The sequence below is a fragment of the Pseudomonas sp. NFPP12 genome, assembly GCF_900103205.1.
Lineage (GTDB): Bacteria > Pseudomonadota > Gammaproteobacteria > Pseudomonadales > Pseudomonadaceae > Aquipseudomonas > Aquipseudomonas protegens.
The window spans coordinates 401,680-507,758 of the sequence record NZ_FMWW01000001.1 but is presented as its reverse complement, the minus strand read 5'-3'; the positions used below and the strand labels follow the sequence as shown (position 1 = coordinate 507,758).

Below are 106,079 nucleotides of genomic sequence, written 5' to 3'. Positions count from 1 at the left end.
CCCAGTAGGCCATGCGCCCGCGGTACACGTTGTGGGTCAGGTGGTCGATAATCTTCAGGCCCGCGCCCTTGGGGTTGCGGTCCACGCCTTCGAGGAACACGAAGTCGATGTCGTAGATCGAGCTGCCCTCGCCGAAACGGTCAATCAGGTACAGCGGCGCGCCGCCAATGCCCTTGATCGCCGGCAGGTTCAGTTCCATCGGGCCGGTTTCAATGTGAATCGGCTGGGCGCCCAGTTCCAGGGCGCGGTTGTAGGCCTTTTGCGAATCCTTGACCCGGAACGCCATGCCGCACACCGACGGGCCGTGCTCGGCCGCGAAGTAGGAAGCGACGCTATGGGGTTCGTTGTTGAGGATCAGGTTGATCGCACCCTGGCGATACAGATGCACGTCTTTGGAACGATGGGTCGCGACTTTGGTGAAACCCATGATCTCGAAGATCGGTTCGAGGGTGTTGGGGGTAGGCGATGCGAATTCGATGAATTCAAAGCCCATCAGGCCCATTGGGTTTTCGAAGATATCTGCCATGGTTGGCGCCTCATCATATTTTTAGAATTAACGGATCGTTAGTTGCTAGCAATGCTGAGGAGGGACGGTGGCGCACAGGAGATACCGCGCACGCTGCGGGCGAGGAAGTCACCATAGATCAGTTGAAACCCGAGAATCTTCATTTCGACCCTGTCTTACAGGCTGGGGGGCGAGGCTTCTGCTGCCAGAAGACTTTATTATTGTATGCGTAACCGGATTCTACACAGCGTAAAAGCCTTTGTCCGCATTCTCTATAAAATCGCCTTTTTTGCCCCGCCCGCAAGGGGTTTGTTGCACTGGTAGATACCGCCGAGAATCAGCGCCCCGCCCACCCCCACCACCGGGCTCAACTGTTCTCCCAGCACGAGCGCGCCGAGGATCACCGCAGTCAGGGGATTGAGGGCGATGAATACACCGCAACGGGTGGCACCGATCCGCCGCAAGCCGTCGTAATACCAGATATAGGCCAGCGCCGAACCCAGCACGCCCAGGTACAGCAGGCTCAAGCCCTGGGCCAGGTTCAGGCGGGCCACCGCCTGCAGGTCGAACTCGCCACGGATCAGGGTGGCGGCGCAGAGCATCAGGGTGCCCAGGAGGATCGAGCAGGTCACGGTTTGCAATGAGCCCAGGCTGTGGTTCAGCCCCCTGGAGAACAGCGAGTACACGCCCCAGCCCAGCACGCAGCCAAGAATCAGCAGGTCGCCTTGCCAGCTCCCGGCCTGCGCCGCCAGGGCCGAAGGGTCACGGCTGCAGATCACCAGGGCCGCGCCACAGAGGCACAGGGCAATGCCCAACAGCTTGCGCCGACCCAGGCGCTCCTTGAACAGCGCCCAGGACGCCAGGGCAATCACTGCCGGGTTCAGGGCCACGATCAACGATGCCCGAGAAGCCTTGACCTGCTCCAGGCCGAGGAAGAAACACAGGTTGTAGAAGAAGATCCCGAAGAACCCCAATAGTGCCAGTTGGCCAAACTGCCTGAGGCTGGGCCGCACCAGGGGAATGCGCGCCACGGCCATGAAGCCGAGCAAGGCCAGGCTGGCCAGCAGGAACCGCAGGCTGGCGGCCAGCAAGGGCGAGAGCCCGCCGGCCAGGTAGCGCCCGGCAACGAAGGTGCCGCCCCAGATCATGGTGACTGTCGCCAGGCGGCCATACACCGCCAGGTCCCGATATTCGCCCGCCAGGGGGCCGCTGATATTGCTTTCACTCATGGTCAAGACGCTCTGAGGCAATGGGTTTGTACTGCACGACCATTTTTTGTCTAATGCCTGATCATCGTAAAATGAGCTTTTACTCATGACCCTGACCCAGCTGGAGATCTTTTCCCTGGTGGCCGAACTCCAGGGCTTTACCAGCGCCGCCACGCGCCTGGGCATCACCCAGTCGGCGGTGTCTCATGCCATCAAGTCACTGGAGCAGGAGCTGCAGGTGGACCTGTTTCGGCGGCACCAGGCCCAAGTCGAACTCACCGACATCGGCACCCAGTTGCTGCTGCGCGCCCGGGCCATGCTCGGCCTGGCGGCGACCCTGGCCCAGGAAGCCGCGGATGCTCGGGGCATGAAGCGCGGCACCTTGCGCATCGGCTCGTTCGGCCCCACCTCGTCGATCCGCCTCCTGCCCCGGATTCTTCACGACTACCGCCGCGAATATCCGGACATCGAAGTGCATATCGACGAAGGCCCCGATCGCCAGGTCCTGCAATGGCTGGAAGAACGACGGGTGGACCTGGGCTTCGTGGTGCTGCCCCAGGAGCGCTTCGACACCGTGCCTGTGGTCGAGGACCAGTTGCTGGCATTGATTCCAGCCAGCCACGCCCTGGCCAGTGAAGCGCAACTGCGCCTGGACCAACTGTGCCATGACCCCTTCGTGCTCACCGAAGCCGGCTCGGCGGAGTTGGTGTCACGTCTGTTCATCGGTGCCGGCCTGCGGCCCAATATCCGCTACCGCAGCACCCAACTGCTGAGCACCCTGGAAACCGTGGCCCGCGGCGATGCCTTGAGCATCGTTGCCGAGTTGTCCCTGCCCCAGGCCGCGGACCCGCGCTACACCAACCGCCCCCTGGAGCCTGCCGTGCGCCGCCAAGTGGGGATCGCGATGCTCGACCGACGCCAGGCGTCGCCGGCGGCCCTGGCCTTCATCCAGCACGCGCAGCGCCTTTATCGACGGTAAAAGCCGGCTATCCTGCGATGATCAAGACAGCCGCAGGGGCCATGCCCCCGGTGCCATCCTCCCCCTCGCCCGCCCACAGGTCCGATCCATGCCCCTGACCGCCAAAGGTCCATTGAAGCGTTCTACCCGTACCTTCTGGACATTGCTGGCCATGCTTCTTCCCATCGGGCTCGGCACCCTCATTCTCTACGCCCAGGCCGAACGAACACTGATGCACAGCAGCCTGGAAACCGCCGAAGAGGCCATCCGTCAGTTCGACCTGATGCTCGACAACACCGACATCGCCGCCAGGGCGCTGCTGCCCCAGGTGGGCCGCGATTGTGATGAGGTCCGGCAACTGGCCCTGCGCGAACAGGTCACCCGCCGGCCGTTCGTGCGCTCGACCAACCTGGTGTGGCGCAACAACAACTATTGCAGCTCCCTGCTCGGCAGTTTCGCAGTCCCGCTCAACCCCCTGGACTACGTGGACGGCCGCCTCTGGCTGATGAGCGGCAACCCTGTCACCCCCGACACGGCCCTGCTGGTCTATCGCTGGAGCGAGGGCGATCGCGCCGCCCTGGCCACCATCGACGGCTATCACCTGACCAATGCCCTGCGCCTGATCAGCCGCTTCGCCGACCTGCAATTGCAAGTCGGCGGGCATTGGCTGTCCAGCGACGGCCGTGTCCACGAGGGCAGTCCGCCACTGGCGGCCGTGGCCAGCCAGCAACTGAGCTCATCGCGCTATCCCTACAGCGTCAGCTCGGGGTTTCCCGAGGGCGACGTGTGGAACTACATGAAGAGCCAGTACCCGGCGCTGTTCAGCCTGCTGGTGTTTTTCGGCGCGGCGGCGGGCGTACTTGCCCACTGGCTGCAAAAGCGCTCCGCCTCCCCCACCCACGAGCTGCAACGGGCACTGGGGGCCCAGGAGTTCATTCCGTACTTTCAGCCGGTGGTGCGCGGGGACACCCTGGCGTGGGCCGGCATCGAAGTCCTGATGCGCTGGCAGCATCCGAAAGAGGGGCTGGTACGCCCGGACCTGTTCATCCCCTTCGCCGAGCATTCGGGGCTGATCGTGCCCATGACCCGCTCGCTGATGCAGCAGACCCAACAAGCCCTGGCGCCCCATGCCGCGCACTTTACCGACGGTTTCCATATAGGTATCAACATCACCGCCAGCCATTGCCACGACCTGCAGTTGCTGGAGGACTGCCGGGAGTTCCTCGCCGGCTTCCCCCCAGGCAAGGTGATCCTGGTGCTGGAGTTGACCGAACGCGAACTGATCGAGCCCACGACCACCACCCACCAGCTGTTTGCCGCCCTGCACGAACTGGGTGTGATGATCGCCATCGACGACTTCGGTACCGGGCATTCCAGCCTGGGTTATCTGCGCCAGTTCAATGTGGATTATTTGAAGATCGATCAGAGTTTCGTCGCCATGATCGGTGCCGACGCACTGTCCCTGCATATACTCGACAGCATTATCGAACTCTCGGCCAAACTCGATCTGGGCATTGTCGCCGAAGGTATTGAAACTGCGGAACAGCGGGATTATCTAGCAGCTAAAGGGGTGGATTTCCTGCAAGGTTATTTATTCGGACGGCCCATGCCCAGTGCCGAATTTGTTGCAGCCCTGGCGCGCCATTAAATAGCCATACCCGAACAAAAAGTGCTGGATCTAACAACTCGGGGCTTGCACCAATTTGAATCAATTGCTCAATTTCGCATTTGACAAGAACAACCTGATTTACTCTTGATGCATTAACTACTACAATTTTTCCCGCCTGTACAAGATTCACAGGTAGGCCACTTAATCGAGCCTTAATCGGCTCATGGCTTATAGCTTTGTTTGTGGTTTGTATCAGCCAAATAGACTATTGGAGTGAAGATATTGTCCAGACTTGCTGAGTTTCGTGCTGCAGAAAAAGCACTTCAAGAACAGCTCGCGCAGCTTGAATCCCTGAAAAACGACGCCGGACTCAAGAAGGAAATCGAGTTCGAAGAAAAGCTCCAGGCCCTGATGAAGTCCTACGACAAGAGCCTGCGTGACATCATCGCCATCCTTGATCCCAACCAGGGCAAGGCCGGCCTGCCACAGGCCAACGCCCCCAAGCAGCGCCGTGCCCGCGTGGTCAAGGTCTACCAGAACCCGCACACCGGCGAACTGATCGAAACCAAAGGCGGCAATCACCGCGGCCTGAAGGCCTGGAAAGAACAGTACGGTGCCGCCACTGTGGATTCCTGGCTGCGCGCTTGAACAAAGCCGCACACCGAAAAAGGCCCTGCATATGTAGGGCCTTTTACATTGAATAAGAAAATTCTTATTACGACTTGCATCTAAGGGAAGAGCCGAGCGAGATCCCACCCCTCTCCCTAGCTGATACATCGTGCAATAACGCCTGATTCCCAAGCAACTTCAGGCTTAATGCCTTTTCGCTAACGAACGGGTAACCCGCAGAAAGCGAACCGATTGGTTCAGATTTTTCCTTAAAGTTTAAGGCCGTTTCGTACAGCGAGTATTTCATCCTGGCTCTCGGCAAAAGCCGCAGCCTGGCCGGCGTATGAAAGTACATAAGCCTTATCCCCATTCAGTGCCGCCACCAATGTCTGCGAGAGCACATGCCGGCCATTCTGGGTAATGGTGCAAGTAGTTTCCAGCGCCTCGAGACGACTCAACTGCGCGGCATGAATCTTGTTACAGACACTCTGATAACCGCCCAGGGCAAAGTCCTTTTGCACCGACTTGCGCATCTCCAGCAATACCCCCTGCAGATTGACTACATGCCCACTGTCTACCTGAGTCATGGTCAACTCCATGACCATGAGTGGATTGCCAGCGGTATCGCTCTTGACCGCTCTCTGCCGGGACACCTTGGCGGCCTCTTCGCCTTCTTGGGCCGGCAGCGGCTCCACCGTCCAGCCCTGGGGCCAGGTCACTTGCGGCTCGGCCTCTGCAACACCGGCCAGCGCCAGTAGCAACAAAGCTGCGGTGCGGAACTTAAAAGACTCGATCATGCGTTTGCACACTGAGGTAAAGGGGCCTGGAAGTCTGAGCCCGGCGCCAGGAATGGGCAATAGATCAGGAGCTTTGGGTTTGGCGCCAGCCGACCCACTTGCGTATCATTGCCCGATCCCAAGGATGTCCGAACCATTGCCAGCCAAGGCTGCTTGCCCCGGCAAGCAGTCTTGGCCGCACTTTCTTCTGGAGGGCCCATGAGCCTCAACGAACTCAATACCTTTCCCGGCGTGACCGCCCAACCGGATGCGGCCACTGCCCGTTTCGTGTTCAACCACACCATGTTGCGCGTCAAGGACATCACTCGCTCCCTGGACTTCTACACCCGGGTCCTGGGCTTTTCCCTGGTGGAAAAACGCGACTTCCCTGAAGCCGAGTTCAGCCTGTACTTCCTGGCCCTGGTGGACAAGGCACAGATCCCGGCAGACGCTGGCGCGCGAACCGAGTGGATGAAGTCGATTCCCGGCATTCTCGAACTGACCCACAACCACGGCACCGAGAACGATCCAGCCTTCGCCTACCACAACGGCAACAGCGACCCGCGCGGCTTCGGCCACATCTGCATCTCGGTACCGGACATCGTCGCCGCCTGCGAGCGCTTCGAAGCCCTGGGCTGCGATTTCCAGAAGCGCCTGAACGATGGCCGGATGAAAAGCCTGGCCTTCATCAAGGACCCGGACAGCTACTGGGTCGAGATCATCCAGCCAGCACCGCTGTAAACCTATGCAGGTGCGAAGCCGGCCTGTGTAGAAGCTGGATTGTCAGCACTCCCCTTCTCAAGGGCGGCGCAAGACCCAGCGGCCACTTCAGCGACAAGCCGGTGCCTGTGAGCACAGCAATAAAAAACCCCATGAGCCAGGCTCATGGGGTTTTGTTTTTCTAAGCGACCGATCAAGCCGGTGCTGAGGTACGGATCAAGTGATCGAATGCACTGAGGGAAGCCTTGGCCCCCTCGCCCACGGCTATCACGATCTGCTTGTAGGGCACCGTGGTGACGTCACCCGCAGCAAATACCCCAGGCAGCGAAGTCTCGCCGCGGGCATCGACGATGATCTCGCCACGAGGCGACAGCTCAACGGTACCCTTGAGCCAATCGGTGTTGGGCAACAGGCCGATCTGCACAAAGATGCCTTCCAGGTCCACCGTGTGGAACTCGCCCGAATCACGGTCCTTGTAGGCCAGGCCGGTGACCTTCTGGCCGTCACCCTTCACCTCGCTGGTCAAGGCGCTGGTGATGACTTTGACGTTGGGCAGGCTCAAGAGCTTGCGCTGCAACACCGCATCCGCCCGCAGCTTGCTGTCGAACTCCAGCAGGGTCACGTGACTGACGATACCCGCCAGGTCGATGGCCGCTTCGACACCGGAGTTGCCGCCGCCAATCACCGCCACACGCTTGCCCTTGAACAGCGGGCCGTCGCAGTGTGGGCAGAAGCACACGCCCTTGGCCTTGTACTCCTGCTCACCCGGCACGCCCATCTCGCGCCAGCGGGCACCGGTAGCCAGGATCACCGACTTGGCCTTGAGGCTGGCGCCGCTTTCGAACTGGATCTCGTGCAAGCCGCCGACGTCCTTGGCCGGCACCAGGGCACTGGCCCGCTGCAGGTTCATGATGTCCACGTCGTACTGCTTGACATGCTCTTCCAGGGCGGCGGCCAGCTTCGGCCCTTCAGTTGCCTGCACCGAGATGAAGTTCTCGATCGCCATGGTGTCCAGCACCTGGCCACCGAAACGCTCGGCAGCCACACCGGTACGGATGCCTTTGCGAGCGGCATAGATGGCTGCCGAAGCACCCGCTGGACCACCGCCGACCACTAGCACGTCGAAGGCTTCCTTGGCGTTGAGTTTCTGCGCCTGCTTCTCCACCGCACCGGTGTCGAGCTTGGCGAGGATTTCCTCCAGCCCCATGCGCCCCTGGCCGAAGTTCACGCCATTGAGGTAGACACTGGGCACCGCCATGACCTTGCGTTCATCGACTTCGGCCTGGAACAGCGCGCCATCGATGGCCACGTGACGGATGTTGGGGTTGAGCACCGCCATCAGGTTCAGCGCCTGGACCACGTCCGGGCAGTTCTGGCAGGACAGCGAGAAGTAGGTTTCGAAATTGAACTCGCCCTTGAGCGAGCGGATCTGCTCGATCACCTCGGTACTGGCCTTGGATGGATGGCCACCTACTTGCAGCAGGGCCAGCACCAGGGAAGTGAATTCGTGGCCCATGGGAATACCGGCGAAACGCAGGCTGATATCACTTCCCGGGCGATTCAACGAGAACGAAGGCTTGCGCGCGTCGCTGCCGTTATCGAGCAAGGTAATCTGGTTGGAAAGACTGACAATGTCTTTGAGTAACGCGAGCATTTCCTGGGATTTCGCACCGTCGTCGAGGGAGGCTACGATCTCGATCGGCTGGGTGACCCGTTCCAGGTAAGACTTCAACTGAGCTTTAAGATTGGCATCCAACATACGGGCGATCTCCTGTTTTGATTCGGTAGAAAAAACAACGCCCGAGCGAATCTCGCCCGGGCGTTGTTTGAGGGCGGTGCAGCTGACTTAAGTGCGGATCACCGCCCTTGGGTAATGCATGGACTTAGATCTTGCCGACCAGGTCCAGGGACGGAGCCAGGGTGGCCTCGCCTTCTTTCCACTTGGCTGGGCAGACTTCGCCTGGGTGAGCAGCGACGTACTGAGCAGCCTTGATCTTGCGCAGCAGCTCGGAAGCGTCACGGCCTACACCACCGTCGTTGATTTCAACGATCTTGATCTGGCCTTCAGGGTTGATCACGAAGGTGCCACGGTCAGCCAGACCGGCTTCTTCGATCAGCACATCGAAGTTGCGGGAGATGGCCAGGGTCGGGTCGCCGATCATGGTGTACTGGATCTTGCCGATGGCTGGCGAAGTGTTGTGCCAGGCAGCGTGGGCGAAGTGGGTGTCGGTGGAAACGCTGTAGATCTCGACGCCCAGCTTCTGGAATTCGGCGTAGTTGTCGGCCAGGTCTTCCAGCTCGGTTGGGCACACGAAGGTGAAGTCAGCCGGGTAGAAGAACACGACAGACCATTTGCCTTTCAGATCGGCGTCCGACACTTCGACGAATGCGCCGTTTTTGAATGCGGTAGCTTTGAAGGGTTTAACTTGGCTGTTGATGATAGGCATCGTTGACTCTCCATCAGTGGTTGAGAACATTGGGTGAAAACTTGATGGGGAGAATCCTAACCAATGAATCGCCCCTTGGCTCATTGGCAAACCTGATGCTGTCGATTGGTTTTGACTATCAGCCAACAGTATTAATAGAAGAAACCTTAATCTACTGCTGTACCGGCTTCTCGCCGATGCGCGTCATGCCCATGAACGGGTTGGCCTCGACGTAGCGCATGGCGGACTGCATGTCCTTCCAGCCGACATAACTCATCAGTGATTTCAGATCCCAACCGCTGCGGTGCGCCCAGGTGGCGAAGCCCCGGCGCAGGGAATGGCTGGTGTAGTGTTCGCCAGCGATACCGGCACGCTCCAGGGCTTGGCGCAGCAACGCGATCACGCTATTGGCATGCAACCCCTGCTCGCTCAGGCGCCCCCAGCGGTTGATGCCGCGAAACACCGGCCCGCGCACCAGCGCCGCGCTGTTGATCCACTCGATATAGGCCTGCACCGGGCACAGGCGCAGCAAGGCCGGGGTGTGAAAGGTCCGCCCAAGGTTGTCACGGTCACTCTTGCTGCGGGGCAGGTAGAGGCTGATGCCCGACCCGGCCACCGCTTGCACATGCTCGATCTGCAAGCGGCACAGCTCATCACTGCGAAAGCCGCGCCAGAAGCCCAGCAAGATCAGCGCCCGATCACGCCGGGCACGTAACAGATCCCCCTGGCGCTGTTCAGCTGCGGCACTCGCCACCTCCTCATCTAGCCAGGCGACGACCTGTTCCAGGTGCTGCAGCTCCAAGGGTTGCGCCTGTTTTTCCTGTACCGGGTGCAGCGCACGGATGCCCTTGAACACCTGGCGCACCACCGGTGCCTTGGTCGGGTCGGCAAAGCCCTGGCTGCTGTGCCACTGGGCCAGGGCCGACAGGCGCAACCGCAGGGTATTGATCGACAGCTCACCGGCATAGGTGGCCAGGTAGCGGGCCACGCTTTCGGCCGTAGCCGGAAGGAAACCGCCCCACTGCACTTCGAAATGCTCGATGGCCGCCCGATAGCTGCGACGGGTGTTGTCGCGGGTGGCGGCTTGCAGATAACGATCCAGCTCGCTCATGGCAGCTCAACTCAGGCAAATGTACGGCGATGGCTGGCGAAAACCGCCCTCAGCGCCTATCACACGGGGTAATACCATAATATCCCATGTCAGCTTCAGGCTTTTGATAAATTCACATCTGCTGTATAATTTCATTTAATTACATACCACGTAACACAGTACTAAATCGTCGGAGGATGCATGGCTCGCGGAGGCATAAACAAGGCGGTGGTGAAGAAAGCTCGTCAGGCGATTCTTGCCCGCGGCAAACACCCCAGCATCGACGCAGTACGCATCGAAATGGGTAATACCGGCTCGAAAACCACCATTCACCGCTATCTCAAGGAGCTGGATGACGGCGCCAGCCGGCGTGACAGCGGCCCTGCCCCCCTGGACCAAGAACTGGGCGAACTAGTGGGGCGCCTGGCGCAACGTCTGCAGGAGCAGGCCCAGGAACCCCTGGAGCAAGCCCTCGCCCACTTCGAAGAACAGAAGCAGGTGCTGGAACACCAGTTGCACGAAGCCCACCAGCTTCAGGAGCAGTTGCAACAGCAGTTGCAGATTCAGGCCAGCGCCCTGGCCGGGGAAAGCGCCGCCCTGCAAGACACTCGCTCCATGCTGCAGAGCGAACAGACCCGCAACGCCGAACTCAACCAGGCACTCAAGGGCCTTGAGCTGCGGCTGGAGGACAAGGAGCAGCAGATCCACTCCCTGGAGGAAAAGCACCTGCATGCCAGGGACGCCCTGGAGCACTACCGCGCGGCCAGCAAGGAACAGCGCGAGCAGGAGCAGCGCCGCCACGAAGGGCAATTGCAACAGATCCAGATGGAGCTGCGCCAGGCCCAACAGAGCGCGCTGGTACGCCAGGACGAGATCACCCAACTGCATCGCGATAACGAGCGCCTGCTCAGCGAACAGCGCGCCATCCACAAAGAGCTCAAGCAAGCCCAGGATGCCGCCAGCAAGAACTCGGCGCTGCAAGCCCGCCTGAGCGAACAGGTCGCCCGCCAGGACAGCGAAAGCACCCTGCTCCAGGAACGCCTGCGCGTTGCCCAGGAAGAAGTTCAGGCACTCAAGGAACAAACCAGGAAACAGGCTCGATCGAGCAAGGAGATGGAGTTGCGCGCCACCAAGGCCGAGGCCGGCCTGGAGGCGTTGCGCCTGGCTGCTGCCACCAAGGCCCAGCCAGACGCACCTGCGAAGGCTTGATCAGCCCGCGACAGGCGTACGCATGGTGACGAACTCTTCGGCGGCCGTCGGGTGCACGCCGATGGTTTCGTCGAAGTCGCGCTTGGTCGCCCCCGCCTTCAGGGCAATTGCCAGGCCCTGAACGATTTCACCGGCATCCGGGCCGACCATGTGGCACCCCAGGACCTTGTCGCTGTCGGCGTCCACCACCAGCTTCATCAGGGTGCGTTCCTGGCAGTCGGTCAGGGTCAGCTTCATCGGCCGGAAGCGGCTCTCGAAGATCTGCACCTTGTGCCCCGCTTCTCGCGCCTGCTCTTCGGTGAGGCCGACGGTACCGATGTTCGGCAGGCTGAACACCGCCGTAGGAATCATCTGGTAATCCACGGGACGGTACTGCTCGGGCTTGAACAGGCGCCGAGCCACGGCCATGCCCTCGGCCAGGGCCACCGGCGTCAGTTGCACGCGGCCGATGACATCGCCAATCGCCAGGATCGACGGCTCACTGCTCTGATACTGCTCGTCCACTTCGATGAAACCACGCTTGTCGAGCTTCACGCCGGTATTCTCCAGCCCCAGGTTGTCCAGCATCGGCCGGCGCCCGGTGGCATAGAACACACAATCGGCGGCCAGCTTGCGACCATCCTTGAGGGTGACCTCAAGACTGCCGTCGGCCTGCTTGTCGATGCGCTCGATGTCGGCATTGAACTGCAGACCCAAACCACGCTTGGTCAGTTCCTCCTGCAAGTGCTTGCGCACTGCGCCGTCGAAACCGCGCAGGAACAGCTCACCGCGATACAACAGCTGGGTATCGGCGCCCAGGCCATGGAAGATCCCGGCAAACTCCACCGCGATGTAGCCACCGCCCACCACCAGCACGCGCTTGGGCAGCTCCTTGAGGAAGAAGGCCTCGTTGGAACTGATGGCATGCTCACGCCCCGGGATATCCGGGATCTGTGGCCAGCCGCCGGTGGCAATGAGGATGTGCTTGGCGCTGTAGCGCTGGCCGTTGACCTCTACCTGGTGCGGATCGATCAGCCTGGCGTGGCCTTCATGCAGGGTCACGCCGCTGTTGACCAGCAGATTGCGGTAGATGCCGTTGAGGCGATTGATTTCGCGATCCTTGTTGGCGATCAGGGTCGCCCAATCGAAATTCGCCTCACCCAGGGACCAGCCGAAACCCGAAGCCTGCTCGAAGTCTTCGGCGAAGTGCGCGCCGTACACCAGCAGCTTTTTCGGCACGCAGCCGACGTTGACACAGGTACCGCCCAGATAGCGGCTTTCAGCGACCGCGACCTTCGCGCCAAAACCCGCCGCGAATCGCGCACAGCGCACACCGCCGGAACCGGCACCAATTACATAAAGATCAAAATCGTAGGCCATTTCACTCTCCCAGGCAGGCTGACAAGCATAACCGCAGATGGCGATCGGGTCAGCGCAGAGGTCTACATAAGGGCGACAAATGAAAAAGCCACCCGAAGGTGGCTTTTCCAAAAAAACCGTGCAGCGGCTATCAGTAAGCCTTGCCGGTCTTGTAGAAGTTCTCGAAGCAGAAGTTGGTTGCGTCGATGTAGCCTTCGGCACCACCGCAGTCGAAACGCTTGCCCTTGAACTTGTAGGCCATTACACAGCCGTTCTGCGCCTGCTTCATCAGGGCGTCGGTGATCTGGATCTCGCCACCCTTGCCCGGCTCGGTCTGCTCGATCAGGTCAAAGATGTCCGGAGTCAGGATGTAACGACCGATGATCGCCAGGTTCGACGGTGCGTCTTCCGGCTTTGGCTTCTCGACCATGCTGTGAACGCGGTAGATGTCGTCACGGATCATCTCGCCAGCAATCACGCCATACTTGTTGGTTTCCTGCGGATCGACTTCCTGGATGGCCACGATCGAGCAGCGGAACTGCTTGTACAGCTTGACCATCTGGGTCAGTACGCCGTCGCCTTCGAGGTTGACGCACAGGTCGTCCGCCAGTACCACGGCGAAGGGTTCGTCACCGATCAGCGGGCGGCCAGTCAGAATGGCGTGGCCCAGGCCTTTCATTTCGGTCTGGCGAGTGTAGGAGAACGAGCACTCGTCCAGCAGCTTGCGGATACCGACCAGGTATTTCTCCTTGTCGGTGCCCTTGATCTGGTTTTCCAGCTCGTAACTGATATCGAAGTGGTCTTCGAGGGCGCGCTTGCCGCGGCCGGTCACGATGGAGATTTCATTCAATCCGGCATCCAGCGCTTCTTCAACGCCGTACTGGATCAGTGGCTTGTTCACCACCGGCAGCATTTCTTTAGGCATGGCTTTAGTCGCTGGCAGGAAGCGAGTACCGTAACCGGCTGCTGGGAACAAGCATTTCTTGATCATATGAGTCCTTAAAAAGGCTGTGTGTACGAGTTTCGGCGCAGTCTAATGAGGGCGCGAGCGCCTTACAATGCCCCGCGCTGGCTAACCGCTGCCATCATAGAGAAATAAAGTGACGGATAGTTCCGCAGCATCCTCCAGATAGCCTGCCAGGTAAACCTCCATCACCGCGCAGCGCTTGTAAACCGGCACCTGCACAGGGTTGCCGGAATGCCCCAGGCATCGACCAGGCACACCCTCGACTCAACGGCCAAGGCGGGCCATCCGGACTCCATGATGGCACCGTTTTCGCCCTGGCGATGTTCACCCGCAGGTACCACAACCCCCTAACCCAGAGGGGCTGCGGCACTTTTGCAGGCCTGCGGAGGACTAAGGTGACGTGCTGTACCGAAATGGCCATTAGCTATAGCATCGCCACTGGCATGCACGGCCACTTCACCCCCTCCCCCTCAGATGACGAAATCCCCCATGAACAGACTTTTCACTGTCACCGCAGTACTGGCCCTGAGTGGATGTGCCACCGCCTCCAATACCTACCTGGCCAATGGCGAACAAGGCCTGAGCATCGATTGCTCTGGTGAGGCCAGCTCTTGGGCCAGCTGTTACGAGAAAGCCGAGGCGTCCTGCGCCGGCACCGGCTATCGGATCGTCAGCACTGTCGGCACGCCCGCCACCAAGGAAAGCGACAAGACCCTCGGCGTCGATGTTGGCAATTATAAAAGCCGCAGCGTGGTGGTGGTCTGCAAGTAGAAGGCGCACGCCCTCTACATATGAATTTCGGCAAACTTGATGCCCAGACCTCGAATGGTTTCGATCAGGTCGTCGAGACGGCAGAAAGATTCCACCTCGTCGCTGTCGTCCACCAGAAAATAGCTGCGCCCGGCGCTCTTCTTGAAAAACACAATCCATTCCTCTGAATTGGCCGGGTTCTGGATCACGTGGGTGGCAGAGATCAAGCCCTCTGCATGCTTTGCCCTGACATCTTCCCGCTTCATGCTTTCTCCCAAAAAATCGATGCCGCCCAGGCGTGAGCCCGGGCGGCACCGGCAACAATGGGCGCTAGTTTATCGGATGCCCTGGCCTATCAACACGCCTTCTACCGTCTGACCGTACAAATTCACCCCATCATTGGCGTGGAACTTGACCCGGGTCTTCTCGATGGAACCCTCCACCAGGCGCGGGTCCTGAGGCCGCTCGTGGCTGTTGACGAACGCCGCCACGTCCCAGGCCTGCTGATCGCTCAGGCTGCCGCCCTTGCCCAGAGGCATGTTGTGCTTGATGAAGGACGCCGCAGTATTGATCCGGTGCATCCCTGCACCCCAGTTGTAGGAATCCTTGCCCCAGAGTGGCGGCATTACGTAATCCGCACCGGCCTTCTGGCCCTGGCCGTTGTCACCGTGGCAAACCGCACACTGCGCCTGATACACCGCCGCACCCTGCTTGAGGTCGTAGCCTTTGGCGGGCTGCGCCACGTCGGGATACCCACGCCCAGGCAGCTCGACGCCCAGCGGCGCCTTGCTCGCCAGCCAGTAGGCATACACCGACAGCGCGGTAATCTGCGGACTGTCCGCCGCCGGCGGCTTGCCACCGTTCATACTGAACTGAAAACAGCCTTGCAGGCGCTCGGCAAAGGTATTCACCTTGTCGTTCTTCTTGCGATAGGCCGGGTACATCGGGTACGCGCCCCACAGTGGCGCCGAGTTGGCCAGGCGCCCCTGATCAAGGTGGCAATTGCTGCAATTGAGGCCGTTGCCAACGAACTGCGGCGCCAGGCGCTTGGTATCGACGAACAGGGCGTAGCCTTCGCGTACCAGCTTGCCGTAGGCGTTGTCCGGCAGCTCGCTTTCAGCCGGCGGCTTGAAGTACTCGACATGGGCGGAAGCGCTCGGCGCCGGGATCTGCGACTGGTCCTCCATGGCGATGGTGGCCGCCTGGACCTGGATCGCGAGCAGGCTCAGCAGCGCCCCTGGAATCAATAGTTTCATGGGCGCGCCTCCTGGGAGTTCAAGGTTGCAAAGTAGTCCGCCACGGCAGCCACTTCTTCGGCGCTCAGGGATTTGGCGATGTGCCCCATCAAGTCATTGGGGTCGTTGTGGCGGGTACCTTCACGCCAGGCGTTGAGCTGTGCCACCAGGTAGCTGGCAGGCTGCCCGGCCAGGGGTGGGAAGGCGGTACCGACGCCCACGCCGCCCGGTCCGTGGCAACTGACGCACTCGGGCACCTGTCGTTCCCAGGCACCACGCAGGGCCAGGCGCTCACCGACACCGGTGGCCACCTGGCTACGGCTGACAGGAACCAGCTTGGGCGCGGGCATGGCGGCCAGGGTCGTGGTGACCGCGGTGATTTCCTCTTCACTCAAGACCTTGGCCAGGGGTTGCATCACAGGGCTGGTGCGGGCGCCGCTGCGAAAGTCGTGCAACTGCTTGCTCAGATAGCCCGCTGGCAACCCGGCAAGGCGTGGAAACCCGGCCGGAGCCAGGCCCATGCCATCGGCGCCATGGCAGGCCAGGCAAGCCGTTGCCCCTGGCTGGGCGCCTCCCTGGGTAAAGACTTTCTGCCCCTCCACGGCATGGGCAGTTTGAACCAACAGCAGCATCAGGCCACTCAATAGCATTCGATCCAGTGGGATCATATGGACTCCATTATTCTAGTTATATGCTTAGACCTGCATGGCATAAGCACACAAATAGTAGGTCAATTGATCCACCGGGACAACGCGAAATTGCCCCGCGCCTATCGAATACCGAACAGCAAAACAAGGTTTTACCAGGCGAAAAAAAGCGGCTAATCGCCGCGGTACAACAAGGCTTCTACCCACGCAAAAGCAGCCCCGGGCGGCGCTTGGCGGCACTACCCGGGGCCTGGGGCAACGTCTGGAGAAGGGATGCAAGCGGGTAACCGGGGACGGTCACCCGCATGGAGCAACGGCTCAGCCGGAGATACAGGACTCACCGGCCTTGCGCACATCCTGAGGGCGCAAGGGGTTGTTGCTCATCTGTTCGTGCAGCTTGATGCTGCTGCCGCCGGAACGCGCTTCAATATAGAACACCGCAGCCGGGGCCGGCGACAGGCTCTGGGGCACTAGTACCCGAAAGCCGTCCTTGTGTGGCTCGACCTGCAGCGCGCCGCGGCTGCCGGAGAGTTTGTCGGTCAGGCACTTGGCGTATTCCTGAGGCTTCTTGCCGGAAATCACGCTCAGGGTTGGCGGCGTCTGGTTGATGTCCGAGACGCTTGCGCAACCGCCGATGGCCAAGACCAGAACCCACACCCAGCGCTTCATGTAAAAACCTCCAATAAAGTCCCTCCGACAGCAAAGGCGCTGTTTTTCTCCGGAGGCACGGCTTTATCGCCGATAAAAATCCAAATAACTGTTTTAAATTGTCAAAGCTCGACGCCGGGGCCGAATAATACTCCTTTGGGCCTGATAAACTGCACCACCGCCCACGCAAACGTTTTTTGCTTTTGTAGCTATAGCCCTTCTGGAGGCGCCCATGAAATTCATCCACCAGCGCGAGCACCTGAACGAAGACGATATCGTCGTCATCGAATGCTCCCAGGTCTGCAACATTCGCCTGATGAGCGACGCCAACTTCCGCAGCTTCAAGAACGGCGGCCGTCACACCTATCACGGCGGCGCCTTCGACAAGTTCCCGGCAAAGATCACCGCCCCCAGCACCGGTTTCTGGAACATCACCATCGACACCGTCAACCGCCGGCCCATCAGCGTGACCCGCAAGCCGAACCTGACGCATTCGATCCGCATCATTCGCCGCTCCAGCTCGAAACTGCGCTAAGCCCTCCCCTCGCGACAACAGGTAGCCCCGTGCCCCAGACCACCAAGTACGTCATCAAATACAAGCTCAACGGTGAGCGCCGCTTCGAATTCGCCCAGTTGCAGACCGGTTCCGAGGAAGAAGCCCGGGCCGCCCTCGAGGCGCTGCATGGCCAGTCCGACGATGTCATCAGCGACGTCAGCGTCAGCAAGGCCTTGTAAGGCGCCGCTGCGCACCACCGATTCAAGCGCAAGCAACGGAGTGTTCGTCGGCCAACCGTGCCGCAGACTGGCCGGGTTCCCTACCGCCCAGGACACTCCCGCCATGCCTGCCCCCTCGCTACACGATCGCCTGCAACAACTGGATTGGGCCCGCATCGAGCAGGCCCTCGACCAGGACGGCTGCGCCCGCCTCGAAGGCCTGTTGACCCCAGCGCAATGCCAGGCCCTGAGCCGGCTTTACCAGAGCCCCGAGTTGTTTCGCTCGAAAGTGATCATGGCCCGCCATGGCTTTGGCCGTGGCCAGTACCAGTATTTTGGCTATCCGCTGCCGGAGCCCGTGGCGCAATTGCGCCAGTTGCTCTACCCGCGCCTGGTGGACCAGGCCAACCGCTGGAACCGCCTGATGAATATCGACGTCCAATACCCGACGCAACACGCCGCCTTCATCCAGCGCTGCCACGACGCCGGGCAGATGCGCCCGACGCCCTTGCTCTTGCAATACGGCCCCGGGGACTACAACTGCCTGCACCAGGATCTGTACGGCGAGCACGTATTCCCCTTGCAAGTGGCCTTCCTGTTGTCGCAGCCGGGAAGCGACTTCAGTGGCGGTGAACTGGTGCTCACCGAACAGCGCCCACGCATGCAATCGCGGCCGCAGGTCATTGGTCTGAAGCAGGGTGATGGGCTGGTTTTCGCCGTGCATCATCGCCCGGTAGCCGGAGCGCGCGGGCACTATCGGGTGACCTTGCGCCACGGTGTCAGCCGCGTTCACAGTGGCCAGCGCCATACCCTTGGAGTGATTTTTCACGATGCACTGTAATGATGGCGGCCCAGCCACCCTCGGGCTGTTCAGTGACAGCGACCTGCAGCAGCCTGCCCGCGTCGAGGTCCTGGGCCCAGAGTCCCTGGTCTTGCGCGGCTTCGCCCTGCCCTGGGTCGAAGCGCTGCTGCCGCAACTCGATGCCGTGCTCGCCGCCGCACCCTTTCGCCAGATGCAGACGCCCGGCGGCTTCACCATGTCGGTGGGCTTAAGCAGTTGCGGGCAGCTGGGCTGGACCACCGACCGCAGCGGCTACCGCTACAGCCCCATCGACCCGCAAAGCCAGCGCCCCTGGCCAGCACTGCCCAAGGTATTCCAGGAGCTGGCCGAAGCCGCGGCCGAGGCGGCCGGCTTTCCCGGGTTCGCCCCGGACTCCTGCCTGATCAACTGCTACCGGCCAGGGGCAAAGATGTCACTGCATCAGGACAAGAACGAGCGCGACTACTCGGCCCCTATCGTGTCCCTGTCCCTGGGCCTGCCGGCGATCTTTCTCTTCGGCGGCCGGCAGCGCAGCGACAAGAGCCAGCGGGTCGCGCTGCTGCATGGCGATGTGGTGGTCTGGGGCGGCGTCGACCGCCTGCGCTATCACGGAGTGCTGGCCCTCAAGGACGGCCACCACCCGCTGTTGGGCCAGCAACGGATCAACCTGACCTTGCGCCGGGCCGGCTGACGTTGAGAATTCAAGCGCAAGACCCGGAGTGCCGAACGGCCCCAGCTTGGTTAATCTGGCCGCCACCGCTTACCGAGTACCGACCATGACCGCCTTGTCGCGCAAGCACCGCATCGAACAGGACCCCCGCTGGCAAGCCGTGCTCAAGCGCGATGCCAGCGCCGACGCCAGCTTTGTCTACGCCGTGCGCACCACCGGCGTCTATTGCCGCCCCAGCAGCCTGTCGCGCTTGCCCAAGGCCGAGAATGTCGAGTTCTTCGACAGCGCCGAGCAAGCCGAAGCCGCCGGCTACCGCCCGAGCAAGCGCCTGGCCAGTGACCAGACCCAGGTCGCGGCGCACCATGCCACGCTGGTGGCGCTGGCCTGCCGGCAGATCGAGGGCGCCGAAACACCGCCCAGCCTGGGCCAGCTGGCGCAGCAGGCCGGCATGAGCAGCTATCACTTTCACCGAGTGTTCAAGGCCGCCACCGGGCTGACCCCCCGGGCCTATGCCAACGCGCAACGCTCACGCAAGGTGCGCTCCCACCTCGAGCGCGGCCAGTCGGTCACCGAAGCCCTGTATGACGCCGGCTTCAACTCCAACAGCCGTTTCTACGAAGCGGCCGACCAGTTGCTGGGCATGACGCCCAGCGACTACCGCGCCGGCGGCCCCAACACCGATATCCGCTTCGCCCTCGGCCAGTGTTCCCTGGGGGCAATACTGGTGGCGCAAAGCGCGCGCGGTGTGTGTGCGATTCTCCTGGGGGATGAACCCGGCCCGCTGCTGGAGCAACTGCAGGACAAGTTCCCCCGGGCCAACCTGATCGGTGCCGACCGCGATTTCGAGCGCCTGGTCGCCCAGGTAGTGGGGTTTATCGAGGCCCCGGCCATTGGCCTGGACCTGCCCCTGGATCTGCAGGGCACGGTGTTCCAGGAGCGGGTATGGCAGGCCCTGAGGAGCATTCCTCTGGGCAGCACCGCCAGCTACGCCGAAATTGCCCAGCGCATTGGCGCCCCCAAGTCCATGCGCGCCGTGGCCCAGGCCTGCGCGGCCAACAGCCTGGCGGTGGCCATTCCCTGCCACCGGGTGGTACGCAGCGACGGCAGCCTTTCAGGCTACCGCTGGGGTGTGGAACGCAAGCGTCAGTTGCTCGAGCGCGAAGCATCCTGCGAGGCCTCGATGCCGATGTAGATCGCCACCGAATCGGCACTGGTGTAGACCTCGAAATCCGTGGCGAAGGCGCGCCGGACCTGGGGGTTGTCCTGGAAGTAGGCCCAGATCAGCCCCCAGGTCTGGATCACGCAATCGGGCATCGCGCCCTTGGCACTGAACACCAGGTAGTCCCCGCCCTGGACAGCCACGCTCGGGTAGTCGGCGCAGGCACCCTCCAGCGCCACGCCGGCGGTCACGTCGAAGTGCCCGCTGGCATCGGACTCGTAGTTGGAATAGACGCCATAGACGAACGAATCAGCCTGGCGAGGGCTGATCTTGTCGAACAGCCCCTCGACATAGAAGCGCTGCCACATCGGCCCGATCCGGGCGCTGTCGGCCTGTTGCTCGGCGGCGTTGAGGGTCCTTACTTGCAGGCCTGCAACGCTGAACGGCAGTACTTCACGCAGTTTTACATCCATGGTCAGCCTTCCTTGAGGGGTGCGATGAGGAAAAATATCCGCCGCAGTCTAGCGCCGGATCGACGCCGCCGACAGCCGTCGGCAGCGGCCGCCGTATCGGTTGCAAAGGCCTGGAATCGAGCCCCGTGGAAAAGTCAGCTGGCCTCGGGGCGCCATCTCCTGATAAAAACCACGGGCTGCATCGTCTAAACCTGCCGACGGAGAATTCCCGCAAATGAGCCAATGGACTGATCGCCGCCTCTTAGACCTGCTGGGTATCGCCCTGCCCATCATCCAAGCGCCCATGGCCGGTCCCTCCGGCTCCGCCATGGTGATCGGCGCCTCCCGGGCCGGTGCTCTGGGCTCCCTGCCCTGCGCCATGCTCGACGCCGGGCAGATCCGCCAGGAAGTGCAGGTGATTCGCTCAGCCACGCAGAACCCGTTGAACCTGAACTTCTTCTGCCACCAGGTGCAGCCCGTCGATGCCGAACACGAGCAACGCTGGAAGAACGCCCTGGAGCCCTACTATCGCGAGCTGGGCGCCGACTTCGATGCTCCGACCCCGGTCAGCAACCGCGCGCCCTTCGATGAGAGCACCTGCCAACTGGTGGAAGAGTTGCGCCCTGAAGTCGTGAGTTTCCACTTCGGCCTTCCAGAGCCTTCGTTGCTGGCCCGGGTCAAGGCCACCGGAGCCAAGGTGCTGTCCTCGGCCAGCACCGTCGATGAAGCGCTCTGGCTGGAGGAGCGCGGCTGCGACGCGATCATCGCCATGGGCTACGAAGCCGGCGGCCACCGGGCAATCTTCCTCGGCGACGATCTCAACAGCCAGGTCGGCACCATGGCCCTAGTGCCGCAGATCGTCGACGCGGTGCAACTGCCGGTGATTGCCGCCGGCGGCATCGGCGATGCCCGGGGCATCGTCGCGGCGCTGGCCCTGGGAGCCTCGGCGGTGCAACTGGGCACTGCCTACCTGTTCACCCCGGAAGCCAAGGTCAGCGCCGCCCACCACCATGCCCTGCGCCACGCCAAGGAAAGCGAAACCGCGTTGACCAACCTGTTCACCGGGCGCCCGGCCCGGGGCATCGTCAACCGCGTCATGCGCGAAATCGGCCCCATCAGCCCGTTGGCGCCGGTCTTCCCCCGGGCCGGCGGTGCCTTGATGCCGCTGCGTGCCAAGGACGAGGCAGGCTTCGCCAACCTCTGGTCCGGCCAGGCCCTGCGCCTGGGGGTGGAACTGCCCGCCTACGAGTTGACCCTGCGCCTGGCCGAACAAACCCTGGCACAACTGCGCAGACGCTGATTCACTAGAGCCGCGATCCACATCGCGGCCCGGGCAACAAGCGCTGGCAACAGAGTTCCGTTCATCGACAAATCGCTATATATTCCGCTATATAGCGATTCCCCCTCGCCTTGGTGCAGGCCCCTTCCAATAACTCACTGCCCAACGCATCCGTCCCCCCATTGGAGCTGTTTGATGAACCTTCGCGCCTCAGGTTTTGCCCCGACTTGCCTCGCCGCCCTGCTCGCTGTCTTCGCCCTGGGTTCGGCCCAGGCCGATGAAGTACAGGTCGCGGTGGCCGCCAACTTCACCGCACCGATCCAGGCGATTGCCGCCGACTTCGAGAAAGACACCGGGCACAAACTGGTGGCCGCCTACGGCGCTACCGGACAGTTCTATACCCAGATCAAGAACGGCGCGCCTTTTGAAGTCTTCCTCTCGGCCGACGACAGCACCCCGCAAAAGCTCGAAAGCGAAGGCGACATCGTCAAGGGCTCGCGCTTCACCTACGCCATCGGCACCCTGGCCCTGTGGTCGGCCAAGGACGGCTACGTCGACGCCAAGGGCCAGGTGCTCAAGGACAACCAGTACCAGCATCTGTCCATCGCCAACCCGAAAGCCGCGCCTTACGGCCTGGCCGCAACCCAGGTACTGGCCAAGCTGGGCCTGACCGACAAGGTCAAGGACAAGATCGTCGAAGGCCAGAACATCACCCAGGCCTATCAGTTCGTTTCCACCGGCAATGCCGAGCTGGGCTTCGTCGCCCTGTCGCAGATCTACAAGGACGGCAAGGTCACCAGCGGTTCGGCCTGGATCGTCCCCGCCCAGATGCACGACCCGATCAAGCAGGACGCGGTCATCCTCAACAAGGGCAAGGACAACCCGGCCGCCAAGGCACTGGTGGACTACCTCAAGGGGCCAAAAGCCGCCGCGGTGATCAAGTCCTACGGCTACCAACTGTAAATGAGCCTGTCGAGTGCCGATTTTTCCGCCATCTGGCTGACCCTCAAGCTGGCGTCCCTGACCACGCTGATCCTGCTGGTGGTCGGCACTCCGATAGCCCTGTGGCTGTCGCGCACCCGCTCCTGGCTGCGAGGGCCGATCGGCGCCGTGGTGGCTCTGCCCCTGGTGCTGCCACCGACGGTGATAGGTTTCTACCTGTTGCTGGCCCTGGGGCCCAACGGTTTCTTCGGCCAGTTCACCCAGTCCCTGGGGCTGGGCACCCTGACGTTCAGTTTTGCCGGCCTGGTGCTGGGCTCGGTGATCTACTCCATGCCCTTCGTGGTACAGCCGTTGCAAAATGCCTTTTCTGCCATTGGCAGCCGTCCCCTGGAAGTGGCCGCAACCCTGCGCGCCAACCCCTGGGACACCTTTTTCACGGTGATCCTGCCCCTGGCGCGGCCAGGCTTCATCACCGCCTCGATCCTCGGCTTTGCCCACACCGTCGGCGAGTTCGGCGTGGTGCTGATGATCGGCGGCAACATCCCCAACAAGACCCGAGTGGTCTCGGTGCAGATCTACGATCACGTCGAGGCCATGGAATACGCCCAGGCCCACTGGCTGGCCGGGGCCATGCTGGTGTTCTCGTTCCTGGTGCTGCTGGCGCTGTACTCCAGCCGCAAGACCAAAGCCGGCTGGAGCTGAGCCGATGAGCATTCACGTCAAGCTGCACCTGGGCTACCACGACTTCGCCCTGGATCTCGACCTGCAACTGCCAGGGCGCGGGGTAACAGCCTTGTATGGACATTCGGGCTCGGGCAAAACCACCTGCCTGCGCTGCATCGCCGGCCTGGAAAAAGCCGGCCGCGGGCGCATCCAGATCAACGACGAAGTCTGGCAGGACAGCCAGCGCAAGCTGTTCGTCCCGCCCCACAAGCGCTCCCTGGGTTATGTGTTCCAGGAGGCCAGCCTGTTCGCCCACCTGTCCGTGCAAGCCAACCTGGAATTCGGCCTGCGGCGCATTGCCAAGGCACAACGCCGGGTGGACATGGCCCAGGCCACTGAACTGCTGGGCATCGGCCACCTGCTGCAGCGCCACCCGCAGCACCTTTCCGGCGGCGAGCGCCAGCGCATCGGCATTGCCCGGGCGCTGCTCACCAGCCCGCGGCTGCTGCTGATGGACGAGCCCCTGGCGGCCCTGGATTCGAAACGCAAAAGCGAGATCCTGCCCTACCTGGAACGCTTGCACGACGAGCTGGATATCCCGGTGCTGTACGTCAGCCACTCCCAGGATGAAGTGGCGCGCCTGGCCGACCATATCGTCCTGCTCAGCGATGGCCGGGCCCTGGCCAGCGGCCCCGTGGGCGAGACCCTGGCGCGCCTGGACCTGCCCCTGGCCCTGGGTGACGACGCGGGTGTGGTGGTGGAAGGCCGGGTCAGCCATTACGACCCGGACTACCAGTTGCTGACCCTGCAACTGCCCGGCAGCCAGCTGACTATCCGCGTGGCCCACGAGCCTCTGGCACTGGGCAAGGCCTTGCGGTTCAAGGTCCAGGCCCGGGACGTCAGCCTGAGCCTGCAGGACAGCGAGCACAGCAGCATCCTCAACCGCCTGCCGGTAACGGTGCGCGACGAAATCCCCGCGGACAACGCCGCCCATGTGCTGGTGCGTCTGGACGTGGCGGGCAGCCCGTTGCTGGCGCGCATCACCCGCTTCTCCCGAGACCAGTTGAGCCTGCACCCCGGGCAGCAACTCTGGGCACAGATCAAGGCAGTGGCCGTCCTGGCGTAACCCGCAGAGAAAATCGGCACCCTTGGCCGAGGCCGCGGTCCATGGTCTACCGGCCCGCACTTTGCCCAGGACCTGCCGCCATGCCCGACGCTTGCGATACTCCCGCCCTGCCCGCCGACCTGCACTACACCGACGACCGCCAGCCGGGCATCCGGCGGCGCAAGCTGCGGGGCAAGTTCGTCTACTACGACGCCCAGGGCCAGCGCCTTACCCAGGCCGCCGAGGTGCAGCGGATCAACGCCCTGGCGATTCCCCCGGCCTACGCAGAGGTGTGGATCTGCCCCGACCCCAAGGGCCATCTGCAGGCCACCGGCCGCGACGCAAGGGGCCGCAAGCAGTACCGCTACCACCCGCGTTGGCGCGAAGTGCGCGACGGTGACAAGTACGCTCGCCTGCTGGCGTTCGGCAACGCCTTGCCCAAGCTGCGCCGGCAGTTGCAGGCGCAATTGGCGGTGCCAGGCTTCAGCCGGGAAAAGGTCATGGCCACCTTGATCCTGCTGCTGGATGAAACCCTGATCCGCGTCGGCAACAGCCAGTATGCCCGGGACAATCGCTCCTACGGCCTGACCACGTTGCGCAACCGCCATGTACAGGTCAGCGGCAGCGCCATCCACTTCCAGTTCCGTGGCAAGAGCGGGGTCGAGCACCAGATCACCGTCAAGGACCCGCGCCTGGCACGGGTGGTCAAGCGCTGCCTGGAGTTGCCTGGGCAGCAGCTGTTCCAGTACCTGGACGAAGACGGTCAACGGCACCACGTCAGCTCGTCGGACATCAACGCCTGCCTGCAGCAACTGACCGGAGCCGACTTCACCGCCAAGGACTACCGCACCTGGGCCGGCAGCGTCCTGGCCCTGGAGCGGTTGCGCCAGCAGCCTTGGGAGCCCCAGGCCGAGGCGAAGAAACACATAGTGGCAACGGTCAAGGAAGTGGCCCGGGAACTGGGTAACACTCCGGCGGTGTGCCGCAAGTGCTACATCCATCCGGCGCTGCTGGAGCGCTTCGTCCTCGGTGAGTTGGCGCAGTTGCCCAAGGCCCGGGCCCGCCAGGGCCTGAAGGCCGAGGAAGCGGGCCTGGCGAACTTTCTGCGGCGCCTGGCAAAGGAGGCCCAACCGGCCTGACGACGGCCACCTTCGAATTTGCGTACTTGTCAGTCAGAGAATTCTGAGGTTAGGCTACGCACCTTCTTTCCCGTCCAAGGACGATTGCCGACGTGAACAACTAAGCCTTCCAAAAATGTATCCGCGATGAGCACTGCTAGCGCTCATTGGCCTGTTGCCACATTTTCCGGAGGTGCTGATGACTCACGTCACCCGGCTGCCCGCACTGGTTTCCCTGAACCAGCTGACCTATCAATTCGCCAATGGCGAAACCCTGCTTGATGCCCTGAACCTGAGTTTCGATCGCCTGCCCACGGCCATCGTCGGGCGCAATGGCGTGGGCAAGTCCCTGCTGCTGCGCCTGATCGCCGGCGAGCTGCAACCCTCCTCCGGGAGCATCAGCCACACTGCCAGCCTGGCCTATGTGCCCCAGGACCCGCAGGTACAGCCGGGGCAGAGCGTGGCCCAGGTCGCCGGCCTCGCCGAGACGCTGGGCGCCCTGCAGCGCCTGGCCGACGGCAGCGCCAGCCTGGAAGACCTGCACCTGGTGGATGATCGCTGGGACCTGGCCCAGCGCCTGCGCCTGGCCCTGGATGAAGCCAGCCTGGAGCACGTGGAACCGCAGGGCCCGGCGGACGTCCTCAGCGGCGGCCAACTGGCCCGGGTGGTGCTGATCGGCGCCCTGCTGGGCAACGCCGACCTGCTGCTGCTCGACGAGCCCAGCAATCACCTGGACCGCCACGGCCGGCGCTGGCTGACGGAACAACTGCAAGGCTGGCGTGGCGGGCTGATCCTGGTCAGCCATGACCGCCAGTTGCTCATGCAGGTGCAACGCATCGTCGAACTCGGCCCCCAGGGCGCCCAGGTCTATGGCGGCAACTATGCGCTGTACCAGGCGCAGCGCCGGGCCCACAGCGAGGCGGCGCAGGCGGCGCTGGACCATGCGCGTACCCAGCGCAGCCGCGAGCACAAGCGCCTGCAACGGGAACACGACACCATCCAGCGCCACGCCGCGGCCTCGCGCCGGCACGCCAAGACCGCCAACGTCTCAGGCTTCGAACGGGCCAAGCTGCTCGGCGCCGCGCGGGACATCATGGGCCAGGTACGCCACGCCCATCAGGGGCACAAGAGCGAGCTCGACGAGCAGGTGCGCGACGCCTTTGCCCGGGTCGGCGCGCAGTCACCGACCTTGCTCACTCTGCCCGCCACCACCTTGCAGGCCGGCCAGCCGGTATTCAGTCTGCTGCAGGCGCAACTCCCCTGGCTGGACCCGCAAGCCCCGGCCAGCCGCCTCACCTGCAACGTCGTCGGCCCGGCGCGCATCGCCCTGGTCGGCCCCAATGGCTGCGGCAAGTCCACCTTGCTGAAACTGCTGGCCGGCCAGTTGCAGCCACTGAGCGGCGAATGCCGAGTGGCGGTAGCCAGTGCCTATCTGGATCAGCATCTGGCGCAACTCGATCCCGCACACTCACTGCTCGAACAACTGGGCAACGCCGCCACGCCCCTGGAGGAAAGCGCCTTGCGTACCCGCCTGGCACGCCTGCAACTGGATGCCCGGCGGGTGCTGCAACCCTGCGCGCAACTGAGCGGCGGCGAGCGCCTGAAAGCCGCCCTGGCCCTGGCCCTGTGGGGCGGCAACCCAGCCCGACTGCTGTTGCTCGACGAGCCCACCAACCACCTGGACCTGGAATCGGTGCAGGCCTTCGAATGCGCCCTGCGGGACTTTCCCGGTGCCCTGGTGGTGGCCTCCCACGATCAGGCCTTTCTCCAGGCCCTGGCGCCGACCCATGAGCTGCAATGCTCGGCCCTGGGCTGGCACCTGAGGGAGCAGCAGCCATGAAACAGCGGCTTACAACGACGGGCCCTGCGCAGCCGCAGGCCCGTGCTAGATTCGCCGCCTCACAATCCATGGACAGGAGCGTCACGCCATGCAGTTCGGATACACCATCATCTACGTACCCGAAGTCGAAGGTTCCTTGCGCTTTTTCGAGCAGGCCTTTGGTTTCAAGCGGCGGTTTCTCCACGAATCCGGTACCTATGGCGAGCTGGAAACCGGCAGCACTACCCTGGCCTTCGCCGACCATGACCTGGCAGAAATGAATTTCCCGGCCGACCATGTGGCGGCTCACTCCTCGCCCAAGCCCCTGGGCATGGAACTGGGGCTGGTCACCGCAGACGTGCAGGCGGCCCATGCCCGGGCCCTGGAGCACGGTGCCCGGGAACTGGCGCCCCCCACAAGCAAGCCCTGGGGGCAGACGGTGTCCTATGTGCGCTGCCCGGACGGCACTTTAGTGGAGCTGTGCACCCCGGCCGCGCCCTGAACGCCCGGAGGAGTTGAACGCTACTTGAGCCTGACGGCGGTGCCGGTGGCGAAGACCACTACCATGCCACCGCGCCCTGCCGGCATGCTGATCTCGAAATCCACGCCGACCACCGCATCGGCGTTGCACTGCCGGGCGCGCTCCTTGATTTCATTCGTGGCCTGTATCCGCGCTTCCTTCAGGGCGCGCTCCAGGGTCTGGGAGCGGCCGCCGAAAAAGTCGCGCATGCCGGCGAACAGGTCACGGACCACGTTGATGCCGTGGACCGATTCGGCGCTGACGATGTCCAGGTAGCTGGCAATTTCCCGGCCTTCGATATGGGCGGTGGTGGTGACAATCATGTGTTTCTCCCTTGAACGGACCACTCGCCCCGGCGCTTCGGGGCGGCAAAACCGGGGATGGTAACAGAGCCCGCCCAAGGCTTTGCCACAAACGACAGCCCCGCTCTGGAGCGGGGCTGTGGGTCACGGTTTCAAGGGACGTTCTTCATCCAGTTCCGACAAGCTTTTGCCATCATCCGGATGCTTCCAGGTCTGCGGAGGCGGCTCCTTGTGTTCAACCTCGTAGGGTGCCGTCTCATCGCTGCGTTCCTGCTCGTAAGGGCGTTGCTGTTGCGTTGCCATGCCCACCTCTCTTCCTGAAGGGATTTTTCACTCGCCTTAGCAGGTTAGAACAGATCTGCCGCTGGCTCGGGGTTTGCCGACAAAACAACGAACGTCGCCTGTGCCCTGCGGTCGTAAAAATATGGAGACGCATCGAACACGCGACGCGTGCTCCGTACTCACTCCGAAGGAGAAACGCGATGGTTACTCACTTCAAGGTCGCCGGGCATCTGGCCTGCGGTCATCACGGCACCCAACTGGCCTCCACCGGCGAACTGAACCGGGTCAAATGCCGCAGTTGCCGAAACACCGAGGTCTACAAGGAGGCCCGACGCAACCAGCGCAATGCCGCTCGTCGGGCTGCACGCAAGGCCAAGGCCAGCCATGGCGGCCAACTCTGGCGTAACGCCTGACCGCCCTGCCGGGCCTGCAGCGTCTGCCACGGGGCTTTCACGGCCAGCCCTTCGTCTGAAACCGAAGCACGCCAGCGTGCCGGCCGAGTACGGGACTGGGCAAGGCCGGCCCCCTGAGGCGCAAGATGAAACTTCTTTCACCCAGCGGCGAAAAAGCGCTGTGTATAGTCGCCTCGCTCATTCAAGCAACTACGTTCGCCCGCACTCCCCGCGGGCTTTTTTTTGCCCGCGGGAAAGTGCGTTGGCGGTTTTTCAGTCCTGCTCGAGTTCCTTGCAGTCCTTGAGCAGGGTTTGCTCCGTGGCGGTGTGGTCCGCCTCCAGGAACGAGAGCACCCCCATCTTGCCCTTGGTGTGCCAGCGGAAGCTGTTCTGCTCGTCGTCCGCCACATACAGGGCGCCGGAAGCGGAACGCGCGATGTGCATGGGGATCAACTGGTCCTTGTAATACAGCGTGGCAAACGAGGAGCCGTTGTCGATGTTCAGGTAGGCGGCGTCGATGCGCACCTGCCCTTCACACTGGTAGCGCGCTACCTGGCTCTGGTAGGCCGGCTCGGCGGTAGTGGTCTGGGCAGCCTGTGCCAACAGCGCCTGGCTTGAAGCCAGAACTGCGGCGCAGAGCATTGCAAGACGAATTTTCATGGTGTTCCCCCAGTCGTTCAAAGATGCCCAATGGGACTGGCAGGGGCGTTTTTAGTTCAGGCTGATCAAGCCCCTCGGACCACGGTGCGGCAAAGCTCGAGATAGAACTGCGGGTCGGTGAGGAACGGGGTCGACAGTCACATCGGCACCGCGGTCTAGCGGCTCCGGGGGCGCTCCGGGAAACAGCTCCCGCTGATGCCGCGACCCCGCAGCCGCGAGCATCGCCCTGGACGCTGGCCCACCGACCGCCCCGACAAGGAAACCTCCACATGCCGGTAGACATCAGCACACTCGACATCGCCACCCCACTGCCCACCTCGGCCAGCAACCCGCTGGCACTGGAGCTCAACGGCAACCTCGCCCTGGCCCAATGCCCGAGCGTGATCTCGCGCCTGGCAGATGGCTCGATACAACTGTGCGCGCCGACCCGGGGGGCGGCGAGCAAAAGCACCCATCGAACCCGCTGCGAGTGGAAGGAATCCCGCTACTGGGCCCTGAGCAGCGCCGCCGATCATTGGAACCGCCAGCAGATGACCCTGACCAAGGTCAACTCGGCGCAGAAAGTGGTGGTTGCGCAAATACATGTACGCTGGGCTGATTACCATCGGCGCCAGTTGCAATGGCCAGCAAGCCAGCTCTCCCCTGCACGCCCTGGACTCGACCTGGAATGGCCAGGTATTCGACTTTCATGGCGGGATCTACAACCAGGTCGATTTCACCCCCAGCACTCCGGCGGAGGATGGCTCGGCCTGCATCATCAGCCAGCTGTCGCTCAGCCACGCCTAGCACCTGGCTGGGGGGGTTGCCTTGCGGTAGTCACGCCGTCCGGGTGCTCCTGGCACCTTGTCAGGAAGGTACCTGCTCCTCGCTGCGATCACGGGGCATCAGGGCCAGGTAGTCGGCCAGCGCATCCCCGGCCAGGGGCTTGATCATGATCCGCACCTGGTGCTGCAAGCGCCCCAGCTCGATCCCGTCACGGGTACGCACCTGGGCATAACCGCAGGCATTCCAGAAACCCTGTGCCCGGGCATTGTCCTGGACCACGCTCAAGCGCAGCCAGCGTGCGCCCTCGCCCACCGCCCAGGCCTCAAGCTCAGCGTGCAACTGCCGGGCAAGGGAGCTGCCGTGACAGGGGGTAGCCAGCATGAACAGGCCTATGTGCCAGACCCCTTGTGCCAACAGGTCGGTGACAATGCTGACGAACGCCAGCAGGCGCCCTTCACTGTCGAAGTAACCGATTTTCCACTTGCGGGTGTAGGACCAGCCCGCTGGCAGTGCATCATCGATCTCGTCGCGCGCCTCGTCCGGCTGCGGCGCTGCACCGTGGACGATATGGAAATACTCCGGGTTCTCGACAAAGAAACGCTGCAACAGCGCTGCGTCATCCAGGGTGATTTCCCTGGACGCGAGCCCGGTTGCTGATGACGGCAGTAGCCTTGATTGCATGCTGTGGAGCCCCTCGAAGACGCTAGGCCGGCAGGTCGGCGACGGATCCTAGCGTCCGGCCAGGCCCTGACGACAGAGTTTATTTGTTGGAAAAATGTGTACCGCCCAGCGCTCGCTTCACAGCGGGCCGCCCTCGCCGCTTTGTTATGATCGGCCCTCACCACGCCCAGCGTTTATCCAGCAGGCCCGCGCCTGCGTTACCCGCGGAATCCAGCCCATGTCCAATCCCTTGTCTTCCCCTGGCTACCAGCGGCTGCTGGCCCTGCAGCAACGCATCCATGAGTTCACTCGGGAGCAGGCCGCCGAGCACGACGACACTGGCGAAGACCCGGCCCGCCCATTGTGGGCCAGCGACTACAACTACCTGGCCCTGGCGCCGATGCGTGACGGCCTGCATCTGGAGTACTACGGCGAGCTATGGGACGAGCCCTTTGCCTGGACCCTGGAATGCCTGGCAGAGCAGAGCGTGGCGGACATCCTCAGCTCGCTGCTGTTTTCCGGTGCCGATGAAGGCGCGAACGGTACCCGCGAGTGGGAGTTCAGCCCCTTGCTGGACAGTGCGGTGCAATTTCCCCGCCTCAGGTCATTGGCGATTCGCCCCACCGAACCTCAGGACCATAACGCTTCGTTGATCCAGAAGGCCGGCACCATCATGGAAGAAGCCGGTGAAATCGCCCGCTGGGTAGCAAAGACCCCGTACCTCAGCGAACTGACCCTGCCCAATGCCCCCAACGCGGACTTCTTCCAGGTCGACCTGCCACACCTTGCACAACTGCGTATCGGCGCCCATTTCGACACCCAGGGTTTTATCGACAACCTCGCAGGCTCCAGCAACCTGCCGCGGTTGAGCAGCCTGGATTTCAGTGAGTCCAGCGCACTTCAGCAAAGCTGGGCAAAAGACCGCGAGGAGCACGCCATCACGTCTTTTGCCAGCTATGAAAGATTGTTTGCCAGCCACGCGTGCGATCCATTGCGGGCGCTGCGCTTGCGCAATACCTGCCTGAGCCTGGAACAACTCGAAGCCCTGCAGCGCCAGCGACCCAAACTGCCGATCATGGTGATCCAGGCCACCACTGGCGGTTACGTGAAGAATTTCGCCCGACAGGTATTTCCCTGGCAGCACCTGGTGCGGCCCGACCCGGGCAGCGATGAGCCTCAAGGCTGAAGCGAAGATTGATTGGCCACCGTCTCGGAGCAAGTGGCTCTTGGAACGCTATGCCAACGCATATGAAGAACTCATCGAGTCTTTGAAATCACGTCACTCATGTATTGATTCAAATCGCGAAAATCCTTAACGCTCCAAGCATGCGGGGGCACCTTCACACCGTTCTCCCGCAAAGTTCTGGGAATCAAGTCTCCATTGGGACGCAGTATTACCGACGACACAATCACACCCGGATACTCTTTGAGTCGTTTTTTGAAAGCAGGGGTCGTCAGATCAGGTGTAGGAGGATGGCTCTTATTGGCCAACGGCCCAGTTCCCTTGATATCGGCGCCGTGACACATGGCACATCGTTGCACATAGAGACTCTTGCCATTGGTGTTGTCCGCAAAGGAAAGCGTTGCTTGAATCAGCGAGAGCCCCCCCAGCGAAGCGATGAGCAATGCTTTTATGTTCATTTTTGCATCTGGCCTTGTTGTAGAAATCAGATCCCGGAGGCGGCGCAGCAACGCTCTGGGTCACATCTGAACCGAGAGTGTTGGTCAGCAACAGGCGTGTGTTTGCCAGAGGTGAACTTCAGCTCAAACGCAGTTCCGCATTCCATGCCGCCTCAAAAACCAGAAAGTAACTTATTGATTTTATTTTGTTATTTCTAGTTACAAACATTGAAAGCTGGCCATTCTCCTTTGCCCCGTCCTTGCTTGCAAGGCTCACTTTCAGCCTGTTCACGCTGCATCTGCACTTGGCCGCAACGCCTTGCTCCATCGCACCCGCCCCGCCTCTACGGGCGGGGCTGGGTGAGCGCCAGGCCCTTCGCCTCCCAAGGCTCAACTTAAAAGTGGCCCACCAGTAACCCCGCTTAAAGCAAGGAGCGTGGCGGGGAGAGGAAACGAAAAAGCCCTGCACAATCGCAGGGCTCGCTTTCACGGCATCAGGATCAATCAAGCAAATCCCAGGTCAGAGCGACGGCCGCAGCCGGGACGTTTGCAGCGACCCACAGGCCTTGTCCCGCAGAGACAAAGAGTGGGTTAGGCATCAACAGCTCAGAGCCGGAACCCGCAGCTGTATTGCCGTTCCCCGCAAAGATGATGGGCTTGGATTCATCACCGATACCGGTCGGTGCCGAGGTGCCCGAGTAGAGCCCCAACGCGCCATTGGAGGGGCTAATCAAACCAGTCTGAATAACCAGTCCATGAGTGTTTTCTGCGGGGTCTACAATTTTCACAACACGCGCCGGATTCATGGTTACGTTGCGAAAAAATTTGCCGACTTTAACTACTGACATAGTTTCACCTATTGAGCTTAATGATTTGTGCGGAGGCTTCCGCTTTCATGTCGCTCAAAGGCGATAAGTTCGACGCTCTTGGCTTTCAATAAGCAGGCCACTAAAGCCCGATACAACCAAGCGTAACCTTTACTTGGTAATCAACATGTCGATGGTGCTGGTGTCGCAGACGTAGTTGGCCTTCTTGTCGAGGACCAAGTAAATGGCAGAGGATTGGGTGACAGGCACTTTGCTGACCGAGAAGACCGCGCCGCTGCCTCTGACCAAGCTACCCGACTGAAGAACCGTGTCGCCCTGATTCAAAGACCAAGCCACGCCATCACCGCAACTGTCATGAACGCTGTTAACTCGCCCGAGAATGTTGATCTCACCGACCACCGGACTGGTCCAGCGAATAACCGTCTGGCTATTCTGGCCTGGGTGAAAGGCCACGTTGCCAGCCGCAATGGTAAAGCTGCCGTTTGCCGTGTAGGTGTAAGGTTTCATGTGAACCGAAACATGCGCCCCAGAAACTTGGTCCATCCAGCAGGTAGCTGGGAGGTTGTTACACGAATCGGCTTTGAAGTATGGCAATAGGATGTAATTTTCAGCCTTGTTCACGCCGGAGAAGTTCTGCATAAACGACCAGGGTGAACCTGGTGGCGCGCTCTCCTTCGCCAGGATTACATCCCTTGCCAAATTCCAGGACATGGCTGTGTCAGCAAAGGCGCTCATGCTGGCACCAAAACACGCCAAGAGACCGAGCAGGGAAACACTGATAGTTTTTTTCATTTGGATTGACCTATTGAGTCGAATGATTTGTCGCGGAAGACTCCGCTCTCATGTCGCTCAAAGGCGATGGCTCCAGGCTCGAGGCCTTCACACGGATGCATGCAAATCAGCATCAAGCTGATATTCACCTCCTATGCACCCGCGGAGTGGGGAAATTCTCTCAACAAAAAACTGTATATACAACCAGTATTATCTACCCAGTGCTCTATCTCTCCTGCCCGGAAGGGTCCAGACCCGTACCGGGAAGAACGGCCTCCCCCATCGCACACGCGGCCTTGGGGCAATCGATGCATGGCTTATAGCGTCCCGCAGGCGAATACATCCGTTAAGTACTACTGGGGGCTTCTCGGAGGTAGTCCTCCATACGCTTAAACCGCTCCGCCAACCTTGATCTCGGCACCTTCGAGCGGGCATTCCCCAACAGCAGACCGCACCAGCCCTGGCCATAAGGGCTGGAGGGGTAATGGAACCGTAAATGCGCTGTAGGATTACTGCAGGAGGTTAGGCTGGGTGGGAATCAGGTCCTGAATTTGAGCACAAGAGTAGGTGTTGGAGTAGTCATGGAAACGTGGCTTTATTTCGGCGCCATAGGTCACGCACTGGAACGCCGACGACCCTTTTTGCAAGATCAGAAAGTGCACCAGGCCGACTCGTGCTGGCGCCTGGTAGGCCGCCTTGACTTCATAGCCGCTACGCAGCAACTCGCTCACCGGAGTGGTGTCGTCCGCCAGGGAGAATGGGCTAGCGCCTACGAGGCCCAGCAGGGAGATGCTCAGGGAGATTTTTGCAATACGCTTGGTGATTGGCATGAATCCGTCATCCATGAATGGAAAATGCCAAGTTACCTAAATTCAGCAACCCCGTCACGATCCCTGCCCGACCGAATTGCAGAGTTTGGCGACCTGTGGAGCAGTTTGAACAGTCCAGCCCCGGATGCGATCAGCACCCTATGAAACATGCCAATTGGCGCTCGTCCCGGCCGGTGCAGGCCGTTCGAGAATCCGTTTGAAACACCCCGGCCAGTCGAGCGCAGAGCCGCCTCACCTCGATAGTGGCTGGAGAGACGTGCTTCGTTCATTTATCCAGATTCAATAGTTCCTGCATCCGGTCCCCTATCATTCCCCGCAACCACGCAGCATGAAACTCCATCTCCTCCAGAGAAGTGCCCTCGGCCAATCGATATACGAGCTCCTTGCCCCTCGGCCCCTGGCACACGACACTAAAATGGCCATCGCGGTCATAACTGGCGAGCACGTAAGGGCAGATACAAATGATGTCGCTAAATGGCACTTGCACTTCGGCGGGCTTGCGAGCGCGACGGGTGACCGTGAGAGTAAGCAGTTGCTGGTTTTCGTCGAACGTGAAGGCCAGCACTCTAGATGCAGAAAAAATCCACGCGAAGACCAGCCCCATGAGCACAACAGACCCACACAGGAGCAGGATGAACGACCACGTTGTGAGGCTAGACCCATCGCCGCTCGGTTCACCTGGCATCGCTTCGAACCCGAGTAGGAGCAGTAGCGTCAGCACCAAGCCCGGCAACAACCCAAGCACCACAAAGCAGAAACCCAAAATGGCCGCCCCCGTGCTTCCAATGGTCAGCAAGTCCGGGCCGCGATGCCAAACAGGTGGGTGAACGGCAGGGCTTTCAGCGCTTGACGCAACTAGAGGCGTTGCGATGCGGTGAGGTGGACTTTGACTATCCATCTAGCAGGTTCCAGAGATGTAGCGTAGACGGTACCACTACTGCCAGATAGTTCGGCCTAGAGTTACCAGGCTTTTTTCACCACCTCTACTTGCGAACTTCCCCCAAAGAACCACCGGCAAATACCTGGCGATCAGGGCGCCAACAAATAGACGCACATAGCGGATTCATCGATGCTGAAGGGGCGCAAGCCCTTCTCTGCCGCAAGAGCATGCCAAGTATCCGAGCGCTGAGTTGATTTACCCGCCTACTCGACAACTAGTGACAGTGTGATCTATCAATCAAGATCAAGTTGCCGCCATGCTATCCGGCACACGCTCTTGCTCGCCTGATCAAGTAGTAGGCGATCCCCAAGGCAATGATTGCGGGCCCCACGTTATCGAGCTTTGTAGCACCATCGGCCAAATGTCGCCCGGCCTGCACGAGCATGAGGACAGCACCGACATACAGGATCGCCACCTTAAAACGCTTCCAGCTCATTTAGCCCTCCCGCTTTGGAGATGACCGAACAGTGCACGCGCAATCGTAAGGGCAAGAAGGTCTCACCCACAAAGTGAATTGCGGAGCAGTATTTGAAGTTGCGAATTGATTCAGAGTAAGGCTCACTCACAAAACCGTGCAAGCCCTTGAAATAGATGGTGCCCGAAGCCGGAGTCTAATTCAGGCAAAAAACACCAGCCTTTTCTGGGCCAACCTCCAAATTGCGCTTTCCGATGTACTACCTGCTGTACTATTTTTTCGGCGCTGGCTCAAATCCTGACCTGAGCTGAAGCTGATAATATCCCTTCCTCCGGCGTCCTGCCGAACGATCAAAAAATCAAAACAACTGTATATGCATACATGCAAGTGGTGATAACATTTTCAAGCCTCCCACAGAAGAGCAGTTCTGCGGTAGGTGCCGGGCGCCCATAGAGGCGCCCGGTTCTTTTCTACTGCAAAACCTCCTGGCCGAGGCGGTAGGCAAAAGCAGGCGTGCCGGTATTGTTCACGGTCCGAATGCGAGCATAGTAGCCGGCAGGAACGTAGCCACGCACATTTGCAGGCCCTTTCTGAACGCCTTGGAGAGCGATTGCAAGGGTATAGGTTTGACTGCATGGCGCTACGTCAACGCTCTGCACGTTCGCGGTAAACCCGCTATCACTGGCTATGTCTAGGAACACATCACCATCCTGGCCCCCACCGATTGAAGCAGTCACAGTGCACTGCACGGCATACTGAACAACTGCATCACGGGTCGAGCTCACCTGAAACACGGTGTTCAGCGCTCGTGTTGCAGCAGACTGGCTGCGAACAGTGCCGGCGGTAACGCGACCTTGAGCATCGGTTGTCACGCCTGAGTAACTACCAGCAGTTCCTGTGTTTGGCATGCTGATCGTCCCGCTGGTAGTGATCGTCCCTCCGCTGAGCCCAGAGCCTGCAGAGACACTCGTCACGGTTCCGGTGCCCGGAGCATAGTTCGGTACGTTCAGAACACCTGTCGCGCTGTTGTAGGTGGCTGCTCCAGAAGTCCCTGTCGTAGTCAGAGAAATTGCCGATCGAGCACCAGACTGAGTGATGAACGAGGATGGGTTGGAGGCGCTATAGGGGGTGAACCCAAGAGCCCCAATAACCTGGCCGCTGGTGATCCCAGTCAAAAAGCTTGACGGGTTACCAGTCAATGGATACGCATCTGTGATGCCATATCCAGCTAAAGTGGTAGGTTTGTTCAGGATCTCCCCCACACCACTTGCCGCGGCCCAGTCGCTGTTGATCTGAGCAGCTGGGATTGATGGCGCCCCTGACAGATCTGCATAACTCCCCGATGTAGCAACAGCCGACAGAGACGGCTTGTTGAGAATCTGTTCAACTCCAGACGTTGCATCCCAGTCCGAGTTAACCTGGGCTGATGGCACTGGCTTGTTGAGCAGGTCGTTGTAGTCGCCACTGGTAGCGACCGCGGCAAAGATCGGCTTGTCTACAACGTTTACCCAGTTTGGGCCGCACTGCAATTCACCTGTTAGCGTCGACATGGAAGATCCAAGCTTCCACATTATGGGCTCATTGGTATAGGGATTTATGCCGAGAAGGCTTGTAACTCCAAGCTCTGGAAGAGGCATAGTTCTGGTTAGGGTAGCAGTGTTTGCTATATTTCTCTGCGAGATAAACATATCAAATGCTGCGCCGAAAACAACAGAGGGCAACAACGCCAATATCAAAAGTATTTTTTTCATGCCAGCTGCTCCTATTAGAAAACAAGCATAGGAGCAGCTATGCACTTAAAGGATAGAACTAAATATTATTCTAGGCCAGTTTTTACCTGGTCATAATCTTCTATTTCTCTGAACCCAGGCGGGATCGGAGTTCCTTCGTCGAGGATGATAGTTTGTTCATCAGAGTTCCTATAGACCCTCTGATTGATTTCAGTTCTGATGCCAGATGAAAGGTCATACTCGTATCTATAAAGCATAACTACACCTCGTAGAGAATGTTCATTGAGCCAGCATCGAAAGTGTCTGTGCCGATAACTGTGGTGAGTCGGATTCTATCCAATACTCCAGACAGGGTTTTGGTACCGGAAGATATGGAGCCAACGAGGGTAGGAGCCCCAACGCATCCAGACTCAACCCAGGTGTTACCAGAAATATTCACGAGCGTTACCAATCCGCTGTAAAGTCCAGCTGCCGTCTGGTTTACGCCGATCAGCCAGCCGGCAGTCGAGTTTGCACCGAGCGCTGTGCCCGAAGCTGAAACGCCTGAATACCCAGCGGTATCAACTGAGCCAGCACCAATCTGGAGCAGGTAGAAAGATGAGCTGTTTGTGCTTACACCTGAAAGGGATATGGTTATGCGTTTTACGCCTGCTGGAATGCTGGTGAAATCAGTTGAGGTGCCGATAGTACTCTGCGACGATCCTGAAGTTATCTTGGTAGTGCTTGCGCCAACGATAGTCTGGCCACCTTGCCCCTGGACTTGAGAGGGCGTCGTCGTCCAAACACCAGCAGAAGGCTGTGTTGAGTCAAAGAACCCAACAACGCGGAATGGAACGCCGGTACGTGCGGTTGTCGAGTAAACAACGCTGGCTGATGTTGCAGAGCCGCTGATAGCTACGGTGTTGATCAGAGTGGTCTCATCCAGATTCAAGCCACCCGCCAAGTTCGTAATCGCCAGCTCAGCCCCGCTTGGGCCATTAATCGCCAGGATAACAATCCGACTTGATACGCCGCTTTGAGTGCCAAGAGTTGCGCCACTTGGTGCGGTTACGCTGATTGTCGACGTAACATTTCGGGTGGTCGGTGTACCGTTACCCAACGAGGATGAGCGAAAGTCGATTGTGCAAGGGCTGAGGCTTGCAGTTACAGCATTACCTGATACCGATGCACCGACGGTTCTGATCTGAGGAGGTGGCCCAATGGCCTTTCTTTGAATCTCAAGCCAGCCATTTGCAGCATCGTAAATCAGGTAGACCCGGCCATTGATATCACCTGCAAGCGGGTCAACACCTCCTGGGTACTTGAGACTTTTTACCCCAAGACCTTGGAAGTTGGCCGTAGAAGGCCCAGTGTTTGGGTGGACGGAGACAAAGCCAAACTGCACGCCATCAAAGTATGCAGTGGGGACATTCGTTGTGGTCTTAGGGATGAGGATGTACGCATCTGCAGCAGAGCTCACATCCTCGTTGTAGTAAAAGGTCCCGTTGCTAACCTGAACTTGAGTCGCCTGAGGGTAACCGCCGGCCGTAACCCCATCTTGAACAACAAGAGTATTCTTGTCCGTGTCTACGACGACCTCACCCTGCGCGCCAGTGAACAACAGGCATTCTGCAGTAGTGCCTCTACGAAGCTGGTATTGAGTGCTCATTATGTCAGACCTCCTAAGTCCACAGTTCCGCTTCCAGCCGCAAGATCGAAGCGCTCAGCGGGAATATTTTCGATATTGAACGGAGATACTGAAATATCCCCAAAGTCAGCCGCGGCGGGGTGCAGCGCGTAATAGTCTGTCCCAGTCGTATTCGGATCAAACAAATTGCTGTTAATGAATCGGTTTGTAAGGTTGATACTCAGAGGAACAAATTGTGTACGCACAATTGTGGTAGGGCGAATGCCACCGATAATCGACGGCGCGTAATAGACCTGAGCGCCCAAATGATCCAGAACTTTTATGCTGTACTCGCCGCTCACCTGAAGCTGAACAGATGATCCGTTTAAGTCGGGTACTCCACCTGCCCCTGTTCGGATTGGCTGGGCAATTGGAACAGATGAACCATTCTCCTGGAAGGCTCGAACCTGAAGCCTATTAGAGACGACTTGGGGGTCAGTGTCGGGCTTTCCGATATAGATAAACCCATTGTAAACGGGCCTACCCCTTGTCGGGTCCGGGTAATAGTCGTACGGTAGCCTTACTTCGTTTTCATCTGCCATTGCGGCTCACCATTCTGATTTGGTTTGAGGTGATTTCATGTCCCTAATGACCGGCGTCCTTGTATTCATTGCGTTTGTTCTTCTCCAGGTTCTTGAGCGCGCGCAGATTGAACGCCGGCGTTTAGATCGCGAGCGAGCCGCAGAGCGAGATCGCGACTTGCAGTAGAGCGAGGAGCGTTCCCAATGCGTATCAGGGCATTTCGTACTGCTGCGCTTTCATAGGCTCTCGCAGCGCCACCTATGGCTCCGGCTGTAGCGAGAGTTCCACCAAAGCTTCCAATTGCTGAACCAGCCGCTGCGGCCATAACAGGAACAGTTCCTTCCTGGCCAGTGCTGGTTATGCCGATCTGGCCAGCTCGACGAGTTGCGTTCAAAACCTGCTCAAGACCACGCAACTGAGCAAGTTCATCCCCTCTGAAAACAATTCCTGACTGGGTTTGAAGACGCCGCATATTGTTGGCAAATCGATCGGGAGAAATGTTCTCTACGCCGCCAGAGTCACGAATTGCTTTTTGAATAAGCGTGGCCCTTGCAGCTTGGCGCCCATTGGTATCCAGGCTTCTATAGAGGTTTCGAACCTCGCTCGCCTTTTTGCTGAACAGTAAGTGCTCTGCAACCTCTGGGGTAAGGTCTCCCTTATCCAGCACATTCTTCAGTCGAGTGTTTTGAAGAAGGTCGGCTTCCCTGGCATAGACTGCGTTAGCCTGCTGAAGGCGCCCATAATCACGAGGGGAAAGATTCGAACGCGCAACATCTTGCATGTCTTGAGTAAGCGATGACTGAACCCTAGTCAGAAGGGCCCGCGCCCGGCTTGGGAGTTGGCTACGCATCGGACTATCAAAGCCGTTCACGATTTCGCGCAGGGCTGTACGGTTTTCGCGCAGAGTTCCATACGTCTGAGGCGCCTCACCTAAGGTTCGAGCAAATCCCTGCAGCTCAGCGAGCGCTTCTGGACTCTGCACAACGCCAGGGCGAGAAAGCTCTTGAACCGCGTCCTCGATTGATTGCTGCGTACGTGGATAGGGAACCTCGCCAACGCGCGTAAGCTGCTGTTCATACTGCTGCAACCGGTCACCAGCCGCCCGACGCACCTGATCTGTACGAGCCCGCAAGCTGTCAATGATCTGATTTGGAGCTGGAGTCGGATACCGCTCGCCAAGTTGCTGGATGGCAGCGGCTCTGGCCTCTTGCTGCTGGGCCCGTAAAGCGCCTGTTCCGGCATAAGGAATACGTTCCCCTGTACGTTGAGCAAGTTGCCCAATAGGGGTGCGTGGCGGTGCTATATCGCTGGTCATCAGCGGAATGTTGTTGGCGTTTGCAGCCTGTACGATTGGCGCCGCGCCACCTGCCTCTCCACGAAGTGCAGCGACTCCGCGCCGAGCCACATCTACACCTGCGCCAATGGTGCCAGTGACAGCAGGCACAGCGGCCCCTGTAGCGCCTGCCAATGCCACATCCTCAGGGTTAAATTCGCCACCAGCAGCAGCTTGACCGCCCTCAATGGCAGCCTGGGTGAGAGCTGATCCAGCGCCAAGCGCCACAGCCTGGCGCGCAATCCCACCACCAGCCATGGCAGCACCACGGCCAGCAGGAGTGAATGCAGCCCCAAGGCCCAGAGCCTGCAGCGCATCCATCCCAGTGAACCCCGGCTTATTAATGACCGCCCTGGCGCCAGTCGCATTGTTGGCAGCGATCAGGTTTCCCTTCTCGTCCTGCTGGATGCCGATCTGAGGCGATAGTGACTTGAGGGTCTGCGCGATCTCCTCAGGATTGGTCATGGTGGCCATGGCAGCAGCTACAGCGGCGCCTTTTCCGGATGGAATATCCAGGCCATTGAGCAGCCCGGAGTTCTGAAGCTCTGGAAGTTCCTGCGTGGCCCTCGTTTGCCGGTCGCTCCCAGTGAGCATGGTGCCAAGCTTATCAAGCAAGCCTGGCTCCTCAGGCTGAGCAGGCGCGCCGGTTGGGTACTGGTCCATAGCAGCCATCGCCCGGGCGGCGCGTGGGTCTTCCTGCTCAGCAGGTGGAAGCATTTGTGCGCGAGGTTCCTCAGCGGCCTGAGTCGATGCTCTCTGGCTATAGAGCTTCTTGGCCTGAGAAATCACTTCTTCCTGGCTAGCGCCTGCTGGACCTTCCAGAGTGATGATCTGGCCGTCTGGCGCTTCAACTTTGTAAGTTTGAGTGCTCATTGGTTAACGATCCTCCAGCCGCCAGAACTTGCTGGTGCCGGGCTGGAGACGGCCGCAGGCATCTTGTATTTGGACATGCGCTCCTTCGCCTTCTCCATTCCTTCCCTCATTGTTTGCAGGTTGGACCGGAGTGCCTTTTCAGACATGTTCTTCTTGATGGCTCCTGCCGCGGCTGTGAGCTTCGCGCCTTCTGCTTCTGTCAGCGCGCCGAGGCCCTTCATTTGGGCTACGTTGGAAAGGAAGGTTTTGGCGTTGAACGATTCAAGTTCTGCTTCAAAGTCTGCGGCGTTACCACCAGGACGAGTCGGGATAATTGAGCTGAAGCCAACTGCATTAGAGAAGCCAGGGTGATTGAGAAGCTTGTCGGCTGCTTCAATGCTTGCGTCGATGTTCGCCACGGCGCTGTCAGCGCTCTTTCTGAGCTCTGTTCTGTTCTGATCAAGCTTTCCTTGCTTCTCTTCGATCTTCAGGCCCAGCTCCTGGCGCTTCAGGTCGTTCATTGACGCTGCTTGCTGGGCAGTAAGCATCGCGATCTGGCGTGAAAGCGCTCTATCAGCCGATCCCATTTGAGCAATCGTCATTTGCTGATCAAGCTTGCGATCTTCCCGTGCCTCTTTGCGTGCATCGCGTGCCGCCTGGGCTTCGGCCTTGGCCTTGTTAGCGATAACGCTGTAGCCATTGGGGTCACCTGCGGCCCAGTCAAGCTCAATACCCTGCATGGCGCCGTTAGGATCTTGCAGGTACTGCTGGTAAGCCTGAGCGGTATGGGTTGGATCGCGCCCCTGGTCCTGCAGAGACTGGATTCGCTGCTTGAAAATGCTTTCGCGCTGATCGGGCGATGCCAGAAGCAAATCGCGGGCGAACCCTGCCGCCTCTTTCACCTTGCGCTCATCATTCAAGCCCACAACCTGGTGCAGGTTCTGAGCGATCTCCGGGTACTGTAGAGAGACTTTGGCCATCATGTCCGGGTCGCCGCTCTCATAGGCTTGCTGGGCAGCTGCAGATGCTTCTGCCTGGCGCTGCTTCTGCTCTTCTTCGGCCCGCATCTGCATGCGGCCCTGGCGGACGTTGGCCAACGTAGCGCTAAGCCCCGAAAGGCCGGAGCTGTAGTCGTTGCCCGGGGGAACGTAAAACGGATTATTGGCCATGGTTTATTCCCAAAGTCCTGTCCAGCTGCCGATGTCACGAGCAGCCAAGCCACCGGTGAGCTCGCTCTTGAAAAGGCCGCCCAGCGAAGTGAGTGATTTTCGGTTGCCGTGCTGCCACTGGTAGCTTTCGTTGCCAAGTCCGGCGCCGACGATGGCGCCGATTGGACCGCCTACAGATGCACCGCCAGCCGCACCTTGACCTGCTGCCGCTGCCGATCCTGCAAAGCTCCCACGGTCACGACCTTCAACTCCCTGGGGCGTTTGCATGCCTTGGAAGATGCCGTAAGCGTCCTTTGCCATATTGAGGCCCCCCATTACCGAGCCGAACGTACTCCCAGCGCCTGAACTAGCCGCCGCACCTGCTTCGGTGCCACCTGCCACTGCCGATCCGGCACCAGTTCCGCTCCCTGCATAGGTCGACGCCCCAAGTTCGCCTGATTGCAGCGATTGCCCCAGGCCATATCCAGTCCCACCAATAGATGAGCCAGCAGCTCCTGCGCCTTTGATGCTGTTGTAGGTAGCCCCAAGTCCTTTCATGGCTTTCGCCAGCTGCATCGCATTCGGATTTGATGCGGTACCGCCAGCACTGGGCTGGACACGCGCCTGAAATGGCTGGTATTGATCCCGCTGCCGCTGTTGGTTCTGAGCAGTCAATGGTGTGTATTCAAATGCCATGAGGGTCTACTCCAATCACTTTGTAGTCGACGCATTTGAAGCCGTTTCGCTCTGTGATGGCATGTGGATGCGTCTTCTCAACTTCTTGGGCAAGTACGCCAGCAGATCGACCAATGAGCCCAAGATCGGCGGCGGCTCCATTCCAGATCCACTTGTAGACGTTGTGTCCGTTTCGCTCACCGACCAGCACGATTTCGTCTTTTAGGCGCGCATCAGAGAAGGTTTGGTATGAGTTGTATCCCTCCAAGGCCAGGGCACCGGCTCCCATAGCGTTGTTGACATTGGCCTGCTGCGCTGCCGCACTGGACTGCGCGCCACCGATGATCCCCTGGGCCATGGTCTGGCCTACGCCGGACATCGCGCTGGCAATGTTGTTGGCATTCGACGGAAGCTGAGCCATACCCTGCAGCCCAGAGAGCTGGTTGGCATAAGCGGACATCAGAGCGTTCTGGTTGACCGCCGCCAGGTTCTCGTTGGTTGTGCCTGAGCGGAGGCCACCGGTGGCGGAGGCGTTGCGCAGAACGCCCTCCTCGCCTCGCTTGATCGCCGTCTGGTAGAAAGGACTCGCTTCGGCGCGCTGAATGATCGACATTCCGTCGCCGCCATAAGCACCGTTTGAATCAAACCCGTATTCAGCACCCAAACCTTGCAATGCCCCTTCCCGATAGGCCTGGGGCAGGCGCTCGGTCTGCTTCAGATAATCCAAAGCCTCACGCTGAGATTGGGCCTGAACTTCGGCTGCTTTCTTGCTCTCTCCGCCACTGCTTCCGCCGCTCATTTTCGAAACCTCGCATAAACCTTCAGATACTCATGACTTACCACATGCTCAAAGCCACATTTCTCCATGACCTTGGCAACGCTGCGCAGCTCAATGCTTCCCATCACTACCTGGCACCAAGGCATTAGCCCGAACACCAGTTCTACAAGTTCGTTTGTTGCATCCCTCAAGCGTCTAAGCGCCGTAGGCTTGGCGGAAAAGTGGCAGAAAACCGCATTTTCCCGGCGAGTCATTGAGACGTAGATCTCACCTTCCAGCCATTTCCAGATCTGGTGGTCCGGCTCCCACCAGAGATCACCAACCTCTTCACACAAGAACGCTTGCCGGAACATCACACCAAAACCCATCCGGAACGAGCGCCAATCACTGGATTGACGTACATCTTCACCGCGGTCGTATCCAGGTACTGACGAGTACGGTTTGCTGGTATGTTCAGGGTGTTTGGATCGCCGGCTCCAGTCAGCATGTAGTCAGCACCGCGTGAGATGTAGTCACTCACCATGGCCTCGGGCCATCCCGTGAAATTCATCACGTCAGATGCCGACAGCTCTAAAGACAGATCGCCGTTAGCCAACTTCGAGATACCCCCTACCAAATGCCATCTTGGCGCGTGAGGCGCCGCGTAGCTTGAATCCAACCCAGTTCCGCACGTACCCCATACGGTTCACGATGTAGCGCTGGTTGTAGTCACCAGGACGCCCATACAGCGCTGTTACCTCATGCCCGTAGGTCACGCCGTCATAGGTCAACGAAACAAACAGAGTGGCGTCATCTGATGGCGAATGGCCGGGCATGATGTCGATGTTCAGGCTGTCTACAGAAAGACCCTCGAGGTACATGAAGGGTGTGTACAAGACCCATTCGCCCATCTCGCCGTACTGATCGACAGAAAGCGGGTCAAGCACGCCCAGGCGAAGATCGATCTTGTCGCCGAACACCCACTTTCCTAGCCGTGGATCGAACACGCCGTTGATACCGCGCCATGGCAGCGATCCGGTACCGCGTTTCAGGATTGACCAGGCATTGTCGATGCCGGATGAGTTGGCCACCGTCTCGTTGAAGAGCAGTGTTTCGTTAGGAAGATGGATGTAGATAAATGCCATCCCATCAACCTCTGCAGCCTCCATCGACATATCGGCGAGTTGGGGCTCTGTGTACTGGCTCAAAATTCGATCAATTGCTCGGGTAGAGATCTGCTGCGTTGATCCAACGCCGAGGACATGAACACCCAGATCCGACTCTTTCCGGCTGCCTACGAAGTACCAGGACTGCTTGAGTTCGCACTTGGCATGTGTGGCCACGATCCCAACCTTCAGCGCCCGCCCCTGAATTCGGCTGAACGCAAAGTTAGGAGATGCGACGTTGGAGAAAAACTCGGTGGAGTAACGTCCGAATACGATCACCTTGTCATCGGCAGTCTTGCCAACTCCAAGGGTCGGGTCTGGCGAGAATTCAGCCGTAGCGAAGGCCAGTGGATCGAACAGTTCCTCGTTGGCGATGGTCGTGTGATAGAGGTATTCACCGTCAGTGAGGAAGTAGTACCCATCCACCCATGTGCCATCGATTGGCGTCTTGATGTCAGGATCAAGTACCTGACGGAACCCATTCACTGGGTCATATAGCCAAAAAGCCCCACCCCCAATCACAGCCTGGGTGTTGAACGAATAGGGCATTGAAACTTGCTCTGTACCCGGTATGTTTCCGAAGCGCTGGTTCGAACCGTCTTCTTCAACTACCAGAAACTGTGTGTAGGAGACACGAAAGTGCATCTGGAGGCGTTCATTCCAGACACCGCCACGGTCAGGTCCAGATCCGGTCCCATACTCGGTAAGCCCAGAGTGCTGCAGCATGTAGCCCGCAGCGCCCATAATCGGCTTAGGGACCGCATACATGTTCTCCGGGATGGCGTCGAGATAGTCCGTCTGGACGCTTATCTTGTCGCCTTTGATCAGAGTGATTGGGATCTTCTGGACTGGCATCGGTTACACCACTGTCGCAAGCTGTGAAACCGTCACGGCGGCAGATGGTGAAACGGCCCACCCGGCAGTTGCTGGTGCTACCGAATAGAGCCCACCAGACCCAGCAATTCCGCTTGAGTCTTGAACAATGAATGCTGTGATTACATCGTTTTCCAGCAGATCAAACGAAACAGGGAAACGCAGCGGAACGATTGTTGCCGCGTTGTCCAGCCGCGCTAATGAAGTGTTGCCAATCTGGGTACCGTTCTTTAGCAGGCGCAGAAACAGGTTAACAACGCCAGTGCCTCCGACTCGTCCCGCTTGAGCAGCGAAAGTGAACTGATACTTGCCAGAAACTTTGCACGTCATAGCGCCGGCCGCGCTCAGGTCGAACTGTGGAGTAGTTTGAAGTGCACCAAAGCTCACCTGGAGTGGAGTTCCAAGAGCCCCTGGTACTTGGTTTACAAGAGATGAGGAGATCAGAATGTCGCTCTGCACAACAACTGTTGGCGCACTGAACAGCCCAGCCAAAGTGCCAGTAGCAGCATTCATCTGGCCGAGCAGGTAACCATCCGAGCAATAGCACTCGATGTTGGCACCGTTCCACCCGAAGCCGTTTGTGTCCGGGCCATCAGATACAGCGAATCGACATGCCGCAAAATAGCCGGCGGCTTTCACCTGAGCCATCGTGTCGGTTGTGCGATATACGTAGTTATTGAAGATCCCGCGCGACTGAACCGACGACTGATCAATCTTTTCCTGAACAAATGTCATTGCCCCGCTCCTTGGTTTCCTACGCGAACATAGGGAGTCACTTGGAAGTTGCGAATGCGGATCTCAACGCGGCCTTCAGTCGTCTCAATCCTGATCTTCACCTGCTGCCAGATAGAAGGAGTGAGATCGGCTGGAGCAGAAAGGCGGTAGTCGATATCTGCCACATTGAGCACGCTTGACACCACAACAAGACCGTTGTCACAGGTCACCGCGAAGGCGCTGATGGCCTCATCAGTGCGCAGGTAAGCCTCAAAGGACTCCGTGAAGTCGTTCGTCTCGCCCTGCATGATTTCGAGAGTGTCGGGCTTGTTCGGTGGCAGCTCGTTGAACTGCGCGTAGAACCGCTGCCACCGCTCATAACGCCTGTTACCGCTGCCGATGGGTTGACGGCTCGGGTACTGGACGTTCCGAATTCGGTTGCGCGCACAGACCCCAGATGCCAGCGACAGCGACTGAGACGCCTGGTTAAACAGAGTCATCGGTGGCTCTTTGTTGAAGTCGGAAATCAACCGCACAGCGAGGTTGCAGGTGACCATGTTCCAGAACTCCTGGGGAACACCCAGGTCGCTATTCGGATCTGGCTGCTGCTCGAAGTTGTAGCCAACCTCAATGCCTCGAGAAGCCAGTTCCGACATCATGCTTTCAAGCTCGCCCAGGGCCAGCTCAAGGTCCGACGGATTCGGGTCGACAGTCAGCCCGGATATGCGCAGCTTTGAGTAAGCTGCGGCTATCCGGTCGGCCTTGAGCGGAGTCATCAGGCCTCCAGGGCGCGCTTCAGAGTGGTAATGCGCTTGGTATCCCAGCCTTCAATGCCTGCTTCACGCGCTGCGATACGAACTGGGTCCAGATTGGAGGAATCGCCCTCCTCTTCCTCCTCCTCTTCGTGCTCATCTACCTTGAGGCTGGCGAGCTCATCGGATAAGCGAGAAGCTTCCTGTTTGAGCTGATCAATCTCTCCATGCAGCGCATCGATGGTGCCCTGAAGCACCTTGACTTCTTCATCGCGCTCATAGACAAGGCCGTTCAGACGTTCGATTTCATCGAGAAACAGATGATCTTGATCGTCATCTTGATCGTCATCGCCTGCGCCGACCTCTTCCTCAACAACTGGCTCAGGAGGTTCGTAGCCTGGCGGCGTTTGTGACCAGCCAGCTGCAAGGAGTCCATGCAGATGCTCGATTTCGCAAGTGGTTGATTCGCACTCGATGCCATGTTCAATGGTACCGGTGCCTTCACGGTAAAGGATGCAAGCCATAGTCAAAGTCTCCAGGCTCGGGGCCACTCGGGCCCCAGCCATTGAAGGTGATTAGAAGGTCACGGCAACGCCGCAGCGCGACGGATCTTTGATGGTCACACCCCACCAGGTGAATAGGCGGTAGCGGAACTGAAGGTTGACCATGTTGGCGTCGTAGATCATGTACATCTTCAGACCGTTTTTCATGGTCTGATTGATAACCTTCAGGCCGTCGAACGACTTGAACAGCTCCGCAGGGATGGTGCCGCCCAGGACTTCAACCGCGTCCTTGTCGTAGAAGAGGTTGGTTTTCTTGGAAGTGTCGGTATTCACCCGGTTTACAGTTGCGGTGTTCAGGATCCGGGTGTTGACGTTGGCGTATGCCGCTTCCAGAGCCGAGAGCGCCGGGTCGTCGAGTGCGACCGGTTTTGGGGAGATCACCAAGGAAGTGCCGCTTGGCTTGCCAGTAACGGTAAAGGTCATTGCAACACCGGTATCGGATTTGTCGGCCAGACCCAGCGCCTTGATGGTTACACCGCCGTTGGCGATCGTTACCTTGTCACCGATGTTGTAGGAAGCCGACGCAGTAACCGGAATGGTTGCATAGCGGTAGTCGACGTTGGTCACGGTGCCGTTGGTGGAGTTCACGGTGCCTGCAGTTGGCGCGAACGACTGGTTAGCAGTCACGGTGGTTGCCGGGTCAGCGCCGCCGATCAGGTTGGGCAGGAACGAAGCGGTGTAAACGTCGAACTCGGCGATATTTTGGCCGATCTGGCCGGTAGCCCAGGTAGTTTCAGGACGACCTTGAACGGTCTGGCGAGCAGCGAGGTCCTTCGAGTACTTCAGGTTGTCGCGGTCGTTGAACAGGAAGTAACGATCAGATTTAGCGCCTTGGCGCTCGTTCATCAGCGTTTGTGCCTCGCCAACAACGTCGTAACCGCTGGTGACGTTCGTACGGTAGAACATGGCGCCTTGGGTGCCGATAGCGGTAGCAATCGCCTTGTTCAGGTTGGTTGCCTGTTGACGGCCGGCTTCCATACCTGCTTTTTCCCAGAAACGCATGTCACGCATGTCGTCAGCGCGCTGGCTTACGAAGTCGTTGGTCGGAGTACCCAGGAAGGCCGGGTAGGTTTCTTCGATGATGCCTTGCTCTTGACCGGCCAAATCGAAGCCGGTCAGAACAGGGCGATGCTGCTGCACTGGACGCCAAATGGTGTTTCCGGAGTTCTGCATGGTCGAGCCGTCTGGCTCAAAAAAAGTGGTGGTTGGGAGGAGCATGTCTTGGGGCTCGTAGGTATCGAGTGCATTCCCGAACATGACCTCAGCAATCTTGCCTGCGGTTAAAGCTGCCATCGTCGTAATTCCTTACCAAGAGTTCACATTGATTTTTGCGGCCTTGGCTTCACTGCGGATGTTGAACGCTGCTTGAACATCACCGCGCTTGTGCGCTTCCAGGTACTTACGCTGTAAGGCCTTTCCTGCATCGGTGGTGTTCGCATCGCCCAGCACGCTCGCGGCCGGGGCCGGCGCATTGCTTGTCTTGCGTGGAGGTGAGGTCAGCTCGGCGGAAAGTCGGCCCAGATAAATCGAGGCCTGAATACCGCTTGGGTCTTGAGCAAGCTTTGAGGTCAGTTCGTTAAGGCGCTTCGGGCTCACCCCGAGGTTGTAGAGCACCTTTTCTGAACCTTCCCCCAGGCTGGCAATGAGGGCGTTCGTGATGTGCTCGCCGCTTTCGCCGCCAAACACGCCCTGAACGGCCTCACGTACTCGCCGATCCGCAGACTGATACAGCTCGGTACTGATACCGCTTGCTGCTGCCAGGACTGCTGCCCGCTCGTAGTGCTGGTCCACGCTGGAACTGATCTTCTGTTGCGCTTCAAGCTGCTTGCGCTGCTGTTCGTACTGCTGGCTGTTCGCGTGCTGCTGAGCAAGGCCTTCTTTGACTTTCCAGTCGGCCAGGGCGTCTATGTAAGCCTCGTCCGGGTCGTCCTTGTCATAGAAGTCCTCACGCTTTGGGCGCGTTGGCAACTGTTGCGGTACGGACTCGCTGCGCTGCTTTTCAAGCTGAGCGCGCAACTCTTCCAATTCCGATTGGTGCTGCTTCTCCAACTTCGCCCGGAGCTTGGCTTTCGCTGCCCCGATATCGCTGTCGGTGAATTTCTTGTCCGCACCTTGCGACTCCTGGTCGTCGCCTTTCATCCATGCTTCGGGTTCTGCCTGCTGGCCTTCTTCACCCTCGCGGCCTTCCGCAAGGTCGTCGGTGGGAGTCGTGCCTGCTGCTGCCACTTCTTCGGCTACAGGGTCGTCGGTCTGCGGAACCGGCTTAGCTGCTGCCTCTGCTGCGGCGTTTTCTGCCCGTAACTCTTCCAGGGTTTGGTCCATTTTTTACTCGCTTGGTAACGATGGCCTGGTGCTTTCCCCGCCAGTAGGGTTGCGTTTAACCTGTTACGCCTCAGTAATCGATAGAGTAACGCTATCGTCAATCATGTCAATAGAATCGATAGAAATTTACTATTGAAGTAGACAAGTGAGTTCGAATCGCGCGCTTCGGGAGCGCGTATAATTCAGGGAATTTGAAAGGAGGTGATTAGATGACTGATCCATCAAAAACAGTTCTGTATCTGCGGCGCGGCACTCGTGCGCAGATTGAAAAAATTACGCCGCATTACGACGGCGAGCTGGTTCTTTGCACAGATCAACCATTGTTATATGTCGGCTTGAATGGTGCATATGTGCCCATGCCGATTCCAGAATGCGCTAGAGAGGGGTTTAACAAGCTTTATGATGGCTCCAGCGCCACAAATCTTGATTGGCCTGCGTAGTAAAAAGCCCAGCCGGTTTAGGGCTGGGCTTGCATCTGCTTACTGCCTTGGCTGAACCGTAGCCCGATAGGGGCTGACCAGGCGCTGCACGTTCTCCATTACCTGCCCAGCGGTTCGAGCTTGCTTGAACTGGATATCAGCGCCGGCCACCTGGGCATCAACCTGCACTGCTGCCCTGTCTGTCTCTGCCCTGAACATATCGACCTGAACCTTGGCCGAGTTGTTTTGCGCGGTCTGCTGGTCGTTTAGCGCCTTACGCTGCGTATCCATCTGCGAAGCCCTGGCCTTCTCCATCTCTGCTTGGGCCAGAACCATATCTGCGCTTGGCGGCTGCTGTTGGTTCTGCGCCTCCTGCAGCATGGCCTCTTCTTCTTCGGTTTCAGGCTCAAAGATGCCGGCCAGAATCAGTTGTTTCCGGGCGTACTTGCGCACTGGGTCCATGTCCACGCCGTTGATCAGTGTCAGAGTCTGCAGCATCAGCATCTTCGCCATCATCGGGTCGATAGGCGCCATGCTTGTGGCCATCTGGCTCAACTGATCGATGGTCTGTTCTTTCTTGCTCGAGTAGCTCGGGCCGATATCGGCATAAACGTCGTACTCGGTGTTTGTCAGGTCATTCAGAGCGACCAACTCACCGGTCTGACGATCCAGTACGGCCTCCATGATCTTGACCTTCTTGGTCGTACCGTCCGGGGAAGTCAGCGTGACCTCACGCGGGGCGTCGTAGACCTCGACAGCCATGGATGCATAGACCTCAGCGTCCCGGCGCTTGGCATGCTTCAGGTTCTGCTGGTAGACGATCGATTGCTGATCGAGGCGATTGGTCAGCGCGTTGACCGCCTTTCCTGACAAGTCAGGGTCTGCGATGTCTTGAGGCAGCCCAGGGTTGGCAACGTCTTCCACAGCCTGGCGGGACAGCTCGATGCTGGCCATGAGCGCCTGAGGGATGGTCTGCTCTGGCATCACAGCTACTGGGCCGATAGGAAGCGCCTGATTGTTACCATCAAATCGGTTCTGCAGAAGGTAGGGATAGTTGCTATCTGCCCCGTTCTCTTCGTACATGAACTCGTAGCCCTGGACCTGCTCAGGGTTGAAAATCGGTTTCGGCCGAGGGCTTCGGCTAACGATGTCGGCAAGGTAGGACAGCTGGAAGTTGCGAAGTCGCTGAGGGTCTTTAGCCAGGCGGGTGATGCCTTCATAATGCTCTTCACCTTCAATGAATGCTCGCTCGCCGTAAGTGGGGATAACCGGGATGTTCTCACCGGCAATCACTTCCCCTTCTCGCTCGCCATCCTTGCCCATCTTGCCGTTCAGGATCTTCTCGCCGGAAGCGATGTACTTGCGCACCTCCCAGCGCTCAATATCGCGCTCGCTTTCGATGACATAGCCGTCGTCGATCAGCTCGTCCATCAGGTCAACGAGATCAGACTCGCGGTACATGACGGTCTGGCCCAGCGGGTCAGTGAGCGTGATCACTTTGTCCTTGATCCTACGACGATGGTAGAAGCACACGACGTAGACGATATCGTTGCCACTGCCCATCCAAGGGAACGTATATGACTGCTCAGGGGATGCGAACGAAGAAGGAGTTTCGTCTTCATCCTCGCACTCCTCATCTTCGCGCTTTTTCTTTGACGGCTTGCCAGACTCGCGGCATAGCTCTTCAACCAGGTCGTCGTAACCGCCCGGAGAATATGCATTGAGGATTGAAACGTACTTGGCATCGGATTTGTCCAAGCGCTTGGCGTTGGGGTCCCAGAAGCAGTTATTGTTGGCCTCGTAGATCGGGCGGCGCTCGATGATCTGGCGGTTGTCACCTGCGCGATTCGTTGCGTAGCGGGTGTACAGCTCCCAGGCGCCAACACCACAGACAACCGCCTCACCGGTGGCGTTGTCGTACGCCTCAAGCGACGTGTTGGCCCGATCGTCAGTCAGGTACAGACCGTCCAGGATGTCCGCTCCGTCGTCCCGCGACTCACTCTTTGGCACGAAGTTGACCTGCACCGGATTGGCCCGAAGGTCGGCCATGATCTGGCGCCCAGCCTTCCGAAGCACGTCGAACTGCCCGCGGTACTGCAGCGAAGACTCTCCCAGCGTCGAATCGTCCCACTGAGTGATGTGGTAGAACATCATGTCGTCAGCAGCACGTAGCCGAGTGGTCTGCCCGTGGCAGTACGCCTTATCGTGAAGCTCTTTCAGCCTTGTGAGTGTCAGCATTATCTTCTGCCCATCGGACGAATCGGTTTCGGAATGACAGCCTTTGGCCTACTTACCGCAACGTGCCGCATCAGGATCATTACGGAGTCGGCCAGGTTCGGGCTGGCCATCTTGAATTTCGACTTCATCTCTTCTTTGGTGTAGAGCTCGAAGAGGCCATTGCCGTTTGGCTTGATAGGCATTCTACATAGCTCAGCACGAAGTCGATGCAAAATATCTATCGATGAGTCGAAGCTGATAAGGCGAGCCGGGTCGTGGTACTCGCCGAGCTCGACGGCGCGATAGGTTCTGTAGGCCCTGTCACGGAGTTCGAAGTAGTACTGCGCACGCTTGTTGCGGAACACATCACGGTTCGTCTTCTGCTGCGCTACAGGCGATGCCATAGCCGGCGCATAGACTGCATCAGGGTAGTCGGGCGACTCAGAGCCACGGAATACAGACAGGATCGTTGGCTTGCCCTCGAAGTCCTTACTGAATTGCTCGGTAAGCGCGATGCCCATACCGTCACCGTCCCAGGAGAACGAATCTACCTGGGACTTGATAGCCTCGCCGGCAGCCCAGTGGCCACCCTCGTTTACGTTGCCGTCAAGCTTCTCCTGCAGGTCGATCAGCACAGAGCCATGGCGCACGGCAAAGCCCTTGCTGTCTGGGCCAAGGTCAGACGGATCATGGGAACCGATACGCGCCCCAGTCGGCGCGAAGCCCAGCTTCTTGTGGGCATCAACGCAAGCGTCAAACCACTCAGCTTTGATCAGTGCGTGCTCTACAGAGTCGTTGAAGGCGCCGAGCCAGATATGGTCGTACAGTGCGCGGTCAAGGTTCTCATAGTCCCACTGGCGCTCTTCTTCCAGGCCGCTCAGGTGAAACCAAGGGTTGTCCTCGTAGTTCATCACCACGATCAGATGCAAGTCGTCCTCATAGCGCCCGTCGCGATCAAGGTGCTCCTTGAATGGTGCAATAAAGCGTTTGCTGAACGGGTCTTCGCTACTTCCTGGGTTGCCAATAAAGACGATGGAAACGCGTGACGATGGATCATCAATCACTTCTTCCAACTCAGTAGGCTTTCCCTTCATTGGCCTCTTACGAGCTGTTGGAGTTAATGCCTTGAGAGATCCGGAACTGATGAACTGTGCTTCTTCAACCTGATATCTCTTGAAACCATGCGCAGACTTGATGCTGTCGGGGTTGCGCGCCAGGCCGGCGAACTGGAACGCGTCCTCACCCGAGCGCTTTATCCCGTTGTCCTGGACCTCAAAGCCCGTGAACTCCAAGCGGCTGATCTCTTCCTTCAGCAGGGAGTGGATAGAGTTTCGGATGCTGGACTGATACTCACGAAGACAGTACGTCTTGGCGTTGTTGTCCTTCGCGTCGATCAGGCAGATATCGGCTACACCAACGGACTTTCCTGAGCCGCGGCCACCGATGACGATGATGAAGCGCTTGTCTGAGCGCAGCACAGCCTCAAGCTTGGATGGAAGATAGACTTGTGGCTCTTCGGTTGTCAGCTGCCATTTGCTACCACGACGAACCACAGAGTGCGTATGCCCATCAATTGGATGGACGATACCAACCACTGTTCCAGCCTGCTGACGCCGCTTTCTCTCCTCGAGCAGCAGCAAAAGCTCTTGCTTGCTCTCACGAGAGTTCGGCGATACGGCGCTCAAGATCTTCATCCGAAAGGTGAGTAACGTTGATACCGCCAGATAGCTCAGTTTCTCGCTTGTCTCGCCAGTCTTGAGGCTTCCTGTTTTTCAACCAGAAAATAGCCGCGGTGGTATCAGGCGGGTAATGCTTGACCATTGGCGTCATCACCACAGCACCATCGACGACGCGTACATCTGTGTCTTCGTGCGAGTAGCCCATTGCACGGTTGTAGAGCGCAGTCTCGACTCGGCGATCGGCAATATCCTTGCCGCCCTTTAAGGCTTCCGAAAACTCAGGATGCTTGACCTTCCAGAGTGAGAATGTGGAGATCGTCACCTCAAAGAAGTCAGCCATCTCAGAGTCAGTTGCTCCAAGCGCGCATAGCTTCTCTGCCTGCTGGACATACTCAGGCTTGTATTTCGTAGGCCGTCCGCCAGCCATTACTCACCACCACCGTCAATGTCAGTTCCGATCAACGTCGGGCGGTTACCCAGAACTTCGAACTCGCCTTCAATTACATCTGAGTCAGAGGCAGGTGCGGGATTAATTGGCTTGTTCCAGTGAGCCTGCGCTTGCGCCATCAAAATGTATTGTTCTTGGGCTGCTTGTTGAGCCAACGCCATTTGCTGCTGCTGGATCTTCCAGCCTTCCGGATGACAAGTAGCCATTACGCAACCATCCTCGGCGCCTTGTGCGCCCTGTAGTAGTCGATAGCGATCTTGGCTGCGCAGACGATCAGTGCGGCGTCGATCACGAACTGAACGATGTAGTCATGCGACTGGAGCATGTCGTGCAGTAGCAGGGTCTCCAGCGCGAGGCAAGCAGACCATGCGCAGGAGATCGCGAGCACTACCTTCAGCAGGCGAACTTTCACGAACGACAGAGCGATCATGTCCACCAGCATGAAGCAGAGGTACCAAGTAGACGCCAGCTCGCCGTCAACCTCGACTGCCCAGATAGGGATCAGCGAGTTGACGATGAAGAAGCCGATGGCGTGCATCAGGAGCGATACCATTACTGCTCGCTCAACTTCTGCTTGAGCGCGTAGCCCATCAGCGGCCAGATCTTTTGCTCGGCGTTAGCCCGAGCGATCTTGCGACCGATCTCGGCGTCGAAATTCTCGGGGCTGGCGCAAGCCGACTCGCCGGTGACAGTGAAACCGTTACGCAGCACCAAGACACAGAAGGTCAATAGATACAACTCGCCGTGCGCACCAGTGAGCCGTGTAAGCTCATCCTGCTCATTGAATGCAGCCTGAACGCCATTGGCAGCAGTGAAGAAGTACTCGCCAACAATGTTGGCTTTCAGGTCGGCTGGCGTGATGCGCGGCGCAGTCAGCCCCTTGTCTTGAATCTCTTGCTCGATCGAGCTGCTCATTTCTTCACCTTCTTCTCGGCTTTCGGCTTGCTTTCGGCCTTATTGGCCACGTACAGGCCTTTGCTGCCCGGGTTGTTCTTGTTCACTTTGATCTGTTTGCGCATTACGCCCTCCATTGGGCTTCGATTGACCGCTTAAGAGCGGTATTGCTAGGGGAAGTGACCTTGGCTGCTATCCGATAGCTCTCAACGCCAGCGCGCACCTTCGCTATCTCAGCTTTGGTGCCGCCAACTACTTGCATGGCGATGTACAACAGCTCATCGGCGCGTGCGCGTGTAATAGGACGTGGGGAGCCATCAACTGTAAGGCTCAGGTACTCGCAGAGCTGGTCATGCATGTCATAAGGTTGCTCAAACTTTCCATCGCGAGGCACTACGTTATTCAGGACCATAGGAATCGTCCCTTTGTCCGTAAGTCCTCCAGCAGGGACACAGACCCATTGCCTATCACTGAGCATGAACCGATATGTGGACATCCTTCGCCAGTGCTCTTTCTTGAGAGCTGCGCTTGCCTCTGCATCGAAGCGAAGGATGCAGTCGCCATCGAAGAATGGGTATGTGCTCACTTCAAAGCTCTCCGGATGCCCTCATCGATCGCTGCATCTGAGTACGGATTGCTGCCGTTCTCATGGACGATGATCCCCACTAAGGTTGATCGCAGGGTCTTGGGATCGGCCATATTGATCGAATCGCGAGCGCCAACGCCCAGGCGCTTAGCAATCGCTGCGGCATATGCAAGGGTGTTGTTCTCATTGCTTGGCGCCCATCGGCTGATGAACTCCAGAGGAGTGTCGATTCCGGGCTTGCCCACGCCGGGCATTCCGTCCTTGCCGCGGTAGTTGAGCAGCAGCTTGGCAAGGGCGCGCACACCATTTTCTAGCGTGTCAAAGCGTGCAAAGCGCGGCTTCGGGACGCCGATCTCCAAGCCCAACTGGCCATCCCATTGGTTGCGTGGGTTGTAGTCGATGTTGCCCGGGTTGTTGTTCCGCACGCCGCGAGGAAGGTTAGCCATGGCGAATCTCCAGGATCTTGGCCAGGTTGCCCCGGGCTGAGAAAACCAAAAAAAGGATCCATGCATAGATAACTGCGTCAAAAAGCTGAGCCATCGCTTGCTTGCCAAGCACAAGGAAAATTGAAATTGCCCCCGTGCATGCAGTCAGGACATAGGCCAAACCGGTCACAACGAATCGATAACGAGAACCATCAGGCCATGAGTAGCAGAACAAGCGGAGGCAGATGGCAGCGCATATAAGCGCCTTACTGATCAGTAGGACTTCATTCACCCTTTGATCCCTCGGTAGTTATCCCGAGCTGCTTACGTACCCATGTCCTTCCGTCTTCGTTGAGAACGAGAAGCAGAATTTTGAAAACTGCAACACTGAAAAACGCCGCGATGTAGGAAGGAAAAGCCGCTGAATCGAAACCCCAAAGGTGACGCTTCACAATCTCGGTTCCGGCGATGTAGCCAAATACCCATGCACAGGCTGTAAGGCCTATTCGCACAGGGATAGGGGTTCCCTTCGACAAGAAGGAAAACATCATCGACCCGAAGAAGGCCGCGACTACGGCATACGTATCAAGTCCATTGGCCACAGCTACAGCGCTTGCTCCGCTGATCACTGCAACAGGTATGACGGTGCTTGCGGGCTCGGCCATTTACTCGATCCGTAGCATGTGTTGATGTCCAAATAATACCATGAAATAGATTTATACTATCGATTTATGGCGTATCGATAGTTTTTATTTAAATCTCTTCCATTTGGGAATCCACTCAGAGCGGGTTCGGTACAGATGACGCACTATCCCGAGAACAGCTCCCCACATGATCAGCATGAAGATGATGTAGAGCTGAACTCGGGAGATGTTCATGCAATCGCCCTCTTCAGCTCGCGCAGCTTCTCCTGGTAGTCGGCCTTAATGGCTTTCAGATCATCGGTGGTGTACTTGCGGGGCTCATGAGGCCCTTCGATCCAGGCAACGGCCTCGGCGCCGATTCTCTGCAACAGGTTGATCCGATAGTTCACGATGTCGCCGGACTTGTGCTGGTTGCAAGGGACACATTGCTTGTGGCAGTTGAGAGGCTCGAAGCGAAGGGCCGGATTGCTTCCGACGGTGCGGTAGTGGCCGGCGTCATACTTGCCCTGGTGGTGGCGACCGCAGCTAATGCATGGCAGCTTGGAGTCCCTCTCGCGCACCCAGGCGTTAAATGCAGTCTGGGCCTCACGCATGTACTGAGAGCGAGGCTTAACGCGCTCCTTTGCGGCTCTCAGCTCCTTGCGCCCTACTTCGGCCAGCGACTTGCGCGCCTTCTCCTGGTTCACTTCCTTGATCGCAAGGCCACACCTTGGGCTGCACACGGCCTGCCCCAGGCGCGCAGGGACGAACTTCTCGCCGCATGCTGGGTTCTTGCACTTCTTCGGGCGGGGTTGTTTGGCAGCGAGCATCAGCAATCCTCCCCTGCGAAGTAACCGAGCAGGAAAGTCACGACTGCCATCAGGAACACAATCCCCCCGTCCACCGGCATCGCCTTCGCGCTATAGGCCGTGATAGCGATCACCATCAAAAATGCAGCGAACAGTTTGAAACCCTTGGAGGCGTTCATGCGGCTTGCTCCCCCAGCAGGTCAGTGAAAACGACGCCCTTGGCGCTGAACTCGGCCACGATCTGGTCCGTGTATGCGATGCCCTGGGCGCGGTTGAACAGGCGAGTTACTGGGAAGCCGTCAGGGCCGAAGATCGAGCACGGCCCCATCAGTTCAAGCTTCTGCTCGTACTGCAGGTGCAGGAACATTCGGTTCCAGCCATCGCGGAAGTCAGCGTCAGCACCGCGCATGATCGGAACGCCAAAGTGAAGCTTGCAGTACCGTCGGGCGTCTTCCACGTCGCCGATCTGCGTCATTTGGGCGATGCGCTGGTAAAGGGCGAACCACAGGGCGTTTTGGTCCAGGGTACGGTCCTTGCCTGGGCGCAGAGAGACGACTACGAACTTCTTCTCCCGGTACATCGCCGTCAGGACGGTGATGGCCTCGGAGAGTTTGCTGGCGCTGTTCACGCTGATCTTGTCGGTCATGGCTTGTCCCACCATTCTTTACAGATTACGAATGCCATCCAAGGCCAAGCAGCAGCGATGAGTACCAGGCAGCACCATTGGATGTTCGTTGGCTTTGAATCTGTTTCCATAGCTGAGCCAACAAACATCCCGAAAACGAAGAGCGCTACCATCGCGTAATAGGTCATCAAAAACGCTCCTTGCTGGCATAGCGCTTGGAAAGGGGGGTGACTTTTGCGGGGGCCTCAATAGGCTCTGGCTTCCATCCGGCGGCGAGGTTTTCAAACCGGTTGTACTGGCCCAGAAAAGCCGCCCGAACGGTCCCCGTTTCAACGTCTCGGCCCTTGCCCACAATGATTTCAGCAACGCCTTTCGAGTCGCTGTTCTCGTGGTAGACCTCATCGCGGTACACGAACAGAATCACGTCGGCGTCCTGTTCGATGGCGCCGGATTCGCGAAGGTCGGAAGGTACCGGGCGCTTGTTTGGGCGTTCTTCACATTTGCGGGAAAGCTGGCTAAGCAGGACAACTGGAACACCCAGTTCCCGAGCAAGTAGCTTGCAGCCACGGCTGATACTGCTGACCTCTTCGGTACGGTTGCCGCCCTCACCTTCCATCAGCTGCAGGTAATCGATCATCAGAATGTCCAAGCCGTAACGCATCTTGTGCCGGCGAGCCAGCGAGCGAATGCGGCCAACGGTGGCGCCGGCGCGGTCAGCGATGAACAGCTTGGCTTTCTTGAGCTTTGCGACAGCCACACCAAGGCTTTCGCCATGGCTTTGGCATGCGGTACCGTTCTTGATCAGGTTGAGCGGGATACGGCCCTCTGAGGCAGTGGCACGATCAATGAGCTGGCCTTTGCTCATCTCCAGGCTAACCACCAAGCCAGACTTGCCCTGGCGTACAGCAGCATCAACAACAAAGCCCATGGCCAAGGTCGTTTTGCCCATGGCTGGACGGCCGGCAACGATGATCAGCTGTTCTGGCTGCAGGCCACCCAGCTTCTCGTCCAAGTCGTCCAGTCCAGTAGAAAGGCCGATCAGCGTCTGTCCGCTTGCATGACGGTCGTGACGCTCTTGCCAGACTTCAAGCTGGCCAACCAGCACGTCAGAGGCTTTCACCACTTCGTCAGCACCAGAGCCGCTGTCGATAGCCATCGCCGCCGTTTGAATCGCGGAAATCTTGGCCTGGGTATCCTGGTCGCTCTGGGAGATGTCCATGGCATGGCTGCCTAGGTCGTACAGCGCCCGGTCAATGGCACGTTCCCGAACAATCCCGGCGTAAGTCGCGGCACTCGCCACGCTTGGCGTGTTCTTCACGATCTCGGCGCAGTAGGCCAGCGCGTTGTCGCCGTTGGGCAAGCAAGTGATCTGGTCCGAAACCGTCAGGAAGTCAACAGACTTGCCAGCAGACCGAACAGCCATGATGCCGCGGTAAACCTCAGCGTTCTCAGGGAAGTAAAACGCTTCGGCCGACAGGTCGTCGCTCAGGGTATCGATCAGCTCAGGGCGCTGCATCATCGCGCCCAGCAGGCCGTGCTCGGCCTCGATGCTGTAGGGATCACGCATTGTAATTGCCCTCCACAACCTTCACGAAGTTGCTCGGGGCGATCAGCCAATCGAACGTGGCGCGGAATGACTTGGAGCCATTTCGACCAGGGACTCGGCCCATCAGGAAGTCAGAGGTTTTGACCTGGAAGAAGTATTCAGCCCAGAACTGCAGGTCGCGGTGCACTTCGCTCTCGCGCCACCGGGCTTGCAGGGAGCGCTTGCGGCCATCGTTCAGGATTGCCACCGCTGGCAGCTCAGGCAGCGCTGAGTGGTACAGGTCGACAATGGCCTGATACGGGCAAGACTCCATGGCTGGCTTCTGCCGAGAAACCTTTTCGGGTTGATCAGGTTGGCGCTCGGCGTCAACGACTACTCCGTTAGGAGTAGTATTTGTATTTATGTCTTTATTGTGTGGTGGAAACGCCACTAAGGACGTGGTGGAAACGCCACACTGTGGCGTTAATTTCTGCTCGGTTTTACGGTTGTTCTTCGTGTCAATTTTCCATTCAGACGATGGAGAAATACCGATAGGCGCCTTACTTCCTCCATTGCGGTATATGACGCGCTGACGCAAAAGCTCACCGATGATGCGGGAAACGTCTTCGCGATGAATGCCGGCCATCTCAGCGATGTAGGAAGCGGCAATACGAGCACTATCAAGGTTGTAGCCAGCCGTTTGACGATGGATAGCCAAGGCAACACGAAGCTCGCGCCCTGATAAATCGGCCCGGATCAGGGCCTCATAAAGGTCGTTGTCCATACGGGTGAACCCGCCGGTTGAACGTGGTTGAATGGGGACAATGTTGCTCATGCCGACGCTCCTTCTTCACGGTTCAGAGATGCCTTCAGGTGATCCAGGCACTCACGCCGGAACTTGGTCTTGGATTCCTTCGTGTACTGAAATCGAACCATCCTGGCGGCATGCATAGCGGCCGACTGGTGGAAGCTCAGTGCATGCGATACAAAAGCTGCAGGGTTGCTAGCATCGTTTGGCATGTGCATAATCCATCTCGCTAGTTGTTGTTGAAGAAGCCGACCTCGTACGTCGGCTTTTTTGTGCCAAAAATTCGGGCGGACTTTTCAGGGCCTCATCAGCCCTTCCGGCGGAACGGTGCAATCTTTCCCCTTGGGTTTCGGGGTTTGGTCCTGTCGTCCAGCTCCCGACGCATCAGCTCAGCCGCCAGTTCCTCGCAGGTCATTCCCCGCTTCTCTGCCTCTCTTTCCAACTGCTGCATCTGTTTCTGTTCAAGCAGGACCGCTTCCATAGGCATAGGGACTCCTGCGGGCCTTCAGGCCACGTCTTGTTGACCTGTATCCTCTGAAGCCAAAGCAGCGAGCTGAGCCTCCAGCAGATCGCGGCACAGAACTGCCCGCTGCGTGCGGTGGAACTTGGCCAAGGCCTGGATCAACTCAAAGGTGTCCTCGTCTACACGGACCTTGATCTCGCGGTCATGTAAGTGGCGGGGATTGGCGTACATGCGATGTCGCTCCTTGATTACTTGAAGTGGTTAAGCCGCTGATTTCTTGGGATGCGCGACTTCAAGCAGCCACGCAGATTTGAATGGCTTGCCATTCTTGGAAGCCAGGTCAGCAATTTTTTTGGCGTATTGGGTTTCGCCGGTGTACTCGGTGCGCGGAAGAGCGTCGGCAACGATCCACTTGTAGATCGCCCGCGGCGTCTTACCGCAGGCCAAGGCAACAGTCGTAACCCCACCGGCATCTTCAATCGCTTTCTTGAGCGGCCGCATAAGGCCTCCGAGTCAATTATGAACTTGCAGTACATATTATGTCGGAACTGAAAGTACATGCAAGCGCATGCGACCATGAACCCATGGTTCAGATAGAAGAAATACGCAAATCGTTTGTTATGCGCCTAAAGGAAGCCCTCGCAGCCAATGAGATGGCTGAATGGGGAGCGGGCGCTCGCCTGGCAAAAATGGCCGGAGTCACCCCGAAGGCATCAAGCAAATGGATGAATGGAGAATCGATGCCAGGCGGCGCAAAAATGCTTGCGCTCGCAAAGGCCCTTTCCGTTCGAGTTGAATGGCTTGAATACGGCCGTGGATCAATGCGGGAAGAGCCAAAGATTGAAAAGCCTGAGATGCTTAGGGAGGAATCCTCAACCTACCGCGCTTTTGACCTCGCCAGTGATTCGTCATATACCGGTGTGAACCAGCACACTGCCAAGGCAGCGGCTGGCGAAGGCGAAGAGAATTCACATGTCGAAATCCGCGGAGTTCTGGCGTTCAAATCAGAATGGCTGAGGCTAAACCGGCTCAACCCGAAAAACCTGGACGTGATCTACGCGAACGGATCCAGTATGGAACCCACTATTAACAGCGGCGATGTACTGCTGATCGACCGCTCCAAGATCGAGCCGAAGGATGGTCAGATTTTTGCCATGTATAGCGAAGCCAAAGGGGCAATCGTCAAGCGCCTGATTCAATCTGATTTCGAAGGGTGGCTGATTCGCAGTGACAACCCTGACAAAACACGGTTTGGTGATCAAAAGCTAAGCCAGAATGACTTGGAAGAAGTAAGAATCATCGGGCGCGTGATTTGGCGCGGCGGCATGCTTTAAGGACCATCAATAATGGAAGTGATCGGTTTACTGCTAATTTTCGGGATTATCTATTTCGAGATGAGACGCGTGGCCCCTCTTCGAGAGCGCATTAAAGAACTGGAAGATGAAAGACACGCTGACAAGATTGAGCTAGCAGATATGCAAAGATCTTATGACCGTTTGAGCGCTGAAAATGAGCGCCTTTTGTCAGAGATGGCGGCCATGAAAGATCAATATCTTGGAGAGCTTGGCTATCCATATTCACCGAACGATTAGACGCTTTCACCTCAATCTCCAGCCCGCTTTTGCGGGCTTTTTTATGCCCACGAGAAAAATATGTACTTTTGGTACTTGACCACTGTGAACCGTTGGTACATATTTGCTCCAACGCCGGACAACACCGGCCAGCAACAAGGCAGCGATGAACCGGCCTAAACGGTTCAGAGGGTTGGCAACTGACCCGGGTGTGCAGCGTAAAGCACCGTAATCAGTTATCTGGCGGGGAGGTCCGCGGCCGGAGTCAACAACTAGAAGAAGCCCAGGGCTGTCGCCAGCAGCGAGCCCGGGCCGAGGGGTGCTGATTCACCCCTCTTGCTGGTTTTACAAATGCCTCCACAACCCCTGGAGGCATTCGAAAGCCACGAACGGAGTAAGACCATGACTGAAGAAGAGATCAAGCAAGCGTTGGCGGATTTTGAAGAGCACCAGAAGCGCAAAGCTGAAGTAGCAAAGCGAGCCAAGAAGTGAGCGCCTCAGTCTTTGGCGTGAGTGATGAGGTGGTTAACGAAACTGCCGCAGCGTGCGCTCGCAAGCTTGAGAGGTGGTTCGGCGGCCTTAACGAAGCGATAGCAGAACTTGAAGCCAGTCCTGATCTCGCCGACCTTGCGCTCCGCGAGCACATCAAAGACGTCAGGAGTTTAGCCCTCAAAATTCACATGTACCCACGGGTAGTTGAATTACTAATTTTGAGCCTGATGCCATGCCAATCATCAGAAAGCCGGAGCAACAACGATGAATGAACCTCTCGTGCAACAACTGCTGGCCAAGGCACGTAAGAGCCTGGCTGCCGGCGACAAGACTCAAGCAACCGTGTGGCACAGCATGGCTAAGCAGGCCAAGGCGAGCGGTCACCGCATCTGATGAGCTGGGAAGGTGATCAATGGGAATTCTGAACAATCCGCGGTACATCGAGGAAGTAACCAAACGCGACGATGATGGAATCTGCGTTCGTCTTTCTCTGAAGGGACATGATGTAAACGTTCACACCCGGTTTTCCAATCAGGACCTAAGTGATCAGAAGTTCTTGGACGATTACTCCAAGCAGCTCACTGAAGTAGCAGATCTTTATCTGAGGAGTTCGCTTCTAAAGACGAACTGCCATCCAACCTGACAACCAGCGCCAAACGTGAGCCTCACGCTAACTGCCCGATCCCTGGTACTCCCCAGCACCAGGGCGCATCGGAAGTCACTGTCTGGATGAACCAAGGGCCTCCGCTTGCGGGTATGGCAAGGGCGACAGTGACTTCCGATGCGGACGAGAACACACCGCGAGAGCGGCCCCCTGCATCAACGCAGCAAAGCAGATGAATGCGCAGGCTGATGCGCAGCGTGAACGACCGAGTGGCCTCTTGCTGTTCAAGATCACACCCGCGTTAGGCGCGAAAGGAAACAAGTGAACCCTTGTACGCGCTGGAGGGTAGCCACCAGCAAGCCGGAGATCAGCACCGGCCATCTGCACCAGCGAGCGGCGTCTTCGGGGCGCCCTGCTCACCCAACCCACTGGAGATCACCATGCTCCTACTGTTCCTGATCGGCGCAGCGCTTCGCCATGTGCGGCCAGAACCGCCAATTGAGGCAACGCTGTCCACCGGTCCCGCTCAAACCAACCGCAAGGCCTGGGGCTGTACCAAGGGTCAGCTTGTGTTCTGGCATTGGCTGCCCCGCCCCAAATAACTGGAACTCATAGAAGCAACACCCTAAAGCGGCATCTGTGAAAGCCCCGAACGTCCAACGGGGCTTTCCTTTTTGGGCCTGCAGCATATCTGGTACATGCGTCCGCCTCATAAGCGGAGGACAGACCGGTTCAAATCCGGCCAGGCCCACCACCCCGCCTTTACCCGTCAGCACTCCCCGGCGCCCATCGGCAAACAGCCGTGCGTGAGGGCTGACGAATACAGGTGAAACCAACAAACGGAGCAAGAACAAATGGCTAAGCGAGGACAACTCACCACCCAGATAAAGGCAAAGGCCCTGGAGTTGCTTGGCAAGGAAATCAGTCAGCGCGAACTGCGCCTGATGCCCTACGCGCAGTATTGCCTGGTCAACGGAGACAACATTGAGCCAAGCAAGATCAATAGTGAGGAACGAGGAATCCTGAGTGACTGGCGCGCTAGCGGCTGGATCAGCGGAGGGGCCAGCAATTTCGAAGTCAGCAAAGAGTTTTGGCTGGCAATGAACGAGCTTGTTTGGCTGGGCTATGTCACTTACGACGAGCAGCCAGACGAGTAATCCGCCTAACCCCAAACACTGGAGGTCGCCATGAGCGATTGGATCAAGTGCAGCGACAGGCTGCCGGATTGCCCGCACGAGTGTACTACCGACCACACCATGGTCTCCCATTCGCTCCTGCTAACCAGCATCCATGACCCGGGCAGCCTTGCCATGGGGCACATGCGCAAGGATGGAAGCTGGAAACTGTACGGCGGCGATTACGACTTCATGGAACTTGAAACCATCACTCACTGGCAGATGTTTCCCGAGCCGCCCACCGAGTAACCCAGATGAGCAAATACGAAGAGTATGACCAGATCCTGCTTACCCTGATCGATGACGGATTCCGCGACTTCGACAGCATCGTCAGGCGAACCCAGAAGGAAAACGTAGCGTTTTGCGGACGAGCTTCTGACTCGTGGCGAGTACCTGATCGGAGGCTTCAAGCGCTCCGCAAGGCTGGAAAAATTGCTTTCGACCACGGTCGGCGGGCTTGGTACCGCGTCATCCCAGAATAATCCACGCACCCTGGAGGCACCCATGAACACTGCAATGCAGATATGCCAAGCCAGGTATGACGCCATGCTGCCTCCGGAGCCGGTGGATACCGAGGAGGCTGAGCGGATCTGGGTCGACAACGCGGCATATGACCTGTTGGACGGCCAGGACGTGAAGTTTCAGCGCCGGATGCGTAGCCCCCAGGGTGTGACGCAAGAGCAGTTCGCCCAGGCCGTGGATGAATACGTGATGGACAACGTCAGTAGCCCGTCGGTGATCGGACGGCTGATCCTTTCCGCGGTACGCAGAGATACGTCAGACGCCCAGGGCGCTGCTATAGAGGCCATCTGTGCCCCAGACCACAAGGAAGCACTTTGCGAGGTCGCACGCATCCTCCTGCGCCCTCTCGCTGCTGATGGCCTCATCGCCCAGGCCGAGGACGACGCGCTATGAACAACCACGCAATCGCCGTAAGAGCCATTGAGGCAGTTATCGAAACGATGCTGCTTCCCGGCGCCGGCGCAATCGAAGAAGCCAAGGCAGAGACGACCATCGTCAACTACTTCTCGATCCTCATCATCAATGCAGAAGAGTTCAAACACTACTGTGAGCGCGTTCGGCGAATCGTTGAGCGGCGCAAGGAGGCAGCATGACAATCATCGCCGGATCGTTCAAAGGACTCACCGAATCCCTGCAAATGCAGGGGTTTTCGTTTCTGGGGGATGTGAACTGGATCAAGCAGCCGGCTCGCGTTCGTGGGATGTGGCGCTGCTCGGTGGAGATGAAGGCATGAAACTTGAGCGCTCGATACTCATTACCTTGGCCGCTCATGAATCGGTCTTGCAGCGAATCAAGTCATTGACAGCCGACATCGGTCTTCACCTTGGTCGATGCGAGAACCGCTTCGACTTGATTGGACCGAAGCCTGTAAATCCACACCCCGAACTTGGCGATCTTCCTTGGCCAAACGGAAGCGAAGAGCATTGGCAGATCCTGTATGACGAGAAAAATCGCCGCAAGACGCATATGTGGGACGCATTTCGAACGTGGTCGCAAGACGAAGATCGCGGCCTGAATGACAAAGAAGTGATGGATTACCTGCTCAAGCAAGGATGCGTCCACTGCACCAGGGCCTATTACTTCGTCAGGGAGCGCAAGAAGGCACGCCGCGATCTCGGCAACTTCCGCCGCTCGCTGCGAGCATTGGGTAAGTCGGCTATCAAAGCATTGGAGCCTAAGCCGTGACCTCCCGCCAGCGCGCCCGGCGAATCCTGATCTGGCGCGGCCCCCTCCCCGTTCTACTCCTTTTCTCACTCCTGATGCTGCTCGGCGCTATTGCTGATCGCGTCACACAGTAGGTATACGACATGAATAAGCACACGCCAGGGCCATGGTTCATAACTGGCTCAATGACTAAGTACATAGAGTCTCGAATTCCTGGAGGTGGAGGTGTGATCCAAGAAGTAGCTGCATGTGGACCTACCGGGGCCGATGGCGGTTACGGGCCTCAGCAACACGCCAACGCAAAGCTGATCGCCGACGCGCCCGAGCTGCTGGAATCGCTGAAAGGAATGCTTGAGGTGTATGGCGGCGGCACTCGGTGGGAGCCACCGACATCGACAGAGCTTGAATTGCACGATATGGCCCGCGCCGCCATCGCCAAAGCCACCCAATAACCCCCTTCACAGCGCCCCTCTCCGGTGGCGCGGAGAGATAGTCATGTCCGCAACCAGCGTAGCCACAATCAAACCAAAGACTCTGTCAGGCCGAATGGCCGAGCGTTTCGGTGTCGACCCTCAGGAAATGATGGCGACACTCAAGGCCACGGCATTCAAGGGCCAGGTCACAGATGCACAGATGCAGGCGCTGATGATCGTTGCTGACCAATACGGCCTGAACCCGTGGACCAAAGAGATCTACGCCTTTCCGGACAAGGGCGGCATCGTCCCTGTCGTTGGCGTTGACGGCTGGGCCAGGATCATCAACGAGAACCCGGCGTTCGACGGCATGGAGTTCTCCATGGACAAGGACGGCACCGAGTGCACCTGCAAGATCTACCGTAAGGACCGTGGCCACGCGATCAGCGCAACTGAGTACATGGCTGAATGCAAGCGCAGTACGCAGCCATGGCAGTCCCACCCTCGCCGCATGCTGCGCCATAAGGCAATGATCCAATGTGCGCGTCTGGCATTCGGCTTTGCCGGTATCTACGACCAGGACGAGGCTGAGCGGATCGTCACCAACGACGTTCCAGGGCCGTCTGTAGATGCAGATCCAGCTATCGAGACCATCCGTAACGCTCAGTCGATGGAAGAGCTGCAAGCGGCATTCACGGCGGCCTGGAAAGATCTCCCGACGGAGCGCGCAGCACTCACCAAAGCGAAGGACGAGCGCAAGAAAGAACTGTCCGAGCCAGTCGAAGCAGAGTTCGAGGAGGTGCCAGATGCAGCAGGGAACTGATGAGTGGATTCGCGCCCGCCTGGGAAAGGTCACGGCAAGTAAGGTTAAGGATGTGATGACCAAGGGACGCGGCAAGGAGCCGTCAGCCACCCGTCGTAACTACATGATGGATCTGCTCTGCGAGCGCCTGACTGGCAACCAGAGCGGGCCCGACCTGTCCCGCAACGCGGCAGTACAGCGCGGTACCGAGCTTGAGCCGGTCGCCCGCTCGGCCTACGAGATCGACAAGGGCCTGATGATTCAGGAGGTCGGCCTGATCGACCATCCATTAATCGTAGGATTCGCGGCATCTCCGGACGGTGTTGTCGGAGCAGATGGTCTGATCGAAATCAAGTGTCCGCATACAGCCACTCATATCTCGGTGATCCAAGCCGGATGCCACGACAGCCAATACGAGTGGCAAATGCTCGCCCAGATGGCCTGCACTGGCCGAGCCTGGGTCGACTTCGTCAGTTTCGATGATCGGATGCCAGAGGAGCTGCAGTACGCCTGCTTCCGTTTTGAGCGTGACAACAAGCGTATCGCTGAGATGGAAACCGAGATCAAGACCTTCTTGGAAGAGCTTGCAGCGCTTGAGAAGGAAATGCGGGAGCGCATGAGGGGTGCAGCATGATCAGCAACCACACAACCCTGATCGAACAGAAGCGCCAGAGCGCCGTGGATCTATCGGCCCAGATAGCGCAGTTTCTGGCTGCAGATGGGCAGATCCAGATCCTGGAAAGCCCTCCTTTCAACCCAGAGCCGCCCAAACGATCAAAGAACATCGACCCCGAAACGGTCCTCAAGCGCAAGCCGAAGGGCCTGACCCTGGCCGAGCGCCGGGCACTCAAACGCATGGCTGACGCGCTATGAAAGTACGCAAGCCTAACAACGCCCGGGCCCGGGTCGAGCGCTCATGTCGCGGCCTGGTACGCACCAACCACGTCGCCGTCGTGAACATCGACCCAAGCGGCCGGCAGGGAATGATCAACTACAAGTCGCTCAAGAACATCGCGCCTGGGAAGATCGGGCAGGCCGTATGCGGCATCCCCCACCGGTGGACGATCTACATGAGCGCCATGTGCCTTGATGCCAAGGGTGATCGGTACAGCAAGTCGATTGAGCTGGCTCCGGATGGCGTCTATCTCTCCGACCACCTCGAAGAAGTTATTGAGCACTGCTACATGAAGCTGCGCGCCGAGGCCAACCAGGCGCAAATGGTTGCCTCGGGCTGGATCGCCATTCCTGACACTGTTTCGCTCGAAGAAGAGCACGCAGCGCGGATCTTCGAAGCCGTTGGCGCTTGGCGCCAGATCAAGGTTGATTCACAAGCTGCATAGCTAACTTCTCACCGCCCGGGCCACCCGGAAGGACTCCCCATGATCCGCCAATACCGTTTCAGCGAGCTCATGGCTCGACTGACGAATAAAGAGTGGTCGGTCGTTAAGTACGGCAAGGACCGTTTTGTGTTCATCCCGACGATCTACAAGGGGAGCCGGTCATGAGCATGTGCGACTGCAACCAGGGGCGCCTGCCCTGTACCTGTAAGCCAATTGAGGGAGCAAGAGTCATGAGTGAAGTGAAGCGTTTTCGTGCCGATTGGCGCCATGTTGTTGAAACCGAATTTGATGATGCGCAATACGTCGGGGTTGCCGACTTCGACCGCATCACCGCCGAGCGCGACGCCCTGCAAGAACGCCTGAACGTTTCCGATCAGAAGGACGACGATCAGTCCTCCCAGCTCAACGACCGCGAGGGTTCGCGCCGTGACTGGTTCGAAGCCGCCCAGGCAGCAGAGAAGCGGGTTGCGGTGCTGGAGGGGTTGCTGCGCCGGGTCGTTGATTCCGGCCGGTTCAGCTTTGAGCAGGACGCTCCAGAAGAACTGGAAGCTATCGAGGTCGACATTATCGCCGCCCTATCCGCCAGCGCAGAGCCGAGTGCGCCGATTGCGAAGCAAGAACTGCAGCTCGAAGACCCTGAGCGCCAGAGGCTGATCGCCTGGGGGCGCAACTGTGGGCTTGAGGAGGCATCGAAAGTCTGTCAGCGCATGGCTCATGAGGCGTACTACCCGCCTGGGACCAGGTTCAAGCACTTCACGCCCAAAGCCCAGATGCGCCTGGGCGACATCCTGATCAAAGCGGCGAATGCAATCGGCGGCCTACCTGACGGTCCCTACGAGCGCTTTCATGCGCGCCAGGGCAACAAAACCCGTTAGGAGTACATTTGTACTCCTCCCGCAAAAACCTCACCCCTCCCCCACATTCAAGTCAGCCGCTATAGCGGCCAAGGACGAAGTCATGCCCAACAAAAACGTAGAGCTCGGCCATGAGATGTGGTCCCTGCTCTCGACTGAGTTCATTCAGTGCGCCGTCGACAACGGGGCAAGCGAGCAGAAGGACTTGGCCCAGGTGTGGGCTGGTTTCTTTGCTGCAGCATCTGGAGCGATGTGCGCGCAGATCGGCGCCGCATATTCGCAGGCCATCCTCGATGCCGTCCAAAAGACCTGCATGGACGCGGTCATATCTCAGATGCAGGAGGTGCGGCCATGACCGTCTACGTCGACGACATGAACGCCACGTTCGGCCGCATGAAGATGTGCCACATGTTCGCAGATAGCAGTGAGGAACTGCTGTCGATGGCCGACAAGATCGGAGTACAGCGGAAATGGATCCAGAAGGCAGGCACCATCCGCGAGCACTTCGACATCTGCCTCAGCAAGCGCGCTCGCGCAGTTGAGATGGGCGCGGTGGAGATCAGCTACCCGGGTGACGTTGCCGAGCTGATGCGCAAGCGCAAGGCCGCAGCGTTGGAGGTGCAGCCATGATCCTCCCCGCCCTGCTCTTCGCAATCTGGAACATCTACACGGGGCCAAGGCCATGACGAAACAAAACACCAAAGAATTTTACTCTACCGAGCAAGCGTCTCAGCATGCCGCCGACTGGTGCAGGCGCCATCCGGCATGGCGCCGGATCTGTGACATTCCGGACCACTCCATGTTTTATAAAACCTACGACGAGATTCCGAAACGAGAACACGCCTACTGGGAAAAGAACGGTGGCGAAGAATGCTGGCGGGAACTCGGGACCGCAGAAAGCAAGGTTCCGACGGGGTTCATCTCAGGAAAGGGTGAGTTCTACGACCACGTTCTCAAAGTCCCCCTCCATCACAACCTGATGATGGTTTTCCGCGTTGGCAGAAGCTGGAAACCATGACCCATTAGCAGCGGCTACAAGGAGCCAAGGACATGACTGAACAACATCAAATCTTGGTCGGAAACTGCATCGACATGATGCGGACGCTGCCAGATCAGTCCGTACATACCTGCGTCACCAGCCCGCCTTACTTCGGGCTGCGTGATTACGGCCATGACGGCCAGATCGGCATGGAGGACACCCCAGGGGAGTTCGTCGACAACCTGGTGGCCGTCTTCCGCGAAGTACGCCGGGTGCTGCGCGACGACGGAACGCTGTGGTTGAACATGGGAGATACATACGCTTCGATCGCCGGCGGCTACGCACCCGAAGGCTCAGCTGGGAAGCACGACACGATTTCCAAGGCGACCCGAGGCGCGGTGCTGCGTGGGCGCCGGCGAATCCCGCCAGAAGACCTGAAGCAAAAAGATCTCATGGGTATCCCTTGGAGGCTCGCCTTTGCTCTACAGGATGACGGGTGGTACCTGCGCCAAGACATCATCTGGAGTAAGCCGAACCCGATGCCAGAGTCCATCAAGGATCGATGTACGAAGGCCCATGAATACCTTTTCTTGCTGAGCAAGGGACCGCGGTACTGGTTCGATCAGGATGCGATTCGCGAGCCGGCGGCACGGAGCAGCCTTCAGCGCTGGGCGCAGAACGTGGAGGACCAGGCCGGTAGTGACCGTGTGCCGGGCAAGACGAATGGCTCTATGAAGGCGGTCGGCGGCAGCCGGCGCAACAGTTTCGCCCGGGAGACGAAATACACCGAAGGCGATCACGGCCAGACGGGCCAGCATCGACCAGGCAGGCCAGACGTCGACTACGACACCACCCGCAACAAGCGCAGCGTCTGGACGGTGGCCACCATCGGATTCAAGGGCGCCCACTTCGCCACGTTCCCCCCTGAACTGATCAGGCCCTGCGTCCTGGCCGGCGCGCCCCGCGGCGGCATGGTGCTGGATCCGTTCGGCGGAGCTGGCACCACAGCCCTCGTCGCAATGCAGGAGGGGCGAAAATCGTTGCTCTGTGAGATCAATCCGAGCTATGCCGCCATGGCTGAACGCCGGATTGCAGAGGCTTGGCTCGCCGGCGCAGCACAGATGGATGTTTTCCATGATGCCAAGGCAAGTGAAGGTCTGAAGAGTCCGCCCGGCCCGGCATAAGCCGGCCGCTGCAGCAGCCTGACAACGAACCGGGCGAACGCTGCAAACCATAGCCAGGCGCAATGCCAGGGCCAATCAGCACGATCTGAAACACCCCACTCAACAATCGGAAAGCCTGCCGGCGATGGCGGGCGGGAGGCGCTTGTGTCCCTCATCGAATTACAAGAAGGCCGGAAGTTCGCGGCGGAGATGCTGATGCAGGCTTCGCATCAGCCGCGGTCAATGTTCGACGACCGCGGGCCAGTCGAGACCGTGATCTGCAACCTGGAGCAATCAGCTCAGAGCCGGCCGGCGGATTACGCGCTGGGCATTCGGCAAGTTATCGAGGTAGCCCGTCATGGCAACTGCTGAGCTGCACGGACAGAAGATAACCCCATTCGAACAGGGCTATGCCGCATTTCTACGGGGCATAAGCCTCGAGCGTAACCCGTTCGCTACAGAACATGACACCTCTCCTTTCTCAAAGCAGAGATGGGTAGACGGCTGGAACAAAGCACAGCGTGAAGCATGGAGGAAGGTATGAGCGACAAGATGCGGGAAGAGTTTGAGGCTTGGGCTAGAACTGGAATTGATCCTCTCGTAGATGGGGATTTCCGCTGGGTATCATCCACAGAAAACTATTACTGGGCCTCCACTCGGGCTATGTGGGAATCCTGGAAAGCCTCCCGCGAGTCGCTGGTGGTGGAGTTGCCAGACGACGGTATCGAAGATTGCCGTAAAGAATGGCCGGAGCGCGGGGAAAAGTATGGCTATGACACATTCGATACTGGCTATCTCTATGCCTGCAAGAAGCATGAAGAAGCCATCGAATCCCTGGGCCTGAGGGTTAAGCCATGATGTTTGAAAAGGGAGACAAGGTTCGGGTAAAGGAATCAGCAATTAATGGCTATCTCGCGGAGTTCCGGCAGAAAGTAAAAGGCGGTCGAATTGGAAGCATTCGAGGCTACCGGATGCCAGTTAGGCCATGGGATAACCCGCTTGTGGAATTTCCCGCCGAAGGAAGAAGAAAAGCATATTGCGCCATAGTCTCATGGCGGGATCTTGAACTGGTAGAGAAGAGCAGCATCGAGGTGAAGCCATGAGCGATTACAAAGAGCTGAAGCGGCTGGCTGAGGAACACTGTATTTCCAGTGATCTTGGGATGTTTGAAGATCACCAGCTTTGCGAAAACATCCTGGATCTGATCGCCGAGAACGAGCGCCTTGCATTCGAGCCTGCCAAGCATTCGCGTAGGCTGATCGACCAGCTCAAATCCGAGAACGAACGCCTGAAATCTGAAAACGATGAGCCTGAATGGCATCTCATGATGACCAGACTTGAAGATCAGAACGTTCAGCTCAAGGCCGAGAACGAGGCGCTGCGCAAGGATGCCGAGCGGCTGGAGGGGGCGGTCCATGCGATGGCCGACTTGGCCGCCTCATCGGAAAAAGGCCCCGCAGAACGACAGTCGCTCGTGCTTATCCAGCAGATCGCTGAAAAAGCATATGAGCATCGAGAGGGTCGTTTGAGAGCTCTGGAGCGGGCATCCGTAGCCGAGCAAGAGCGCGACCAACTCCGCGCCGAACTCGCCGGCCTGCGCACCGGCTTCGACGCGCAGAACGAAGCTATCGCGAGGCTCAAGAAAGAGTGCAAAGGAGCCGAGCTTTATCGCCAAGTCGAGCGTGGCGCTCACGAGCTACCAGAAGGCTGGGAGGTCCGGATCTGCATCGAAAAAGACTCTGGATATGTTGAGCTTTTTGACGAAGATGGTTGCGAAATTGATTTCCCGAATAGCTGCGAAACGCTATGGCTGACAGTTTCGGAAGCCATCGACGCCGCCATGGGCAAAGGGGGTGAGTCGTGAGTGCAGAACCAGTGGTAATCGAATACATCCGGCTGCCTGAGGTACGGCGCATCTCGGGACTGAGCACCTCGACAATCTACAGGATGGCTGGTGGCGGTAAGTTCCCCCGCCAGGCCAAGGTAGGAGAGCAGGCCGTCGCCTGGATCCGTTCGGAGGTAGAGCAATGGGCAGCCAGTCGCGCATCGGCGCGCCAGCATACCCAGTAACATCTAGATGCTCTCGAGCCGATCAAGGTAATCTGCCCACTCCTGCATCATCTTGCGTCTCTGCTCGACGTACTCTGCGTGGTTGTATGTCTTGCGGACCTTTCCCGAGCTTGCATGCGAAAGCTGAGCCTCAATCCAATCCTCGTTGTAGTCCATCTCGTTCAGGGCCGTCGATATCGTTGCGCGGATCCCGTGCCCGGTTAGGCGGCCTTCGTATCCCATGCGCTTCAATGCCATGTTGACTGTACCGTCACTGATAGGTTTGCTCGGGTCGCTCCTGCCTGGAATCAGCAGCTTGTACTTGCCGGTCAATTCGCGGACATTGCGCACCTCCTCTACCGCCTGCCGCGACAGTGGCACCAGATACGGCGGTACCTTATCCCCTCCCTTTGCTCTGATGACCTTCTGCAGTTGCTTCACGCCTTCTGCGGGAATGGTCCAGAGCGCATCGTCCAAGTCAAACTGACTCCATGTCGCATTGCGCAACTCACCTGTCCGCACGCCGGTCAGCAGCAGGATGCGTATCGCACTTTTCGTGTATGCGGCACCATTGAACTGGCGCAGAGCTATCAAGAAGTCCTTGAGCTCACTTTGTCGCAGCATCGGGTTGTGCTTCTCCGGCGGCTCCTTTACAGCAACGATGTCTAGATCGGATGCCGGGTTTGTGTCCATGTACCCGGACGCGATTGCAAAACGAAAGATCTCGTTCAACCAGGATCTGCACTTGCGCGCCACGTTCAAGGCTCCCCGGGCTTCGATACGACGCATGGCGCTTAGTACATCGGAACGCTTGACGTCGGCCACCGGGACCTTTCCCAAAGATGGAATCAAGTCTTTTTCCAGGTAGAGGCGAGATTGAGTGACGCCTCCTTTCTTTGCGGCGATCATGCGCGGAGACTTGAACGCATGCCACTCGTTCGCAACGACTTCGAAAGTCTTCACGGCGCCGGTGGTGGCCGCGCGCTTTTCATCGCGGCGCTCTGCTCTGGGGTCGATGCCCTTCGCAACGAGGGATCTTGCCTGGTCGCGGCGCTCGCGTGCTTCTTTGAGGGTGATTTCGGGATAGGTGCCCAGGGATATGCGCGGCTGCTTTCCGTGCCATGAAAAGCGGAAGTGCCACGCTTTCGAGCCTTTGGCGGCTACGAATAAGGAAAGGCCAGCGGTATCGCTGAGGCTATAGTCCTTGTCCCTGGGCTTTGCTTGCCTGATGGCCGTGTCAGTGAGGGGCATTAGTACATCACCATGAGCTGTCTAATTCAGATGTGCTGGGCAATGTACTAAAAATATTGAGAAGGGGTGAGAAGAGTTGCTAAGAGATGCAAACAAAAATCCCCAAAGGCATTGGCCTTGCGGGGATTTTTGAGAAGGCTTGGTAAGGCCTGAGAATCGAAAATGGTGCCCGAAGCCGGAATCGAACCGGCACGCCCTTACGAGCGGGGGATTTTAAGTCCCATGCGTCTACCAGTTTCGCCATTCGGGCGGTAGCGCGATAACGCGGCACTGGAACATTCAATCGGCATCAGCCCGTCCAGTGCTTGAAGCAGGGAGTGGAATATATACATCCAGTCCTTGTGAAGCAAGGTCGAAGCCGGCAAAAAAACCCGGTTCCCAACTCGCTGTCGAGGGTAAAAAAACACGATAAATCAGAGATCTACAGCGTCATTCCGAGGTTCAACCAGGGGCCGCACAGCCTCTCGCCAACTCCCTCAGCGGCGGCAAGACTAACATGGCGCCATAAGCCAACCAACTGATTTTTAAAGACTTATCCTGAAGTGACAGCCTCGGACGAAGCTCCTGCCAGCAATGTCCAGGAAGAGCTTCCTCCCCTGGCAGCCCTCAAGCTTGCGCGGAAAAACTCAATGAGAGTTTGAGCGCGTCGTCCTTGGCGACCGCCTGCTCGGCCTCCAGATGCGCCGCGAACTCCTGCTCCACAGGCGCCTCGGGACCTTTGACTTGAGCAACCGAGCGGTTGTGTTCCAGTACTTTCGAGAGTTGGGCGTAGCTGTAGTTGGCGGGAGGCGTATTGCCGATGTTCATGAAGACCTTCCTTGAATGGGTAAAGACCAAGCCAGGTGCAGAAAGCCTCGGGTACCGCCCGAGTTGCGCACCCTTGGGTGAAAATGGCGAGGGAGGTTAACAGCTACAACCGCAAAGACGTACATCAAGCGCCTGTGGAGTTCGCCCAGTACAGATGACCTCGCCATCCATGAACCGGTAAAGAGTCATAGATACTGGGCGAACGCTGTAACGCTATGCCCTCGCAATGACATGTTCAACTGTCAGCAATGCGCGCCTCCCCGCCCCCTCAGCCGGCGTAGTGGGTGAAGGCCCCGGCAAAGGCTCGGCGCCCTGCCCGCAATTCGGTACGCAGCTCGCCAATCAGATTGGAAATGTCGCGCACGCTGGTGAGTTCGGCAGTGGAGACGCCGGTGAGCAGCAAGTCCACCCGGCCCGACTCTGCATCATAGATCTTGATGGTCAGGGAGCCGTTGGGGTTCAGGGCGCAGGCGCAGGACAGCGGGAGAAAGCCGGACTCCAATATGTGGCAAAGCTCGCTGGTAGAGAGCATGGCTTCTCGCCTGTATGGGGGAGGTGAAGTTTGCCCGTTCAGGATAGGCCTGTATGCGCGTTTGTGTATCAGAAAAAACACAGAGAAATGTTAACTACCCCGCAGTTATCGAATGCCTGCGCAATGCCTCAGCGCTTCGAAATGATGGAGGCTTGTGCATGGCCGGGCTGTTTTTTTTCGTGGCGACTCTGTAGTTTCCACAACATGAACCCGATCCCCCGGCCTGGCCTCGCAGCGATTATTACCCCCTTCATCAGCAAGGTGGGCTAGCGGCCGTCCAGGCTGTCAAAAACCCGCCTCGGAGGCGGGGTTGACCACCACTCTTCTGAGGCAACTACCCCAGGAGAAAACCATGAAGCACTCATCACCCGCCGTACTGCATTTACTGTGCGGCAAGATCGCCTCGGGCAAGTCCACCCTGGCCAGGCAGCTGGCAGAGGCGCACGGCAGCGTCCTGATCTCTGAAGACCAGTGGCTGGCAGGCCTGTATCCGGAGCAGATTCATTCGATTGCCGACTACCTGCTCCACGCCCAGCGCCTGGCAAGTGTGCTGGAACCGCTGGTGATCGCCATGTTGCGTGCTGGAACCTGTGTCGTCCTGGACTTTCCCGCCAATACCGTCGCCCAGCGAACCTGGCTGCGAGCGCTGGCGGACCAGGCCGGCACCCCTCATCAATTGCATGTACTGGATGTAGATGAAGCCCAGTGCAAGGCAAGGCTGCGCGAGCGCAATCGTCTGGGCGATCACCCGTTTGCCGCCAGCGACGAGCAGTTCGAACGGATTAGCCGCTACTTCGTGCCGCCTCAGGAGGAGGAAGGGCTGCACATCGTCCGGCACTAGGCGTATCGGCAGTCACGGTCGGGTGAGCCAGGTGCCCGATCGTGAATCCTGTGCATCCAGCCCATGGGAAAAAGCGGCCCGTGACAAATTCCAGGCAAAAAAAAGCCCAAGTAGCTGATGGACACTTGGGGCTAAAAATGCATAAACCGTGGTAGGTGAACGCAGAGCTATAGTAACGGAATCGTACATTCTGTAACAACATATTTTGAGAAAAAAACCACAAATAAAACCACCTAAGTCATTAAATATCCACACTTTTTTTGAGTCTTTGGATTTCAGGACAGATTTCTGGAAGGCCTCCATCAGTGTTGGAGCCGCGAAAAAAAGGTGCCAGCCTTGCACCTGCAATGCTTCGTGAAGCATTCAACAAAATAGCGTTGAAAATTCACAGAATCGCAACAGACAGATAACAGCAGCCACCTTAAATTGCCGGCACCCGTCCGAATGGAATGTGCCGGTATGAATGAATTTCTTGATGCCCTGCCCTTGCTGCTCTGCCTGACGACCTTCGCCTGGTGCTGCTGGGGCTAGAACCAGCCCAACCTTCGACCGCGACCACCGCCCGCCCCCCCTTCCCACCCTGCCCCTCTGGATATGCCTGGCAAAGCCTTACGCCGGCTCGGCGAGCCTGTGGGCGCTGAACAAGGCCTGCCCGATAGCCCGGGCCCTTTGCAGATTGGCGGCTTGGGCGCCGGACTCCGACTCGTACAGCAACTGCGACGTCAGCACACTGGCCCCGCAGTAATCGAAGATCCCGTGATCAATCTGAGCCTGCATCGCTTCGAGGTAGCGGTGACGCTCATAGGTACCGGCATCAGCCCCAGCCACCCCCACCAGATGCACCCGAAGGCGCCCCAGCTTTTTCACCAACCTGGCATCGGCCTGGAAATCAAACGCCCAGCCATTGCTGAACACCCGGTCGATCCACCCCTTGAGCAGCGCTGGCATGGACCACCAGTAGACCGGATAGACCAGTACCAGAGCATCAGCGCGATCGACCCGGGCCTGCTCGGCGAGAACGTCCACAGGAGGGGTGACCTGGGTTCTGTGTACCGCAATATCTGCGGCGCCGAAGCGCGGCTCGAAGCCTTCGCTCCAGAGATCGGCAATCTCGAAGGAGTGCTCCGCAGACTCGGCCAGGCCTTCGGCAATCTGCCGGGCAAGGCTGTGGGTCAGGGACCTGGGGTCGTGATGGGCAAAGACAAGAAGTGCGTGCATGGCGACTACTCCCACAAGCGCATTGCGCTGATTGCAGAGGGTTTATATACTTTTAGTAAGTTACGACCAACAACCTACCTTTGGTATATAAGCATGTCAAGCCGCCAGAACACCGATACCTCACCGCGCCGTCGCCTGACACGGGAACAGCGCCTGCAGCAGTTGATGGGCGTGGCCTGGCAGATAGTTCGCGAACAAGGCACCGAGGCCCTGACACTGGGGCACCTGGCAGAACAGGCCGGTGTCACCAAACCCGTGGTCTACGATCATTTCGACACTCGGGCGGTACTCCTGGCGGCCCTCTACCAGGACTACGATCAGCGTCAGACCGCACTCATGGAGCAGGCGCTGGAGACTGCCAGCCCCACGCTGGCGGCTCGCGCCGATGTGATTGCCGCGTCCTATATGGATTGTGTGCAACGCCAGGGCCGTGAAATCCCTGGGGTGATCGCCGCCCTGGCCAGCTCGCCGGAGCTGGAGCAGACCAAGCGTGAATACGAGGCCACCTTCCTGGAAACCTGTCGAGGTGCCCTTGAGCCCTTCGCGAACGGCGCCGTGATAGGCACCGCGGGCCTGCGGGCCATGCTCGGCGCCGCCGAAGCGCTGTCCCATGCCGCCACACTGGGAGAGATCAGCTTCGGCCAAGCCCAGGAAGAGCTCTGCGACACCATCGTGGCCATGATCGAAAGAGCCCGCGCCAGGCAACGCACGCCGGCATCCGGCGCTTCCCGTTAATTGTGAACCGACTCTTGAAAACACGCCCCGAAGGGGTACCGCAAGGACGCTGCAATGCTATTGACCCAACTGGAACTGCTGGACGAACTGCTGCAACGCTATCGCGGCGAGCTGGGCAAGGATTTCACCGGCTATCGCAACCATGTGTACCGGGTCATCAACTTCTGCCACCTGCTTACAGGCACTGATGCCCTGCAGTTGCAGAAACTCTCCATTGCCGGAGCCTTTCATGATCTGGGGATCTGGACCGCCGGGACCTTCGACTACCTGCCACCCTCGTTACACCTGGCCGAAGCCTATCTGGAGGAAATCGGCAGGCTGGAATGGGCAGCCGAGGTGCTGCCAATGATTGAACTGCACCACAAGATCACCCCTACTGCCGCGCAGCCGGATAGCCTGGTGGAAGGCTTCCGCCGCGCCGACTGGATTGATGTCTCCCTGGGCATGCTGAGCTTCGGTCTATCGCGCCAGGATCGGCGTCGAGTGTTTGCCGCATTTCCCGATGCCGGCTTTCATCTGCGCCTGGTTCAATTGTCCGCCAGACGGCTGTTGACCCGTCCCTGGAACCCCCTTCCCATGCTGCGTCTGTAGACCTGTAGCAGAAGCCTCCACTCGGAACGCGTAGACTGCAGCAATCCCAGGCAAAACCGGCCGCGTATCCACGGCCGCCATCAATGAGAACACCCATGCCGCCCCACCCGCCAACCGGCCCCCTCGCCCCCACGGGCTTGCCATCCCAGGCCCCACAATCCGTAGCCCAGGCGCTTGCCCCGGACACCATCGGGATCAACCCCGATGCCAGCCAGGTGCTCTCGGTGTTCGATTTCGACGGCACCCTGACCCGCCATGACAGCTTCGTACCCTTTCTCAGGTTTGCCTTCGGCCACCGCCAGTTCAACCGGCGGATACTCGGCCTGGCCCTGCCCAGCCTGAGGTTCCTGGTGCGCCGGGTCGATCGCGACCAGCTCAAGGCGCAACTGATCAGCACCTTCCTCACAGGCGTCGAGGCCGCCTGGCTCCAGCAGCGGGCAGAAGCTTTCTGCCAGCAGGCCTGGAACCGACTGATGCGCCCGGCGGGCGTGCAGGCGGTGGCCCAGGAGCTGCGCTCAGGCGCCCTGGTAACCCTGTGCTCTGCCTCCCCGGCCCTGGTCCTGCAACCTTTCGCCACACGCCTGGGGATCAGCTTGATCGGCACCGAACTGGAGGTGGTCGACGGCATACTGAGCGGGCGTATCACCGGCAACAATTGCCGTTGCCAGAACAAGGTCCTGCGCCTGGAAAGCGTCTACGGTCCGCTGAACCAGTATCGACTCCGGGCCTGGGGCGATACCCGCGGCGACCGTGAGCTGCTGGCTGCAGCCCAGGACGCCCACTGGCGGCACTTTCACCCTTCCTGGCGGCGCGGGCAGCGAGCACGCTGAGACGCCGGCCAGCCTGCGGGCGATAACGCCCTGGCGGCCACCAGCCAGAATCTGCTGGATACCCCAGAACCTGGCCGCCGCACAGCAACCCGCCACACCCGCGGCATCGAACCAGGCGCCAGGGCTCAGACAGCCGTAGCCCCCAGGCGCTGGCGCATGCTGGCACTGGCCGCGGGCCCGGCTTGCACCGTGCACGCCTGCAATGCCACCAACCGGCCGCTGGCGACCTCCGCCATCACAGGCTGTACCGCAAGCCCGGTTTCCCGCTCGACAAGTTGCACGCTCTCACCTTCGGGAGCGTAGTGACGATTGCCCCAGGCCACGAAAGCCATGAGCACCACGCGAAAGTCCTCGCCCTTGGCCGTGGGCACATATTGATAGCGCAGAGGGCGCTGGCTGTAGGCCTCACGCACGAGCAACCCATCCTCCACCAGGGAATTGAGACGCCGGGTCAGCATGTTCGGGGCGATCTCCAGGCTGCGGGCAAACTCGTCGAAGCGCCGCAAGCCATGCAAGGCATCGCGCATGATCAAGATGCTCCACCACTCCCCCACCCGCTCCAGGCCTCGGGCGATCGGACACTCGGCGTCAATCAGACTCTTTCGTTGCATGGCTGGCTCCTGCACTGCACCTCGGTAATTATGGATTCGGATGTTACTTTCATGATGATAGTATCGTCCACGTTTCGTTGTTCCCCAATCACGTACGCTGAAGGAGCAGGATCCGCATGAGCAAACGCATCGTAGTCACCGGCATGGGCGCAATCACGCCACTGGGTTGTGGAGTCGAACAGGTATGGCGGCGCCTGCTGGCAGGCCAGTCCGGCATCCGCTCGTTACCGGAAGAACTCATCGGCGAGCTGTCGACCACCATCGGCGGCCAGGTGCCCGACTCGCTCCAGGACCCTGAGGCCGGCTTCGACCCGGACCAACTGCTGGCCCCCAAGGAACAGCGCAAGATGGATCGCTTCATCCTCTTCGCCCTGGCCGCGGCCGAGGAGGCCCTGGCCCAGGCCGGCTGGAAGCCGGATACCGCAGAAGCCCAGGAACGCACGGCCACCATCATCGCCTCCGGGGTGGGCGGCTTCCCGGCCATCGCCGAAGCGGTACGCACCACCGACAGCAAGGGCCCGCGCCGCCTGTCGCCGTTCACCATTCCCTCGTTCCTGAGCAACATGGCCGCCGGGCACGTGTCGATCCGCCATGGTCTAAAGGGCCCCCTGGGCGCGCCGGTGACCGCCTGTGCCGCCGGGGTCCAGGCGATTGGCGATGCCGCGCGAATGATCCGCGCCGGGGAAATCGACATCGCAGTGTGTGGCGGTGCAGAGGCGGCCATCCACCGGGTCAGCCTGGGCGGCTTCGCCGCAGCCCGCGCCTTGTCCAGCGAATTCAACGACACCCCGGAACGCGCTTCCCGTCCGTTCGACCAGGCTCGGGATGGTTTTGTCATGGGTGAAGGCGCCGGCCTGCTGGTCATCGAGGAACTGGAACATGCCCTGGCCCGCGGCGCCCGGCCCATCGCCGAGCTGGTGGGCTACGGCACTAGCGCCGACGCCTACCACATGACGGCCGGCCCGGAAGACGGCGACGGCGCCCGTCGCGCCATGCAGCAGGCCCTGCGCCAGGCCGGTATCCAGGCATCCCAGGTGCAGCACCTCAATGCCCACGCCACCTCCACCCCCGTGGGTGACAAAGGCGAGCTGGCTGCTATCAGAACGGTGTTCGGCACCGACAGTGGGCTGGCCATCAGCGCCACCAAATCCGCCACTGGCCACCTGTTGGGTGCGGCCGGAGGAATAGAGGCGATCTTCACCATCCTCGCCCTGCGCGATCAGATCGCCCCGGCCACCCTCAACCTGGAAAACCCGGACAGCGCCGCCGCAGGGCTGGACCTGGTCAGGGGGCAGGCTCGCCAACTGGCCATGCAATACGCACTGTCCAATGGCTTCGGCTTTGGCGGGGTGAATGCCAGCGTGCTGTTCAAGCTCTGGGAATAGCCCTTCGGGTCAGGGCTCCCTGCCGGGGTTTGAGTTGCGATTGGCTGAAACCCCGGCAGCCCCATCAGTTCAACACGTCATTCAGCACTTCGTAGATAACCCCGCTGGCAATGGCCACCAGGATCAGGTCTGTACCGGCCTGCCGCCACTCATACCCCTCATAGCGTGGCAGTTGCCCGAGCAGCCGGCTGTCCAGCTTCTTGGCTATGCCTGGTGGAAGGGGCTTGCCACGGGCCAGGCTCTTCTGGATACCGGGAGGCAACGCCGGTCCCGGGCTCCAGTAATCACGGTGCCCACCCAAGATGCCGAGCACGTTGCCACGATCAATGCTCGGGCCATGGCTCCAATCGTCAGCAGCAGGTTTCTTGCCCTTGCCGTGGCCCTCCCGGTTGCCCTGGCCACGATCATCCTGGGCGCCCTGCTTGGAATGGCCTTGCCCCTTGCCCCCGCCCGGATCGGCCAGTACCAGGGGGGAAGCCGCAGCCAGGAACAGGCAGGCAAGAACGGTAACAAGCGGACGCGATGTGTGCATGGTGGTTCTCCTCAGGCAGCGATTGCCAGAATCAACTCTAGACGGCCTTTCTAACCTCGGGTCGCCCCCGCTCCTGAGCACGGATCGGCCCGCCCACTCACCTGACCGTTCAGCCCAGCTGAACCTCCAGAATCAAAGGCTGCAACTGTGCTGGTATTCAAAGGGAAACATCAGCGTATCCACCACCCCGGAAAACGGCGCATCCAGCGCCAGAAACGGCCAGAGCACGCCGTTGTTTTCCTTTGCCAGCGCCCAGTCCATGCGCACGCCGATATAGGGACAGGTGTAGGGAGTGGTTCGGGTCATCAATGCCGTGCACCCGCTCAGCCCCAGGGTCAGCACCAGCCACAACAGACTACGCAACACGTAACGTCCTTAATACTTGCGTCGGAAAGCACCATGGGTGCTGCATGACCAACGCTTCAGAGATCGAGATCAAGCCTTGTAGTCGCAATGGATCTGCAGGCTTTCGGTAGGGTTGCGATGAATCTGAAAACCGCACTGCCCCAGGGTGGCCTTGACCTCCTCCACTACCGCCGAGTAACGCGCCTTGCGCTGTTCCTGGCGGGCCGGCGAGGTAAACACACCCAAGGGCAGAAAGCGCAAGCGCTTGCCATCGAGGACGATGGACAGGTCGACATGAGTGCCGTCCACGTCATGGCCATTGGAGCCGAAAATATCCTCCAGCTCCTGCTTTCGCCGCGGGTAACACAGGCAGAAAAGCCGGATGCCCAGCCAGCGCGACAGGGTTCTGAAAAACCCCAGGCAACTGCTGTTGGGTTCGTAACCCCGGGTTACCAGCAGTTGCACGGAGCGAGGCAATCTCGACTGCACCTCAAGCAGTTGGGCGAAGACCCGGGCATCTATCGAGACCTCTGAAGATGGCCAGCGTGGCCCTATCTTCAAGCCCTGGTGATCACCCTTTTTCAAAATCAGCATGCAGATCAAATCTGGTTTCCAGGCGGACCAGAATGGTACACAGAGCGGCCCCTGAGCGCTGGAAAATCGCCGTACAAAAAACCCGCTCACCGACGCAAATCCCCCCTTTTCTCCCCGTGACAGCCCACCGACGGTTTAGTTAAACTGCTAGTGGCTCATAGCCATTACCCTTCATCACAGTGACCGCAGGGGCTGTATGTACGACTTAACGAATCTGGTCATTGTCGATAGCCGCTTCGGCTTGAACGTCTTGCAGGTCACCGCGGACCTGGTCGCCGGGGCACTGGAAGAACTGCTGCAAAATTGCGCAAGCGGCGCGAACATCACCCAGAAACTGGATTACTCCATCCTGAGCATCTACCAGGACAAGCTTGAAGCGGCCATCCGCGATATGAGCCTCCCGGTCCTCCCCATGCTCAGTGCGGCCGACAGCCTTTGCTGACAAGCCGCCAACAGGGGATGGCCGGGCTGAGGTTTCCTGGCAACGCCTGAGCAAACCCTTTACATTGCTCGCCGGCCCCTCCTCTTGATTAAGGACAGATCAACATGAAGCTTGTTTACGCCCTCTCACTTGCAGCGCTGGCCCTGGTTGGATGCGACAAGAAACCCGAGCCGGTGGCAACCGGCCAGGCAGGCGCTGCCGCCCAGTGCTTCAAGGACACCGATTGCAAGGGTGATCGGATCTGCGAGACCGGCAAGTGTGTATCGCCACAGGCGGCTCCTGCCCTCGGCGAGCGCCCCGCCCCGACAGTCGCCACCCAAACGGCCCCAGAAGCGCCCCGGGTCAGCTACGTACCACTGATCATCAGCGGCGACGACATCGGTGGCGTATTCACCACCAGCACCCGCGAAATGGGCGGTTCGGCCATCAACTATGTATCCCGCGCCGGTGTCGTCAACGTGATGGACTACGTGGTTGAAGACCCGGACCTCACAGGATACGTCGCCGTCGAGAAAGCCTATGCCTTCGGTGGCAAGTATCTGCTGGTGGTCTCCACCGGAGAAGGTGGCGCCAGCTGCCCCGCCACCACCTACGCCTTCACCTTTGACAGTGCCTCGGAATCGGTGACCGGCAAGATGGAAATCAACAACTGCTCGGAGCTGGTCGAAAGCCTGGCCGATGGCAACAAGCTGATCGTCAAGAAAGAAGACGTGCAGCACGTTTTCTACAATGGCGATGTGAAGTAGGACCTGCACGGCTGGCTGGCCAACCTGGTGCGCTGAGGGGGCTGCTCGCCCCCTCTCAGCGCCGGAGCGCGTACGTCAGCCAGCACTCGCTTTCGATAGCGAGAGACCTGTTACAGACATCACCCTGGGAATGTTCAGGAAATTCCCGCATAGGTAGCCCATTTCGTCATGTCTTGAAGGGATATGTTCCCACCACAGACGACAAGGCCAATAACCGCGTCGGCAGGCAGCCTGGGCGCGGTGGCAATGACCGCGGGCACAAGCGCGCCAGAAGCCAGCTCAACCCATTGCCTTGCCCCTTGCGCAAAGGACAGCATGCCCTTGATCGCCTCTTCGTCAGGGACCACAACCATGTCTTCGACATAGTGGCGAGCGTGGGCAAACATCAGCTCGTCGATAATCGGAACGCCAAGGGTGGAGACGATCGAACTGACGTCGATATCCACCGGCCTGCCCGCCTGCAAGGCCTGGCTCATGGAGTGTGCGCCGGCGGTCTCTACGCCCCAGACCCGGATCCCCGGCTTGATCGCCTTCAAGGCCGTGGCCACCCCCGCCAGCATCGCCCCGCCGCCGACCGCGACAAACACGTCGGTCAGGGACGGGCAGTCGGCAATGAACTCAAGGGCCAGTGTTCCATGCCCCTCGGCAATCAGCGTGTCGGCGCAATCGTCGATCACCCCATAGCCCTCTGCCTCCAGGGCCTTGGCCCGGGCAAAGGCGGCATGCACATCCGGTTCGACAATGACCGTACTGCCGGAGGCGCGAATGCGTTCGACCGACGAAGACGGCGCGCTCTCGGGCATGATCACCGTCACCCTGGCGCCGAAGCGCTTGGCCGCCTCGCCGATGGCAATGCCGAAGTTACCCCCACTGACGGCGACGAAGTGGCTATCGCCCAGGCCCTCCTGCAACGCCGAGAACTTGTTGAGTACCCCGCGGGTCTTGAATGAACCACCGGCCTGCAGGTTTTCAAGCTTGAGAAAGACGGGTCGTTCAACCATGCCTGCCAGCATTGAACTTTCCACCGTCGGCGTACGAACTACCGATCCATCTATCCGCTGCGCTGCTGCAACGATGGATTTGAAATCAATCAGCTGAGTCATCTGGGGCCAATATCCTTGGTCTGAATGTGTGCAGGACTCCCAACGTCCGTGCCTGGCCAGCTTCGCCAGCCGCGATGAACGCTACAGGACAAACCGGGGAATGCGCCACCTATTCAAGAGTTATGGACAGCCGATGAGCTACCTGGAGTAACTCATGGATCATCGCTGCAAAAACAGCGTCGCCCAGTGGTAGGCTACCGGCCCTCCACCATCAGGAAGCCTTCCCAGTGACGCCCATCATCTGCGCCAACGAGTTCGACATCTGTGTTTCCATGCCTGACTTCGTCACCTGGGCGCAGGACGAGCCTGTTCCCAACGCCGATCTGGCGGCGGCATTGAACACCCTGGGAATCGCTCTCGACATTCGCAAGCTGTACACCAGCTACTTCGACGAAACCCCGGTTGGCGCTGGCGACGTCCACATTTATCCGGGTACCGAAAGTGCAAGCCTGCTGGTCATCGATCTCTACCGAGACCCCACCGACCAACTGGATATCGTCAGTATTTCGTTGAAGATAGAACCTCTGTTGCTGCCCTTGGTCCTGCCTCATCTACGAGGTTTTTTTGATGCTGCCGAGTGCCAGGTCGCCTTCAGGCAGTCCAGCCATTCACAGCAGTTGCGCGCGCTGATCGATGAAACCCGATACCCCGCCCCAGCCGATGAAAACGGCTATCGGCAGCAGCTGATCGCCCATCTTTGAAGAACCGGCCACAGGCGCTTCGGCACCTGCCGATCAGGCCCAAGGCAGAAGCAGGCCCGACCTGGGCCGGGCCTGCCATTGGCAACTAGCTCAAGGGCATTCGCAGGTGGACGGACCGAATACCGGGCCGCTGCACGGATCTTCGGACGGGCCGAACACCGGGCAAGAAGCCTGGGCCGTCAGGGTGAAGCCCCACAGCAGCAATACCGCCAACATCACTTTTTTCATTTGCGACCTCCTGGTCAGTCATCCAGTCACCCATGCCCCCTGACGAGGGCACGGACATTCATCAAGGGCATTCGCAGACCGTAGGCCCGAGCACCGGGCCAGCGCACGGATCCTCTCCCGGCCCCAGCACCGCGCAGTCGGCTTGCGCCGTCAGCGAAAACATCCACAGCAGCAGCGAAGCCGCCAGCATTTTCCTTTTCAACCTGACCTCCTTGGTCGAGACCTCGATAGTGTTCTGTGCCCTGCTCCGTCACCAGAGGCGGACACAGGCCCCCTGTATGGCATGACGCAGGCTCAGTCCGCGCGCCCTGCCGCCGGGCCCGAGACAGCAAAGACCACTGCCGGCGATTGCGCCAGTGTGGCGTGTTGTCGCGCCTGTATGGCCGGCGCAAATCAGCGCACGGCGGCTCTTCAGCACAATCCTGCACTGGCCATGCCGATATTTTTCAGATTATCTTTTGCCGAAAATCCAGGAACACAAGGAATCTGTGTCATGCCTTCACTCAAGCTCGTATGCCTTGCCCTCACGGTTCTGACCATCAGCGCCTGTGCCATCCCAACAGCGAAGACCGAACCTAACGACGTCGAGATCGCCGCCCAGAAACTGGTGGGGCAGCCGGCCAAGAATGCGTTTCAACTGTTCGGCAGGCCCGACCAGGGCATGGGGCCTTCTTCCTACGGCAGTGGAGGTTTCTACCTGTGGAACCGGGTGCAGACCCATACCACGCCAGAGAAGGTCTTCGTGCAGACCGGCGTCGAGTACGTCGGCCAGAAGGAGACCTGGGTAGGCATTGGCGGTGGCGGGGTCGGCGGCATGATGCCGGTGGGGAGCGAAGCGGTCTATCGCAAGACCGGGTATGAGGAAAACCGGACAGTGCTCGATTACTTCTGCAGCATCACCCTGTACACCGATAGCCAGAACATCATCACCGATGCCAGCGTAATCGACTGCAACAGCAAGAAGTGATCGGGTGCTCCAGCTAAACAGGGCCGCCCCCCAGTCTTGTGCAACCAGGGTTCACCCCGGGTGGCCGGCCTGCCCCCCTTAGCTGATATCATTCGGCAACTTACCCGCCGAGTCGCACACATGAATCGCCGCAAGAAAATCAACCAACTGCTGAAGGCCAACGCCAAGAAGGCCAGTGCCAAACTGGCACCGAAGAAGAAGTGCACCTACATCAGCAAGGCCGATCGCTTGAAGCTGGCGGCTGAAGCCGCTCAAGACCCGGTCATCGCACCCGAAAGCTGATCCAGCCCCCCCCCAACTGCCTTGGCCGCCGTAGCACACTGCCCCCTCCCTGAGCGGCCCTGGCCTTTACCTGAATTCACCCTGCCCCCTCAAGCCTGAGCGCTCCATCGACCTCCTGCGGCCTGCCCTGGGATAGCTGCAAGCTGCAGTTTCCGCGGCCCTGCTCGATAGCAGCAATACGCCATTAGCACATTTGCCCTAATCGACCCACGACGCCCGGCGCACCTATATTTCTACCCTTGAGCGGCCCACCTGCTGCCACGAACAAAAAACTCGAGGAGCGCCCTCTGGTCATGGCAGCCACTCACCAGAGTTCGCCCTGCCCATCGCCCGATACAGCCCCTGAGCTTGGCCACTCACTGTCTTGCCAACGGACTGAGTTGATTTTTCTTCACCCGCAAGCACCGCCTCCAGGTGCCCACCACAGCAAAGGATTGTTGCCCTATGCTCACCTCCCTCAGACCCTGGCTGCCCGCCTTGCTGCTGTGCAGCCCGCTGGCTGCACAAGCGGAAAGTGCCCCGGCCGGCGACTTCTGGATGATTCATCACCAGGGCAGCCTCAACAAGAACGAAGCCTTCATCGTCGACGGTGAACCTTCCAACATCTTCCTGCGCAAGGGCGGTGTCCGTTCGCTGGGCGTCTATCAGCTCTACGAAGAAGGCGGCAAGCCAACGATGACCGCGTATGACGTCGAAGTCGACTGCGCGAAGAACCGGGTGCGCCTGAACGGCGCGCAGAACTACAGCAAGTTCTTCAACGACTTGCGCCCGAAGAAGGTTTCCACTCAATGGCAAAAGCAGCCCGAGCCCTGGATAGCCCAGACCCGGGACTTCCTCTGTCATCCGGAGCAGCGCCAGGCGAAGCAGATGTATCCGCTCGGCAAGATGCCTACCTCGCAGATGATTTCGGCCGCTCCGGGGCTGTTCCAGTTAATGAATCACGAGCACACCAAGACGGCCATCCTGAAGATCGTCGACCAGGCATTCGATCAAATGCCCGCCAAATGAACGCACTATTTATGGAGAACGTGCGATGAAAAGACTGCTCGCACTGGGAATAGCCGCCATCCTGCTCAGCGGATGCTCGGCCATTCCGACCCTGCCCGAAGCCCAGGCCCGCAACTACTGGAAGAACCGCCCGGTTGGCGAGGCGATCGAGCACTTTGGCGTCCCCAACCAAGTCGCCACCGCCCCCGAAAAGGACTGGGTGGTACTGATCTATAAACGCGACACCTCGTACACCTCACGCGAAGCGCTCGGCACCTACACCGGCCCACAGAACGGCCAACTGGTACACGCTGAATACTGGGGCGACGTGACCAACTCAGCCAGCTGCGAAATCCGCGTCGCCATCAACCGCGCCAGGCAAGTGGACTACCTGCTGACTCGAGGCCGATGCGCCGGCATAAAGCTCAAGCCAGAAGCCTGACCCTCCTTGACCCGCCCCGGGTGGCCAGAGCCACGCCGGGCCAGGGGGCTGTTCCTGGTCCATGGCCAACCTCCATAGAGGCGGCACCAGCCGATCTACTGGGCGGTATAGCTCGCATGGCATCGAACAACCATTCCAAATTTGACCTGTCGCCACTGCTACAGCACTATCCGCCTGCCGAAAAACGTGTAGGGGTCGTGCTCGATGGCAGGGCGGCGAATTACGCTGCCACGAGCTACTCCCGCAGGTTCAAATGGCGGGCTACCGGCTGATCAATCTGCAGTCACCCCGGACAGCGCAGGGGAGGCTCGCAGGGGAGTATCGCAAGACCCAAGGTTGGCTTGGCCAGTGTCGCCTTGCCCGGCACGGTAGCGGGCGAACACTGCAAATGATTGTTGGGAGCTGTACGTGGGCGACAGTTACCTGGCAACAGTTTTTATGACAAGTTGAGCCCCCTAGGCCCCAGGGTGTTCACGTACTAATCATTTATTTACGGTGCCTGGAGTCCGGGCATTTAGTGCCGAGGTATTTATGGGATTGCTTGATAGAGATTTTAGGTTGGACAGTGGTGAACGACTCACCGCATTGCACCCGGATGCACTCCCGCCCGATGCCATCGCTCGCTATGAATTCGCACGCGAGGTCCTCGCCGACCTGCCGGGGCCGCTGCTGGGCGCCGATATCTTTTGCGGCAATGGCTATGGCACTCATCTGCTGGCGCAATCCCTGCCCTGCTTCATGCACGGCATCGACGGCTCGGCCGAGTCCATTGACCTGGCTAACCGCAATTATGTCGATTTGAACGTACTGTTCAGCCAGAAATTTTTCCCGTTTTCACTGCCAGCCAACCACTTTGATTTCATTGTGTCGATCGAGTCCATTGAGCACGTCGAGCAGGGCGAAGCGTTCTTTGGGCTGATGGTCCATGCATTGAAGCCCGGCGGCCGATTGATTATCTCCGCACCCAACTCACAGGTTGTGGACCTGAGCAAAAACCCCTACGCGTGGCACTACAAGCACTACACCGTGGAAGAGTTCCTGAGCTTGGGCGAACGGCATGGTTTGACCCTGATGACCTGGTTGGGGGCCGACTGCACGTTGGTCAATCCAAGTAGCGGAAAGGTGGTCTCGGGCAATTACTACAGCCCCCATAGCGGTGCTTTGACCGCAGGCCGTATCGGCGATACGCAAACTTTTTACTTCCAGAAACCACAGTGAGCCCGGCATGACTGTTCGCAAGAAACTCTACTTTATCGGTTGGGATTACAGTACGCCGCGATCAGTGCCCTTCAAGCGCGCGTTGCAGGATCTGGACTTCCCTTGGGAACCGGTGGCGTTGGTGCACGACAAGGTACTGATTGATGCCGTTGATGGCATTCAACTGATGACCACTGAAGACTTCCTGGCGCAATGCATTCCGGGACAAACGACGGCCCTGCTGTTTTCTCACGATGAGCAGCAACGCAGTCTGTGGCAACGCCGTGGTCGTGACCACGGTATTCAATGGGTCGACCAGGGCGAGTTGCTGATGGACTACGCCGCGCTGTTGAGCGACAGCGGGCGATCCCGGGATCTGGGGACGATGATCCTGCCGCAGGCATTCGACTCGGCAGCCCGTGACGCACTCAGGGCTTTTTGCGGGTGCTGGCCTGACGCGAAGTCCAACCAGACCTTCGAGGCGTATCTGAGCTTTCTTGATACCGGGTTGGCCACTCGGCTGTCCGAGGTCATGCAGCCCCTGAGTGAGCATCCGTTTTATCAGGCTGCCGCTCAAAGGCAGTCCATGCAGCCTTGCGAAACTGAAAACACCCTGGTTTGGGAGATCGCACCCAAGCGTACGGCCTTTCTTGAGCAAGCCGTATTGCAGTCCCCGAGCAAGCGCGTCAATTACGCATTCTCTGCAATGAATGCCGCAGGCATTACCGGCGAGGCTGCCAGGCTTAAATTGCTACTGCAGGGCCTGGGTATTTCACCTGCTGCGTCCTCCGTTCACAGCGAGGGTGGGGAGCTGTTCCAGACAGGCGTCGACGGCTTCGATTTGCCGGATATCGCGGCGCCGCGCAAATGGTTGCATCTGCAGGTTGATGATCCCGTCACCCTGCTACAAGCGCTGTCTCAGCACACTCGCGAGTTGCTGGCACATGTGCGAGTAGGTCTGCGCCCGACGCAACTGCTTCAATTGCTGGAGCGTCATCCCATCGACAGCATGACATTGATCTGCGACAGGCCTGGCCCACTGGGATTACAGGTGACAATCAATATAAAGGGGCAGTGAGCGAACTCCCCGCTCTGTGCAAATCACCCACGGGTCGACAGTCACTATGGCTGTAATCGTCCGGCCTGATCCCAACGTTCAGGGAAATGGTGTCCACCTATTGAAGTGGGCACCATTTAGCCTGATTCAGACATAGCTGACGGCTATTAATGAATGCTCAACGCTATCGCGCAGAGGGTTCAACGTACCGCTCACCGGCTATCATTCGAAAAGCATTGCTCGCATTGGCCGTCTTATCGGGCACGACACGAGCACACTCATCACTGCTTGAGCAAATCACTCGGTTTCCAGCTCTGGTCAAAGAATGCCTGCTTGGGCCCGTAAAGCCGCACGATCACCAGGAAGCCCTTGTCCGGTACGGTCTTGATCCAGTTCTTGCCCTCGCCCGGAGATTTCGGGCCAAAGTAGATATCGGTGGAGCCGTCGCTGTTCTGCACCGGCTTATCCATCTGATTGAGAGACGGGAACGGCTGGCCGTTGTCCAGGCCCGAGGCGGTCAGGTTGTCGTAGGCGGTCACCGACCAGAACAACGCCGCAGGTACATTTGCCGGCAGGTTGAGCTTGTAGGTCTGGGCACCGTCGAGGAACTTGCCGTCGGCATCACGGGTGGTCGCGGGATACTTGGCACCGGCACCGACCATGTTCATGACCATGCTGGGGCTGTCCGAGTAGGCCGAAGTGAAGAACGCCACCCGCTGCTCAAGATTGGTGAAGCTGCCACTGGACTGAAACTCGGTGTTCTCCCCGGCGAAGGTATTCACGTATTGCCGATCTTTGTAGTACAAGCCGCCCGGTTCCTTGAGCAGCAAATGGCTGGTCACCACCTTGCTCATCTTGAACGCGGTGCGCGCCGCTTCATCGAGCAATTTGCGCCGTTGCGCATCCGGAGCGAAGGGCTTGCCCTTCTCGATGCCCAAGGTGTGCAGGAAGCCACGCATGTCCATGTCTGCCGGGTCCACCGCTTCGGCGTCAATGAAGCGCGACAGCATGTCGAAATAGCGACCATCCTCGGGAAATAGCATGTTGATCGGTGCGCCGGTGGCATCGGGGAATTGCATCGGCAGCGCCGAATCCTTCTTGCCCAGCGGATAGATCTTGGTGCGCTCGACTTCAGCCACCGGCACGCTGAGGTCTTTCGGATCCTTGAAAAAGGTGCGCCAGAACAGGAACACGTTGTTGGTGCGCGAACGATAGACGTATCCCTCGGTCGGCTCCGGCCCCTTGTAGTCCGGCGGCAACAGCACGTAGGTGCCGCCCTTGCCCTTGTCGGGGCCAGCCAGGCCGACGTCACCGCGCCAGGTCTTGCCGTCGATGGTCGGCCCAACGATCGGGCGCTGGAAGAAGTCGTCGAACATGCCCTGTACACCGGGCGGTGCTTCGACCACCAGGGGACCGTACTTCTGCAGGTCCAGATAACTCATGGCGTAGACCAGATCGGAGTTCGGCGTGGTCACCAGCGTCTTGGCATTGATGCGTTTTTTCCAGGTGGGCAGGATGTTGTAGCCAGCACCGAACTGTTTTTCCGAGGCCTCCTTCATCGACCAGATGTTGATCGCCGGCAAGGCCCACAGGTACGACTGCACGGCGCGCTGGAACACCAGCTCATCGATCAGGTTGCGTGCAGTTGTCTCAGTCGGGAAGCCCTTTTCAAAGGGCTGGTTGGCCAGTTCCTCATAACGCGTCGCAGCATTGGCCAGGCCGCTCAGGGTAATGGCTGCGGCCAGGGCCGTCAGGGAAGTGCGCAAACGGTTCATGGGCTGTCCTTATGAAACGCAGTTGGAAAATCGGTTCAGTTGACCTTGACCACCGCCGGTGGTGTCCACTGGCCGTTCATCGCAGCGGCTTCCGGCCAGTAGGCGCGAACGTATAGCGAGAAGTCGGCGCCCTGGGGCGCGGGGAGCCAGTTGCTTTCCTTGTCCGCGCCCGGCGAGTCGCTTTGCACATAGAGTGTCAGCGAGCCATCGGCATTGCTCTTGAGCGCTTTGTTCTTGGTGCCGAGGGAATAGCGTCCCAACGGGTTTTCGGCGAAGAAATGCTGTTGGTTGTACAGCGTCAACGACCAGAAGCCCTTGACCGGCGGCAGCGCACCTTTGGGGAAGGTCACGCTATAGCGCTGGGCGCCATTGAGCCGAGTACCGGCCTCGTCCAGGTCCTGGTAGAAATACTTGGTCTCGATCTGCTTGTTGACGAAGATATTCGACCGGGCGACTGCCGTGCGCAGGAAGTAATCGGTACCAAACGCCGCGCCGTTGCTGATGGTGCTCCAGTGATGCGGCAATTGCTGGCCGTAGTTGCGAAACTGCAACAGCGGCTTGACCACCTCGCTGTCAGCCTTTTGCGCTTCGTCGATCATGGCTTTTTTCAGCTCGGGGTCGCGCTGGGCGATTTGCGCCAGCACCGCCAATTGCGCATAGCGCGCCTCTTCACCCGGTAGCGGCCTGGCGTCCTTGAGAATCGCCGGCAGTTCATCAAAGAACTTTTCCGGGAGCACCCAGCGGGTCTCCTCGTCTCCCGATGCCTCGGCAGGGAATTTCGGCGACTTGCTCCAGTCACGCTGCTTGAGTTTGCCGTCGTACTTGGACAGCGGGTACATATCGATGCCTGACAGATAGGGCTGGATGGCCTTGCGATCTTCGGCGGTATCGTCCTGGAATACCCGCGGGATCACGAAACCGGTGTTGGTCTTGGCGCGAAACACCTGGGCAATGCCTTCCGGTACCTTGCCATTCCAGTCCGGCCCCACCAGTAGATAGAAGCCCGGCTTGGTACCGTACATCTTGCCCAGTTCGGCGAAGCTGTCGGAGCGCAGGTCCACCAGTTGATACACCCAGAAACGGTCGCCGAAGTCCGGCACCTGAATCACCACAGGCTCGATATCCAGGGCAATGCTGCCCGCACCGTAGACCACATCCTGGTTCGGGCAGGCCACCAGTCGCTCGCCAGGGGAAATGTAATCGGTGAGCATCGACAGATGGTTGATCGGTGCTACGGGCACGATACCGCCCATCAGTCCCGGCTCCGGCAGGTCCTTGAACTTCTGCCGGCGGTTGAAGATATTGGCCATCGGCCAACCCCAGAAATACGCTTCCCGCGCCATCATCCGTACGTAGGTTTGCGTGACCTTCACATCGGCTTCAGGCCCGGAGACCTGCGCCATCGGCGAGGTTTGCGCCTGCACAAGCATCGCGGCGAGCATCACTGACGTAGCAATCAAGCCACTGATGAATACGGGGGCTTTCTTCATGCGGCTGCTTCCTTGCTTGAGTGTTTTTTTGGCGAGCGAATCTTTTGCGGCAAGATTGATCGTTGAAAAAACTAGCAGAGGATCCGGGTTCTGCCAGAGAAACGGACAGCAATTCGCCCTCTCCCTGCCTCTAGCTGCGCAGGTCGTTATGGGCCTGCGAAGTCGAATTCGCACAGCGTTCAGAGTTCGATATGTGAGGTGAATCACAGCGTATTCTTGCTCTTTGCGCATGCCATCGGACCGGCCTTCCTAAATATTGCGCTCTACCCTCAAACCATTAATATTGCTGTTCAACACCCCCTGCCAACGCCCATCAAGGATTGATACATGAAACTGTTCCGGCAGCGCTCTGCCCTACCCGCCGCGTTGCTCCTCGCTCTTTCCCTCTCCGGTTGCGTCTCCGATCTCGATTCGGGTGCCTACGGCAGCATGGACGATCCGCGCTACGCGCAGCTGTTGGACCAGGTGGACGCAGCACTCAAGGCGAACATGGCGGTGGTGCTGGTGGCGGACGTGATGCCGCACAAGTCGCTGAGCGATGCGCTGACCATGACTCAATGGACGCCGACGGTGATCTGGGAATACGAGAAGGATCCGAAGGTGACCTTCGGCCGCAAGTTCCAGACCAACGCGCTGCAGAGGCCGCCTGGCGAAACCTACCTGTTCAAGGCCTTCGAGGTGCACATCCTGCCACCGGGCAAATACTTGCTGACCGGCGGCGACGACTACCAGATCCACGGCTTGCTCGACCAGGTCGGCGCCCGCAGCGGCCCACCCGGTTCGGGCCATGGCGCCAACGGGACCGCCTACCTGTCCCCCGAGCTGTACCGCGAGTACTACAGGGAAGAGGTCTGGAAGGACGCGACCTATGGCAGCGAGACCAAGACCGAAGGTGTCTGTACCGCCGTGCTCAGGGCTTCGGGTGCCTGCGTGAGCTGGGGTGAACAGCAATATACCCAGACAACGGCGCTCTCCCCGGGCGGCTATTACCAACAGACCGATTCTCGCGACGTTCCCGCGATCAAGGTCCAGGCGCGCCTGCCGGTCGACAAGGCGCTTGCCAGTTTCACCATCCAGGGCGGCCAATTGCTGCTGGCCCCACGCATGCACCTGAAGACCCCTGGCTACAAGTACCAGCAGTCGAAGTGCCGAGCGATTGACCCGAAGAAAATCGAGTGCCCTCTCGACAACCTGACCGTCTATACCTGGCCGGCGCCCATGAGCTTTACGCAGAATCTCATCGAGCAGCGCAACCTGAGCGAGAAGCACCGGCAGTTGCTGTCCAGGCTCCAGCCCATGCAAATCACGCCGCTGGGCAAGCAAGGCATGGAAGATCCCATCTGGGGCGTGCCGTTGTCACTGGCCAAGTAAGACAAGTCCGGGGGTATGGGCGTCTCATCGAATACCGTGTCGAGCATGCGCTCGGGGGCCTGTTTGCCTGAATTCGGCACGCCCCCAGTGCAAGCCCTGCCACCCCGATGGGGCCGACTGCCCACTTGCCCCTCCTGGCAATTGGAACGCTGCTATGAATAAACGTGTCCCCGCCCTGATTTTCTCATCCGCCTTGCTGGCCGCATGCGGCCCCAACAAAATTGTCTACGACCTGCCTTCACCCAGCGGGAAATATCATGTGCAAGTACGCCAGTGCCCGCAAAGCGGATCCATCACTTGGAGCGAGAAGCTCCAGGTCTCGGTACTGGAATCCGGCGTATCGGCAGCCTGCCAATCTGCGGTGCAAGCCTTGGCTCAGTTCGACGCCAATGAGGCCGCAAGCCAGCTCCAGCTCGAATGGATTTCAGATACTGAACTTAGGGCCTGGCTGCCAGGCTTCAACCTCGACTACGGGCCATCATCGGCAACCTACAAACACGACAATCCGGTCAAGGTGACTTTCTCGCCCAAATAATGAGCGCTGGGTTTGCGAGGTATCGACTTACATCGAACGCTTCTCTACCCAACGTCGATATTGGCGGGTGCGAAAGGCCATGGCGAGTTGTTGCAGCACCAGCGCACGCAACGGCGACACGCTCGGATCGGTTTTTTTGGCCCGGCTGAGTTTGCGTAATTGATACTTGACCACCGCCATATTGGCCAAGGCCGCAATGGCCTTGTTTTTCCAGGTGATCGGCGGCAGTTGCGGCGTACTGTCTTTGCCCAGCAGCCAATCACGGGGCAGGTGCGGATCGATGGCCAACGCCGTGCCGATCCCCACCATGTCCACGCCACTCTGGACGACCATTTCAGCGATCGGACGTCGCCGCACTCCCCCTGTGACCATGACCGGCATCCTGGCGACGGTGCGGATGTCACGCGCAAACTCAACGAAATAGGCCTCGCGCGCCAGGGTACGACCGTCACGGGCTTCGCCCTGCATGGCCGGCGCCTCGTAGCTGCCGCCTGACAACTCAACCAGATCCACCCCCAGCTCGTTGAGCAGTTCAACCACCTTCCGGGCATCGTCGGCGGTGAAGCCTCCCCGTTGAAAATCGGCGGAGTTGAGTTTGACCGCCACCGCAAAATCGGCAGACACCACGGACCGTACCGCCTTGACGATTTCCAGCAGCAGGCGCGCGCGGTTTTCCAGGGAACCGCCCCATTCATCGGTTCTTTGATTGGTCAGCGGCGAGAGGAACTGACTCAGCAGATAGCCGTGTGCGGCGTGGATCTCCACACCAGTGAACCCGGCCTGCTCACCCAGACGCGCGGTACGGGCGAAACGCTGGATGACATCATCGATCACACTCGCAGTCATCGCGTGAGGCGTTGCGAAACGTTTGGACATCTTGCCCAGGTCCAGCGGTATGGCCGAGGGTGCCCAGGTTTTCTGCCCGAGGTTTGCCTGCATCTGGCGGCCAGGGTGGTTGATCTGCAACCAGAACTGCGCGCCGCCGGAACGGCCAATCCGCGCCCAGCGCTTGAACTTGTCCAGTTGCTGCTCATCTTCCAGCACCACACCGCCGGGCCCGGTCATGGCACGGCCATCGACCATCACGTTGCCGGTGATGATCAGGCCCGCGCCACCCTCGGCCCAGGCCTGATACAGGCGCATCAGTTCTTCGGAAGGTGCCTGGTCGGCATCGGCCATATTCTCTTCCATGGCGGCCTTGGCGATACGGTTCTTGATGGTCGAACCGTTGGGAAGCATCAGGGTATCGAACACATTCATGGGGGTAGCCCTCAGTGGAGATGGGGCCACCTTAAGATTGAAGTGAACTTTAAGGTCAATAGCCTTTTGCAACTTCACCCAAGAATCTTTACTCGATGTTCAAGGCGCCCGAGCCGGGCAGCTTGGTCACTAGATCAGCCCCCAGCAGCTTGGCGGGCGTGTAGGCCCCACCCATCGGACGCACCTGCAACAGGTGACTAACCACACTCAAGGCGGCATGAATCGTCAGGCTGTAGACGTTGGTGGTATGCACCCGCGCGACCTTGCGATCGCCCCGAGCGTTACGGGCCTCGCCCCACACATAGGTGCCTTGGTCGGCACGCTTTTGTTCGTCCGGACCCACCACTGTCTTGCCGATGCGCTCCTTGAGCAGCCTCTGTACCCAGGACCACCCCAGCAACGGGCGGATGAGGTTGGCGAATCTGGCACCGCGGATCATGCCGGCAGAGCCCGGTATGAACACTTCGATATTGGGTATGCCGGTGGTGTGATAGGCCGTCGAGATATCGCCCCAGGGAATAGTCATCGAAAGTTTCTCACCGGCGCCGAAGTCGATACGCCGTACCCGATACGCCAGCGGCACCGAGACGATCCTACCGTCACGACGGACCTTGCCGCCCTGCGCCATGCCCTCGATGGAGGTCTTGGCAGTACCGGGCGAAAAGCTGGAGCGGGAATCGAAGCCCAATGCCAGATGCGTGGCATCCGGCAGCGCGTCTTTCAGTGCGGCGGCGACACAATCGGTCGGGACTACGTCAAAGCCGACGCCGGGGCAAATGACCACCCCCGCGGCTCGCGCCCGCTCATTCAGGGATTGGGCATGTTCGAATACGGCGATCTCGCCGGTAATGTCCAGGTAGTGCGCACTGGCCCTCAGGCAGGCTTCGATCATCGGTGCCGCGGTGGCTGAAAACGGCCCCGCGCAATGCAGCACCAATCCAAGCCCCTTGACCTGCGCAAGCAAGCGCGCATCGTCATCCAGCCCGAACACCCGGGCTTCAAGGGCCAGCTCCCGGGCCAAGGCTTCGACCTTGTCGCGATTGCGCCCGGCCAGCACCGGCCTGAGCCCGCGCTTGACGGCGTCGCGAGCGATCAACTCGCCGGTATAGCCATTGGCGCCATAGATCATCCATTTCATCTGCGTATCCGGGTTGTCTTGCTGACTCATGCGTTGCTCCAGACTGGATTGATAACGTGCGTTATTGCCTTGCCCCTTGCGCATCAGACGCTAGCGTTAAAGTCAGGTTGAGGGTCAAGCAGAAGTACGAGCGTATCCGCAAAAATTATTTGCCGTCGCGGGGTTGACCTTAAAGCCAGGTTTAAGGTGAGCATGCGCCGAACTGCTCGCCTGATGAAGCCGGAATGATGATCAAGCCCCTTGTTTCCTGTGTATTGATATTGATAGGTGGTGCTTTCATGACGATTGCCAATGCTCAGCCCAATTCCTCGATGGCAGGTTCCAGGGAGCACCAGATACTGGTGATCATGACCAACCACGCCAGCTATCCCTCACGCAGCGATACCACCGGGTTGTGGCTGACGGAGCTGACACATTTCACCGATGTGGTGGAGGCTGCCGGCTACACCACAGTGTTTGCCAGCCCCAAAGGGGGCGCGGTGCCTCTGGACGAGCGGAGCCTGGGGTGGTTGTACATGGACAAGGCCGCCCGGCAGCATTTGCAGTCCGCAACCTTTCGCGCTCGGCTGCAGAACACGTTGCCGATCGCTGATGTGGACCCTTCCCGCTTCAGCGCCATTTATTTCACCGGGGGCCACGGGGTCATGTGGGACTTCCCCAACAACCCTGATCTGCGGCGCATGGCCGAAACCATCTACAACCAGGGTGGCATCGTCTCAGCCGTGTGCCATGGCGTAGCGGGCCTCCTGGATCTGAAAGATGACCAGGGCCGGTTGATCATCAAAGGCAGAAACATCACCGGATTCTCTGATCGCGAAGAGTGGCTATCGGGAATGAAAAGCCAGGTGCCCTTCTTCCTTGAGGACCGTCTCGTAAGCCAGGGCGCGCGTTACCACAAGGGCTGGCTGCCGTTCACTTCCTTTGCCCTGACTGATGGAAGGCTGGTGACCGGCCAGAACCCGCAATCGCCTCGGGCCGTAGCTGAAGCCGTGACCGCCGCGCTCTGCGCGAGCGACGTAACTCGCTGCCCCCCAGGGTCGATCCCGGCCCCTTGAAAAAGAGCGACTGAAACTCGCAACCGAGCTTTCGACTGCATTGCTGTTCAACCCATTTGCCAACGCAGCGTTGGCGGAGACGCCTGAAATGCCCAGTCCGACCGACACCACCCTCATCGATATCGCCGGCCATCAGGTGCCCGTCGTCAAAGGCGGTCTCTACGACCGCTTTCGGTCCAACCCGCCACTGTCGGTAATCGCCGCCGAAATACCAGGCGTTGATCTGAGCTGGTTCAAGAGCCTGGAAAAGAACAAGGTCGAGATAGGCTTCCAGTCGTTTTCGCCCAACTTCTACTACCAGAACAGCCAGGTTACGGCTGTCTACACGGCCGACCTCGACCGGCTCCGGGCGCTGATGCCGCCCGAACTGGCAGCAACGGTGCAACCGCTGCAGATCTGGCCGGGGCGTGGCCTGATAGCGTTCACCGCGTATACCTACGAGCATTGCGATAACGACGCCTACAACGAGGTGGCCGTGTCGATCATCACCAACAAACCCGGCAAAGCCAACCTGGGTCCGCTCACATTGATTGGCCAGTCAATCTCGGGAGACTTCTGGGGCTACGTGCTCAAGTTGCCGGTCAATACAGAGTTGGCACGGGTACGCGGTGTCGTCGGTTATAACCTGCCGAAGTGGCTGACCGGCATTGACCGCAAAGAGAGTGCGCAATCGGTGGTCTATGACATCACCGACAGCCAGACCGGCAAGCTGGACCTCTCCTTCACCGCGAAAAAGCTCGAGAAGTTATCCCGCAGTGTCAAAATCATCACCAACAGTTTCACCAACCTCGATCACCAGGGCCAACTGGCCTACGGGTACGCTGTTTCCCGCCAGCTCAGGCACGGTTCCAGCCGTGACGCCGATGCGGCCATCCTCACATTGGGCGACGGCAGCCTGTCGAACTACATCCGCTCCCTGAAGCTGGGGAAACTGCTGAAGTACGAATACGTACCGCAGTTCCAGAGCGCGCTCTATGCGCCAAAACCGCTCGCTACGCTGGTTGGCGAGCGCTGAGAGCTGGGGTGCCCGTCAGGCCCCGTACGCCTGGCGGGTGGTTCTCTTCCTGGCGGCCCCTGCCGCACGTTTGCCCGAAGCAAGCGCCACGCCCTCTTCGCGCAAACGATTGATCAGCATTTGCGCATTGTCCGCACACGCCATGCCCTCGGGTTTGCCCTCGATGCCCTTGATGACCAGCAGCAGTTGCTCCTTGTTCTGGGCCAGCCGCTGCTGCAGGACTTCAATTTCCTCGACCTTTTGCTTGAGGCCACCCAGCAACTGATCGTGTTGCCAGCCACTGGCATTCATCGGCATCAACTGGCGGATTTCATCCAACGAAAAGCCCGCTGCCTGGGCGCCGGTAATGATCTCGAGAACCCATTCGGTATCCGGTGCGTAATCGCGATATCCATTTGCCTTGCGCTCGACCGATTTGATCAGGCCACTGGCCTCATAGAAGCGGATGCGAGAAGGCGCCAACCCGCTGATTTTCGCCAATTCACCAATTCTCATACCTCACCCCTAAAAACCGTTGACCTTGAAGTTGACTTTAAACCTAAAGTCATAAAGCGGCCAAGCTGCCCAGGTTCAATGCATTGCTCCACCGTCATGGGCCCATGGGTAGACGCAGATCAATCGACAAACACAGCCTCTGCAACACCTATGGAATGGGCTGCACTTCGTTCATCAGGGCCAAGGCCGAATCTCGAGTCGGTCGAGGCCATACCTTCACTCGGGAGATACGAACATGGGATACGTCACTACGCGGGACGGTGTTGAAATCTTTTACAAGGACTGGGGGCCAGGTGATGCCCAGGTCATCTTTTTCCATCATGGATGGCCGCTCAGCGCAGACGATTGGGACGCGCAGATGCTCTTTTTCCTGGACCACGGCTATCGGGTCGTTGCCCACGACCGACGGGGGCATGGGCGCTCCAGCCAGGTCTGGGACGGCCACGACATGGATCACTATGCCGACGACGTCGCCGCCGTGGTCGACCACCTCGGCGTACAAGGCGCCGTCCATGTCGGACACTCCACAGGCGGGGGTGAGGTCATCCATTACATCGCGCGCCACGGTGAAGACCGGGTGTCGAAGGCCGCCATCATCAGCGCCGTGCCGCCGCTGATGGTTCAGGCTGCGAACAATCCTGGCGGTTTGCCGAAATCGGTTTTCGACGACCTGCAGAGCCAACTGAAAGCCAACCGCGCACAGTTCTATTACGACGTTCCGGCAGGACCTTTTTACGGCTACAACCGCCCAGGTGCGAAACCGTCCGAGGGCATCGTGTGGAACTGGTGGCGACAAGGCATGATGGGCTGTGCCAAGGCACACTATGACGGGATCGTGGCGTTTTCTCAGACCGACTTCACCGAGGATTTGAAGGGTATCAAGATCCCCGTACTGGTGATGCACGGGGACGATGACCAGATCGTGCCCTATGAAAATGCCGCAGTTCTGTCCGCCGGACTTCTGCAAAACAGCATCCTGAAAATCTACCCCGGCTTCCCCCACGGAATGCCGACAACTAACGCCGATACCATTAACGCTGATCTACTGGCGTTCGTGCGTAACTAAACCACTGGGGCGGGTAAAGACCCGCCCTTGCTGGCTTAAAACCAGTAAATCTCCGGAGCAAAGACCGAGTCGCCGCCATCGGAAAACACTGGACTACGAAACACCCGCCGAACGATTTAGCCAATCTGTTGCATCGACCGGTTGAATCCACAGCCAGAAGCGGTCACTGCATAAACTCGGCGCACGCGAACCGGCAAACCGGAACGCCTGCGGTGTCCACGCTCTGGAAAAAGACTCAGGTGCCCAAGCACTTTAACAACAGGGCCAACACCCAATCTTCTTGCGAGGCCAATGCCGTGCTGATCTCCTCGCA

The 106,079-nt window shown here is 59.1% G+C and carries 135 protein-coding genes, 2 tRNA genes and 2 pseudogenes (2 of these 139 only partly in view); 68 read left to right on the top strand and 71 right to left on the bottom strand.

The features are described from left to right. Together hppD and BLS75_RS02255 are read right to left on the bottom strand one after the other, a co-directional pair. Positions 1–526: the 5' portion of a 4-hydroxyphenylpyruvate dioxygenase gene (hppD, locus tag BLS75_RS02260; protein WP_011061669.1), read on the bottom strand. 551 nt of this gene lie to the left of the window's left edge; 526 of the gene's 1,077 nt are visible here — the first part of the coding sequence; its start codon is at positions 524–526; its stop codon lies off the left edge, out of view. 251 nt (positions 527–777) lie between these two features. Next, positions 778–1,734, bottom strand: a complete 957-nt coding sequence (locus BLS75_RS02255) for a DMT family transporter (protein WP_072450153.1) — start codon at positions 1,732–1,734, stop codon at positions 778–780. An 85-nt stretch (positions 1,735–1,819) separates the two neighbouring features. Between BLS75_RS02255 and BLS75_RS02250 the strand changes: the two genes are divergently transcribed. The 3 genes from BLS75_RS02250 to BLS75_RS02240 all read left to right on the top strand — a co-directional run bounded on the left by BLS75_RS02250 (position 1,820) and on the right by BLS75_RS02240 (position 4,928). After that, positions 1,820–2,692 (top strand): LysR family transcriptional regulator, encoded by an 873-nt coding sequence (locus tag BLS75_RS02250; RefSeq protein ID WP_072450152.1) that lies wholly within the window; start codon positions 1,820–1,822, stop codon positions 2,690–2,692. 88 nt (positions 2,693–2,780) lie between these two features. After that, a complete protein-coding gene (locus tag BLS75_RS02245; RefSeq protein ID WP_072450151.1) occupies positions 2,781–4,319 on the top strand; it encodes an EAL domain-containing protein in 1,539 nt (512 codons plus the stop codon). Between the two features lie 243 nt (positions 4,320–4,562). Beyond that, positions 4,563–4,928 (top strand): histone-like nucleoid-structuring protein, MvaT/MvaU family, encoded by a 366-nt coding sequence (locus BLS75_RS02240; RefSeq protein WP_015635884.1) that lies wholly within the window; start codon positions 4,563–4,565, stop codon positions 4,926–4,928. 230 nt (positions 4,929–5,158) lie between these two features. Here BLS75_RS02240 and BLS75_RS02235 read toward each other — a convergent pair whose 3' ends face one another. Next, positions 5,159–5,686, bottom strand: a complete 528-nt coding sequence (locus BLS75_RS02235) for a DUF4946 domain-containing protein (protein ID WP_072450150.1) — start codon at positions 5,684–5,686, stop codon at positions 5,159–5,161. Between the two features lie 198 nt (positions 5,687–5,884). Between BLS75_RS02235 and gloA the strand changes: the two genes are divergently transcribed. Then, positions 5,885–6,406 (top strand): lactoylglutathione lyase, encoded by a 522-nt coding sequence (gene gloA / locus BLS75_RS02230; RefSeq protein WP_072450149.1) that lies wholly within the window; start codon positions 5,885–5,887, stop codon positions 6,404–6,406. Between the two features lie 172 nt (positions 6,407–6,578). On the opposite strand, the gene ahpF is transcribed toward gloA, so the two are convergent. The 3 genes from ahpF to BLS75_RS02215 all read right to left on the bottom strand — a co-directional run bounded on the left by ahpF (position 6,579) and on the right by BLS75_RS02215 (position 9,922). Beyond that, a complete protein-coding gene (gene ahpF / locus BLS75_RS02225) occupies positions 6,579–8,144 on the bottom strand; it encodes an alkyl hydroperoxide reductase subunit F (protein WP_072450148.1) in 1,566 nt (521 codons plus the stop codon). 124 nt (positions 8,145–8,268) lie between these two features. Next, positions 8,269–8,832, bottom strand: a complete 564-nt coding sequence (gene ahpC, locus BLS75_RS02220) for an alkyl hydroperoxide reductase subunit C (RefSeq protein ID WP_011061677.1) — start codon at positions 8,830–8,832, stop codon at positions 8,269–8,271. 151 nt (positions 8,833–8,983) lie between these two features. Further along, on the bottom strand, positions 8,984–9,922 hold the full coding sequence (locus BLS75_RS02215) for a site-specific integrase (protein WP_072450147.1): 939 nt from the start codon (positions 9,920–9,922) through the stop codon (positions 8,984–8,986). 180 nt (positions 9,923–10,102) lie between these two features. Here BLS75_RS02215 and BLS75_RS02210 point away from each other — a divergent pair, with 180 nt between their 5' ends. After that, positions 10,103–11,110 (top strand): DNA-binding protein, encoded by a 1,008-nt coding sequence (locus BLS75_RS02210; RefSeq protein WP_072450146.1) that lies wholly within the window; start codon positions 10,103–10,105, stop codon positions 11,108–11,110. Here the strand turns inward: BLS75_RS02210 and gorA are convergent, their stop codons facing one another. Together gorA and galU are read right to left on the bottom strand one after the other, a co-directional pair. Further along, on the bottom strand, positions 11,111–12,469 hold the full coding sequence (gene gorA / locus BLS75_RS02205; protein WP_072450145.1) for a glutathione-disulfide reductase: 1,359 nt from the start codon (positions 12,467–12,469) through the stop codon (positions 11,111–11,113). It lies immediately after the preceding gene. A 130-nt stretch (positions 12,470–12,599) separates the two neighbouring features. Next, positions 12,600–13,439: a UTP--glucose-1-phosphate uridylyltransferase GalU gene (galU, locus tag BLS75_RS02200; RefSeq protein WP_011061681.1), complete on the bottom strand. Its 840-nt coding sequence runs from the start codon at positions 13,437–13,439 to the stop codon at positions 12,600–12,602. 465 nt (positions 13,440–13,904) lie between these two features. On the opposite strand from galU, the gene BLS75_RS02195 reads away from it, so the two are divergent. Further along, on the top strand, positions 13,905–14,186 hold the full coding sequence (locus BLS75_RS02195) for a hypothetical protein (protein ID WP_011061682.1): 282 nt from the start codon (positions 13,905–13,907) through the stop codon (positions 14,184–14,186). A 14-nt stretch (positions 14,187–14,200) separates the two neighbouring features. On the opposite strand, the gene BLS75_RS02190 is transcribed toward BLS75_RS02195, so the two are convergent. The 4 genes from BLS75_RS02190 to BLS75_RS02175 form a co-directional block, all read right to left on the bottom strand. Continuing rightward, positions 14,201–14,431, bottom strand: coding sequence for a hypothetical protein (locus BLS75_RS02190; RefSeq protein WP_072450144.1), 231 nt, complete (start codon positions 14,429–14,431; stop codon positions 14,201–14,203). 69 nt (positions 14,432–14,500) lie between these two features. After that, positions 14,501–15,421 (bottom strand): c-type cytochrome, encoded by a 921-nt coding sequence (locus BLS75_RS02185; protein ID WP_011061684.1) that lies wholly within the window; start codon positions 15,419–15,421, stop codon positions 14,501–14,503. Further along, positions 15,418–16,068, bottom strand: a complete 651-nt coding sequence (locus BLS75_RS02180; protein ID WP_072450143.1) for a c-type cytochrome — start codon at positions 16,066–16,068, stop codon at positions 15,418–15,420. The genes BLS75_RS02185 and BLS75_RS02180 overlap by 4 nt, the downstream gene beginning before the upstream one ends. A gap of 297 nt (positions 16,069–16,365) precedes the next feature. Then, the gene (locus BLS75_RS02175) at positions 16,366–16,716 is read right to left on the bottom strand and encodes a hypothetical protein (protein ID WP_072450142.1); all 351 of its coding nucleotides are present in this window, start codon (positions 16,714–16,716) and stop codon (positions 16,366–16,368) included. Between the two features lie 211 nt (positions 16,717–16,927). Between BLS75_RS02175 and BLS75_RS02170 the strand changes: the two genes are divergently transcribed. From BLS75_RS02170 to ada, 5 genes are all read left to right on the top strand, one after another. After that, positions 16,928–17,230, top strand: coding sequence for a DUF1883 domain-containing protein (locus BLS75_RS02170; RefSeq protein ID WP_011061687.1), 303 nt, complete (start codon positions 16,928–16,930; stop codon positions 17,228–17,230). Positions 17,231–17,259: 29 nt separating this feature from the next. Continuing rightward, positions 17,260–17,430 (top strand): hypothetical protein, encoded by a 171-nt coding sequence (locus BLS75_RS32320; RefSeq protein WP_015635890.1) that lies wholly within the window; start codon positions 17,260–17,262, stop codon positions 17,428–17,430. 103 nt (positions 17,431–17,533) lie between these two features. After that, positions 17,534–18,250 (top strand): 2OG-Fe(II) oxygenase, encoded by a 717-nt coding sequence (locus tag BLS75_RS02160; RefSeq protein ID WP_072450141.1) that lies wholly within the window; start codon positions 17,534–17,536, stop codon positions 18,248–18,250. Then, on the top strand, positions 18,240–18,920 hold the full coding sequence (gene alkB, locus BLS75_RS02155; RefSeq protein ID WP_072450140.1) for a DNA oxidative demethylase AlkB: 681 nt from the start codon (positions 18,240–18,242) through the stop codon (positions 18,918–18,920). The genes BLS75_RS02160 and alkB overlap by 11 nt, the downstream gene beginning before the upstream one ends. A gap of 85 nt (positions 18,921–19,005) precedes the next feature. After that, on the top strand, positions 19,006–20,091 hold the full coding sequence (gene ada, locus BLS75_RS02150; RefSeq protein WP_072450139.1) for a bifunctional DNA-binding transcriptional regulator/O6-methylguanine-DNA methyltransferase Ada: 1,086 nt from the start codon (positions 19,006–19,008) through the stop codon (positions 20,089–20,091). On the opposite strand, the gene BLS75_RS02145 is transcribed toward ada, so the two are convergent. Next, positions 20,043–20,531, bottom strand: a complete 489-nt coding sequence (locus BLS75_RS02145; RefSeq protein WP_072450138.1) for a GyrI-like domain-containing protein — start codon at positions 20,529–20,531, stop codon at positions 20,043–20,045. The genes ada and BLS75_RS02145 overlap by 49 nt on opposite strands. A gap of 214 nt (positions 20,532–20,745) precedes the next feature. Here BLS75_RS02145 and BLS75_RS02140 point away from each other — a divergent pair, with 214 nt between their 5' ends. From BLS75_RS02140 to BLS75_RS02110, 7 genes are all read left to right on the top strand, one after another. Then, positions 20,746–21,810, top strand: a complete 1,065-nt coding sequence (locus BLS75_RS02140) for an NAD(P)H-dependent flavin oxidoreductase (protein ID WP_072450137.1) — start codon at positions 20,746–20,748, stop codon at positions 21,808–21,810. A gap of 174 nt (positions 21,811–21,984) precedes the next feature. Next, on the top strand, positions 21,985–22,752 hold the full coding sequence (gene modA, locus BLS75_RS02135) for a molybdate ABC transporter substrate-binding protein (protein ID WP_011061694.1): 768 nt from the start codon (positions 21,985–21,987) through the stop codon (positions 22,750–22,752). Further along, positions 22,753–23,433, top strand: a complete 681-nt coding sequence (gene modB, locus BLS75_RS02130; protein ID WP_015635894.1) for a molybdate ABC transporter permease subunit — start codon at positions 22,753–22,755, stop codon at positions 23,431–23,433. Between the two features lie 4 nt (positions 23,434–23,437). Further along, on the top strand, positions 23,438–24,520 hold the full coding sequence (gene modC, locus BLS75_RS02125) for a molybdenum ABC transporter ATP-binding protein (protein ID WP_041118550.1): 1,083 nt from the start codon (positions 23,438–23,440) through the stop codon (positions 24,518–24,520). An 80-nt stretch (positions 24,521–24,600) separates the two neighbouring features. After that, entirely contained in the window at positions 24,601–25,638 is a 1,038-nt protein-coding gene (locus BLS75_RS02120) for a DNA topoisomerase IB (protein ID WP_015635896.1), read from the top strand. 178 nt (positions 25,639–25,816) lie between these two features. Then, on the top strand, positions 25,817–27,457 hold the full coding sequence (locus tag BLS75_RS02115; protein WP_072450136.1) for an ABC-F family ATP-binding cassette domain-containing protein: 1,641 nt from the start codon (positions 25,817–25,819) through the stop codon (positions 27,455–27,457). Positions 27,458–27,545: 88 nt separating this feature from the next. Beyond that, on the top strand, positions 27,546–27,938 hold the full coding sequence (locus tag BLS75_RS02110) for a VOC family protein (RefSeq protein ID WP_072450135.1): 393 nt from the start codon (positions 27,546–27,548) through the stop codon (positions 27,936–27,938). A 20-nt stretch (positions 27,939–27,958) separates the two neighbouring features. On the opposite strand, the gene BLS75_RS02105 is transcribed toward BLS75_RS02110, so the two are convergent. Together BLS75_RS02105 and BLS75_RS32315 are read right to left on the bottom strand one after the other, a co-directional pair. Further along, positions 27,959–28,279, bottom strand: coding sequence for a YbjQ family protein (locus tag BLS75_RS02105; RefSeq protein WP_011061700.1), 321 nt, complete (start codon positions 28,277–28,279; stop codon positions 27,959–27,961). A gap of 123 nt (positions 28,280–28,402) precedes the next feature. Then, positions 28,403–28,561: a hypothetical protein gene (locus BLS75_RS32315; protein WP_011061701.1), complete on the bottom strand. Its 159-nt coding sequence runs from the start codon at positions 28,559–28,561 to the stop codon at positions 28,403–28,405. Positions 28,562–28,740: 179 nt separating this feature from the next. Between BLS75_RS32315 and BLS75_RS02100 the strand changes: the two are divergent. Next, positions 28,741–29,012: pseudogene (locus BLS75_RS02100) on the top strand (hypothetical protein). 193 nt (positions 29,013–29,205) lie between these two features. Here the strand turns inward: BLS75_RS02100 and BLS75_RS02095 are convergent. After that, positions 29,206–29,592 carry an MliC family protein gene (locus BLS75_RS02095; RefSeq protein ID WP_072450134.1) on the bottom strand — a complete coding sequence of 129 codons (387 nt, stop codon included), beginning with the start codon at positions 29,590–29,592 and terminating at the stop codon, positions 29,206–29,208. A 269-nt stretch (positions 29,593–29,861) separates the two neighbouring features. Between BLS75_RS02095 and BLS75_RS02090 the strand changes: the two are divergent. Next, positions 29,862–30,378: pseudogene (locus BLS75_RS02090) on the top strand (polysaccharide lyase family 7 protein). A 60-nt stretch (positions 30,379–30,438) separates the two neighbouring features. Here BLS75_RS02090 and BLS75_RS02085 read toward each other — a convergent pair. Then, positions 30,439–31,038: a GNAT family N-acetyltransferase gene (locus BLS75_RS02085; RefSeq protein ID WP_072450133.1), complete on the bottom strand. Its 600-nt coding sequence runs from the start codon at positions 31,036–31,038 to the stop codon at positions 30,439–30,441. A gap of 217 nt (positions 31,039–31,255) precedes the next feature. On the opposite strand from BLS75_RS02085, the gene BLS75_RS02080 reads away from it, so the two are divergent. Continuing rightward, positions 31,256–32,203: a hypothetical protein gene (locus BLS75_RS02080; protein WP_072450132.1), complete on the top strand. Its 948-nt coding sequence runs from the start codon at positions 31,256–31,258 to the stop codon at positions 32,201–32,203. 71 nt (positions 32,204–32,274) lie between these two features. On the opposite strand, the gene BLS75_RS02075 is transcribed toward BLS75_RS02080, so the two are convergent. The 20 genes from BLS75_RS02075 to BLS75_RS02000 form a co-directional block, all read right to left on the bottom strand. Further along, positions 32,275–32,658, bottom strand: coding sequence for a c-type cytochrome (locus BLS75_RS02075; RefSeq protein ID WP_072450131.1), 384 nt, complete (start codon positions 32,656–32,658; stop codon positions 32,275–32,277). Between the two features lie 479 nt (positions 32,659–33,137). Beyond that, on the bottom strand, positions 33,138–33,485 hold the full coding sequence (locus BLS75_RS31945) for a hypothetical protein (RefSeq protein WP_143031413.1): 348 nt from the start codon (positions 33,483–33,485) through the stop codon (positions 33,138–33,140). Positions 33,486–33,614: 129 nt separating this feature from the next. Next, positions 33,615–34,256: a hypothetical protein gene (locus BLS75_RS02070; RefSeq protein WP_041752304.1), complete on the bottom strand. Its 642-nt coding sequence runs from the start codon at positions 34,254–34,256 to the stop codon at positions 33,615–33,617. 488 nt (positions 34,257–34,744) lie between these two features. Continuing rightward, positions 34,745–35,065 carry a hypothetical protein gene (locus tag BLS75_RS02065; RefSeq protein WP_041774282.1) on the bottom strand — a complete coding sequence of 107 codons (321 nt, stop codon included), beginning with the start codon at positions 35,063–35,065 and terminating at the stop codon, positions 34,745–34,747. Between the two features lie 265 nt (positions 35,066–35,330). Further along, positions 35,331–35,963 carry a hypothetical protein gene (locus tag BLS75_RS02060; protein WP_072450130.1) on the bottom strand — a complete coding sequence of 211 codons (633 nt, stop codon included), beginning with the start codon at positions 35,961–35,963 and terminating at the stop codon, positions 35,331–35,333. A gap of 927 nt (positions 35,964–36,890) precedes the next feature. Continuing rightward, positions 36,891–38,171, bottom strand: a complete 1,281-nt coding sequence (locus BLS75_RS02055; protein ID WP_143031412.1) for a hypothetical protein — start codon at positions 38,169–38,171, stop codon at positions 36,891–36,893. 238 nt (positions 38,172–38,409) lie between these two features. After that, positions 38,410–39,798, bottom strand: a complete 1,389-nt coding sequence (locus BLS75_RS31935; RefSeq protein WP_143031411.1) for a hyaluronate lyase N-terminal domain-containing protein — start codon at positions 39,796–39,798, stop codon at positions 38,410–38,412. After that, entirely contained in the window at positions 39,798–40,358 is a 561-nt protein-coding gene (locus BLS75_RS02050; RefSeq protein WP_092214857.1) for a phage tailspike protein, read from the bottom strand. The genes BLS75_RS31935 and BLS75_RS02050 overlap by 1 nt, the downstream gene beginning before the upstream one ends. A gap of 65 nt (positions 40,359–40,423) precedes the next feature. Continuing rightward, positions 40,424–42,544, bottom strand: a complete 2,121-nt coding sequence (locus BLS75_RS02045) for a hypothetical protein (RefSeq protein ID WP_092214854.1) — start codon at positions 42,542–42,544, stop codon at positions 40,424–40,426. Continuing rightward, positions 42,541–43,692 (bottom strand): hypothetical protein, encoded by a 1,152-nt coding sequence (locus BLS75_RS02040; protein WP_092214851.1) that lies wholly within the window; start codon positions 43,690–43,692, stop codon positions 42,541–42,543. Before BLS75_RS02040 ends, BLS75_RS02045 begins: the two co-directional genes overlap by 4 nt. Before the next feature lie 3 nt (positions 43,693–43,695). Further along, complete coding sequence (locus BLS75_RS31930) at positions 43,696–44,367, bottom strand: hypothetical protein (RefSeq protein ID WP_143031410.1); 672 nt, start codon at positions 44,365–44,367, stop codon at positions 43,696–43,698. Further along, entirely contained in the window at positions 44,357–45,145 is a 789-nt protein-coding gene (locus BLS75_RS02035) for a tail fiber domain-containing protein (RefSeq protein WP_092214848.1), read from the bottom strand. Before BLS75_RS02035 ends, BLS75_RS31930 begins: the two co-directional genes overlap by 11 nt. After that, positions 45,142–45,492, bottom strand: a complete 351-nt coding sequence (locus tag BLS75_RS02030) for a hypothetical protein (protein ID WP_092214846.1) — start codon at positions 45,490–45,492, stop codon at positions 45,142–45,144. Before BLS75_RS02030 ends, BLS75_RS02035 begins: the two co-directional genes overlap by 4 nt. Beyond that, positions 45,477–45,719 (bottom strand): hypothetical protein, encoded by a 243-nt coding sequence (locus BLS75_RS31925; protein ID WP_143031409.1) that lies wholly within the window; start codon positions 45,717–45,719, stop codon positions 45,477–45,479. The genes BLS75_RS02030 and BLS75_RS31925 overlap by 16 nt, the downstream gene beginning before the upstream one ends. Then, positions 45,712–47,124, bottom strand: a complete 1,413-nt coding sequence (locus BLS75_RS02025; protein ID WP_092214843.1) for a packaged DNA stabilization protein — start codon at positions 47,122–47,124, stop codon at positions 45,712–45,714. The genes BLS75_RS31925 and BLS75_RS02025 overlap by 8 nt, the downstream gene beginning before the upstream one ends. A gap of 3 nt (positions 47,125–47,127) precedes the next feature. Beyond that, positions 47,128–47,877: a hypothetical protein gene (locus BLS75_RS02020; RefSeq protein ID WP_092214840.1), complete on the bottom strand. Its 750-nt coding sequence runs from the start codon at positions 47,875–47,877 to the stop codon at positions 47,128–47,130. Next, entirely contained in the window at positions 47,874–48,632 is a 759-nt protein-coding gene (locus BLS75_RS02015) for a packaged DNA stabilization gp4 family protein (RefSeq protein WP_092214837.1), read from the bottom strand. The genes BLS75_RS02020 and BLS75_RS02015 overlap by 4 nt, the downstream gene beginning before the upstream one ends. Beyond that, complete coding sequence (locus BLS75_RS02010) at positions 48,632–49,132, bottom strand: hypothetical protein (protein WP_092214836.1); 501 nt, start codon at positions 49,130–49,132, stop codon at positions 48,632–48,634. Before BLS75_RS02010 ends, BLS75_RS02015 begins: the two co-directional genes overlap by 1 nt. A 51-nt stretch (positions 49,133–49,183) precedes the next feature. After that, positions 49,184–50,464 carry a P22 phage major capsid protein family protein gene (locus BLS75_RS02005; RefSeq protein WP_092214833.1) on the bottom strand — a complete coding sequence of 427 codons (1,281 nt, stop codon included), beginning with the start codon at positions 50,462–50,464 and terminating at the stop codon, positions 49,184–49,186. Between the two features lie 12 nt (positions 50,465–50,476). Next, on the bottom strand, positions 50,477–51,493 hold the full coding sequence (locus BLS75_RS02000; protein WP_092214830.1) for a hypothetical protein: 1,017 nt from the start codon (positions 51,491–51,493) through the stop codon (positions 50,477–50,479). Between the two features lie 209 nt (positions 51,494–51,702). On the opposite strand from BLS75_RS02000, the gene BLS75_RS31920 reads away from it, so the two are divergent. Next, entirely contained in the window at positions 51,703–51,933 is a 231-nt protein-coding gene (locus BLS75_RS31920) for a hypothetical protein (protein ID WP_143031408.1), read from the top strand. 39 nt (positions 51,934–51,972) lie between these two features. On the opposite strand, the gene BLS75_RS01995 is transcribed toward BLS75_RS31920, so the two are convergent. The 16 genes from BLS75_RS01995 to BLS75_RS01915 all read right to left on the bottom strand — a co-directional run bounded on the left by BLS75_RS01995 (position 51,973) and on the right by BLS75_RS01915 (position 63,515). After that, positions 51,973–54,150, bottom strand: a complete 2,178-nt coding sequence (locus BLS75_RS01995) for a portal protein (protein WP_092214827.1) — start codon at positions 54,148–54,150, stop codon at positions 51,973–51,975. Next, positions 54,150–55,814: a phage terminase large subunit gene (locus BLS75_RS01990; protein ID WP_176876684.1), complete on the bottom strand. Its 1,665-nt coding sequence runs from the start codon at positions 55,812–55,814 to the stop codon at positions 54,150–54,152. The genes BLS75_RS01995 and BLS75_RS01990 overlap by 1 nt, the downstream gene beginning before the upstream one ends. Further along, on the bottom strand, positions 55,786–56,148 hold the full coding sequence (locus BLS75_RS01985; protein ID WP_239690632.1) for a terminase: 363 nt from the start codon (positions 56,146–56,148) through the stop codon (positions 55,786–55,788). The genes BLS75_RS01990 and BLS75_RS01985 overlap by 29 nt, the downstream gene beginning before the upstream one ends. An 86-nt stretch (positions 56,149–56,234) precedes the next feature. Then, on the bottom strand, positions 56,235–56,462 hold the full coding sequence (locus BLS75_RS01980; RefSeq protein ID WP_092214818.1) for a hypothetical protein: 228 nt from the start codon (positions 56,460–56,462) through the stop codon (positions 56,235–56,237). After that, positions 56,462–56,794, bottom strand: coding sequence for a hypothetical protein (locus BLS75_RS01975; RefSeq protein WP_143031407.1), 333 nt, complete (start codon positions 56,792–56,794; stop codon positions 56,462–56,464). Before BLS75_RS01975 ends, BLS75_RS01980 begins: the two co-directional genes overlap by 1 nt. A gap of 14 nt (positions 56,795–56,808) precedes the next feature. Beyond that, entirely contained in the window at positions 56,809–57,171 is a 363-nt protein-coding gene (locus tag BLS75_RS01970; RefSeq protein WP_092214811.1) for a Gp49 family protein, read from the bottom strand. 561 nt (positions 57,172–57,732) lie between these two features. Continuing rightward, entirely contained in the window at positions 57,733–58,182 is a 450-nt protein-coding gene (locus tag BLS75_RS01960) for a structural protein P5 (protein ID WP_092214806.1), read from the bottom strand. A 263-nt stretch (positions 58,183–58,445) separates the two neighbouring features. Next, positions 58,446–58,826, bottom strand: a complete 381-nt coding sequence (locus BLS75_RS01950; protein ID WP_092214798.1) for a putative holin — start codon at positions 58,824–58,826, stop codon at positions 58,446–58,448. 209 nt (positions 58,827–59,035) lie between these two features. Next, complete coding sequence (locus BLS75_RS01945) at positions 59,036–59,614, bottom strand: recombination protein NinG (RefSeq protein WP_092214795.1); 579 nt, start codon at positions 59,612–59,614, stop codon at positions 59,036–59,038. Further along, positions 59,614–59,772 (bottom strand): hypothetical protein, encoded by a 159-nt coding sequence (locus tag BLS75_RS32310; RefSeq protein ID WP_176876683.1) that lies wholly within the window; start codon positions 59,770–59,772, stop codon positions 59,614–59,616. Before BLS75_RS32310 ends, BLS75_RS01945 begins: the two co-directional genes overlap by 1 nt. Beyond that, the gene (locus BLS75_RS01940; RefSeq protein WP_092214791.1) at positions 59,769–60,239 is read right to left on the bottom strand and encodes a hypothetical protein; all 471 of its coding nucleotides are present in this window, start codon (positions 60,237–60,239) and stop codon (positions 59,769–59,771) included. Before BLS75_RS01940 ends, BLS75_RS32310 begins: the two co-directional genes overlap by 4 nt. A 166-nt stretch (positions 60,240–60,405) precedes the next feature. Then, positions 60,406–61,785: a replicative DNA helicase gene (gene dnaB, locus BLS75_RS01935; RefSeq protein ID WP_092214788.1), complete on the bottom strand. Its 1,380-nt coding sequence runs from the start codon at positions 61,783–61,785 to the stop codon at positions 60,406–60,408. Next, positions 61,778–62,578, bottom strand: a complete 801-nt coding sequence (locus BLS75_RS01930) for a replication protein (protein WP_092214785.1) — start codon at positions 62,576–62,578, stop codon at positions 61,778–61,780. Before BLS75_RS01930 ends, dnaB begins: the two co-directional genes overlap by 8 nt. 280 nt (positions 62,579–62,858) lie before the next feature. After that, positions 62,859–63,032 carry a hypothetical protein gene (locus tag BLS75_RS01925; protein WP_239690631.1) on the bottom strand — a complete coding sequence of 58 codons (174 nt, stop codon included), beginning with the start codon at positions 63,030–63,032 and terminating at the stop codon, positions 62,859–62,861. Between the two features lie 24 nt (positions 63,033–63,056). Further along, positions 63,057–63,245, bottom strand: a complete 189-nt coding sequence (locus BLS75_RS01920) for a hypothetical protein (protein ID WP_092214780.1) — start codon at positions 63,243–63,245, stop codon at positions 63,057–63,059. A 30-nt stretch (positions 63,246–63,275) separates the two neighbouring features. Then, a complete protein-coding gene (locus BLS75_RS01915) occupies positions 63,276–63,515 on the bottom strand; it encodes a helix-turn-helix domain-containing protein (protein WP_092214777.1) in 240 nt (79 codons plus the stop codon). A 38-nt stretch (positions 63,516–63,553) separates the two neighbouring features. Between BLS75_RS01915 and BLS75_RS01910 the strand changes: the two genes are divergently transcribed. From BLS75_RS01910 to BLS75_RS32695, 27 genes are all read left to right on the top strand, one after another. Then, positions 63,554–64,348, top strand: coding sequence for a S24 family peptidase (locus BLS75_RS01910; RefSeq protein WP_345769793.1), 795 nt, complete (start codon positions 63,554–63,556; stop codon positions 64,346–64,348). Positions 64,349–64,360: 12 nt separating this feature from the next. Continuing rightward, on the top strand, positions 64,361–64,606 hold the full coding sequence (locus tag BLS75_RS01905) for a hypothetical protein (RefSeq protein ID WP_092214770.1): 246 nt from the start codon (positions 64,361–64,363) through the stop codon (positions 64,604–64,606). A 467-nt stretch (positions 64,607–65,073) separates the two neighbouring features. Then, entirely contained in the window at positions 65,074–65,349 is a 276-nt protein-coding gene (locus tag BLS75_RS31915) for a hypothetical protein (protein ID WP_143031406.1), read from the top strand. After that, complete coding sequence (locus tag BLS75_RS32700) at positions 65,342–65,470, top strand: hypothetical protein (RefSeq protein ID WP_275656537.1); 129 nt, start codon at positions 65,342–65,344, stop codon at positions 65,468–65,470. Before BLS75_RS31915 ends, BLS75_RS32700 begins: the two co-directional genes overlap by 8 nt. A gap of 887 nt (positions 65,471–66,357) precedes the next feature. Beyond that, positions 66,358–66,435: transfer RNA gene (locus BLS75_RS01900), tRNA-Ile, on the top strand. A 100-nt stretch (positions 66,436–66,535) separates the two neighbouring features. Continuing rightward, positions 66,536–66,838, top strand: a complete 303-nt coding sequence (locus tag BLS75_RS01895; protein ID WP_092214768.1) for a hypothetical protein — start codon at positions 66,536–66,538, stop codon at positions 66,836–66,838. Positions 66,839–66,868: 30 nt separating this feature from the next. After that, the gene (locus BLS75_RS01890) at positions 66,869–67,105 is read left to right on the top strand and encodes a DUF551 domain-containing protein (protein WP_092214764.1); all 237 of its coding nucleotides are present in this window, start codon (positions 66,869–66,871) and stop codon (positions 67,103–67,105) included. A gap of 5 nt (positions 67,106–67,110) precedes the next feature. Then, on the top strand, positions 67,111–67,338 hold the full coding sequence (locus BLS75_RS01885) for a hypothetical protein (RefSeq protein WP_092214761.1): 228 nt from the start codon (positions 67,111–67,113) through the stop codon (positions 67,336–67,338). Between the two features lie 22 nt (positions 67,339–67,360). After that, the gene (locus BLS75_RS01880) at positions 67,361–67,771 is read left to right on the top strand and encodes a hypothetical protein (protein ID WP_092214758.1); all 411 of its coding nucleotides are present in this window, start codon (positions 67,361–67,363) and stop codon (positions 67,769–67,771) included. Then, positions 67,768–67,971: a hypothetical protein gene (locus tag BLS75_RS01875; RefSeq protein ID WP_092214755.1), complete on the top strand. Its 204-nt coding sequence runs from the start codon at positions 67,768–67,770 to the stop codon at positions 67,969–67,971. The genes BLS75_RS01880 and BLS75_RS01875 overlap by 4 nt, the downstream gene beginning before the upstream one ends. Further along, entirely contained in the window at positions 67,968–68,111 is a 144-nt protein-coding gene (locus BLS75_RS32305) for a hypothetical protein (RefSeq protein ID WP_176876680.1), read from the top strand. Before BLS75_RS01875 ends, BLS75_RS32305 begins: the two co-directional genes overlap by 4 nt. Next, positions 68,108–68,563, top strand: coding sequence for a hypothetical protein (locus tag BLS75_RS01870; protein WP_092214752.1), 456 nt, complete (start codon positions 68,108–68,110; stop codon positions 68,561–68,563). The genes BLS75_RS32305 and BLS75_RS01870 overlap by 4 nt, the downstream gene beginning before the upstream one ends. 206 nt (positions 68,564–68,769) lie before the next feature. Beyond that, positions 68,770–68,994: a hypothetical protein gene (locus tag BLS75_RS01865; RefSeq protein WP_204378517.1), complete on the top strand. Its 225-nt coding sequence runs from the start codon at positions 68,770–68,772 to the stop codon at positions 68,992–68,994. A 43-nt stretch (positions 68,995–69,037) separates the two neighbouring features. Further along, a complete protein-coding gene (locus tag BLS75_RS01860) occupies positions 69,038–69,778 on the top strand; it encodes a recombinase RecT (RefSeq protein ID WP_204378516.1) in 741 nt (246 codons plus the stop codon). Continuing rightward, a complete protein-coding gene (locus tag BLS75_RS01855; RefSeq protein ID WP_092214743.1) occupies positions 69,762–70,391 on the top strand; it encodes a lambda exonuclease family protein in 630 nt (209 codons plus the stop codon). The genes BLS75_RS01860 and BLS75_RS01855 overlap by 17 nt, the downstream gene beginning before the upstream one ends. Beyond that, on the top strand, positions 70,388–70,630 hold the full coding sequence (locus BLS75_RS01850) for a hypothetical protein (RefSeq protein WP_092214740.1): 243 nt from the start codon (positions 70,388–70,390) through the stop codon (positions 70,628–70,630). The genes BLS75_RS01855 and BLS75_RS01850 overlap by 4 nt, the downstream gene beginning before the upstream one ends. Then, positions 70,627–71,097: a hypothetical protein gene (locus BLS75_RS01845; protein WP_092214737.1), complete on the top strand. Its 471-nt coding sequence runs from the start codon at positions 70,627–70,629 to the stop codon at positions 71,095–71,097. Before BLS75_RS01850 ends, BLS75_RS01845 begins: the two co-directional genes overlap by 4 nt. A 230-nt stretch (positions 71,098–71,327) precedes the next feature. Further along, positions 71,328–71,972: a hypothetical protein gene (locus BLS75_RS01840; RefSeq protein ID WP_092214735.1), complete on the top strand. Its 645-nt coding sequence runs from the start codon at positions 71,328–71,330 to the stop codon at positions 71,970–71,972. 82 nt (positions 71,973–72,054) lie between these two features. Continuing rightward, on the top strand, positions 72,055–72,306 hold the full coding sequence (locus tag BLS75_RS01835; protein WP_092214732.1) for a hypothetical protein: 252 nt from the start codon (positions 72,055–72,057) through the stop codon (positions 72,304–72,306). After that, complete coding sequence (locus tag BLS75_RS01830) at positions 72,303–72,581, top strand: DUF4031 domain-containing protein (RefSeq protein WP_092214729.1); 279 nt, start codon at positions 72,303–72,305, stop codon at positions 72,579–72,581. Before BLS75_RS01835 ends, BLS75_RS01830 begins: the two co-directional genes overlap by 4 nt. Positions 72,582–72,633: 52 nt before the next feature. Then, positions 72,634–72,969: a hypothetical protein gene (locus BLS75_RS01825; RefSeq protein ID WP_092214726.1), complete on the top strand. Its 336-nt coding sequence runs from the start codon at positions 72,634–72,636 to the stop codon at positions 72,967–72,969. Positions 72,970–73,001: 32 nt separating this feature from the next. Then, positions 73,002–74,114, top strand: a complete 1,113-nt coding sequence (locus BLS75_RS01820; RefSeq protein ID WP_092214723.1) for a DNA-methyltransferase — start codon at positions 73,002–73,004, stop codon at positions 74,112–74,114. Between the two features lie 144 nt (positions 74,115–74,258). Continuing rightward, positions 74,259–74,465 (top strand): hypothetical protein, encoded by a 207-nt coding sequence (locus BLS75_RS01815; protein ID WP_092214721.1) that lies wholly within the window; start codon positions 74,259–74,261, stop codon positions 74,463–74,465. A 168-nt stretch (positions 74,466–74,633) separates the two neighbouring features. Continuing rightward, positions 74,634–74,951: a phiTE_015 family protein gene (locus tag BLS75_RS01810; protein WP_092214717.1), complete on the top strand. Its 318-nt coding sequence runs from the start codon at positions 74,634–74,636 to the stop codon at positions 74,949–74,951. After that, positions 74,948–75,196, top strand: a complete 249-nt coding sequence (locus BLS75_RS31910; protein ID WP_143031405.1) for a hypothetical protein — start codon at positions 74,948–74,950, stop codon at positions 75,194–75,196. Before BLS75_RS01810 ends, BLS75_RS31910 begins: the two co-directional genes overlap by 4 nt. Further along, positions 75,193–75,957 carry a hypothetical protein gene (locus BLS75_RS01805; protein WP_092214714.1) on the top strand — a complete coding sequence of 255 codons (765 nt, stop codon included), beginning with the start codon at positions 75,193–75,195 and terminating at the stop codon, positions 75,955–75,957. Before BLS75_RS31910 ends, BLS75_RS01805 begins: the two co-directional genes overlap by 4 nt. Further along, on the top strand, positions 75,954–76,163 hold the full coding sequence (locus tag BLS75_RS32695; RefSeq protein ID WP_345769792.1) for a helix-turn-helix transcriptional regulator: 210 nt from the start codon (positions 75,954–75,956) through the stop codon (positions 76,161–76,163). Before BLS75_RS01805 ends, BLS75_RS32695 begins: the two co-directional genes overlap by 4 nt. A gap of 3 nt (positions 76,164–76,166) precedes the next feature. Here the strand turns inward: BLS75_RS32695 and BLS75_RS01795 are convergent, their stop codons facing one another. From BLS75_RS01795 to BLS75_RS01780, 4 genes are all read right to left on the bottom strand, one after another. Next, entirely contained in the window at positions 76,167–77,393 is a 1,227-nt protein-coding gene (locus BLS75_RS01795) for a tyrosine-type recombinase/integrase (protein WP_092214709.1), read from the bottom strand. Between the two features lie 163 nt (positions 77,394–77,556). Next, positions 77,557–77,643, bottom strand: a tRNA-Leu gene (locus tag BLS75_RS01790). A gap of 356 nt (positions 77,644–77,999) precedes the next feature. Next, a complete protein-coding gene (locus BLS75_RS01785; RefSeq protein ID WP_015635906.1) occupies positions 78,000–78,200 on the bottom strand; it encodes a hypothetical protein in 201 nt (66 codons plus the stop codon). Positions 78,201–78,468: 268 nt separating this feature from the next. Beyond that, positions 78,469–78,732 (bottom strand): DUF1652 domain-containing protein, encoded by a 264-nt coding sequence (locus BLS75_RS01780; RefSeq protein WP_015635907.1) that lies wholly within the window; start codon positions 78,730–78,732, stop codon positions 78,469–78,471. Between the two features lie 352 nt (positions 78,733–79,084). Here BLS75_RS01780 and BLS75_RS01775 point away from each other — a divergent pair, with 352 nt between their 5' ends. Next, a complete protein-coding gene (locus tag BLS75_RS01775; protein ID WP_015635908.1) occupies positions 79,085–79,573 on the top strand; it encodes a P-loop nucleotide/nucleoside kinase family protein in 489 nt (162 codons plus the stop codon). A 609-nt stretch (positions 79,574–80,182) separates the two neighbouring features. On the opposite strand, the gene BLS75_RS01770 is transcribed toward BLS75_RS01775, so the two are convergent. Further along, the gene (locus BLS75_RS01770) at positions 80,183–80,791 is read right to left on the bottom strand and encodes an NAD(P)H-dependent oxidoreductase (RefSeq protein ID WP_072450129.1); all 609 of its coding nucleotides are present in this window, start codon (positions 80,789–80,791) and stop codon (positions 80,183–80,185) included. Between the two features lie 93 nt (positions 80,792–80,884). Here BLS75_RS01770 and BLS75_RS01765 point away from each other — a divergent pair, with 93 nt between their 5' ends. The 3 genes from BLS75_RS01765 (at position 80,885) to BLS75_RS01755 (ending at position 82,947) form a co-directional block, all read left to right on the top strand. Further along, a complete protein-coding gene (locus BLS75_RS01765) occupies positions 80,885–81,526 on the top strand; it encodes a TetR/AcrR family transcriptional regulator (protein ID WP_072450128.1) in 642 nt (213 codons plus the stop codon). 54 nt (positions 81,527–81,580) lie between these two features. Next, complete coding sequence (locus tag BLS75_RS01760; RefSeq protein ID WP_072450127.1) at positions 81,581–82,117, top strand: HD domain-containing protein; 537 nt, start codon at positions 81,581–81,583, stop codon at positions 82,115–82,117. A gap of 95 nt (positions 82,118–82,212) precedes the next feature. Continuing rightward, positions 82,213–82,947 carry an HAD family hydrolase gene (locus tag BLS75_RS01755; protein ID WP_072450126.1) on the top strand — a complete coding sequence of 245 codons (735 nt, stop codon included), beginning with the start codon at positions 82,213–82,215 and terminating at the stop codon, positions 82,945–82,947. A 125-nt stretch (positions 82,948–83,072) separates the two neighbouring features. Here the strand turns inward: BLS75_RS01755 and BLS75_RS01750 are convergent, their stop codons facing one another. Next, positions 83,073–83,558: a winged helix-turn-helix transcriptional regulator gene (locus tag BLS75_RS01750; protein ID WP_072450125.1), complete on the bottom strand. Its 486-nt coding sequence runs from the start codon at positions 83,556–83,558 to the stop codon at positions 83,073–83,075. Positions 83,559–83,674: 116 nt separating this feature from the next. Between BLS75_RS01750 and fabF the strand changes: the two genes are divergently transcribed. Further along, positions 83,675–84,943 carry a beta-ketoacyl-ACP synthase II gene (gene fabF, locus BLS75_RS01745; protein ID WP_072450124.1) on the top strand — a complete coding sequence of 423 codons (1,269 nt, stop codon included), beginning with the start codon at positions 83,675–83,677 and terminating at the stop codon, positions 84,941–84,943. A 64-nt stretch (positions 84,944–85,007) separates the two neighbouring features. Here the strand turns inward: fabF and BLS75_RS01740 are convergent, their stop codons facing one another. From BLS75_RS01740 to BLS75_RS01730, 3 genes are all read right to left on the bottom strand, one after another. After that, complete coding sequence (locus tag BLS75_RS01740; protein ID WP_072450123.1) at positions 85,008–85,475, bottom strand: anti-virulence regulator CigR family protein; 468 nt, start codon at positions 85,473–85,475, stop codon at positions 85,008–85,010. Positions 85,476–85,607: 132 nt separating this feature from the next. Further along, positions 85,608–85,841 carry a YceK/YidQ family lipoprotein gene (locus BLS75_RS01735; protein ID WP_011061717.1) on the bottom strand — a complete coding sequence of 78 codons (234 nt, stop codon included), beginning with the start codon at positions 85,839–85,841 and terminating at the stop codon, positions 85,608–85,610. A 69-nt stretch (positions 85,842–85,910) separates the two neighbouring features. Next, positions 85,911–86,414, bottom strand: a complete 504-nt coding sequence (locus BLS75_RS01730) for a hypothetical protein (protein ID WP_072450560.1) — start codon at positions 86,412–86,414, stop codon at positions 85,911–85,913. Between the two features lie 196 nt (positions 86,415–86,610). Between BLS75_RS01730 and BLS75_RS01725 the strand changes: the two genes are divergently transcribed. Together BLS75_RS01725 and BLS75_RS01720 are read left to right on the top strand one after the other, a co-directional pair. Then, entirely contained in the window at positions 86,611–86,856 is a 246-nt protein-coding gene (locus BLS75_RS01725) for a hypothetical protein (protein WP_011061719.1), read from the top strand. 104 nt (positions 86,857–86,960) lie between these two features. Then, entirely contained in the window at positions 86,961–87,602 is a 642-nt protein-coding gene (locus BLS75_RS01720) for a hypothetical protein (protein WP_072450122.1), read from the top strand. 134 nt (positions 87,603–87,736) lie between these two features. On the opposite strand, the gene BLS75_RS01715 is transcribed toward BLS75_RS01720, so the two are convergent. Beyond that, positions 87,737–88,705: a threonine ammonia-lyase gene (locus tag BLS75_RS01715; protein WP_072450121.1), complete on the bottom strand. Its 969-nt coding sequence runs from the start codon at positions 88,703–88,705 to the stop codon at positions 87,737–87,739. 227 nt (positions 88,706–88,932) lie between these two features. On the opposite strand from BLS75_RS01715, the gene BLS75_RS01710 reads away from it, so the two are divergent. Beyond that, on the top strand, positions 88,933–89,406 hold the full coding sequence (locus BLS75_RS01710) for a hypothetical protein (RefSeq protein WP_072450120.1): 474 nt from the start codon (positions 88,933–88,935) through the stop codon (positions 89,404–89,406). A 90-nt stretch (positions 89,407–89,496) separates the two neighbouring features. On the opposite strand, the gene BLS75_RS32300 is transcribed toward BLS75_RS01710, so the two are convergent. Further along, positions 89,497–89,634, bottom strand: a complete 138-nt coding sequence (locus tag BLS75_RS32300) for a PA0050 family protein (protein ID WP_011061723.1) — start codon at positions 89,632–89,634, stop codon at positions 89,497–89,499. Between the two features lie 61 nt (positions 89,635–89,695). Further along, positions 89,696–89,836, bottom strand: a complete 141-nt coding sequence (locus BLS75_RS01700) for a PA0050 family protein (protein WP_003083582.1) — start codon at positions 89,834–89,836, stop codon at positions 89,696–89,698. Between the two features lie 291 nt (positions 89,837–90,127). Between BLS75_RS01700 and BLS75_RS01695 the strand changes: the two genes are divergently transcribed. From BLS75_RS01695 to BLS75_RS01670, 6 genes are all read left to right on the top strand, one after another. Then, positions 90,128–90,601, top strand: a complete 474-nt coding sequence (locus BLS75_RS01695) for a hypothetical protein (protein ID WP_015635918.1) — start codon at positions 90,128–90,130, stop codon at positions 90,599–90,601. A gap of 120 nt (positions 90,602–90,721) precedes the next feature. Further along, the gene (locus tag BLS75_RS01690; RefSeq protein WP_072450119.1) at positions 90,722–90,883 is read left to right on the top strand and encodes a DUF2986 domain-containing protein; all 162 of its coding nucleotides are present in this window, start codon (positions 90,722–90,724) and stop codon (positions 90,881–90,883) included. 444 nt (positions 90,884–91,327) lie between these two features. Then, complete coding sequence (locus BLS75_RS01685) at positions 91,328–91,891, top strand: hypothetical protein (RefSeq protein WP_011061726.1); 564 nt, start codon at positions 91,328–91,330, stop codon at positions 91,889–91,891. A gap of 25 nt (positions 91,892–91,916) precedes the next feature. Beyond that, positions 91,917–92,312, top strand: a complete 396-nt coding sequence (locus BLS75_RS01680; RefSeq protein WP_011061727.1) for a hypothetical protein — start codon at positions 91,917–91,919, stop codon at positions 92,310–92,312. A 531-nt stretch (positions 92,313–92,843) separates the two neighbouring features. Beyond that, positions 92,844–93,530: a class I SAM-dependent methyltransferase gene (locus BLS75_RS01675; protein WP_011061728.1), complete on the top strand. Its 687-nt coding sequence runs from the start codon at positions 92,844–92,846 to the stop codon at positions 93,528–93,530. Between the two features lie 7 nt (positions 93,531–93,537). Continuing rightward, positions 93,538–94,587 (top strand): hypothetical protein, encoded by a 1,050-nt coding sequence (locus BLS75_RS01670; protein WP_072450118.1) that lies wholly within the window; start codon positions 93,538–93,540, stop codon positions 94,585–94,587. Positions 94,588–94,847: 260 nt separating this feature from the next. Here the strand turns inward: BLS75_RS01670 and BLS75_RS01665 are convergent, their stop codons facing one another. Beyond that, positions 94,848–96,341 (bottom strand): DUF1254 domain-containing protein, encoded by a 1,494-nt coding sequence (locus BLS75_RS01665; RefSeq protein WP_072450117.1) that lies wholly within the window; start codon positions 96,339–96,341, stop codon positions 94,848–94,850. A 35-nt stretch (positions 96,342–96,376) separates the two neighbouring features. Further along, positions 96,377–97,831, bottom strand: a complete 1,455-nt coding sequence (locus tag BLS75_RS01660; RefSeq protein WP_065364231.1) for a DUF1254 domain-containing protein — start codon at positions 97,829–97,831, stop codon at positions 96,377–96,379. Positions 97,832–98,158: 327 nt separating this feature from the next. Here BLS75_RS01660 and BLS75_RS01655 point away from each other — a divergent pair, with 327 nt between their 5' ends. Next, the gene (locus BLS75_RS01655) at positions 98,159–99,202 is read left to right on the top strand and encodes a hypothetical protein (protein ID WP_011061732.1); all 1,044 of its coding nucleotides are present in this window, start codon (positions 98,159–98,161) and stop codon (positions 99,200–99,202) included. A 154-nt stretch (positions 99,203–99,356) separates the two neighbouring features. Further along, a complete protein-coding gene (locus BLS75_RS01650) occupies positions 99,357–99,737 on the top strand; it encodes a hypothetical protein (protein WP_011061733.1) in 381 nt (126 codons plus the stop codon). 27 nt (positions 99,738–99,764) lie between these two features. Here BLS75_RS01650 and BLS75_RS01645 read toward each other — a convergent pair whose 3' ends face one another. Continuing rightward, the gene (locus BLS75_RS01645; RefSeq protein WP_072450116.1) at positions 99,765–100,997 is read right to left on the bottom strand and encodes an NADH:flavin oxidoreductase/NADH oxidase family protein; all 1,233 of its coding nucleotides are present in this window, start codon (positions 100,995–100,997) and stop codon (positions 99,765–99,767) included. An 88-nt stretch (positions 100,998–101,085) separates the two neighbouring features. Further along, positions 101,086–102,165: a saccharopine dehydrogenase family protein gene (locus BLS75_RS01640; RefSeq protein WP_072450115.1), complete on the bottom strand. Its 1,080-nt coding sequence runs from the start codon at positions 102,163–102,165 to the stop codon at positions 101,086–101,088. 194 nt (positions 102,166–102,359) lie between these two features. On the opposite strand from BLS75_RS01640, the gene BLS75_RS01635 reads away from it, so the two are divergent. Beyond that, the gene (locus BLS75_RS01635) at positions 102,360–103,190 is read left to right on the top strand and encodes a type 1 glutamine amidotransferase domain-containing protein (RefSeq protein ID WP_072450114.1); all 831 of its coding nucleotides are present in this window, start codon (positions 102,360–102,362) and stop codon (positions 103,188–103,190) included. Positions 103,191–103,200: 10 nt separating this feature from the next. Continuing rightward, a complete protein-coding gene (locus BLS75_RS01630) occupies positions 103,201–104,205 on the top strand; it encodes an acetoacetate decarboxylase (ADC) (RefSeq protein ID WP_072450113.1) in 1,005 nt (334 codons plus the stop codon). A gap of 15 nt (positions 104,206–104,220) precedes the next feature. Here the strand turns inward: BLS75_RS01630 and BLS75_RS01625 are convergent, their stop codons facing one another. Next, on the bottom strand, positions 104,221–104,700 hold the full coding sequence (locus BLS75_RS01625) for a MerR family transcriptional regulator (RefSeq protein ID WP_072450112.1): 480 nt from the start codon (positions 104,698–104,700) through the stop codon (positions 104,221–104,223). A 235-nt stretch (positions 104,701–104,935) separates the two neighbouring features. On the opposite strand from BLS75_RS01625, the gene BLS75_RS01620 reads away from it, so the two are divergent. Beyond that, complete coding sequence (locus BLS75_RS01620; RefSeq protein ID WP_072450111.1) at positions 104,936–105,766, top strand: alpha/beta fold hydrolase; 831 nt, start codon at positions 104,936–104,938, stop codon at positions 105,764–105,766. A gap of 235 nt (positions 105,767–106,001) precedes the next feature. On the opposite strand, the gene BLS75_RS01615 is transcribed toward BLS75_RS01620, so the two are convergent. Then, positions 106,002–106,079, bottom strand: partial view of a hypothetical protein gene (locus BLS75_RS01615; RefSeq protein WP_041774288.1) — the final stretch only. It continues 282 nt past the right edge of the window; the window shows 78 of its 360 coding nt (coding positions 283–360); the start codon falls outside the window, past its right edge; its stop codon occupies positions 106,002–106,004.

Bases quoted from the DNA above. Each gene is read 5' to 3' on its own strand.
- BLS75_RS02255 (WP_072450153.1), bottom strand. From the start codon at position 1,734: ATGAGTGAAAGCAATATCAGCGGCCCCCTGGCGGGCGAATATCGGGAC.
- BLS75_RS02250 (WP_072450152.1), top strand. From the start codon at position 1,820: ATGACCCTGACCCAGCTGGAGATCTTTTCCCTGGTGGCCGAACTCCAG.
- BLS75_RS02245 (WP_072450151.1), top strand. From the start codon at position 2,781: ATGCCCCTGACCGCCAAAGGTCCATTGAAGCGTTCTACCCGTACCTTC.
- BLS75_RS02235 (WP_072450150.1), bottom strand. From the start codon at position 5,686: ATGATCGAGTCTTTTAAGTTCCGCACCGCAGCTTTGTTGCTACTGGCG.
- gloA (WP_072450149.1), top strand. From the start codon at position 5,885: ATGAGCCTCAACGAACTCAATACCTTTCCCGGCGTGACCGCCCAACCG.
- ahpF (WP_072450148.1), bottom strand. From the start codon at position 8,144: ATGTTGGATGCCAATCTTAAAGCTCAGTTGAAGTCTTACCTGGAACGG.
- ahpC (WP_011061677.1), bottom strand. From the start codon at position 8,832: ATGCCTATCATCAACAGCCAAGTTAAACCCTTCAAAGCTACCGCATTC.
- BLS75_RS02215 (WP_072450147.1), bottom strand. From the start codon at position 9,922: ATGAGCGAGCTGGATCGTTATCTGCAAGCCGCCACCCGCGACAACACC.
- BLS75_RS02210 (WP_072450146.1), top strand. From the start codon at position 10,103: ATGGCTCGCGGAGGCATAAACAAGGCGGTGGTGAAGAAAGCTCGTCAG.
- gorA (WP_072450145.1), bottom strand. From the start codon at position 12,469: ATGGCCTACGATTTTGATCTTTATGTAATTGGTGCCGGTTCCGGCGGT.
- galU (WP_011061681.1), bottom strand. From the start codon at position 13,439: ATGATCAAGAAATGCTTGTTCCCAGCAGCCGGTTACGGTACTCGCTTC.
- BLS75_RS02195 (WP_011061682.1), top strand. From the start codon at position 13,905: ATGAACAGACTTTTCACTGTCACCGCAGTACTGGCCCTGAGTGGATGT.
- BLS75_RS02190 (WP_072450144.1), bottom strand. From the start codon at position 14,431: ATGAAGCGGGAAGATGTCAGGGCAAAGCATGCAGAGGGCTTGATCTCT.
- BLS75_RS02185 (WP_011061684.1), bottom strand. From the start codon at position 15,421: ATGAAACTATTGATTCCAGGGGCGCTGCTGAGCCTGCTCGCGATCCAG.
- BLS75_RS02180 (WP_072450143.1), bottom strand. From the start codon at position 16,068: ATGATCCCACTGGATCGAATGCTATTGAGTGGCCTGATGCTGCTGTTG.
- BLS75_RS02175 (WP_072450142.1), bottom strand. From the start codon at position 16,716: ATGAAGCGCTGGGTGTGGGTTCTGGTCTTGGCCATCGGCGGTTGCGCA.
- BLS75_RS02170 (WP_011061687.1), top strand. From the start codon at position 16,928: ATGAAATTCATCCACCAGCGCGAGCACCTGAACGAAGACGATATCGTC.
- BLS75_RS02160 (WP_072450141.1), top strand. From the start codon at position 17,534: ATGCCTGCCCCCTCGCTACACGATCGCCTGCAACAACTGGATTGGGCC.
- alkB (WP_072450140.1), top strand. From the start codon at position 18,240: ATGCACTGTAATGATGGCGGCCCAGCCACCCTCGGGCTGTTCAGTGAC.
- ada (WP_072450139.1), top strand. From the start codon at position 19,006: ATGACCGCCTTGTCGCGCAAGCACCGCATCGAACAGGACCCCCGCTGG.
- BLS75_RS02145 (WP_072450138.1), bottom strand. From the start codon at position 20,531: ATGGATGTAAAACTGCGTGAAGTACTGCCGTTCAGCGTTGCAGGCCTG.
- BLS75_RS02140 (WP_072450137.1), top strand. From the start codon at position 20,746: ATGAGCCAATGGACTGATCGCCGCCTCTTAGACCTGCTGGGTATCGCC.
- modA (WP_011061694.1), top strand. From the start codon at position 21,985: ATGAACCTTCGCGCCTCAGGTTTTGCCCCGACTTGCCTCGCCGCCCTG.
- modB (WP_015635894.1), top strand. From the start codon at position 22,753: ATGAGCCTGTCGAGTGCCGATTTTTCCGCCATCTGGCTGACCCTCAAG.
- modC (WP_041118550.1), top strand. From the start codon at position 23,438: ATGAGCATTCACGTCAAGCTGCACCTGGGCTACCACGACTTCGCCCTG.
- BLS75_RS02120 (WP_015635896.1), top strand. From the start codon at position 24,601: ATGCCCGACGCTTGCGATACTCCCGCCCTGCCCGCCGACCTGCACTAC.
- BLS75_RS02115 (WP_072450136.1), top strand. From the start codon at position 25,817: ATGACTCACGTCACCCGGCTGCCCGCACTGGTTTCCCTGAACCAGCTG.
- BLS75_RS02110 (WP_072450135.1), top strand. From the start codon at position 27,546: ATGCAGTTCGGATACACCATCATCTACGTACCCGAAGTCGAAGGTTCC.
- BLS75_RS02105 (WP_011061700.1), bottom strand. From the start codon at position 28,279: ATGATTGTCACCACCACCGCCCATATCGAAGGCCGGGAAATTGCCAGC.
- BLS75_RS32315 (WP_011061701.1), bottom strand. From the start codon at position 28,561: ATGGCAACGCAACAGCAACGCCCTTACGAGCAGGAACGCAGCGATGAG.
- BLS75_RS02095 (WP_072450134.1), bottom strand. From the start codon at position 29,592: ATGAAAATTCGTCTTGCAATGCTCTGCGCCGCAGTTCTGGCTTCAAGC.
- BLS75_RS02085 (WP_072450133.1), bottom strand. From the start codon at position 31,038: ATGCAATCAAGGCTACTGCCGTCATCAGCAACCGGGCTCGCGTCCAGG.
- BLS75_RS02080 (WP_072450132.1), top strand. From the start codon at position 31,256: ATGTCCAATCCCTTGTCTTCCCCTGGCTACCAGCGGCTGCTGGCCCTG.
- BLS75_RS02075 (WP_072450131.1), bottom strand. From the start codon at position 32,658: ATGAACATAAAAGCATTGCTCATCGCTTCGCTGGGGGGGCTCTCGCTG.
- BLS75_RS31945 (WP_143031413.1), bottom strand. From the start codon at position 33,485: ATGTCAGTAGTTAAAGTCGGCAAATTTTTTCGCAACGTAACCATGAAT.
- BLS75_RS02070 (WP_041752304.1), bottom strand. From the start codon at position 34,256: ATGAAAAAAACTATCAGTGTTTCCCTGCTCGGTCTCTTGGCGTGTTTT.
- BLS75_RS02065 (WP_041774282.1), bottom strand. From the start codon at position 35,065: ATGCCAATCACCAAGCGTATTGCAAAAATCTCCCTGAGCATCTCCCTG.
- BLS75_RS02060 (WP_072450130.1), bottom strand. From the start codon at position 35,963: ATGGATAGTCAAAGTCCACCTCACCGCATCGCAACGCCTCTAGTTGCG.
- BLS75_RS02055 (WP_143031412.1), bottom strand. From the start codon at position 38,171: ATGAAAAAAATACTTTTGATATTGGCGTTGTTGCCCTCTGTTGTTTTC.
- BLS75_RS31935 (WP_143031411.1), bottom strand. From the start codon at position 39,798: ATGAGCACTCAATACCAGCTTCGTAGAGGCACTACTGCAGAATGCCTG.
- BLS75_RS02050 (WP_092214857.1), bottom strand. From the start codon at position 40,358: ATGGCAGATGAAAACGAAGTAAGGCTACCGTACGACTATTACCCGGAC.
- BLS75_RS02045 (WP_092214854.1), bottom strand. From the start codon at position 42,544: ATGAGCACTCAAACTTACAAAGTTGAAGCGCCAGACGGCCAGATCATC.
- BLS75_RS02040 (WP_092214851.1), bottom strand. From the start codon at position 43,692: ATGGCCAATAATCCGTTTTACGTTCCCCCGGGCAACGACTACAGCTCC.
- BLS75_RS31930 (WP_143031410.1), bottom strand. From the start codon at position 44,367: ATGGCATTTGAATACACACCATTGACTGCTCAGAACCAACAGCGGCAG.
- BLS75_RS02035 (WP_092214848.1), bottom strand. From the start codon at position 45,145: ATGAGCGGCGGAAGCAGTGGCGGAGAGAGCAAGAAAGCAGCCGAAGTT.
- BLS75_RS02030 (WP_092214846.1), bottom strand. From the start codon at position 45,492: ATGGGTTTTGGTGTGATGTTCCGGCAAGCGTTCTTGTGTGAAGAGGTT.
- BLS75_RS02025 (WP_092214843.1), bottom strand. From the start codon at position 47,124: ATGCCAGTCCAGAAGATCCCAATCACTCTGATCAAAGGCGACAAGATA.
- BLS75_RS02020 (WP_092214840.1), bottom strand. From the start codon at position 47,877: ATGACATTTGTTCAGGAAAAGATTGATCAGTCGTCGGTTCAGTCGCGC.
- BLS75_RS02015 (WP_092214837.1), bottom strand. From the start codon at position 48,632: ATGACTCCGCTCAAGGCCGACCGGATAGCCGCAGCTTACTCAAAGCTG.
- BLS75_RS02010 (WP_092214836.1), bottom strand. From the start codon at position 49,132: ATGGCTTGCATCCTTTACCGTGAAGGCACCGGTACCATTGAACATGGC.
- BLS75_RS02005 (WP_092214833.1), bottom strand. From the start codon at position 50,464: ATGGCAGCTTTAACCGCAGGCAAGATTGCTGAGGTCATGTTCGGGAAT.
- BLS75_RS02000 (WP_092214830.1), bottom strand. From the start codon at position 51,493: ATGGACCAAACCCTGGAAGAGTTACGGGCAGAAAACGCCGCAGCAGAG.
- BLS75_RS31920 (WP_143031408.1), top strand. From the start codon at position 51,703: ATGACTGATCCATCAAAAACAGTTCTGTATCTGCGGCGCGGCACTCGT.
- BLS75_RS01995 (WP_092214827.1), bottom strand. From the start codon at position 54,150: ATGCTGACACTCACAAGGCTGAAAGAGCTTCACGATAAGGCGTACTGC.
- BLS75_RS01985 (WP_239690632.1), bottom strand. From the start codon at position 56,148: ATGGCTGACTTCTTTGAGGTGACGATCTCCACATTCTCACTCTGGAAG.
- BLS75_RS01980 (WP_092214818.1), bottom strand. From the start codon at position 56,462: ATGGCTACTTGTCATCCGGAAGGCTGGAAGATCCAGCAGCAGCAAATG.
- BLS75_RS01975 (WP_143031407.1), bottom strand. From the start codon at position 56,794: ATGCACGCCATCGGCTTCTTCATCGTCAACTCGCTGATCCCTATCTGG.
- BLS75_RS01970 (WP_092214811.1), bottom strand. From the start codon at position 57,171: ATGAGCAGCTCGATCGAGCAAGAGATTCAAGACAAGGGGCTGACTGCG.
- BLS75_RS01960 (WP_092214806.1), bottom strand. From the start codon at position 58,182: ATGGCTAACCTTCCTCGCGGCGTGCGGAACAACAACCCGGGCAACATC.
- BLS75_RS01950 (WP_092214798.1), bottom strand. From the start codon at position 58,826: ATGGCCGAGCCCGCAAGCACCGTCATACCTGTTGCAGTGATCAGCGGA.
- BLS75_RS01945 (WP_092214795.1), bottom strand. From the start codon at position 59,614: ATGCTCGCTGCCAAACAACCCCGCCCGAAGAAGTGCAAGAACCCAGCA.
- BLS75_RS32310 (WP_176876683.1), bottom strand. From the start codon at position 59,772: ATGAACGCCTCCAAGGGTTTCAAACTGTTCGCTGCATTTTTGATGGTG.
- BLS75_RS01940 (WP_092214791.1), bottom strand. From the start codon at position 60,239: ATGACCGACAAGATCAGCGTGAACAGCGCCAGCAAACTCTCCGAGGCC.
- dnaB (WP_092214788.1), bottom strand. From the start codon at position 61,785: ATGCGTGATCCCTACAGCATCGAGGCCGAGCACGGCCTGCTGGGCGCG.
- BLS75_RS01930 (WP_092214785.1), bottom strand. From the start codon at position 62,578: ATGAGCAACATTGTCCCCATTCAACCACGTTCAACCGGCGGGTTCACC.
- BLS75_RS01925 (WP_239690631.1), bottom strand. From the start codon at position 63,032: ATGGAAGCGGTCCTGCTTGAACAGAAACAGATGCAGCAGTTGGAAAGA.
- BLS75_RS01920 (WP_092214780.1), bottom strand. From the start codon at position 63,245: ATGTACGCCAATCCCCGCCACTTACATGACCGCGAGATCAAGGTCCGT.
- BLS75_RS01915 (WP_092214777.1), bottom strand. From the start codon at position 63,515: ATGCGGCCGCTCAAGAAAGCGATTGAAGATGCCGGTGGGGTTACGACT.
- BLS75_RS01910 (WP_345769793.1), top strand. From the start codon at position 63,554: ATGTCGGAACTGAAAGTACATGCAAGCGCATGCGACCATGAACCCATG.
- BLS75_RS01905 (WP_092214770.1), top strand. From the start codon at position 64,361: ATGGAAGTGATCGGTTTACTGCTAATTTTCGGGATTATCTATTTCGAG.
- BLS75_RS32700 (WP_275656537.1), top strand. From the start codon at position 65,342: ATGAATGAACCTCTCGTGCAACAACTGCTGGCCAAGGCACGTAAGAGC.
- BLS75_RS01895 (WP_092214768.1), top strand. From the start codon at position 66,536: ATGGCTAAGCGAGGACAACTCACCACCCAGATAAAGGCAAAGGCCCTG.
- BLS75_RS01890 (WP_092214764.1), top strand. From the start codon at position 66,869: ATGAGCGATTGGATCAAGTGCAGCGACAGGCTGCCGGATTGCCCGCAC.
- BLS75_RS01885 (WP_092214761.1), top strand. From the start codon at position 67,111: ATGAGCAAATACGAAGAGTATGACCAGATCCTGCTTACCCTGATCGAT.
- BLS75_RS01880 (WP_092214758.1), top strand. From the start codon at position 67,361: ATGAACACTGCAATGCAGATATGCCAAGCCAGGTATGACGCCATGCTG.
- BLS75_RS01875 (WP_092214755.1), top strand. From the start codon at position 67,768: ATGAACAACCACGCAATCGCCGTAAGAGCCATTGAGGCAGTTATCGAA.
- BLS75_RS32305 (WP_176876680.1), top strand. From the start codon at position 67,968: ATGACAATCATCGCCGGATCGTTCAAAGGACTCACCGAATCCCTGCAA.
- BLS75_RS01870 (WP_092214752.1), top strand. From the start codon at position 68,108: ATGAAACTTGAGCGCTCGATACTCATTACCTTGGCCGCTCATGAATCG.
- BLS75_RS01860 (WP_204378516.1), top strand. From the start codon at position 69,038: ATGTCCGCAACCAGCGTAGCCACAATCAAACCAAAGACTCTGTCAGGC.
- BLS75_RS01855 (WP_092214743.1), top strand. From the start codon at position 69,762: ATGCAGCAGGGAACTGATGAGTGGATTCGCGCCCGCCTGGGAAAGGTC.
- BLS75_RS01850 (WP_092214740.1), top strand. From the start codon at position 70,388: ATGATCAGCAACCACACAACCCTGATCGAACAGAAGCGCCAGAGCGCC.
- BLS75_RS01845 (WP_092214737.1), top strand. From the start codon at position 70,627: ATGAAAGTACGCAAGCCTAACAACGCCCGGGCCCGGGTCGAGCGCTCA.
- BLS75_RS01840 (WP_092214735.1), top strand. From the start codon at position 71,328: ATGAGTGAAGTGAAGCGTTTTCGTGCCGATTGGCGCCATGTTGTTGAA.
- BLS75_RS01835 (WP_092214732.1), top strand. From the start codon at position 72,055: ATGCCCAACAAAAACGTAGAGCTCGGCCATGAGATGTGGTCCCTGCTC.
- BLS75_RS01830 (WP_092214729.1), top strand. From the start codon at position 72,303: ATGACCGTCTACGTCGACGACATGAACGCCACGTTCGGCCGCATGAAG.
- BLS75_RS01825 (WP_092214726.1), top strand. From the start codon at position 72,634: ATGACGAAACAAAACACCAAAGAATTTTACTCTACCGAGCAAGCGTCT.
- BLS75_RS01820 (WP_092214723.1), top strand. From the start codon at position 73,002: ATGACTGAACAACATCAAATCTTGGTCGGAAACTGCATCGACATGATG.
- BLS75_RS01810 (WP_092214717.1), top strand. From the start codon at position 74,634: ATGAGCGACAAGATGCGGGAAGAGTTTGAGGCTTGGGCTAGAACTGGA.
- BLS75_RS31910 (WP_143031405.1), top strand. From the start codon at position 74,948: ATGATGTTTGAAAAGGGAGACAAGGTTCGGGTAAAGGAATCAGCAATT.
- BLS75_RS01805 (WP_092214714.1), top strand. From the start codon at position 75,193: ATGAGCGATTACAAAGAGCTGAAGCGGCTGGCTGAGGAACACTGTATT.
- BLS75_RS01795 (WP_092214709.1), bottom strand. From the start codon at position 77,393: ATGCCCCTCACTGACACGGCCATCAGGCAAGCAAAGCCCAGGGACAAG.
- BLS75_RS01785 (WP_015635906.1), bottom strand. From the start codon at position 78,200: ATGAACATCGGCAATACGCCTCCCGCCAACTACAGCTACGCCCAACTC.
- BLS75_RS01780 (WP_015635907.1), bottom strand. From the start codon at position 78,732: ATGCTCTCTACCAGCGAGCTTTGCCACATATTGGAGTCCGGCTTTCTC.
- BLS75_RS01775 (WP_015635908.1), top strand. From the start codon at position 79,085: ATGAAGCACTCATCACCCGCCGTACTGCATTTACTGTGCGGCAAGATC.
- BLS75_RS01770 (WP_072450129.1), bottom strand. From the start codon at position 80,791: ATGCACGCACTTCTTGTCTTTGCCCATCACGACCCCAGGTCCCTGACC.
- BLS75_RS01765 (WP_072450128.1), top strand. From the start codon at position 80,885: ATGTCAAGCCGCCAGAACACCGATACCTCACCGCGCCGTCGCCTGACA.
- BLS75_RS01760 (WP_072450127.1), top strand. From the start codon at position 81,581: ATGCTATTGACCCAACTGGAACTGCTGGACGAACTGCTGCAACGCTAT.
- BLS75_RS01755 (WP_072450126.1), top strand. From the start codon at position 82,213: ATGCCGCCCCACCCGCCAACCGGCCCCCTCGCCCCCACGGGCTTGCCA.
- BLS75_RS01750 (WP_072450125.1), bottom strand. From the start codon at position 83,558: ATGCAACGAAAGAGTCTGATTGACGCCGAGTGTCCGATCGCCCGAGGC.
- fabF (WP_072450124.1), top strand. From the start codon at position 83,675: ATGAGCAAACGCATCGTAGTCACCGGCATGGGCGCAATCACGCCACTG.
- BLS75_RS01740 (WP_072450123.1), bottom strand. From the start codon at position 85,475: ATGCACACATCGCGTCCGCTTGTTACCGTTCTTGCCTGCCTGTTCCTG.
- BLS75_RS01730 (WP_072450560.1), bottom strand. From the start codon at position 86,414: ATGCTGATTTTGAAAAAGGGTGATCACCAGGGCTTGAAGATAGGGCCA.
- BLS75_RS01725 (WP_011061719.1), top strand. From the start codon at position 86,611: ATGTACGACTTAACGAATCTGGTCATTGTCGATAGCCGCTTCGGCTTG.
- BLS75_RS01720 (WP_072450122.1), top strand. From the start codon at position 86,961: ATGAAGCTTGTTTACGCCCTCTCACTTGCAGCGCTGGCCCTGGTTGGA.
- BLS75_RS01715 (WP_072450121.1), bottom strand. From the start codon at position 88,705: ATGACTCAGCTGATTGATTTCAAATCCATCGTTGCAGCAGCGCAGCGG.
- BLS75_RS32300 (WP_011061723.1), bottom strand. From the start codon at position 89,634: ATGAAAAAAGTGATGTTGGCGGTATTGCTGCTGTGGGGCTTCACCCTG.
- BLS75_RS01695 (WP_015635918.1), top strand. From the start codon at position 90,128: ATGCCTTCACTCAAGCTCGTATGCCTTGCCCTCACGGTTCTGACCATC.
- BLS75_RS01690 (WP_072450119.1), top strand. From the start codon at position 90,722: ATGAATCGCCGCAAGAAAATCAACCAACTGCTGAAGGCCAACGCCAAG.
- BLS75_RS01685 (WP_011061726.1), top strand. From the start codon at position 91,328: ATGCTCACCTCCCTCAGACCCTGGCTGCCCGCCTTGCTGCTGTGCAGC.
- BLS75_RS01680 (WP_011061727.1), top strand. From the start codon at position 91,917: ATGAAAAGACTGCTCGCACTGGGAATAGCCGCCATCCTGCTCAGCGGA.
- BLS75_RS01675 (WP_011061728.1), top strand. From the start codon at position 92,844: ATGGGATTGCTTGATAGAGATTTTAGGTTGGACAGTGGTGAACGACTC.
- BLS75_RS01670 (WP_072450118.1), top strand. From the start codon at position 93,538: ATGACTGTTCGCAAGAAACTCTACTTTATCGGTTGGGATTACAGTACG.
- BLS75_RS01665 (WP_072450117.1), bottom strand. From the start codon at position 96,341: ATGAACCGTTTGCGCACTTCCCTGACGGCCCTGGCCGCAGCCATTACC.
- BLS75_RS01660 (WP_065364231.1), bottom strand. From the start codon at position 97,831: ATGAAGAAAGCCCCCGTATTCATCAGTGGCTTGATTGCTACGTCAGTG.
- BLS75_RS01655 (WP_011061732.1), top strand. From the start codon at position 98,159: ATGAAACTGTTCCGGCAGCGCTCTGCCCTACCCGCCGCGTTGCTCCTC.
- BLS75_RS01650 (WP_011061733.1), top strand. From the start codon at position 99,357: ATGAATAAACGTGTCCCCGCCCTGATTTTCTCATCCGCCTTGCTGGCC.
- BLS75_RS01645 (WP_072450116.1), bottom strand. From the start codon at position 100,997: ATGAATGTGTTCGATACCCTGATGCTTCCCAACGGTTCGACCATCAAG.
- BLS75_RS01640 (WP_072450115.1), bottom strand. From the start codon at position 102,165: ATGAGTCAGCAAGACAACCCGGATACGCAGATGAAATGGATGATCTAT.
- BLS75_RS01635 (WP_072450114.1), top strand. From the start codon at position 102,360: ATGATGATCAAGCCCCTTGTTTCCTGTGTATTGATATTGATAGGTGGT.
- BLS75_RS01625 (WP_072450112.1), bottom strand. From the start codon at position 104,700: ATGAGAATTGGTGAATTGGCGAAAATCAGCGGGTTGGCGCCTTCTCGC.
- BLS75_RS01620 (WP_072450111.1), top strand. From the start codon at position 104,936: ATGGGATACGTCACTACGCGGGACGGTGTTGAAATCTTTTACAAGGAC.